This is a genomic window from Sphingomonas hengshuiensis (assembly GCF_000935025.1).
In the GTDB taxonomy this organism is placed as follows: Bacteria; Pseudomonadota; Alphaproteobacteria; order Sphingomonadales; family Sphingomonadaceae; genus Sphingomonas; species Sphingomonas hengshuiensis.
Map to the genome: position 1 here is coordinate 1,594,448 of NZ_CP010836.1, position 115,343 is coordinate 1,709,790.

The 115,343-nt window shown below is 66.9% G+C and carries 96 protein-coding genes and 1 tRNA gene (1 of these 97 cut by a window edge); 67 read left to right on the forward strand and 30 right to left on the reverse strand.

Translation table 11 applies throughout. The annotated features are described in order from the left end of the window. The 3 genes from TS85_RS07065 to TS85_RS07075 form a co-directional block, all read left to right on the forward strand. On the forward strand, positions 1-1,508 hold the 3' portion of the coding sequence (locus tag TS85_RS07065) for a M13 family metallopeptidase (RefSeq protein ID WP_044331302.1). Its footprint begins 565 nt before the window's first position; only the last 1,508 of its 2,073 coding nucleotides appear in the window; its start codon lies off the left edge, out of view; it ends in the stop codon at positions 1,506-1,508. Positions 1,509-1,757: 249 nt separating this feature from the next. Beyond that, entirely contained in the window at positions 1,758-4,148 is a 2,391-nt protein-coding gene (locus TS85_RS07070) for a response regulator (protein WP_044331303.1), read from the forward strand. Between the two features lie 37 nt (positions 4,149-4,185). Further along, the gene (locus TS85_RS07075) at positions 4,186-4,542 is read left to right on the forward strand and encodes a response regulator (protein ID WP_044331305.1); all 357 of its coding nucleotides are present in this window, start codon (positions 4,186-4,188) and stop codon (positions 4,540-4,542) included. A 365-nt stretch (positions 4,543-4,907) separates the two neighbouring features. Here TS85_RS07075 and TS85_RS07080 read toward each other — a convergent pair whose 3' ends face one another. Then, positions 4,908-5,624: an MOSC domain-containing protein gene (locus TS85_RS07080; protein ID WP_044331307.1), complete on the reverse strand. Its 717-nt coding sequence runs from the start codon at positions 5,622-5,624 to the stop codon at positions 4,908-4,910. Between the two features lie 160 nt (positions 5,625-5,784). Here TS85_RS07080 and recA point away from each other — a divergent pair, with 160 nt between their 5' ends. Together recA and TS85_RS07090 are read left to right on the forward strand one after the other, a co-directional pair. Further along, positions 5,785-6,858 carry a recombinase RecA gene (gene recA / locus TS85_RS07085; RefSeq protein WP_044331308.1) on the forward strand — a complete coding sequence of 358 codons (1,074 nt, stop codon included), beginning with the start codon at positions 5,785-5,787 and terminating at the stop codon, positions 6,856-6,858. Between the two features lie 203 nt (positions 6,859-7,061). After that, positions 7,062-7,688, forward strand: coding sequence for a glutathione S-transferase family protein (locus TS85_RS07090; protein ID WP_044331309.1), 627 nt, complete (start codon positions 7,062-7,064; stop codon positions 7,686-7,688). Positions 7,689-7,733: 45 nt separating this feature from the next. Here TS85_RS07090 and TS85_RS07095 read toward each other — a convergent pair whose 3' ends face one another. After that, positions 7,734-9,059 (reverse strand): dicarboxylate/amino acid:cation symporter, encoded by a 1,326-nt coding sequence (locus TS85_RS07095; protein WP_044336014.1) that lies wholly within the window; start codon positions 9,057-9,059, stop codon positions 7,734-7,736. A 177-nt stretch (positions 9,060-9,236) separates the two neighbouring features. Between TS85_RS07095 and TS85_RS07100 the strand changes: the two genes are divergently transcribed. The 3 genes from TS85_RS07100 (at position 9,237) to TS85_RS07110 (ending at position 14,011) form a co-directional block, all read left to right on the forward strand. Further along, entirely contained in the window at positions 9,237-10,493 is a 1,257-nt protein-coding gene (locus TS85_RS07100) for a M24 family metallopeptidase (RefSeq protein WP_044331310.1), read from the forward strand. A 318-nt stretch (positions 10,494-10,811) separates the two neighbouring features. Next, a complete protein-coding gene (alaS, locus tag TS85_RS07105; protein WP_044331311.1) occupies positions 10,812-13,475 on the forward strand; it encodes an alanine--tRNA ligase in 2,664 nt (887 codons plus the stop codon). 89 nt (positions 13,476-13,564) lie between these two features. Beyond that, positions 13,565-14,011, forward strand: coding sequence for a c-type cytochrome (locus tag TS85_RS07110; protein WP_077228506.1), 447 nt, complete (start codon positions 13,565-13,567; stop codon positions 14,009-14,011). A gap of 5 nt (positions 14,012-14,016) precedes the next feature. Here TS85_RS07110 and TS85_RS07115 read toward each other — a convergent pair whose 3' ends face one another. Continuing rightward, the gene (locus tag TS85_RS07115; RefSeq protein ID WP_044331312.1) at positions 14,017-15,792 is read right to left on the reverse strand and encodes a cation:proton antiporter domain-containing protein; all 1,776 of its coding nucleotides are present in this window, start codon (positions 15,790-15,792) and stop codon (positions 14,017-14,019) included. A gap of 42 nt (positions 15,793-15,834) precedes the next feature. Continuing rightward, on the reverse strand, positions 15,835-17,055 hold the full coding sequence (locus TS85_RS07120) for an NADP-dependent isocitrate dehydrogenase (protein ID WP_044331314.1): 1,221 nt from the start codon (positions 17,053-17,055) through the stop codon (positions 15,835-15,837). A gap of 129 nt (positions 17,056-17,184) precedes the next feature. Here TS85_RS07120 and TS85_RS07125 point away from each other — a divergent pair, with 129 nt between their 5' ends. Next, positions 17,185-18,474, forward strand: a complete 1,290-nt coding sequence (locus TS85_RS07125) for a glycosyltransferase (RefSeq protein ID WP_044331317.1) — start codon at positions 17,185-17,187, stop codon at positions 18,472-18,474. A gap of 4 nt (positions 18,475-18,478) precedes the next feature. Here TS85_RS07125 and TS85_RS07130 read toward each other — a convergent pair whose 3' ends face one another. After that, on the reverse strand, positions 18,479-19,096 hold the full coding sequence (locus TS85_RS07130) for a class I SAM-dependent methyltransferase (protein WP_044331319.1): 618 nt from the start codon (positions 19,094-19,096) through the stop codon (positions 18,479-18,481). 175 nt (positions 19,097-19,271) lie between these two features. On the opposite strand from TS85_RS07130, the gene TS85_RS07135 reads away from it, so the two are divergent. From TS85_RS07135 to TS85_RS07260, 26 genes are all read left to right on the forward strand, one after another. After that, positions 19,272-20,000 carry a phosphatidylserine decarboxylase gene (locus TS85_RS07135; RefSeq protein ID WP_044331321.1) on the forward strand — a complete coding sequence of 243 codons (729 nt, stop codon included), beginning with the start codon at positions 19,272-19,274 and terminating at the stop codon, positions 19,998-20,000. A gap of 57 nt (positions 20,001-20,057) precedes the next feature. Further along, complete coding sequence (gene pssA / locus TS85_RS07140) at positions 20,058-20,885, forward strand: CDP-diacylglycerol--serine O-phosphatidyltransferase (protein WP_044336018.1); 828 nt, start codon at positions 20,058-20,060, stop codon at positions 20,883-20,885. A gap of 424 nt (positions 20,886-21,309) precedes the next feature. Next, on the forward strand, positions 21,310-22,131 hold the full coding sequence (gene rpsB / locus TS85_RS07145; RefSeq protein ID WP_044331323.1) for a 30S ribosomal protein S2: 822 nt from the start codon (positions 21,310-21,312) through the stop codon (positions 22,129-22,131). Between the two features lie 78 nt (positions 22,132-22,209). Further along, a complete protein-coding gene (gene tsf, locus TS85_RS07150) occupies positions 22,210-23,139 on the forward strand; it encodes a translation elongation factor Ts (RefSeq protein WP_044331325.1) in 930 nt (309 codons plus the stop codon). A 116-nt stretch (positions 23,140-23,255) separates the two neighbouring features. Next, positions 23,256-23,987 (forward strand): UMP kinase, encoded by a 732-nt coding sequence (pyrH, locus tag TS85_RS07155; protein ID WP_044331327.1) that lies wholly within the window; start codon positions 23,256-23,258, stop codon positions 23,985-23,987. Between the two features lie 12 nt (positions 23,988-23,999). Continuing rightward, positions 24,000-24,557 carry a ribosome recycling factor gene (frr, locus tag TS85_RS07160; RefSeq protein WP_044331329.1) on the forward strand — a complete coding sequence of 186 codons (558 nt, stop codon included), beginning with the start codon at positions 24,000-24,002 and terminating at the stop codon, positions 24,555-24,557. Positions 24,558-24,653: 96 nt separating this feature from the next. Continuing rightward, positions 24,654-25,385: an isoprenyl transferase gene (locus TS85_RS07165; RefSeq protein WP_044331331.1), complete on the forward strand. Its 732-nt coding sequence runs from the start codon at positions 24,654-24,656 to the stop codon at positions 25,383-25,385. A gap of 8 nt (positions 25,386-25,393) precedes the next feature. After that, positions 25,394-26,155 (forward strand): phosphatidate cytidylyltransferase, encoded by a 762-nt coding sequence (locus TS85_RS07170; RefSeq protein ID WP_044336019.1) that lies wholly within the window; start codon positions 25,394-25,396, stop codon positions 26,153-26,155. Further along, complete coding sequence (locus TS85_RS07175; RefSeq protein ID WP_044331333.1) at positions 26,152-27,309, forward strand: 1-deoxy-D-xylulose-5-phosphate reductoisomerase; 1,158 nt, start codon at positions 26,152-26,154, stop codon at positions 27,307-27,309. Before TS85_RS07170 ends, TS85_RS07175 begins: the two co-directional genes overlap by 4 nt. Further along, positions 27,306-28,439 (forward strand): M50 family metallopeptidase, encoded by a 1,134-nt coding sequence (locus TS85_RS07180; protein ID WP_044331336.1) that lies wholly within the window; start codon positions 27,306-27,308, stop codon positions 28,437-28,439. Before TS85_RS07175 ends, TS85_RS07180 begins: the two co-directional genes overlap by 4 nt. 130 nt (positions 28,440-28,569) lie before the next feature. Further along, on the forward strand, positions 28,570-31,251 hold the full coding sequence (gene bamA, locus TS85_RS07185; protein ID WP_155006570.1) for an outer membrane protein assembly factor BamA: 2,682 nt from the start codon (positions 28,570-28,572) through the stop codon (positions 31,249-31,251). Beyond that, on the forward strand, positions 31,251-32,015 hold the full coding sequence (locus tag TS85_RS07190) for an OmpH family outer membrane protein (protein ID WP_044331340.1): 765 nt from the start codon (positions 31,251-31,253) through the stop codon (positions 32,013-32,015). Before bamA ends, TS85_RS07190 begins: the two co-directional genes overlap by 1 nt. Beyond that, positions 32,012-32,491, forward strand: coding sequence for a 3-hydroxyacyl-ACP dehydratase FabZ (gene fabZ / locus TS85_RS07195; RefSeq protein ID WP_044331342.1), 480 nt, complete (start codon positions 32,012-32,014; stop codon positions 32,489-32,491). Before TS85_RS07190 ends, fabZ begins: the two co-directional genes overlap by 4 nt. Positions 32,492-32,498: 7 nt before the next feature. Continuing rightward, positions 32,499-32,714 (forward strand): hypothetical protein, encoded by a 216-nt coding sequence (locus TS85_RS07200; RefSeq protein ID WP_044331343.1) that lies wholly within the window; start codon positions 32,499-32,501, stop codon positions 32,712-32,714. A gap of 82 nt (positions 32,715-32,796) precedes the next feature. Then, the gene (gene rpmE / locus TS85_RS07205) at positions 32,797-33,027 is read left to right on the forward strand and encodes a 50S ribosomal protein L31 (RefSeq protein WP_044331345.1); all 231 of its coding nucleotides are present in this window, start codon (positions 32,797-32,799) and stop codon (positions 33,025-33,027) included. Positions 33,028-33,111: 84 nt separating this feature from the next. Further along, entirely contained in the window at positions 33,112-33,420 is a 309-nt protein-coding gene (locus tag TS85_RS07210) for a PilZ domain-containing protein (RefSeq protein ID WP_044331347.1), read from the forward strand. An 89-nt stretch (positions 33,421-33,509) separates the two neighbouring features. Beyond that, entirely contained in the window at positions 33,510-34,046 is a 537-nt protein-coding gene (locus TS85_RS07215; RefSeq protein ID WP_155006335.1) for a hypothetical protein, read from the forward strand. 62 nt (positions 34,047-34,108) lie between these two features. Beyond that, positions 34,109-34,198 (forward strand) — tRNA-Ser (locus tag TS85_RS07220). A 108-nt stretch (positions 34,199-34,306) separates the two neighbouring features. Next, a complete protein-coding gene (locus TS85_RS07225) occupies positions 34,307-35,353 on the forward strand; it encodes a lytic murein transglycosylase (protein ID WP_044331351.1) in 1,047 nt (348 codons plus the stop codon). Then, positions 35,337-36,437, forward strand: coding sequence for an SPOR domain-containing protein (locus tag TS85_RS07230; RefSeq protein ID WP_077228507.1), 1,101 nt, complete (start codon positions 35,337-35,339; stop codon positions 36,435-36,437). Before TS85_RS07225 ends, TS85_RS07230 begins: the two co-directional genes overlap by 17 nt. A 19-nt stretch (positions 36,438-36,456) precedes the next feature. Beyond that, entirely contained in the window at positions 36,457-37,620 is a 1,164-nt protein-coding gene (locus tag TS85_RS07235; protein WP_044331352.1) for a D-alanyl-D-alanine carboxypeptidase family protein, read from the forward strand. 58 nt (positions 37,621-37,678) lie between these two features. Continuing rightward, a complete protein-coding gene (locus tag TS85_RS07240) occupies positions 37,679-38,653 on the forward strand; it encodes an AAA family ATPase (RefSeq protein WP_044331355.1) in 975 nt (324 codons plus the stop codon). Positions 38,654-38,688: 35 nt separating this feature from the next. Further along, positions 38,689-40,188, forward strand: coding sequence for a methionine--tRNA ligase (gene metG / locus TS85_RS07245; protein ID WP_044331358.1), 1,500 nt, complete (start codon positions 38,689-38,691; stop codon positions 40,186-40,188). Then, positions 40,185-40,964 carry a TatD family hydrolase gene (locus TS85_RS07250; RefSeq protein ID WP_044331359.1) on the forward strand — a complete coding sequence of 260 codons (780 nt, stop codon included), beginning with the start codon at positions 40,185-40,187 and terminating at the stop codon, positions 40,962-40,964. The genes metG and TS85_RS07250 overlap by 4 nt, the downstream gene beginning before the upstream one ends. Before the next feature lie 235 nt (positions 40,965-41,199). Then, positions 41,200-41,967, forward strand: coding sequence for an MBL fold metallo-hydrolase (locus tag TS85_RS07255; RefSeq protein WP_044331361.1), 768 nt, complete (start codon positions 41,200-41,202; stop codon positions 41,965-41,967). Next, a complete protein-coding gene (locus TS85_RS07260) occupies positions 41,964-42,623 on the forward strand; it encodes a retropepsin-like aspartic protease family protein (RefSeq protein ID WP_227698705.1) in 660 nt (219 codons plus the stop codon). The genes TS85_RS07255 and TS85_RS07260 overlap by 4 nt, the downstream gene beginning before the upstream one ends. 7 nt (positions 42,624-42,630) lie before the next feature. Here TS85_RS07260 and TS85_RS07265 read toward each other — a convergent pair whose 3' ends face one another. The 4 genes from TS85_RS07265 to TS85_RS07280 are packed head-to-tail and all read right to left on the reverse strand — an operon-like array spanning position 42,631 to position 45,820. After that, positions 42,631-43,782, reverse strand: coding sequence for an isovaleryl-CoA dehydrogenase (locus tag TS85_RS07265; protein ID WP_044331363.1), 1,152 nt, complete (start codon positions 43,780-43,782; stop codon positions 42,631-42,633). Positions 43,783-43,793: 11 nt separating this feature from the next. Beyond that, a complete protein-coding gene (locus TS85_RS07270; protein ID WP_044331365.1) occupies positions 43,794-44,150 on the reverse strand; it encodes a Rieske (2Fe-2S) protein in 357 nt (118 codons plus the stop codon). A 55-nt stretch (positions 44,151-44,205) separates the two neighbouring features. Continuing rightward, on the reverse strand, positions 44,206-45,552 hold the full coding sequence (locus TS85_RS07275) for an FAD/NAD(P)-binding protein (RefSeq protein ID WP_044331366.1): 1,347 nt from the start codon (positions 45,550-45,552) through the stop codon (positions 44,206-44,208). 1 nt (position 45,553) lies between these two features. Beyond that, positions 45,554-45,820 (reverse strand): DUF6356 family protein, encoded by a 267-nt coding sequence (locus TS85_RS07280; RefSeq protein ID WP_044331367.1) that lies wholly within the window; start codon positions 45,818-45,820, stop codon positions 45,554-45,556. Between the two features lie 97 nt (positions 45,821-45,917). On the opposite strand from TS85_RS07280, the gene TS85_RS07285 reads away from it, so the two are divergent. Next, positions 45,918-47,594: an MFS transporter gene (locus TS85_RS07285; protein WP_044331369.1), complete on the forward strand. Its 1,677-nt coding sequence runs from the start codon at positions 45,918-45,920 to the stop codon at positions 47,592-47,594. 189 nt (positions 47,595-47,783) lie between these two features. On the opposite strand, the gene TS85_RS07290 is transcribed toward TS85_RS07285, so the two are convergent. Both TS85_RS07290 and rnd read right to left on the reverse strand, forming a co-directional pair. Further along, on the reverse strand, positions 47,784-48,080 hold the full coding sequence (locus TS85_RS07290) for an I78 family peptidase inhibitor (RefSeq protein ID WP_044331371.1): 297 nt from the start codon (positions 48,078-48,080) through the stop codon (positions 47,784-47,786). Further along, positions 48,077-49,249 (reverse strand): ribonuclease D, encoded by a 1,173-nt coding sequence (gene rnd, locus TS85_RS07295; RefSeq protein WP_044331372.1) that lies wholly within the window; start codon positions 49,247-49,249, stop codon positions 48,077-48,079. Before rnd ends, TS85_RS07290 begins: the two co-directional genes overlap by 4 nt. Before the next feature lie 176 nt (positions 49,250-49,425). Between rnd and aspS the strand changes: the two genes are divergently transcribed. Beyond that, positions 49,426-51,243, forward strand: coding sequence for an aspartate--tRNA ligase (gene aspS / locus TS85_RS07300; protein ID WP_044331374.1), 1,818 nt, complete (start codon positions 49,426-49,428; stop codon positions 51,241-51,243). Between the two features lie 263 nt (positions 51,244-51,506). After that, positions 51,507-52,292 (forward strand): polyphosphate kinase 2 family protein, encoded by a 786-nt coding sequence (locus TS85_RS07305; RefSeq protein WP_044331378.1) that lies wholly within the window; start codon positions 51,507-51,509, stop codon positions 52,290-52,292. Positions 52,293-52,417: 125 nt separating this feature from the next. Here TS85_RS07305 and TS85_RS07310 read toward each other — a convergent pair whose 3' ends face one another. Further along, positions 52,418-53,047, reverse strand: a complete 630-nt coding sequence (locus TS85_RS07310; RefSeq protein WP_044331381.1) for a carbonic anhydrase — start codon at positions 53,045-53,047, stop codon at positions 52,418-52,420. A 54-nt stretch (positions 53,048-53,101) separates the two neighbouring features. On the opposite strand from TS85_RS07310, the gene lipA reads away from it, so the two are divergent. Together lipA and TS85_RS07320 are read left to right on the forward strand one after the other, a co-directional pair. After that, positions 53,102-54,034: a lipoyl synthase gene (lipA, locus tag TS85_RS07315; protein WP_044331383.1), complete on the forward strand. Its 933-nt coding sequence runs from the start codon at positions 53,102-53,104 to the stop codon at positions 54,032-54,034. Further along, positions 54,035-54,487, forward strand: coding sequence for a type II toxin-antitoxin system RatA family toxin (locus TS85_RS07320; RefSeq protein WP_044331385.1), 453 nt, complete (start codon positions 54,035-54,037; stop codon positions 54,485-54,487). Positions 54,488-54,541: 54 nt separating this feature from the next. On the opposite strand, the gene TS85_RS07325 is transcribed toward TS85_RS07320, so the two are convergent. Both TS85_RS07325 and TS85_RS07330 read right to left on the reverse strand, forming a co-directional pair. Continuing rightward, on the reverse strand, positions 54,542-55,066 hold the full coding sequence (locus TS85_RS07325; RefSeq protein ID WP_044331387.1) for a CinA family protein: 525 nt from the start codon (positions 55,064-55,066) through the stop codon (positions 54,542-54,544). Positions 55,067-55,105: 39 nt separating this feature from the next. Further along, complete coding sequence (locus TS85_RS07330; protein ID WP_044331388.1) at positions 55,106-56,257, reverse strand: bifunctional 2-C-methyl-D-erythritol 4-phosphate cytidylyltransferase/2-C-methyl-D-erythritol 2,4-cyclodiphosphate synthase; 1,152 nt, start codon at positions 56,255-56,257, stop codon at positions 55,106-55,108. 99 nt (positions 56,258-56,356) lie between these two features. Between TS85_RS07330 and dusB the strand changes: the two genes are divergently transcribed. From dusB to hflX, 7 genes are read left to right on the forward strand one after another with little or no spacing between them, the layout of a single operon-like run. After that, positions 56,357-57,355 carry a tRNA dihydrouridine synthase DusB gene (gene dusB, locus TS85_RS07335; RefSeq protein WP_044331390.1) on the forward strand — a complete coding sequence of 333 codons (999 nt, stop codon included), beginning with the start codon at positions 56,357-56,359 and terminating at the stop codon, positions 57,353-57,355. Continuing rightward, complete coding sequence (locus TS85_RS07340; RefSeq protein ID WP_044331391.1) at positions 57,331-58,428, forward strand: two-component system sensor histidine kinase NtrB; 1,098 nt, start codon at positions 57,331-57,333, stop codon at positions 58,426-58,428. The genes dusB and TS85_RS07340 overlap by 25 nt, the downstream gene beginning before the upstream one ends. Continuing rightward, positions 58,425-59,876 carry a nitrogen regulation protein NR(I) gene (ntrC, locus tag TS85_RS07345; RefSeq protein ID WP_044331392.1) on the forward strand — a complete coding sequence of 484 codons (1,452 nt, stop codon included), beginning with the start codon at positions 58,425-58,427 and terminating at the stop codon, positions 59,874-59,876. Before TS85_RS07340 ends, ntrC begins: the two co-directional genes overlap by 4 nt. Positions 59,877-59,935: 59 nt before the next feature. Further along, positions 59,936-62,188: a sensor histidine kinase NtrY-like gene (locus TS85_RS07350; protein ID WP_044331393.1), complete on the forward strand. Its 2,253-nt coding sequence runs from the start codon at positions 59,936-59,938 to the stop codon at positions 62,186-62,188. Next, positions 62,185-63,564: a nitrogen assimilation response regulator NtrX gene (ntrX, locus tag TS85_RS07355; RefSeq protein WP_044331395.1), complete on the forward strand. Its 1,380-nt coding sequence runs from the start codon at positions 62,185-62,187 to the stop codon at positions 63,562-63,564. The genes TS85_RS07350 and ntrX overlap by 4 nt, the downstream gene beginning before the upstream one ends. Positions 63,565-63,589: 25 nt before the next feature. Next, positions 63,590-64,177, forward strand: a complete 588-nt coding sequence (gene hfq, locus TS85_RS07360) for an RNA chaperone Hfq (protein WP_407082120.1) — start codon at positions 63,590-63,592, stop codon at positions 64,175-64,177. An 11-nt stretch (positions 64,178-64,188) separates the two neighbouring features. Further along, positions 64,189-65,481 carry a GTPase HflX gene (gene hflX, locus TS85_RS07365; protein ID WP_044331399.1) on the forward strand — a complete coding sequence of 431 codons (1,293 nt, stop codon included), beginning with the start codon at positions 64,189-64,191 and terminating at the stop codon, positions 65,479-65,481. Here hflX and mazG read toward each other — a convergent pair. Then, complete coding sequence (mazG, locus tag TS85_RS07370; RefSeq protein ID WP_044331400.1) at positions 65,478-66,248, reverse strand: nucleoside triphosphate pyrophosphohydrolase; 771 nt, start codon at positions 66,246-66,248, stop codon at positions 65,478-65,480. The two genes, hflX and mazG, sit on opposite strands and share 4 nt — an antisense overlap. 105 nt (positions 66,249-66,353) lie before the next feature. Between mazG and TS85_RS07375 the strand changes: the two genes are divergently transcribed. Continuing rightward, positions 66,354-67,712, forward strand: a complete 1,359-nt coding sequence (locus tag TS85_RS07375) for an MFS transporter (protein WP_044331401.1) — start codon at positions 66,354-66,356, stop codon at positions 67,710-67,712. Here the strand turns inward: TS85_RS07375 and TS85_RS07380 are convergent. Beyond that, positions 67,709-69,994 carry a glycoside hydrolase family 3 N-terminal domain-containing protein gene (locus TS85_RS07380; protein WP_044331402.1) on the reverse strand — a complete coding sequence of 762 codons (2,286 nt, stop codon included), beginning with the start codon at positions 69,992-69,994 and terminating at the stop codon, positions 67,709-67,711. The two genes, TS85_RS07375 and TS85_RS07380, sit on opposite strands and share 4 nt — an antisense overlap. Before the next feature lie 217 nt (positions 69,995-70,211). Here TS85_RS07380 and TS85_RS07385 point away from each other — a divergent pair, with 217 nt between their 5' ends. The 3 genes from TS85_RS07385 (at position 70,212) to TS85_RS07395 (ending at position 75,686) form a co-directional block, all read left to right on the forward strand. Beyond that, a complete protein-coding gene (locus TS85_RS07385; protein ID WP_044331403.1) occupies positions 70,212-71,204 on the forward strand; it encodes a LacI family DNA-binding transcriptional regulator in 993 nt (330 codons plus the stop codon). Between the two features lie 30 nt (positions 71,205-71,234). Further along, positions 71,235-74,180, forward strand: a complete 2,946-nt coding sequence (locus TS85_RS07390; protein WP_227698706.1) for a TonB-dependent receptor — start codon at positions 71,235-71,237, stop codon at positions 74,178-74,180. 75 nt (positions 74,181-74,255) lie between these two features. After that, a complete protein-coding gene (locus TS85_RS07395; protein WP_044331404.1) occupies positions 74,256-75,686 on the forward strand; it encodes a glucoamylase family protein in 1,431 nt (476 codons plus the stop codon). 135 nt (positions 75,687-75,821) lie between these two features. Here the strand turns inward: TS85_RS07395 and TS85_RS07400 are convergent, their stop codons facing one another. The 6 genes from TS85_RS07400 to TS85_RS07425 form a co-directional block, all read right to left on the reverse strand. Beyond that, positions 75,822-77,657, reverse strand: a complete 1,836-nt coding sequence (locus tag TS85_RS07400) for a DUF885 domain-containing protein (RefSeq protein ID WP_044331405.1) — start codon at positions 77,655-77,657, stop codon at positions 75,822-75,824. Positions 77,658-77,717: 60 nt separating this feature from the next. After that, positions 77,718-79,994: a TonB-dependent receptor gene (locus tag TS85_RS07405; RefSeq protein WP_052507794.1), complete on the reverse strand. Its 2,277-nt coding sequence runs from the start codon at positions 79,992-79,994 to the stop codon at positions 77,718-77,720. An 85-nt stretch (positions 79,995-80,079) separates the two neighbouring features. After that, a complete protein-coding gene (locus tag TS85_RS07410) occupies positions 80,080-80,592 on the reverse strand; it encodes a hypothetical protein (RefSeq protein ID WP_044331406.1) in 513 nt (170 codons plus the stop codon). Positions 80,593-80,759: 167 nt separating this feature from the next. Beyond that, positions 80,760-82,088: a M24 family metallopeptidase gene (locus TS85_RS07415; protein ID WP_044331407.1), complete on the reverse strand. Its 1,329-nt coding sequence runs from the start codon at positions 82,086-82,088 to the stop codon at positions 80,760-80,762. A gap of 93 nt (positions 82,089-82,181) precedes the next feature. Continuing rightward, a complete protein-coding gene (locus TS85_RS07420) occupies positions 82,182-83,456 on the reverse strand; it encodes an amidohydrolase family protein (RefSeq protein ID WP_052508106.1) in 1,275 nt (424 codons plus the stop codon). Positions 83,457-83,479: 23 nt separating this feature from the next. Next, positions 83,480-84,778: an amidohydrolase family protein gene (locus TS85_RS07425; protein ID WP_052507796.1), complete on the reverse strand. Its 1,299-nt coding sequence runs from the start codon at positions 84,776-84,778 to the stop codon at positions 83,480-83,482. Positions 84,779-85,034: 256 nt separating this feature from the next. Between TS85_RS07425 and TS85_RS07430 the strand changes: the two genes are divergently transcribed. From TS85_RS07430 to TS85_RS07440, 3 genes are read left to right on the forward strand one after another with little or no spacing between them, the layout of a single operon-like run. Then, positions 85,035-86,843: a DUF885 domain-containing protein gene (locus TS85_RS07430; protein ID WP_227698707.1), complete on the forward strand. Its 1,809-nt coding sequence runs from the start codon at positions 85,035-85,037 to the stop codon at positions 86,841-86,843. 33 nt (positions 86,844-86,876) lie between these two features. Continuing rightward, positions 86,877-87,140, forward strand: coding sequence for a DUF3311 domain-containing protein (locus TS85_RS07435; protein ID WP_044336029.1), 264 nt, complete (start codon positions 86,877-86,879; stop codon positions 87,138-87,140). After that, positions 87,137-88,591 carry a sodium:solute symporter family protein gene (locus tag TS85_RS07440; RefSeq protein ID WP_044331409.1) on the forward strand — a complete coding sequence of 485 codons (1,455 nt, stop codon included), beginning with the start codon at positions 87,137-87,139 and terminating at the stop codon, positions 88,589-88,591. The genes TS85_RS07435 and TS85_RS07440 overlap by 4 nt, the downstream gene beginning before the upstream one ends. Here TS85_RS07440 and TS85_RS07445 read toward each other — a convergent pair. After that, a complete protein-coding gene (locus tag TS85_RS07445) occupies positions 88,588-89,484 on the reverse strand; it encodes a LysR family transcriptional regulator (RefSeq protein WP_044331410.1) in 897 nt (298 codons plus the stop codon). The two genes, TS85_RS07440 and TS85_RS07445, sit on opposite strands and share 4 nt — an antisense overlap. Before the next feature lie 148 nt (positions 89,485-89,632). Here TS85_RS07445 and TS85_RS07450 point away from each other — a divergent pair, with 148 nt between their 5' ends. The 7 genes from TS85_RS07450 to TS85_RS07480 all read left to right on the forward strand — a co-directional run bounded on the left by TS85_RS07450 (position 89,633) and on the right by TS85_RS07480 (position 95,084). Next, a complete protein-coding gene (locus TS85_RS07450; RefSeq protein ID WP_044331411.1) occupies positions 89,633-90,556 on the forward strand; it encodes a dihydrodipicolinate synthase family protein in 924 nt (307 codons plus the stop codon). A gap of 6 nt (positions 90,557-90,562) precedes the next feature. Continuing rightward, entirely contained in the window at positions 90,563-91,738 is a 1,176-nt protein-coding gene (locus TS85_RS07455; RefSeq protein ID WP_044331412.1) for an NAD(P)/FAD-dependent oxidoreductase, read from the forward strand. After that, a complete protein-coding gene (locus tag TS85_RS07460; protein ID WP_044331413.1) occupies positions 91,735-92,019 on the forward strand; it encodes a (2Fe-2S)-binding protein in 285 nt (94 codons plus the stop codon). The genes TS85_RS07455 and TS85_RS07460 overlap by 4 nt, the downstream gene beginning before the upstream one ends. After that, positions 92,012-93,355 carry an FAD/NAD(P)-dependent oxidoreductase gene (locus TS85_RS07465; RefSeq protein ID WP_052507797.1) on the forward strand — a complete coding sequence of 448 codons (1,344 nt, stop codon included), beginning with the start codon at positions 92,012-92,014 and terminating at the stop codon, positions 93,353-93,355. The genes TS85_RS07460 and TS85_RS07465 overlap by 8 nt, the downstream gene beginning before the upstream one ends. 93 nt (positions 93,356-93,448) lie before the next feature. Further along, on the forward strand, positions 93,449-93,937 hold the full coding sequence (locus TS85_RS07470; RefSeq protein ID WP_044331414.1) for a VOC family protein: 489 nt from the start codon (positions 93,449-93,451) through the stop codon (positions 93,935-93,937). 23 nt (positions 93,938-93,960) lie between these two features. Next, positions 93,961-94,365, forward strand: coding sequence for a RidA family protein (locus tag TS85_RS07475; RefSeq protein ID WP_044331415.1), 405 nt, complete (start codon positions 93,961-93,963; stop codon positions 94,363-94,365). Positions 94,366-94,595: 230 nt separating this feature from the next. Next, positions 94,596-95,084: a MarR family winged helix-turn-helix transcriptional regulator gene (locus TS85_RS07480; protein WP_044331416.1), complete on the forward strand. Its 489-nt coding sequence runs from the start codon at positions 94,596-94,598 to the stop codon at positions 95,082-95,084. An 11-nt stretch (positions 95,085-95,095) separates the two neighbouring features. Here the strand turns inward: TS85_RS07480 and TS85_RS07485 are convergent, their stop codons facing one another. Beyond that, complete coding sequence (locus tag TS85_RS07485) at positions 95,096-96,496, reverse strand: amidohydrolase family protein (RefSeq protein ID WP_162184704.1); 1,401 nt, start codon at positions 96,494-96,496, stop codon at positions 95,096-95,098. A gap of 105 nt (positions 96,497-96,601) precedes the next feature. Here TS85_RS07485 and TS85_RS25305 point away from each other — a divergent pair, with 105 nt between their 5' ends. From TS85_RS25305 to TS85_RS07510, 5 genes are all read left to right on the forward strand, one after another. Continuing rightward, positions 96,602-98,416, forward strand: a complete 1,815-nt coding sequence (locus tag TS85_RS25305) for a tetratricopeptide repeat protein (protein WP_052507799.1) — start codon at positions 96,602-96,604, stop codon at positions 98,414-98,416. 106 nt (positions 98,417-98,522) lie between these two features. Next, positions 98,523-99,302, forward strand: coding sequence for a cyclase family protein (locus tag TS85_RS07495; protein WP_044331418.1), 780 nt, complete (start codon positions 98,523-98,525; stop codon positions 99,300-99,302). Positions 99,303-99,306: 4 nt separating this feature from the next. Beyond that, positions 99,307-101,433 carry an indolepyruvate ferredoxin oxidoreductase subunit alpha gene (locus tag TS85_RS07500; protein WP_044331420.1) on the forward strand — a complete coding sequence of 709 codons (2,127 nt, stop codon included), beginning with the start codon at positions 99,307-99,309 and terminating at the stop codon, positions 101,431-101,433. Then, a complete protein-coding gene (locus tag TS85_RS07505) occupies positions 101,433-102,869 on the forward strand; it encodes an indolepyruvate oxidoreductase subunit beta family protein (RefSeq protein WP_044336034.1) in 1,437 nt (478 codons plus the stop codon). The genes TS85_RS07500 and TS85_RS07505 overlap by 1 nt, the downstream gene beginning before the upstream one ends. 132 nt (positions 102,870-103,001) lie before the next feature. After that, positions 103,002-103,472, forward strand: a complete 471-nt coding sequence (locus TS85_RS07510; protein WP_044331421.1) for a MarR family winged helix-turn-helix transcriptional regulator — start codon at positions 103,002-103,004, stop codon at positions 103,470-103,472. 12 nt (positions 103,473-103,484) lie between these two features. Here the strand turns inward: TS85_RS07510 and TS85_RS07515 are convergent, their stop codons facing one another. From TS85_RS07515 to TS85_RS07540, 6 genes are all read right to left on the reverse strand, one after another. Further along, on the reverse strand, positions 103,485-104,789 hold the full coding sequence (locus TS85_RS07515) for an NAD(P)/FAD-dependent oxidoreductase (RefSeq protein WP_052507800.1): 1,305 nt from the start codon (positions 104,787-104,789) through the stop codon (positions 103,485-103,487). Between the two features lie 133 nt (positions 104,790-104,922). Continuing rightward, positions 104,923-105,822: a bile acid:sodium symporter family protein gene (locus TS85_RS07520; protein WP_044331422.1), complete on the reverse strand. Its 900-nt coding sequence runs from the start codon at positions 105,820-105,822 to the stop codon at positions 104,923-104,925. A 13-nt stretch (positions 105,823-105,835) separates the two neighbouring features. Then, on the reverse strand, positions 105,836-106,315 hold the full coding sequence (locus TS85_RS07525) for a DUF3830 family protein (protein ID WP_044331423.1): 480 nt from the start codon (positions 106,313-106,315) through the stop codon (positions 105,836-105,838). A 13-nt stretch (positions 106,316-106,328) separates the two neighbouring features. Next, a complete protein-coding gene (locus TS85_RS07530; RefSeq protein WP_044336037.1) occupies positions 106,329-107,978 on the reverse strand; it encodes a DUF885 family protein in 1,650 nt (549 codons plus the stop codon). A 22-nt stretch (positions 107,979-108,000) separates the two neighbouring features. Beyond that, positions 108,001-110,235 carry a prolyl oligopeptidase family serine peptidase gene (locus TS85_RS07535; protein ID WP_044331424.1) on the reverse strand — a complete coding sequence of 745 codons (2,235 nt, stop codon included), beginning with the start codon at positions 110,233-110,235 and terminating at the stop codon, positions 108,001-108,003. A 92-nt stretch (positions 110,236-110,327) separates the two neighbouring features. After that, positions 110,328-113,180, reverse strand: a complete 2,853-nt coding sequence (locus TS85_RS07540; protein WP_162184705.1) for a TonB-dependent receptor plug domain-containing protein — start codon at positions 113,178-113,180, stop codon at positions 110,328-110,330. 458 nt (positions 113,181-113,638) lie between these two features. Between TS85_RS07540 and TS85_RS07545 the strand changes: the two genes are divergently transcribed. After that, positions 113,639-115,333, forward strand: a complete 1,695-nt coding sequence (locus TS85_RS07545; protein WP_044331426.1) for a DUF885 family protein — start codon at positions 113,639-113,641, stop codon at positions 115,331-115,333. Positions 115,334-115,343: the final 10 nt, after the last annotated feature.

Below are 115,343 nucleotides of genomic sequence, written 5' to 3' on the forward strand. Positions count from 1 at the left end.
TCGCCAGCCAGGGCGGGCTCGGCATGCCCGACCGCGATTATTATTTGTCGAAGGACCCCAAGCTCGCCGAGGCCAAGGCGGCCTATCTCACCCATTTGACCAACGTGCTGACGCTCGCGGGCGAGCCCGATGCCGCGCGCCGTGCGGCGGCGATCCTCGCGCTGGAGACGAAAATCGCCGCGGTCCACTGGACCAACGTCCAGAACCGCGATTCGAACAAGACCTATAACAAGATGACCGTCGCGCAGCTGGCCAAGCAGGCGCCCGGCTTCGACTTCGCCGCCTATTTCGCCGGCATCGGCGCGCCCGTCGATACCGTGATCATCGGCCAGCCCAGCGCGATCACCGGCATCGCCCGCATCGTCGCCGCAGCCCCGGTGGGCGTGCTCACCGACCAGCTCCTCGTCCGCAGCCTCGACACCTTCTCCGACGTGCTCCCCGCTGCGTTCGACAAGGAGAATTTCGCCTTCTTCGGCACCGTCCTGTCGGGCACCCCCGAGCAGGAGGCGCGGTGGAAGCGCGCGGTCGACTTCACCACCGGCGTGCTGGCCGACGATGTCAGCCAGATCTACGTCGCCAAATATTTCCCGCCCGAGACCAAGGCGGCGGCGGACAAGCTGGTCAAGAACGTCATCGCCGCGATGGACGTCCGCATCGACCAGCTCGACTGGATGACGCCCGAGACCAAGGTGAAGGCGCACGCCAAGCTCGCCGCCTTCACACCAAAGATCGGCTATCCCGATCGCTGGAAGGATTATTCGGCGCTGCGTATCGTCGCGGGCGACGCCTTCGGCAATAATCTGCGCGCGAACAACTGGGCGCATGAGGAGAATATCGGCCATCTCGGCAAGCCGCTCCAGCGCTGGGAATGGGGGATGACCCCGATGACGGTCAACGCCTATGCCAATTTCGGCATGGTCGAGATCGTGTTCCCCGCCGCGATCCTCCAGCCGCCCTTCTTCGATCCGCATGCCGACGATGCCGTGAACTATGGCGGGATCGGCGCCGTCATCGGCCACGAGCTGAGCCATCATTTCGACGATCAGGGCGCCAAATATAATGGCGAGGGCCGGCTGACCGAATGGTGGTCTCCCGCCGACACCGCAGCGTTCAAGGCGCGTACCGACGCGCTGGTCGCCCAATATGACCAATATGCGCCGCTGCCGGGGATGCATGTGAAGGGCGAACTGACGCTCGGCGAGAATGTCGCCGACCTTGCCGGGCTCACCCTGGCCTATGACGCGTATAAAAAGGCGCTCGACGGCAAGCCCGCGCCGGAGATCGACGGCACCACCGGCGATCAGCGCTTCTATCTCGGCTGGGCGCAGGTGTGGCGCCGCAATTATCGCGAGGCGAATTTGCGCCAGCGGCTGCTCACCGACCCGCATTCGCCGTCACAGCAGCGCGCCTGGGTCGTGCGCAACCTCGATCCCTGGTACGGCGCCTTCGCCCCCCAGCCGGGCGCGAAGCTGTTCCTGACGCCCGAGCAGCGCGTGCGCATCTGGTAAGTGGGTTTGGCCCCCTCCACGCCCGGCGGCGGGGAAGGGGCCGTCGTCACCCTCACCCTTCCGCGCCTTCGGCGCTCCCTCCCTCTCCCAACGGGAGATGGACTTCTCCCTCTCCCGTTGGGAGAGGGAGGGAGGCGCGCAGCGCCTGAAGGGTGAGGGCGACGCGAATTCAAACGCGATCACCCCGCGCCGCCCCGCAGGCGCCAGAGACCGCTTGACCCGGCGGGAGCGACCGAACATCGGTACGCGATGGCGAGCTTGCCCTCTTCCCCTGCGCAGCCCCCGCATGCGCTGCTCCCGTTGCTCGCTGCCGTGCTCGCCGGGTTCGCGGCGGCGGCGGTGGTGCTGCTGACGCTGGGGGATCGCGCGGTCGCGATCGGCTTTGCCGGCGCGGGGCTGATCGCGGCGGGCGGGCTGTTCGGCGCGCGGCGGCTGTTCCGCTCCGATACCGGCGCCGAGCCGCGCACCGACTGGTCGGTCGCGCACGCGCTTGCCGCGGCGTCCGACGATGCGCTCGCGGTCACCGACCGCGCCGGGCGGCTGGTCTGCGCCAATGCCCGCTACGAAGCCTTGTTCTCGGGCTGGCCGACCCCGCCGACGCTTCCCGTCGGCGATGCCGCGGTCGCGGCACTCGGCGCCGCCGCGCGCGCGGCGTGGCGCGATGGGGCGGGGGCGTGCGACGCGCTCCAGGTATTCGGCGTGCTCGTCCGCGCGCAGGTCACGCGGATCGGCGAGGAATCGCTCGTGTGGCGCTTCGTCGGCGCACAGCCGCTCGATCTCGCCGCGCGCGTCCAGTCGCTGATCTTCGGCCCCACCGGCGATCGGCTCGGCGCCGCCGGGATCATGGCGGTGCTGCTCGGCCCCGATGGCCGCGTCCGCGCGGCGAACCGCGTCTTCTGCCTGCGCGCGATGGGCAATGGCGATTCGCCTGCCGAGGGCCGCGATTTCGCGCGCTTCCTGATCACCGACACGCGCGGCTTCGTCCGGTTCGAGCGCGAAGGGTTGGGCGGCACCCCGCTGCGCGTCCTCCAGATTCCGTTCCTGGAGGGCGAGGAGGCGCCGTTGCTCGTCGCGCTGCTCGACGAGGAGCAGCCGAGCACCGTCACCCCCGCGGTCGGCGCCAGTGCCGCGGCGCATCTCCGCTCGCTGATCGCGCTGCTGCCCTCGGGGCTCGCGCTGGTCGATCGCGACGGGCGGTTCGTCAGCATGAACGACGCCTTCACCCGCGCCGCGCGCGTCAATGCCGCCGCGCCGCCGCTCTATCCGGGCGATCTGGTGGTGCGCGAGGACAAGGCGGCGGTGGCCGATGCGATCCGGCGCTTTGCTGGCGGCGCGGCGCAATCGGCGGAGATGACGGTGCGGTTCACCGACGCCCCCGACGATCCCGTCGCGATCACGATCGCCGGCGCGCGCGGGCTGGGCGATGCCGCGGTGCTGATCAGCCTCAAGGATTCGGGCGAGGAGGGCAAGCTCAAGCGCCAGGTCGCACAGGCGACCAAGATGCAGGCGGTGGGCCAGCTCGCGGGCGGCGTCGCGCATGATTTCAACAACATCCTGACCGCGATCATCGGGCATTGCGACCTGATGCTGATGCGCCATTCGCCCGGCGACAGCGATTATGACGACATCCAGCAGATCCGCGCCAATTCGAACCGCGCCGCCTCGCTGACGCGCCAGCTCCTCGCCTTTTCGCGGCAACAGACGCTGCGCCCGCAGGTCCTCCAGCTCCCCGACGTCATTTCCGAAGTGTCGAACCTGCTCAAGCGGCTGCTGGGCGAGACCGTCCGGCTTGAGATCAAGCATGGCCGCAATCTCGGTCCGGTCCGCGCCGATCCGGGCCAGCTCGAACAGGTCGTGGTCAATCTCGCGGTCAACGCCCGCGACGCGATGCTCGCCGCCAATCCCAATGGCGGCGGCACGCTGACGATCGAGACGATGGCGGTGTCGGGTTCCGAAATCCGGCGGATGGACGAGGAGGTGCTGCCCCATGGCGACTATACCGCGCTGCGCATCGCCGATACCGGCGCGGGCATCCCCGCCGACATCCTGCCCAAGATTTTCGAGCCCTTCTTCACCACCAAGGAAGTCGGCAAGGGCACCGGGCTGGGGCTCTCGACGGTCTATGGCATCGTCAAGCAATCGGGCGGGTTCATCTTCGCGGGCAATGGCGCGGGCGGCGGCGCCGAGTTCATCATCTATCTGCCGGTCCACGCCGCCGCCGAGGCGCAGGTCGCCAAGGTGCCGGTCGTCAAGGAAAAGCCCGCCGACCTGTGGGGCAGCGGCACGATCCTGATCGTCGAGGACGAGGACATGGTCCGCGCGATCGCCGAGCGCGCGCTGACGCGCCAGGGCTATACCGTCCTCACGGCGGAGAATGGCGAGGCGGCGCTCGAGCTGCTCGACCGGATCGAGCGCCCCGACCTGCTGATTTCCGACGTGGTGATGCCGCTGCTGGACGGCCCCAGCATGGCGCGGCAGGTGCGCAAGCGCTATCCCGACCTGCCGATCCTGTTCATGTCGGGCTATGCCGAGGAGCAATTGCGCCGCTCGATCGCGCTCGACAATGTCGGCTTCCTGCCCAAACCCTTTTCGGTTCAACAGCTTGCCGAAGCAGCGCGCGACGTTCTCGCTCCGAAATAACTTGGCGCGGGGGCGATTTCCTGCAACAGCACCGCGCATGCCTGCACCGTCGAAAATACTGATCGTCGAAGACGAGCCCCTCATCGCGATGATGCTCGAGGATTTCCTCGACGCGCTCGACCGCGAACAGGCCGGCAGCGCCGATACCGTCGCGGGCGCGCTGGAGCGGATCGCGGAGGGCGGGATCGACGCCGCGATCCTCGACGTCAATCTGCGCGGCGGCGAGCAAAGCTGGCCGATCGCGGCGCGGCTCGCCGAACTGGGCATCCCCTTCGTCCTTGCGACGGGCGGGGCAGGCGACATGATCGCCCCCGAATATCGCGACCGCCCGATATTGTCGAAGCCCTTCACGATGAACGGCGTGGAAAAGGCGCTCGACGGCCTGGCGGGCTGAGTCGGGGGCTCTCTGGCAGGAAGAAGGTAGAGGTTCGCGCAGAGGCGCAGAGAAGGTTTTTTGCACGCGAAGGCGCGAAGCCGCGAAGCGCTATAAGGGCGGCTTAGAGCATGATGGCGATACATAAACCCGTTCGTGCTGAGCTTGTCGAAGCACAGTGAGTCTCACTGCCCTTCGACAAGCTCAGGGCGAACGGTCAGGGATGGATCAAGCTGATGCCATCCAACGCTAGCTGCCAAACGAAAGCGAAGCCAAAAGCGTCTAAAATCTTAGCGCCTTCGCGCCTTCGCGTGGAAACCCCTTCTTCTCTGCGCCTCCGCGCCTCTGCGCGAACCACACTCTTCTGTTTCGCTACCGCACCCCCCTCAATCCACCACCCGCACCACATCCCCCAGCCGGATCAGCCCCGGCCGCGCCGGCGTCGCGTACAGCCCATAAGCGTTCCCAAAACCCTGCGCGATCGTGCGCAGCACGCGCGGGTCCTTGGCGCCCGTATCGGGGCAAATCGTCGTCAGCACGCAGCGCGCGATCGGGTCGGCGCATTGCACCAGCGCGCCGTCCTCGGGCGGACCGAACGCCAGCCGCAGCCCCTGCCACTCGCCCGGCGACAAATCGCTTTCGATCAACACGTTGGTCCGAAACCGCCGCGGATCGAGCGCCTCGCCATGCGCCGCCTCGACGCGGGCATGGCCCGCGGTCGTCTGGATCGACACCGGCATCGCATCATACACCCCGCGCGCGACCTGGATCAGCGCCACCGGCTCGCCCGCCGCGGTTTCCAGATGCGCGCGCAGCAGCGGGTCGTGGAGCGGCAGCACCGCGCCGTCCGGCGTCTCGACGAGCACCGTCGCGCGCTTCGGCAGCGCGGGGTCGCTGAATCGCGCGGCGTGGAGCACCATCGCGGGCACTTCGCGCGCGGTCAGCCAGGGGAAGCGCGTCCCGTTGGCGGCGCGGACGAACGCATATTGGCGGTCGCCCTCGATCCCCTGCCAGTCGAGTTCGGCGACCGCCAGCGGCTCGCCGGCCATCGACTTGACGGGGAAGCGGTGGAGCGCTGCGACATGGCCGACGATACGGGTCATGCCGCGTCGCTACACGTCCTGCCGGGGCCTGCAAGTCGCGCCGCCGGGAACATTTCGTGAAAATATTTGCGTTCCACTCTTGTTCCACGAGAACAAACGCGATACGAAGCCGTCTTAGATTGAACGCGCACTGCAAAGCTTCTAGCGACGGGGACTATAAATGGCCGCTTCCCTCAAGGTGATCGACAACAAAATGGCTCCTCCCAGCACCGACAAGCAAAAGGCGCTCGACGCCGCGCTCGCCCAGATCGACCGCGCCTTTGGCAAGGGCAGCGCGATGAAGCTCGGGTCGAAGCCGGCGATGCAGGTCGAATCGATCTCGACGGGCTCGCTCGGGCTCGACATCGCGCTCGGCGTCGGCGGGCTGCCGCGCGGGCGCGTGATCGAAGTCTATGGCCCCGAAAGCTCGGGCAAGACCACGCTGGCGCTGCACGTGATCGCCGAGGCACAGCGCGGCGGCGGCACCGCGGCGTTCGTCGATGCCGAACATGCGCTCGACCCGGTCTATGCCAAGAAGCTGGGCGTCAACATCGACGAACTGATCGTGTCGCAGCCCGATACCGGTGAGCAGGCGCTCGAGATCGTCGATACGCTGGTCCGCTCGAACGCGATCGACGTGCTCGTGATCGATTCGGTCGCGGCTTTGGTGCCGCGTGCGGAGATCGAGGGCGAGATGGGCGACACCCATGTCGGCCTCCAGGCGCGGCTGATGTCGCAATCCTTGCGCAAGCTCACCGGCTCGATCAGCCGCTCGCGCTGCATGGTGATCTTCATCAACCAGCTGCGCATGAAGATCGGCGTGATGTACGGCAATCCGGAGACGACGCCCGGCGGCAACGCGCTCAAATTCTACGCCTCGGTCCGCCTCGACATCCGCCGCACGGGCCAGATCAAGGACCGCGAGGACATTGTCGGCAACAGCACGCGGGTAAAGGTCGTCAAGAACAAGGTCGCGCCGCCGTTCAAGCAAGTCGATTTTGACATCATGTATGGCGAGGGCATCTCCAAGATCGGCGAGATCCTCGACATCGGCGTCAAGGCCGGGCTGGTCGAGAAATCGGGCGCGTGGTTCAGCTATGACAGCGTCCGCATCGGCCAGGGCCGCGAGAACGCCAAGACCTTCCTGCGCGAGAATCCGGAGCTGTGCAGCCGGCTCGAAGCCGCGATCCGCAGCCGCACCGATCAGGTTGCCGAGGGGCTGATGGCGGGGCCGGACCCCGAGGACGATCTATAAGAAACTATCGGCCGCTCCGATGGGCATGCGCGCATCGGCAGTGGTCACGGGCACGACCCACGGGAAATCCCGGCGCATTGCCCTGCGCCGGGATTTTCGCTTTTGTCGCGCCCGGGCCAGGGGCATAGAGCGCGCAGAGGGCCGCTATGGGCAAGGTTCGAGAAGTTCCGAACCGTCGCTCTCCCGGCAAGTCAGGAGCCGTCATGACGCTGATCGTCCACCATCTCGAAAATTCCCGCTCGCAACGCATCCTGTGGCTGCTCGAGGAACTGGGGCTGGCCTATTCGGTCAAGCGCTACGAACGCGACAAGAAGACGATGCTCGCCCCGCCCGAGCTGAAACGCGTCCACCCGCTCGGCAAGTCGCCGGTGATCGAGGACGATGGCCAGGTCGTCGCGGAGACGGCGGCGATCGTGGAATATCTGGTCGAGCGCGCCGACGGCCGGCTCGGCGCCCCCGCGCATCGCGACGATGCGCTGCGCTATCGCTTCTTCCTCCATTATGCCGAGGGCTCGCTGATGCCGCCGCTGCTCGTCAAGCTGGTGCTGATGCGCGTGCCGCTGTTCGGCAAGGTGGCGCAGAAGAAGTTCCAGCCGATGATCGACGTCCATCTCGACTATATCGAGGCCGAGCTGGCGCAGCGCCCCTGGTTCGCGGGCGCCGACTTCACCGCCGCCGACGTGATGATGAGCTTCCCGCTCGAAGCCGCCGTGTCGCGCGCGGGCGCGACGCAGGGCCGCCCGCACATCGCGGCATGGCTCGAGAAAATCCACGCGCGCCCGGCCTATCAGGCCGCGCTCGCCGCGGGCGGTCCCTATGCCTATGCCTGACCCGCACGCCGGGGCCGCGCCACGCGACCCCGGCGCCGCACCCGCTCAGGTCTTCGGCTGGGCATAGTCCTGGAAGCTGTCGGCGTCGGTGGTCGGGCCGTGCGGCAGCACCACCGTCTCCTCGGGCGCCTCGGGCGTGTCGAGCTGCCCCTCCCAGCGCGCGACCACGGTCGCCGCGACGGCATTGCCGATCACATTGGTCGCGGTCCGCCCCATGTCGAGGAAATGGTCGACCGACAGGATCAGCAGGATCCCCGCCTCGGGAATGTTGAAATGCGCCAGCGTCCCGGTGATCACCACCAGGCTGGCGCGCGGCACCCCGGCAATCCCCTTGCTGGTGATCATCAGCATCAGCAGCATCGTGATCATCGTCCCCCAGTCGAGCACGATGCCGTACGCCTGCGCGATGAAGATCGACGCGAAGGTCATGTACATCATCGACCCGTCGAGGTTGAACGAATAGCCCAGCGGCAGCACGAAGCTCGCGATTCGCGGCGGCACCCCGAACTTGTCGAGCGCCTCGAGCGTGCGCGGATAGGCGGCTTCGGACGACGCGGTCGAGAAGCCGAGCAGGATCGGATCGCGCAGATAGCGGATCAGCTGCCCCGTCCGCGGCCCCACCACGAGGAAGCACGCCCCCAGCAGCACCGCCCACAGCACGAACAGCCCGAGATAGAAGCTGCCCATGAAGAACAGCAGGTCGCCGACCACGCCCACGCCCTTGGTCGCCAGCGTCCGCGCGACCGCGCAGAACACCGCGACCGGCGCAAACAGCATGACATAGCCGGTCACCGTCAGCATCACGCTGACCAGGGCTTCCAGTCCCTGCAACAGCGGCTTGGCCTTTTCGCCGACCGCCGCCATCCCCACGCCGAAGAACAGCGAGAAGATCACGAGCTGGAGGATGTCGTTGGTCGCCATCGCGTCGATCGCGCTGGTCGGGATCAGGTGGACGAAGAATTTCGCCGCGTCGAACCCCGATCGGTCGACGCCGCTCGACGCCGCGACATCGGGCAACGGCAGGCCCAGCCCGACGCCCGGCTGCAGCAGATTGACGAGGATCAGCCCCAGCGTCAGCGAGATCAGGCTGGCGCACACGAACCAGAAGAACGCCTTCAGCCCCACGCGCCCGATCGCCCCGGTGCCGCCCATATGCGCGATCCCGACGACCAGCGTCGACACCACCAGCGGCGCGATGATCATCTTGATCAGGTGGAGGAACATCTGCGTCGGAATGTCGAGATAGCGCGCAATCTCGGCCAACCGCGCCGTCCCCGCGCCGCCATCGTCATAGGCGTGGTTGAGCCCCCAGCCGATGAACCCGCCGAGCAGCAGCCCCGCCAGAATGAACCACGTCAAACGCTTTCCCACGAACTTCCCCTGACTCGCACGCCATGTCTTCGGCGCGGGCAACGAAGGGGATTGTCGCGGCGCGGTCAAGCCTTGCGTGGGATTGGCGCGCGCTCGGCGGTGCGCGATGGGGGATTGCGGCGCGGCCGAAAGCCGCCCTATCGCGGGGGATACAGGACACGCGCGGGAGATTTTGTGATGCTGAAACTCGATCGTCGGCATCTGCTCGCCGGGGCTGCCGCATTCCCCTTGCTCGGCGTTTCCTCGCTGCTCCGCGCCGCCGAACCCGACCTCGCCGATCTTCAGGACCTGACCACCGACGCGCAGCCGATCGGCGCCGACGAACGCCGTACCCGCATCGCTCGCGCGCAGGCGCTGATGCGCGCGCACGGGATCGGCGCGGTGCTGATCGAGCCGGGGTCGTCGCTGGTCTATTTCACCGGAGTCCGCTGGGGCCGCAGCGAGCGGCTGACCGCCGTGATCCTGCCGGTCGAGGGCGAACCGTGCATCGTCACGCCGTTCTTCGAGGAGCCTTCGGTCCGCGAAAGCCTCGGCATCCCCGCCGAGGTCCGCGTGTGGCAGGAGGATCAGGACCCGCTTGCGGTCGTTGCGGGCTTCCTGCGCGATCGCAAGCTCGCCGCGCGCCCGATCGGCATCGAGGAAACCGTCCGCCATTTCGCCGTCGACGGCCTCGCCCGCGCGCTGCCCCGCGCCCGAATCGTCTCGGCCAATCCCGTCGTGCGCGGCTGCCGGATGATCAAGACCGCGCCCGAAATCGCGCTGATGCAACGCGCCACCGACGTCACGATCGCCGCCTATCGCTGGACCTATCCCCGCGTCGAAGCGGGCATGACCCCGGCGCAGATCGCCGCGCTGATGTCCGCCGCCACCCGCAAGCTGGGCGGCACCAACGACTGGAACCTGATCCTGCTCGGCGAAGCCGCCGCCTATCCGCACGGATCGGGCAAGCCGCAAAAGGTCGTGCCCGGCGAAGTCGTGCTGATGGATTGCGGGTGCAGCGTCCAGGGCTATCAATCCGACGTCTCGCGCAGCTTCGTGTTCGGCACGCCCCGCGCGGAGCAGCGCAAGGTCTGGGACCAGGTCGCGCGCGGCCAGCAGATCGCGCTCGCGGCGGCGCGACTCGGCACGCCAGCGGGGGCGGTCGATGACGCGGTGCGCGGCTATTACACGTCGCTGGGCTATGGCCCCGACTATCGGCTCCCCGGCCTGTCGCACCGCACCGGCCATGGCATCGGCATGGACGGGCACGAGCCGGTCAATCTGGTGCGCGGCGAGAAAACGCCGCTCGCGCCGGGCATGTGCTTCTCCAACGAACCCGGCCTCTATCTGCCCGGCAGCTTCGGCATCCGGCTGGAGGATTGTTTCCACATGACCGAAGCGGGGCCGAAATGGTTCAGCACGCCCCCGCGCTCGATCGACGCGCCGATGGGGTAGGGGGGCGCTGTCGGAGAAATCGCTTCAAATGTAGGATTTCGCCTGCTTCACTCGCGCCATGGCTGCCGACACCCCGCCCGAATCGCCTGCCCCCGCCGCGCGCGCGTCGCGTCGGTGTCGCACAGGTGTCGCGTCACCGGCGCGTCGGCGGCGCCCGTATGGCGCGCAACTGTCGCCTTCCGGTCGCTTCCCCGGCGCCAATCCGCCGCGTCGCGGGCGCGTCGGGCGGGGGACCCCCGTTTCGCCTAAACTTCATCAATTAAGCGGGGTGCAACCGTTTCGCTTGAGTGACACGCCCGCCGCGCTTAAGTCGCTCCCATGACGTCCACCAACGATATTCGCCGCTCGTTCCTCGACTATTTCGAGGGCCAGGGTCATGCCCGCGTCCCGTCCGCACCGCTCGTGCCGCACAATGATCCGACGCTCATGTTCGTCAATGCGGGCATGGTCCCGTTCAAGAACGTGTTCACCGGCCTCGAATCGCGCCCCTATTCGACCGCGACGAGCTCGCAGAAATGCGTCCGCGCAGGCGGCAAGCATAACGACCTCGACAATGTCGGCTATACCGCGCGGCACCACACCTTCTTTGAAATGCTGGGCAATTTCTCGTTCGGCGATTATTTCAAGGAACAGGCGATCCATCATGCCTGGACGCTGCTGACGCGCGAATGGGGGCTGTCGCCCGATCGGCTGACGATCACCGTCTATCACACCGACGACCAGGCATTCGATCTGTGGAAGAAGATCGCGGGCGTGCCCGAAAGCCGGATCATCCGCATCCCGACCAAGGATAATTTCTGGGCGATGGGCGCCGATGGCCCGTGCGGCCCGTGCTCGGAAATCTTCTACGATCATGGCGACCATATCTGGGGCGGCCCGCCGGGATCGCCCGAGGAGGATGGCGACCGCTTCGTCGAGATCTGGAACCTCGTCTTCATGCAGTTCGTCCAGGCGGCGGACCAGATCGTCGGCGACCTGCCGCGCCCCAGCATCGACACCGGCATGGGGCTGGAGCGGATCGCGGCGGTGATGCAGGGCGTCACCGACAATTACGATACCGACACGTTCAAGGCGCTGATCGAGCAATCGGGCGCGCTGTCGGGCTCCTCGACCACCGGCGATAATCAGGCGAGCCACCGCGTGATCGCCGATCACCTCCGCGCTTCGGGCTTCCTCGTCGCCGACGGGGTGCTACCCGCCAATGAAGGCCGCGGCTATGTGCTGCGCCGGATCATGCGCCGCGCGATGCGCCACGCGCATCTGCTCGGCGCGAAGGACCCGCTGATGCACCGGCTGGTGCCGTCGCTGGTCGCCGAAATGGGCGCCGCCTTCCCGGAACTGCTCCGCGCCCAGCCGCTGATCGAGGCGACGTTGCTCCAGGAGGAGACCCGCTTCCGCCAGACGCTCGCCAACGGCCTGCGCCTGCTCGACGAGGCGACGCAGGGGCTGGCGGCGGGCGATACGCTGCCCGGTGCGACCGCGTTCAAGCTCTATGACACGTTCGGTTTCCCTTATGATCTGACCGAGGACGCACTGCGCGCCCAGTCGATCGCGGTCGACCGCGCCGGCTTCGACACTGCGATGGCCGAGCAGAAGCGCGCCGCCCGCGCTGCGTGGAAGGGGTCGGGCGAAAAGGCGTCGGACGAATTGTGGTTCGATATCGCCGACGCGCTCGGCAGCACCGAATTCACCGGCTATTCGGGCACCGAGGGCGAGGGCCAGGTCGTCGCCATAGTCAAGGACGGTGCCCGCGTCGATCGCGCCGGGCCGGGCGAGAGCGTCGTGGTGCTGACCAACCAGACGCCATTCTATGGCGAGAGCGGTGGCCAGATGGGCGATGCGGGCACGATCACCAACGAAAAGGGGCTGATCGCGCAGGTCGACGACACGTCGAAGCCGCTGGGCCGCCTCCACGCGCACCAGACCCGGATCGAGGGTGGCGAACTCGCGGTCGGCGACACCGTCAAGCTGAGCGTCGATGTCGAGCGCCGCGACCAGATCCGCGCCAATCACAGCGCGACGCACCTCCTCCACGCCGCGCTGCGCCACCGGCTCGGCGGGCATGTCTCGCAAAAGGGCAGCCTGGTCGCCGCCGACCGGCTGCGCTTCGATTTCTCGCACCCCTCGGCGCTGAGCCCCGCGGACATCGCGGTGATCGAGGCCGATGTGAACGCGCAGATTCGCCATAACGAAAGCGTCGGCACGCGGCTGATGACCCCCGACGACGCGATCGCGGCGGGTGCGATGGCGCTGTTCGGCGAGAAATATGGCGACGAGGTCCGCGTGCTCTCGATGGGGCGCGGAACCGACGTCTCCTATTCGGTCGAGCTGTGCGGCGGCACCCATGTCAATGCGACGGGAGACATCGCGCTGTTCAAGATTGTCTCCGAAAGCGCGGTATCGAGCGGGGTCCGCCGGATCGAGGCGCTGACCGGCGAGGCGGCGCGGCAATGGCTGGTCGCCCGCGACGAGCGGCTGCGCGAGGCGGCATCGGTGCTGCGCAGCGCCCCCGACGAAGTGCCGGCGCGCGTCGCGGCACTGGTCGAGGATCGCCGCAGGCTCGAGCGCGAGCTTGCCGATGCCAAGAAGGCGCTCGCAATGGGCGGCGGCGGTGGCGCTGCGGCGCCGGCGGGGCCGGAACTGGTCGGCGGGGTGAACTTCGTCGGTCAGGTGATCGACGGTCTCGATCCCAAGGCGCTGCGCGGCGCCGTGGACGAGGCCAAGGCGCGGATTGGTTCGGGCGTGGTCGCGTTGGTCGCGGTCAATGAAGGCCGCGCCTCGGTCGCGGTCGGTGTCACCGCCGACCTGATCCCGGCCCAGAGCGCCGTCGAGCTGGTCAAGCGCGCGGTTGCGGCGCTGGGCGGGCAGGGCGGCGGCGGTCGTCCCGACATGGCGCAGGGCGGCGGGCCCGAAGGCGACAAGGGCGCCGAGGCGCTGGCTGCGGTACGCGGGGCGCTCGCCGCGGAGACCGAAGCGGCCTGACCGGCGTTGATCCTGCGCAAGGGGCGGCGCGCGTACGGAGGCTATCGGCGTGTCGTGCCCCGCAGGTGGGGCGGTTTGGGGTATTCGCCATGAAGCCGGTTCTGCTCGTCCTCGTCTCTGCTGCGGCCGTCTCGCTCTCCGCCTGCGGGTCACAACCGGCGGCGGAGCAGCCCTCGGCCACCGCCTCGCCGGTGGCGGCAGCGACCCCGGTCGCGCCTCCTCCAGCGGCGAAGACCGCGTCCGCCGCGCCCGCGCTCTTCGCCCAATGCGCGGTCTGCCACACCGCGACCAAGGACGGGAAAGCCGGAATCGGCCCGAATCTCTGGGGCACCGCGGGCCATCCGGCGGCGCAGAAACCCGGCTTCGCCTATTCGCCCGCGCTCAAGGCGGCGGGGCTGGTCTGGGACGATGCGACGCTCGACAAATGGCTGCAAAAGCCACAGGCGTTCGTCCCCGGCACCAAAATGGTCTTCGCAGGCGTACCCGACGCGGCAAAGCGCGCTGAGCTGATCGCCTATCTCAAGACGCTGGGGTAGCCGTGTCAGGCCGGCACGTCGCCACTGCGCAGCCGCCGGATGCGCGGCTCGCGGTCCAGCCCGCCGGCTTCCTTGATCGATTTGCGCATCTCGTCGCGCATGCCGTGGATCGATGCGATCACCGGGCCGACGGCGATTCCCATGTCGACCAGCACCGCCTCGGAAAGCTGGAGCGAGCTTTCGAGCGTCTCGGGAACGGCATCGCTCACCCCGGCACGGTACAGTTCGGCGGCATGGTTGGCGTCGCGGGCCCGGGCGATGATCGGCAGGTCGGGCACCCAGCCGCGCACCCGCTTCGCCAGCCGCACCGTCAGCACCGGATCGTCCATCGTCAGCACCAGCGCCTTGGCATGGCCCAGCTTGAGCTGGTCGACCAGCTCGGTGCGCGTCACGTCGCCGAACAGCACCTTGTAGCCCTCGCGCCGGGCGGCGTTCACATTGTCGATATCGGCATCGACGCCCAGATAGGGCAGGCCGTGGCGGCGCAGCATGTCGGCGACGGTGCGCCCGACGCGGCCAAAGCCGATCACCACGGCACCCGGCCCGGCTTCGTCGATCGCGACGCTATGGTCCTCGTGCTTCGCCTGCCGATCGATCGCGCCGGAGATGACCTGCCCCGCCTTGGCGAGCAGCGGCGTCGCGGTCAGCCCGATCGCGGTCACCGTCGTCCAGAAGGCGGCGGTCGCCGGCAGGATCAGCCCCGCCGCACCCGCCACGCCCAGCACGATCAGCGTCGTCTCGGACGGGCTCGCCATCAGCACCCCGGTTTCCGCCGCCACCCCGGTCCGCGCACCCGACAGCTTGAGCAGCCCGGTGGTGACCGCGGACTTGACCACCATCACCAGCATCGTCGCGCCCAGCAGCGCCGCCCAGTTGCTCGCGACGAAGCCCAGGTCGAGCCGCATCCCGACGGTGATCAGGAACACGCCCAGCGCCAGCCCCTTGAACGGCGCCGTGATCGCTTCGACCTCACCGTGATATTCGGTCTCCGCGATCAGCAGCCCGGCGATCAGCGCGCCGACGATCGGCGACAGTCCCGCTGCGCTCGTCGCCAGGCTGGCCGCGATCACGACGAGCAGGCTGGCCGCCAGGAACAATTCGGGGCTCTTGGTCCGCGCCGCCTGCCCGAACATTCGGGGCAGCAGGAAGCGCCCGCCGATGAACAGGATCGCGACTGTGACCGCGCCATAGCCCAGCGTCCGCCCCAGCGAGATCCAGCCATCGGCGCTGGCATTGGGCGCCAGCGCACCGAGGGTGAAGATGATCGGGACCAGCGCCAGATCCTCGAACAACAGCATCGCAAACGCCGCGCGCCCCACCGCGCTCGTCGTCCCGGCGATCGGGAGCACCAGCGCAGTGGAGGAGAGCGAAAGCGCCAGGCCGAGCCCGATCGCGCCGCCGGTGCTCAGCCCGGTGGCGTACAGCACGGCCGCCAGCACCAGCCCCGCCCCGACAAGCTCGGCGGCGCCCACGCCGAACACCGCGGTGCGCATCGACCATAATCGCTTGAACGACAGCTCCAGCCCGATCGAGAACAGCAGCAGGATGATGCCGAACTCGGCGAACGGCTCGATCGAATGCGCGTCGGAAATCGTGATATAGTAGAGCCAGGGCTGCTGCCCGACGAGCGTGCCCAGGCCGAACGGGCCGACCAGCACACCGACCAGGATGAACCCGATGATCGGGCTGATCCGAAACCGTGCGAACGCGGGAATGACAAGGCCCGCCGCGCCGAGAATGACCAGCGCGTCGCTGAAGCCGCTATTGGATAAGGTAAGCATCGGGCGACAGCTTAGCCGCCGCCCGACGCCTTTGTCAGGTCTTTACTGCCAATTCGCCATTTCGGCTTCGAGATTGGCGCGGATCGCTTCGAAGAACTGCTCGGTGGTCATCCACGCCTGGTCCGGACCGATGAGCAGCGCCAGATCCTTGGTCATCTGGCCCTTCTCGACGGTCTCGATGCAGACGCGCTCGAGCGTCTCGGCAAAGCGGGTGACGTCGGGCGTGTTGTCGAACTTGCCGCGGAACGACAGGCCCTGGGTCCAGGCGAAGATCGACGCGATCGGATTGGTCGAGGTAGCCTTGCCCTGCTGGTGCATCCGATAGTGGCGCGTCACGGTGCCGTGCGCCGCTTCCGCTTCCACCGTCTTGCCGTCGGGCGAGAGCAGCACCGAAGTCATCAGGCCCAGCGAGCCAAAGCCCTGCGCAACGGTGTCCGACTGGACGTCGCCGTCATAATTCTTGCAGGCCCAGACGAACTTGCCGCTCCACTTCAGCGCCGACGCGACCATGTCGTCGATCAGGCGATGTTCGTAGACGATGCCCGCTTCCTTGAACCGGTCGGCGAACTCCTCGTCAAATACCTGCTGGAACAGATCCTTGAAGCGACCGTCATAGGCCTTGAGGATGGTGTTCTTGGTCGACAGATAGAGCGGCCATTTGCGATCGAGCGCATAGTTCATGCTCGCCTTGGCGAAGTCGATGATCGACTGGTCGAGATTGTACATGCCCATCGCGACACCGGCGGCCGGGAAGTCGAACACTTCGCGATCGATCTTCTCGCCATTCTCGCCTTCCCATACCAGGCGCAGCTTGCCGGGGCCGGGGACGAGGAAATCGGTCGCCTTATACTGGTCGCCAAAGGCGTGACGGCCAACGACGATGGGATCGGTCCAGCCGGGGACGAGGCGGGGGACGTTCTTGATCACGATCGGCTCGCGGAAGACGACGCCGCCCAGGATGTTGCGGATCGTGCCGTTGGGCGACTTCCACATCTGCTTGAGGCCGAATTCCTCGACCCGCGCCTCGTCCGGGGTGATCGTCGCGCACTTCACGCCGACGCCGTACTGCTGGATCGCCTTGGCCGAATCGATCGTGATCTGGTCGTTGGTCTCGTCGCGCTTCTCGACCGAAAGATCGTAATATTTGAGGTCGATATCGAGATAGGGGAGAATCAGGCGCTCGCGGATCCACTGCCAGATGATCCGCGTCATTTCGTCGCCGTCGATTTCGACGACGGGCGTTGCAACCTTGATCTTCGCCATATGCTCGCTTTCCTGAAGGGGGAGATTTTCCCGAGCGTCTAGGAGAGTGGGGCAAGGGGATCAAGCCGCGCTGGCCATTATCCGCCGGGACGCCTAGGTCCGCGGCGGGCATGGTGTGGGGGGAAGCGCGTGGCCGGACAGCGGATCGTGATCGCCACCTACGGCTCCTACGGCGACCTCCACCCCTTTATCGCGCTGGCGCAGGCGCTGCGGGAGGCCGGGTTCGCGCCGGTGCTCGCCACCGTTGCCGAGTATCGCGAGCGAGTGGAGGCGGCATGGGTCGCGTTTCACCCGGTGCGGCCGTCGATGGCGGACCTCACCGGCGGCTCTGCGGAGGCCGAGACGCGGTTGGCAGAAGGGTTCGCCGCGGGCGGGGCGCGCTTCCTGGTCGACACGATGATCTCGCCTTGGCTAGCGGAAACCCTCGCCGATCTCGATACGGTGATCGAAGGAGCGTCGCTGGTTGTCGCGAGCAGCTTTGGCGTCGCAGCTCGGATCGCGGCGGAACGGCGCGGCATCCCTGTGGTCACCATATTGCTGTCCCCGATGCTCCATTTTTCGGCGCACGAGCCGATCCATGCGCAGGAGGCGCCATGGTTGCCGCGCTTCCGGGCGCTGTTCGGGGTGCGCGCGACGCGGGCGGTGCTCGATCTGGGCAAGGCGCGACTGCGGCGCCAGCATCGCGCGATCAGCCGATTCCGCGTCGGGATCGGCCTGCCGCCGCTGAACGCGGATGCGATCATCGACGGGCCGTTGCGCGCCGATCTGGTCGCGTGCCTCTATTCGCCGCTGCTCGGGGCGTTGCCGGTCGACGCGGTGCCGGATGCGTTCATCGCCGGATACACCTTCTACGACGGTGCGGAGCCGATGCCGGCGGACCTCGAGGCGTTCCTCGACCATGGGCCGCCGCCGATCGTCTTCTCGCTCGGGAGTTTCGCGGCGCATATGGGCACGCGTTTCTACCCGGCGAGCGCGCAGGCCGCACGTGCGCTCGGGCAGCGTGCAGTGCTTCTGGTCGCGCCCGACGATGTGGCGCGCGTGGCGGAGGCGGTCGGGGCCGACGCGGCGGTCCATGTCGCGGGCTATGTGCCGCATTCGCGCATCTTCCCGCGCGCGTCGGCAATCGTCCACCATGGCGGTGTCGGAACGGTGGGGCAGGCGCTGCGCGGCGGCGCCCCCCAACTCGTCGTGCCGTTTTGGGGCGACCAGTTCGACAATGCCGAACGGCTCGTCCGGCTCGGCGTCGCGCGGCGGCTGGACCACCGGCGCTATAGCGCGGCGCGACCGGAACAGGCGCTGGGGGCGTTGCTCGCTCCGGGTGCCGATTATCGGGCCAGGGCTGCCGCCGCCGGCGCCGAAGTCCGTGCGGAGGACGGCGCCGCGGCTACCGCCCGCCGGATCGCGGCGCTGCTCGGCTAGCCGCTCAGTCCTTCCACGCCCACCAAAGCTGTGCGGGGGGCACGTTGCGCCACTCCATCGCATGATCGATGTTGCTGAAATGCGGGGTGAGGAAGTTCTTCACCGAAGGGTTGTACTGATAGACCAGGAACGCGCCGCCCTCGCGCAGGATCGCGCGGGTTTCGGAGGCGATCTTGTCGCCCACGCCCGGCGGAAGCGTGGAGAAGGGGAGGCCCGATGCGATAAAGTCGGCATGCTCGAAGCCATGATCGTTGACGATCTGCTTCACGTCCGCCGCCGACCCCAGCACCGCCGAAAAGCGCGGGTCCTCGATCGTCTGCTTCAGATAGCGGATGAAATCGGGGTTTGTGTCGATCACCACCAGCTTGCCGTCGGGCGCGAGGCGATCGAGAATCGGCTTGGAAAAGGTCCCGACTCCCGGGCCATACTCGACGAACAGCTTGCAATTGTCCCAATCGACTCGGTCGAGCACCTTCCGCACGGTATATTGCGACGACGACACGATCGCCCCGACCATCACCGGATTCTTGACGAACCCCTTAAGGAACAGGCCGAAAGGCGACGGCGCGCGTTCGGCGCGATCACGGGCGCGGCGTTTGGAAGCTGCGGTCGATGCGGACATGGGTTTCCCTGGAAATATGACGTTTCTGACAACGGCCTGCGCAAATTTGAACGAACAATCAAGCGCAACGGTTGCACGCCTGCGGTAAAGCGTAGGGCATTCGCTTGCACGCAAGGCGCTATTTTGCATGCTGGCGCTCTAGGAAAGCGCGTCGCGTGCGGCTACACCGGGCGACATGGCATCGATCGACAAGCCTCCGCTCGGCACCTCGACGGTGAAATGGCGCTTCCCCGAGATTCATCCCGAAGGGCGCAAATATGCGCTGATTGCCGGCGCGATTGCGCTGGCGAGCCTGTTTATCTGGGACTTCATCACCTGGCCCCTGGTGTTCCTCACCGTGGGAGTCGCGGCGTTTTTCCGCGATCCTGTGCGCGTCACGCCGCAGGAGGAGGGACTGATCGTCTCGCCCGCCGACGGGCTGGTGACGATGATCGAGCGCGTTCCTGTTCCGCCCGAACTCGCCGGCCCGCAAGCGTTGGGCAACGCGCCGCTGCTGCGCGTGTCGGTGTTCATGAGCGTGTTCGACGTCCACATTAATCGCACCCCGATCACGGGGACCGTCCGCCACGTCATCTACATTTCCGGCAAGTTCATGAACGCCGACTTCGACAAGGCGAGCGAAGAGAATGAGCGCCAGCATGTCCTGGTCGAGGATCGCCACGGGCTTCGCGTCGGCTTCACCCAGATTGCGGGGCTGGTCGCGCGGCGTATCGTCAGCTTCGTCAAGGCCGGCGACATGGTCGTGGCCGGACAGCGCATCGGGCTGATCCGTTTCGGCAGCCGCGTCGATGTCTTTCTGCCCGAAGGCTATGGCTGCACCGTCGCGCTGGGGCAGCGCGCGATTGCCGGCGAAACCATCCTCGCGAAAAAGGGCGCACCGGCCGCAACCGGGATCAGCCAGTGATCGCGATTGCTGGCCTGCGCGCCGGGCCCCGCCACGTTCGCGCGCTGGTGGTCCTCGATGCTTGAACCTCGATTCCGCCGCCTGCGGCGCAAGGCGGACCGCCCGGCGCGCCCCGATCGCGGGATACCGTTGCGCGCGGTCATTCCCAACACCGTTACTGCGCTCGCACTCTGTTCCGGGCTGACGGCGATTCGCTTCGCCATCCTCGGCAATTGGGAAGCTGCGGTTCTGATGGTGCTTGCCGCGGCGGTCCTCGACGGGATTGACGGCCATATCGCCCGCCTCGTGCGCGCCGAGAGTCGGTTCGGCGCCGAACTCGACAGCCTTTCGGACGCGATTTCGTTCGGAGTCGCGCCCGCGCTCATCCTCTATCTATGGTCGCTTCAGTCGCTGGGGCGGTTCGGGTGGCTCGTCGCGCTGATCCACGCGCTGTTCTGCGCGCTTCGCCTCGCGCGCTTCAACGCCAATATCGATCGCGAGCAGCAGCCGCATAAATCCGCTGGGTTCCTCACCGGGGTTCCGGCGCCTGCCGGCGCAGGGCTCGCGCTAGCACCGCTCTATTTATGGGTGTGGATAGAGGAGCCTGTGCTGCGGTCGCCGCCGTTGGTCGCATGCTGGAGCGTGCTGGTGGCCGTGCTGATGGTGTCGAGCATCGCCACCTTCGCACCGAAGGTCCGCCTGCGCCGGAACATCCGGTTCGAAGCGGTTGCGGTCCTTGTCGTGCTGGTCGCCGCGCTCGTTTCGGCGCCATGGCCGACGCTCGCGGTGCTCGCAATCCTCTACGTCGGATCGATCCCGTTCAGCGTCCGCAGCTATCGCCGCGTCACGCAGCAGCGCGCAGCGACGGCGCTGGCGGCGTCCGCGCCGGAACCGCCCGCACCGTAACCCGGGTCAGCCGGGGCGGGACCGCGGGGACGTGCAAAGGGCGCAGGAGCGCCGCGAAGCGTGGCAATTGGGGGCGGATGCTCTCCACGAGCGTCCAGACGGCGGCAACGAACGCAGTACCGAACAGCAGCACGACAGCAAATCCAGTCATAACCCGGCTCCCCAAAACGCGCCAACAGGCAGGAATCCAAGCGATTCCAACGTGTTGCATTCAGCAGGCGTTCCTTGTCCGCCTTCTGGGCCGCTTATGTTCCGCTAACGTTCCCCTGTCAAGCGATGTTCTTGGCTTGTTCCGGGGTTGCAATCTCCGTCGTGCCGGGCTAAGCGCGCCGCCTCAAACCCCGCATGGGAAGCATCATAACCCGGTGCCGGAACTCGTTTCCGGTGTCCGCTTCCCAGAGGCTCAACCGGAAGGAATCATCCTATGGCGGCACCTGTCGTCACCATGCAGCATCTGCTCGAATCGGGCGCGCACTTCGGCCACCAGACCCACCGCTGGAACCCGAAGATGAAGCCTTACCTCTTCGGCGATCGCAATGGCGTTCACATCATCGACCTCTCGCAGACCGTGCCGCTGTTCGCGCGTGCGCTCGAATTCGTCAGCTCGACCGTCGCTTCGGGCGGCAAGGTCCTGTTCGTCGGCACCAAGCGCCAGGCGCAGGAGCCGATCGCAGAGGCAGCGCGTCGCGCGGGCCAGCATTTCGTCAACCATCGCTGGCTGGGCGGCATGCTCACCAACTGGACGACGATCAGCAAGTCGATCAAGCGCCTCAAGACGCTCGAAGAGCAGCTGTCGGGCGACACGCACGGCCTGACCAAGAAGGAAGTGCTCCAGCTCACCCGCGAGAAGGACAAGCTCGAGCTTTCGCTCGGCGGCATTCGCGACATGGGCGGCGTTCCCGACATCATGTTCGTGATCGACGCGAACAAGGAAGAGCTGGCGATCAAGGAAGCCAACACGCTGGGCATCCCCGTCGTCGCGATCCTCGATTCGAACGTCTCGCCTGACGGCATCGCATTCCCGGTTCCGGCGAATGACGACGCCAGCCGCGCGATCCGCCTGTACTGCGAAGCCATCGCCATTGCGGCGACTCGGGGCGGTCAGGAGCGTCAGGCGAATTTCGGTCATGACATCGGCGCGCTGGAAGAGGCTCCGATCGAGCCCGTCCTGAGCGAGCCGGAGGCGCCCGCGGCGTCGACCGAGCCGGAGACTGCCGTGGAGGGTGAGCGTCAGATCGACGCCTGATCCCGTCACGAACACGTAATCGGGGCGGGGCAGGGCACACGCACTGCTCCGCCCGACTTTTAAGCTGAGGAATTGGAAATGGCCGAGATCACTGCAGCAGCCGTGAAGGAACTCCGCGAGAAGAGCGGCGCCGGCATGATGGATTGCAAGAAGGCGCTGAACGAGACCGCCGGAGACATGGATGCCGCCGTCGACTGGCTGCGCACCAAGGGCCTCGCCGCCGCCGCCAAGAAGTCGAGCCGCACCGCGGCCGAGGGTCTGGTCGGGCTGGCCGTTGCCGGCACCAAGGGCGTTGCGATCGAAGTCAATTCGCAGACCGATTTCGTCGCGAAGAACGATATTTTCCAGAGCTTCGTCCGCGACGTGACGGCGATCGCGCTCGAAAAGGGCGACGATATCGATGCGATCAAGGCCGCGCCGATGGCGTCGGGCGGTTCGGTCGAGGACGTGCTGACCGCGAACATCGCGACGATCGGCGAGAACCAGGTGCTGCGTCGCGCGAAGAAGGTCGAAGTCGGCCAGGGCGCGATCATCCCCTATGTCCACAATGCGGCGGCCCCCGGGCTTGGCAAGATCGGCGTGCTCGTCGCGCTCGAGAGCGATGCCGGCGTCGACGTGCTCGAACCGCTGGGCAAGCAGATCGCGATGCATATCGCGGCGGCGTTCCCGCTGGCGCTCGACGAGAGCGGCCTCGACCAGGACGTGATCGAGCGCGAGCGCGCGATCGCCGCCGAAAAGGCGTCGGAGAGCGGCAAGCCCGCCGACATCGTCGCCAAGATGGTCGAAGGCGCCGTCAAGAAGTTCGCCAAGGAGAATGCGCTGCTCAGCCAGCTCTTCGTGATGGACGGCAAGACCCCGGTCGCCGACGTCGTCGCCAAGGCGGCGAAGGACGCGGGCGCGTCGATCGTGCTGAAGGACTATGTCCGCTTCCAGCTCGGCGAGGGCATCGAGAAGGAAGAGAGCGATTTCGCCGCCGAGGTCGCCGCGACCGCCGGCCTGACCAAGTAAGCGAGGCGCCGGGGCGTGGCCCCCGCGGGACGGCCCCGGCATCTCCGCTTGTTACCGCGGCGCGGCACCTCTAAGGTCCGCGCCGCTTCTCTGTACGCCTCGTATGATCGGCCATCATGACTGCTCCCCGCTTCCATCGTATCCTTCTCAAGCTGTCGGGCGAGGTCCTGATGGGCCAGGGCCAGTTCGGGATCGACCCCGCGACCTGTGATCGCGTCGCGGGCGAAGTGAAGGCGGCCAAGCTCGCCGGACATGAAATCTGCATGGTCGTCGGCGGCGGCAATATCTTTCGCGGGCTGGCGGGTGCGGCGCAGGGCTTCGACCGGGCGAGCGCCGATTATATGGGCATGCTCGCCACGGTGATGAACGCGCTGGCGATGCAGAACGCGCTCGAAAAGGCCGGAGTCGACACCCGCGTCCAGTCGGCGATCCCGATGGCGTCGGTGTGCGAACCCTATATCCGCCGCCGCGCCGAACGGCATATGGAGAAGGGGCGCGTCGTGATCTTCGCCGCGGGCACCGGGCTGCCCTTCTTCACCACCGATACCACCGCCGCGCTGCGCGCCGCCGAGATGCAGTGCGATGCGTTGTTCAAGGGCACATCGGTCGACGGCGTCTATGATGCCGACCCGAAACAGGTGCCCACCGCCAAGCGTTACGACACGCTGGGCTATAACCGCGTCCTTGCCGACAATCTCAAGGTGATGGATGCGTCGGCAGTCGCGCTGTGCCGCGACAACGACATTCCGATCGTGGTGTTCAACATCCGCGACGAAGGCAATCTTACCGCGGTGCTGGGCGGCCACGGCACGTCCACGATCGTCCAGAACGAACCCGTTTCCGCATAAAGGAGAGCCTGAATGGCCGCTTATAACAAGGCAGACCTCGAGCGCCGCATGGCCGGCGCGGTCGAGGCGCTCAAGCACGATCTGCAGGGCCTGCGCACCGGCCGGGCCTCGATCAATCTGCTCGATCCCGTCACCGTCGAAGTGTACGGCTCCAGCATGCCGATCACCCAGGTCGCGACCGTGTCGGCGCCCGAGCCGCGGATGCTGTCTGTCCAGGTTTGGGACAAGACCAATGTCGGCCCGGTCGACAAGGCGATCCGTTCGGCGGGCCTGGGGCTCAACCCCATCGTCGACGGCCAGACTCTGCGCCTGCCGATCCCCGACCTGACCGAGGAACGCCGCAAGGAACTCGCCAAGCTGGCCGGCAAATATGCCGAGGCGGCGCGCATTGCCGCGCGCAACGTGCGGCGCGACGGCAATGACAGCCTCAAGACCGACGAGAAGAAGGGCGTCTTCTCCGAGGACGAGCGCAAGCGCCATGAGACCGAGGTCCAGAAGCTGACCGACGCGACGATTGTCGAGATCGATGCCGCTGCCGCCGCCAAGGAAAAGGAAATCCTGGGCAAGTGACCTGCTGCGGCGCCCCCCGTCGAGCGCCCGCAGCGCGTGGTGACTGCGGGCAGAGGCGCCCGCGGTCGCCTTTGCGCGTGCCGTTGGCCGGCCGGCATGGCGGCTAAACCTGCCCCCGAACTGCCTGCGTCGTCGGGCCCTCGCCACGTTGCCATCATCATGGATGGCAATGGGCGCTGGGCAAAGGCGCGCTTCCTGCCGCGCATCGCCGGGCATCGCCAGGGCGTCGAGGCGGTCCGCCGCGTCAGCCGCGCCGCGCGGACGCTCGGGATCGAGGTCCTGACGCTCTACGCCTTCTCGTCGGAGAATTGGCGCCGCCCGCAAGCCGAGGTCAGCGACCTCATGGGGCTGCTCCGCCATTTCCTCGCCAGCGAACTGGACGAACTGGTGCGCGAAGGCGTGCGGCTGCGCGTCATCGGGGCATGGCGGCATTTGTCGCCCGATCTCGTCGCGATGATCGACGCGGCGATCGCGCGTACCGCCGCCAATCCCGGCCCGACTTTGGTGATCGCGCTCAACTATGGCGCGCAGGCGGAGATATTGACCGCGGCCCGGCGGCTTGCCGAACAGGCGCGCGACGGGCTGCTGGACCCTGCGGACATCGACGAAACCCGTTTCGAATCCGCGCTCGAGACCGCCGACCTGCCGCCGCTCGACCTGCTCATCCGCACCTCGGGCGAGCAAAGGCTGTCGAACTTCCTGCTGTGGCAGGCCGCCTATGCCGAGTTGCTCTTCGTCGACACGCTCTGGCCCGATTTCGACGAAAAGACCCTGGCCGCGGCGCTCGCGCAGTTCGCCCAGCGCCAGCGCCGGTTCGGGGGCCTGTGAGCGCGCGCATGTCCGACCTGGCGCCGCGGCTCGGCGTCGCGCTGGCGTTGATCGGGCTTGCGGTTGCGGCCTTGTGGTTCGGCGGGGTCGTGTTCTGGCTGGTGCTGGTCGTGGCCGGGCTGCTGATGTTGTCCGAATGGGCCGAGCTGAACGGCGCGGGCGAGCGCGAGAAGCGGCTCGCGCAATATGCGCTGTCGGTGCCGCTGGCGATCCTCGCGCCGATCGCGGCGGGGCCGGGGTTCTTCGCGCTCGGGCTGCTGGTCGGCGCGTTCTTCTTCATCGCCGCGGCGACGCGCAGCCCGCGACTGGCTGCCGGCGCTTTCTATGTCGGGCTGCCGGTGACGGCGCTGGTGCTGCTGCGCGCGCAGGAACAGGGGCTGTTGCTGACGTTATGGGCGATGGCGCTGGTCTGGGCGTGCGACACGGGTGCCTATTTCGCCGGACGGGCGATCGGCGGGCCCAAGCTGGCGCCCGCGATCAGCCCCAACAAGACCTGGGCGGGGTTCCTGGGCGGAGTCGCTGCGGCGACCGCCTTCGCCTTCGTGCTGGTCGCGGTGTTTGCATTGCCCATCGGGCTCGCGCTCGCGACTCCTTTGCTCGCCGCGCTCTCGCAGGGCGGCGACCTGTTTGAGAGCAACCTCAAGCGGCGCGCGGGGGTCAAGGATTCGGGAACGCTGCTGCCCGGCCATGGCGGGTTGATGGACCGGCTCGACGGGCTGGTCGTGGTCGCGCCGGTTGCGGCGCTTCTGGTATTGGCGCTCGGGCGGTGAAGCGCGTCACGATCCTCGGCGCCACCGGCTCGGTCGGCAGTTCGACGCTCGACTTGATCGAGCGCGCGCCCGATGCATTCGAAGTGCTGGCGCTGACCGCCAATTCGGATGCGGCCAAGCTTGCCGCCGCCGCGATCCGCACCCGTGCCAAGACCGCCGTCGTCGCCGACGAAGCGAGCCTGCCGGCGCTGCGCGACGCGCTGGCGGGGACGGGGATCGAGGCGCGGGGCGGGGCCGAGGCGGTGTGCGACGCCGCGCGGATGGGCGCCGACTGGACGATGGCGGCGATCGTCGGCACCGCGGGGCTCAAGCCGGTGATGGCCGCGCTCGAATCGGGCGGGACGGTGGCGCTGGCGAACAAGGAATCGCTGGTGTCCGCCGGCGACGTGATGATGGCGGCGGCGCGGCGCAGCGGCACCACGCTGCTGCCGGTCGATTCCGAGCACAACGCGGTGTTCCAGTGCCTCGACCGGACGGCCCCGCGCGGTGTCCGCCGCATCATCCTCACCGCCAGCGGCGGGCCCTTCCGCCGGAAGTCGCTCGACGAGATGCGCGGCATCACCCCGGCCCAGGCGGTCGCCCATCCCAATTGGTCGATGGGCGCCAAGATTTCGGTCGATTCGGCGACGATGATGAACAAGGGCCTCGAACTGATCGAGGCGTTCCACCTGTTCCCGGTAAGCGCCGGCCAGCTCGACGTGATCGTCCATGCCCAATCCGTGGTGCATTCGATGGTCGAATATGTCGACGGATCGGTGCTCGCCCAGCTCGGGACGCCCGATATGCGCACCCCGATCGCCTTTGCGCTGGCCTGGCCCGAGCGGATGGAAACGCCGTGCGAGGCGCTCGATCTGGCCAAGGTCGCGCGGCTCGACTTCGAGGCGCCCGATCCGGTGCGCTTCCCGGCGCTCGCGCTCGCGCGGCAGGCGCTGGAGGCGGGCGGGGCGCGTCCCGCGATTCTCAATGCCGCCAATGAAGTAGCGGTCGCGGCATTCCTTTCTAAACGCGCGGGCTTTCTTGAAATTGCCGCAATCGTTGCCGATACGCTGGCGGGCTATGACCCGGCTGCCCCGGACTCGCTCGACGCCGTACTGGCAATCGATGCAGAAGCGCGGGTTCGCGCGGTTGAGCGTGTGAAGGACTGCGTCGCTTGATCGAAAACCCCGGCATCCTGCTCACCGTCCTGGCATTCGTGCTGGTGATCGGGCCGCTCGTTTTCCTCCATGAACTCGGCCATTATCTTGCCGGGCGCTGGTTCGGGGTGAAGGCCGAGGAATTTTCGATCGGGTTCGGTCGCGAGGTCGCGGGCTTCACCGATCGCCGCGGTACGCGCTGGAAATTCGGTTGGCTCCCGCTGGGGGGCTATGTCCGCTTCGCCGGCGACATGAACCCGGCGAGCCAGCCTTCGCCCGAATGGCTGGCGCTGCCGGCGCGGGAGCGGGCGCAGACCTTTCAGGCAAAGCCGCTGTGGCAGCGCGCGATCATCGTCGCGGCGGGGCCGGTCACCAATTTCGTCGTCGCGATCCTGATCCTCGCGGGCTTCGCGCTGGCCTATGGCGCGCCGAGCACCCCGCCGATACTCGACGGCGTCGTCGCGGGCAGCCCGGCGTCGGCGGCAGGGCTCCAGCCCGGCGACCGCATCGTTGCGATCGGCGGCCGCACGGTTTCCACCTTCAGCGACATTGCGGAGTATGCGCTGCTCCGCCCGAAAGAGGCGGTCCAGATCGATTTCGATCGCGCCGGCGAACGCCTTCAGGTGGATGCGGTGATCGGCGAGCGCGTCGAGAAGGATCGGTTCGGCAACATCTTCCGGATCGGGATGCTCGGCGTCCGTTCGGGAACCCCGGTGTTCGAGCCCGTCGGCGTCTTCCGCGCGCCGCTTCTGGGCGCGCAGCAGGCGGCGGGGATCGTCCGGACGACGATCGACGGGCTTGGCCAGATCATCACGGGCCGCCGCTCGGTTTCCGAACTGGGCGGGCCGCTTCGGATCGCACAGGTCTCGGGCGAGCGGCTGGCGATGGGGCCGACCCAGTTTGTATTCCTGATCGCACTGATTTCCATTAATCTCGGATTCATCAACCTGTTGCCAGTCCCGGTGTTGGATGGCGGGCATCTGATGTTCTATGCAGTCGAGGCAATTCGCCGTCGTCCCGTTGAACCGCAGGTCATGGAATGGGCGTTTCGTGGCGGATTCATCGCAATATTGGCGTTGATGCTGTTCGTTACGCTCAACGATCTCGGTGCCTTTGGCCTCTGGAGAAATCTGGCCGGCTTGATCGGTTGACGGGGTTAAGGCAGGGCAGTTCGCGTCGCTTGGGCAGCGACTTTCTCGAAATCCTGGTTTGGGGTGGGATGTGAAGATCAAGGTTACGAATTTGGGCGCACGCGCCACGGCGACTCTTCTCGCGGGCACGATGCTCTCGGGGATGGCGCACGCGCAGACCGCTCCCCAGACGCCCCCCGCGGCAACGCCGCCGGCTTCTGCTACCCCGACGGCAACGTTGCTCCCGGTCCAGCAGGTGCGCACCGTGCGCTCGCTGCGGGTCGAGGGATCGCAGCGCATCGAGCCGGAGACCGTGCTTTCCTACACGCGTCTGCGCACCGGTGAGCCCTATACCAACGAGACCGTGGACCAGGCGATCAAGGACCTGCTGGCATCCGACCTCCTCGCCGATGTCGCGATCGAAGGCGTCGAGACCGGCGACCTGGTGATCCGCATCCGCGAGAATCCGGTGATCAACCGCGTCGTGTTCGAGGGCAATAAGCGCCTGAAGAACGACAAGATTCTCAAGGAAGTGAAGCTGGCTCCGCGTCAGATCTTCACCCGCACCGCGGTACGCGCCGATGTCGCGCGCATCGTCGAACTGTACCGCCGCCAGGGTCGCTTCGCCGCGACCGTCGCGCCGAAGATGGTCAGCCTCGACCAGAACCGCGTCGACGTGATCTTCGAGATCCAGGAAGGGTCGAAGTCCAAGGTTCGCCAGATCAACATCATCGGGAACGAGGTGTTCCCGGACGGCAAGCTGCGTGGCGAGATGGCGACCAAGGTTTCGAGCCTGAAGACGCTGCTCAGCTCGAACACGTCGTACGACCAGGACCGGCTGGCCTATGACCAGCAGAAGCTGCGCCAATTCTACCTGACCGAAGGCTATGCCGATTTCCGCGTGATCTCGGCAGTCGCCGAGCTGACGCCGGACAAGCGCGACTTCATCATCACCTATGTCGTCGAGGAAGGCCCGCGCTACAAATTCGGCCCGGTGACGGTCGACAGCGCGATCCGCGATTTCGACGACAAGCGGCTCGCCGCCGCGCTCCAGATCAAGGAGGGCGAATGGTATAATGCGAAAGCGGTCGAGGACACCGTCGAGCAGCTGAGCGAAACCGCCGGCGCGTTCGGCTATGCGTTCGCCGACGTCCGCCCCGAATTCCAGCGCGACAAGGACGCGCTGACGATGACGATGAACTTCCACATCGGCGAGGCGAACCGCACCTATATCGAGCGGATCGAAATCACGGGCAACCGCCAGACGCAGGACAAGGTCATCCGCCGCGAAATGCGCGTGGCCGAAGGCGATGCGTTCAACACCTTCCTGGTGAAGCGCTCGCAGGACCGCATCAATTCGCTCGGCTATTTCCAGGACAAGTTCGAAATCGAGCGCAAGGAAGGGTCGACTCCCGACCGCATCGTCCTCGCCGCGAATGTCGAGGAACGCGCCAACGGCGAATTGACGCTGTCGGCGGGCTTCTCCAGCCTCGAACGCTTCATCCTCCAGGCGTCGATCCGCCAGCGCAACTTCCGCGGCATGGGGCAGACGGTGTCGGCCTCGGTCGATTATTCGAGCTACAACAAGTCGGTCGAGCTGGGCTTCACCGAGCCCTATCTGTTCGACACCAACGTCGCGCTGGGCGGCACGATCTTCCGCCAGGACTATAACGCGTTCAACTATATCGGCAGCGACCGCAGCACGACCTACAGCCAGGTATCGACCGGGTTCCAGCTCGTCGCGGGCGTGCCGCTGACCGAATATTGGACGCTGTCGGCGCGCTATCAGCTCAAGCAGGACGATGTTACGCTCGACAAGTCGAGCTTCTACACCGACGGCGTCTGCGATCCGCTCAAGGCCGGGCGCTATTATTGCGAGGCGGTGGGCAATCGCATCACTTCGCTGCTCGGCTTCTCGCTGATCTATGACAGCCTCAACAGCCGCCTCCGCCCGACGCGCGGCCAGCGCTTTTCGGTCAGCACCGATTTCGCCGGGCTCGGCGGCGATGTCCGCTATGCCCGTGCCAAGCTCGACGGCAGCAAATATTGGAGCGTCGGCGGCGGCTTCATCTTCTCGCTCGCGGGCGAGGGCGGCTATATCAAGAGCCTCGAGGGGTCGGGCGCCGCGGGCGTCGACCCCATCCGGATCACCGACCGCTTCTACCTGGGCGAGCCGCAGTTCCGCGGTTTCGACATCCGCGGCGTCGGTCCGCGCGTGCAGCGTATCTATTACACCGGCGACGCTGCGTCGGGCACGCAGCTGCTGAACACCGACAGAGACCAGATCATCGACGATGCGCTGGGCGGCACGGCCTATTATCTGACCAAGGCCGAGCTTGAGATTCCGCTCGGTGCCGGTGCTGCCGAACTCGGGCTGCGGCCATCGGTGTTCGTCCAGCTGGGCGGCCTGTTCGGGATCAAGGACCCGGGCAAGACGATTGCGTTCGATCAGGCGCGCAATGCGGACGGATCGCTCGCGTACAACAAGGACGGCTCGCCGACGCTGTTGCCGGCGCAGCAATATACCAGCGTGAACGGCGTGCAGACGCCGCTCTATACGACGTCGGGCAGTCTCGCGACGACCTGCGCCGTGGGCTATGCCACCACCTATGGCGGCGCCTGCACGGGAACGAACATCAACACGCCCTATACGACCGCTGCTTTCTACGAGCGTTTCGTGGGCGATACGGCACGCCCGCGGCTCTCGGTCGGCTTTGGCGTGAACTGGAATTCGCCCTTCGGGCCGCTCCGCATCGACATTGCCAAAGCGCTGCTGAGCGCCGAGGGCGACGATACCAAGCTCATCACCTTCAACGTAGGGACTCAGTTCTGATGATCACCAACAAGCTCATGCTTGGCATGCTCGCGGCCTCGGTCGCGGTCGTCGCCGTTCCCGCCAGCGCCCAGGTTGCCGGCATCGCCTCTGCCAGCCCGACCACGGTCGTCGCCACGTCGAAGGCGTTCGGCGCCGCGCGCCAGCAGATCTCCACCACCTACAAGGCGTCGTTCGACCAGATCTCGGCCCGCCGCACCGCGTTGGACACCGAAGCCAAGCCGCTCATCGCGCAGCTCATGGCCCAGTTCGACACCAACAAGGACGGCCAGTTGAGCCAGCAGGAGCAGGCCGCGGCGCAGAACGCCAAGAGCCCGATCCTCGAGAAGCTGAAGACGATCCAGACCACTGCGGACAGCGATATCGCCAAGCTGACCAACCCGGCGGCGCGCGCCGAGCTGTTCGCGATCGAATCGATCCTGCGCCAGTATGAGGCGGCCCAGCTCCGCGTCGTCAACGCCAAGAAGATCAGCGTCGTCCTGACTCCGGAAGCGTTCATGTATGCGCCGGACTCGGTGGACATCAGCGAAGCCATTGCTGCCGAAATCGACAAGGTCTCGCCGACCGTCGGCATCCAGGCGCCCGAGGGCTGGCAGCCCGCGCGCGAGACGATGGAGATCCAGCAGCGGCTGGTCCAGATGGCGCAGATGGCCGCCTATCAGCGCCAGGCGCAGCAGCAGCAGCAGGCCGGTGCGGCCCCCGCCGCCGGTGCGACTCCGGCCCCCGCCGGCGCCAAGCCCGCAAAGCCCGCCGAACCGCGGTGAGCGAGGATGTGACGGCGGGCACCGACATCGGCCCGCTCGATATCGGGCGGGTGATGGCGGCGCTGCCGCATCGCTATCCGATGCTGCTGGTCGATCGCGTCGAGGAACTGATCCTCGACCGGTCGATCGTGGCGATCAAGGCGGTGACGATCAACGAGGGCTTTTTCCAGGGGCATTTCCCCGGTCGCCCGATCATGCCCGGCGTGTTGATCGTCGAGGCGCTGGCCCAGGCGGCGGGCGTGCTCGCGGTCGAGAGCCTGGGCCTCGCGGGATCGGGCAAGCTCGTCTATTTCATGTCGATCGACGGCGTGAAGTTCCGCAAGCCGGTCGAACCCGGCGTGCTGCTCCGGCTGGAGGTCGAGTTCGTGCAGAAGCGTTCGCGCGTCTGCAAATTCGCGGGCAAGGCCAGGATCGACGGCGAGATCGCCGCCGAATGCGAATTCACCGCGATGATCGCCGATCCGCCCAAGGCGTGATCGGCGCATGGACGCACTGACCGCGTTCGGATTGTTCGCGGTCAGCGCGATGCTGGTGACCTATGCGCTGGAAAGCCGGTCGGACGGGTGGATTCTCGCCTTTGCGGGTGCGTGCCTGCTGGGCTCGGCCTATGGCTTCCTCCAGGGAGCATGGCCGTTCGGCGTGGTCGAGGGCATCTGGTCGGTCGTCGCGGCGCGGCGCTGGTGGCTTCGCCGCCGCTGAGGTTGCGCCGCCGCACCTGCTCTGCTAGGCGCGCCCGTCCGCTGCTGGTCGGTAACCAGCGGCTTCTTCGAAGGAATTGCTCGTGAAGACCAATACCCATCCCGATTATCACATGATCAAGATCCAGATGACCGACGGCACCGTGTTCGAGACGCGCTCGACCTGGGGCAAGGAAGGCGATCTGATGCAGCTTGAAATCGATCCGCTCGCGCACCCCGCATGGATCGGCGGCCGCGGCCAGATGCTCGACCAGGGCGGCCAGGTTGCGCGCTTCAACAAGCGTTTCGGCGGTCTCTCGCTCGGCAAGAAGTGAGGGTGGGCGGCGCGTTGCTCCGTTAACGCGCCGTTAGCCACGCGGCGATACGCTTCCCTGATGGCAAGTCAGGGAAGCTCCACTATGTTTGCGGCCGAGTTCGAGCCCGCGGAAACGCTGGGCCGGCGCCGCTCGATGCGCGCGCCGGTGTCGCTCGATGCGCGGATCGGGCGCGGCGGGCTCGACCGCGCCTTGTGCAAGGTCACCGATCTGTCGGCGCACGGCGCCCGGATCCAGACCTTTTCGGAACTCAGGGCCGGTTCGATGATCTGGCTCGCGCTCCCCAAGGTGGGCCATGTCGGTGCCCGAGTCGTATGGGCCGACGATTTCGAGGCCGGGCTCGAGTTTTCGACGGCGCTTTCCGTCGAAGCCTTTGAATCGCTTACGGCATGATGCCCCATCGGCGCGGCAGCCGGGAAACTACAACATTGCGCTAGCCCCGTAGGTAGGTCATGCTCCGCTCTTCACTGAGGGGACCGGTGATGAACAGGGGCTTGCTCGTTGGCGCGCTTGCGTGCGCCGTATCTTCGCCTGCGGTTGCGGGTGACAAGGTCGTGCCGGGGCTGCTGCCCGATGCCAGGGCGGTGCTGATGGCCGATGTCCGGCTCAGCTATGGGCTGCCGACGCGATTGCCGGCGGCGGTGCCTGAGGTGCGAGAGCGGCCCGCGGCGTTGCCGCGCATGGCGATCTACACGCTCGATGCGCGCGCCGCGCCGTTGCCACTCGTCACTCTCCCTGCGCGCCCGGCGACTGGACCGGGCTCAAACCTGCAGAGTGTCGAGAACGAGGCACCGGCCAATTGGCGCGTCCCGATCGAAGCGGAGGATGTCACCTCGATCCACGGCGGCACCTATGCGGTCGGGGACACGCTCGCCTCGTTCCGCCTCCGTCGCGGCCCGCGCTCGCCGCTCAAGACGATGTTCGTCCTGCGCATCGACGGCAAGGACGAAAGCCCGGCGTTCAGCATCGGCGGCGGCGGCGTCGCGGCGGCGCTATGGCGCGCGGGACAGGCGAACTGAGGGGCAGCCCTCGCTGCACCGCTTGCGAATCTCTCCCGACGCGGGCAAGCGCTCCGCAGCGCGGAGAGATGGCCGAGTGGTTTAAGGCAGCGGTCTTGAAAACCGCCGTGGGTGCAAGCTCACCGTGGGTTCGAATCCCACTCTCTCCGCCACGAATCCCGCCCCCGCAATCGCCCTCGCGCGGCGAAGCGTCCGGAAAACCGGGCCTAATTTCCGGTTTTGGGGTTTAGCGCGCCGCTCGGCTGTGGCACAAAACCCGCATGTGGGGATGGCGTATCGCAATCAGCAGGCTTTCGGCATCGGCCGTCGCCTTGGCCTTGGCTTCGACCGTAGCGGCCCCGGCGGTGGCGCAGGACGATGCCGGGTTCCGGGCTTATCTCGACACGCTTGGCCAGCAGGCGCTGGCGCAGGGGGTCAGCCGCCGGACGGTCGATGCGGTGCTGCCCACGCTGACGCTCAACCAGCGCGTGATCGATCTCGATCGCCAGCAGCCCGAAACCCGCCCCAATGCTCCGATCCCGGCGTTCGAGCCCTATCGCCGCCAGCATGTCGATGCCTCCCGGATCGAGCGCGGGCGCGCCGCCTATCAGCGCCAGCGGCCGCGGCTCGAGCGGATCGAGCGGGAGACCGGGGTGCCCGAATCGATCATGGTCGCAATCTGGGGGCACGAAACCAATTATGGCCGCGTGATGGGCGGGTTCGACCTGCCGCGCGCGCTGGCCAGCCTCGCGTACGAAGGGCGCCGCCGCGACCTGTTCTCGACCGAGTTCATCGCGACGCTCAAGATGATCGACCGCGGCGTGCCGCGCGAAAAGCTGGTCGGCAGCTGGGCAGGGGCGTTTGGCGGGCCGCAATTCCTGCCGTCGGTCTATCTGCGGCTGGCCCGCGACGGCGATGGCGACGGCATGGCGGACATCTGGACCAGCGAGCCCGATACGCTGGCGTCGATCGCCAATTATTTCGTCAATGCCGGCTGGCGTCCGGGCCAGCCCTGGGGCTTCGCGGTCAGCGTGCCCGCCGGACTGAATCGCGGCGCATTGGTCACCCGCATGTCCTCGCCGCGCTGCCCGCGCGTGCAGGAACGCCACAGCCAGTGGCGGACGATGGCGGAGTGGCGCGCGCTCGGCATCGTCCCGACGACGCGCGCCTGGCCCGCCGATTCGGTCCAGGCGACGCTGCTCGAGCCCGATGGCGTGGGGAAGGGCGGTTATCTGCTCACCGGCAATTATCGCGTGATCCTCGATTATAATTGCTCGAATTTTTACGCTTTGTCGGTAGGCCTGCTCGCCGATGAAGTGGAACACTAGCCTAGCAGCTGCTCTCAGCCTGTCGCTCGCCGCCTGTGGCGGGGGCGCGGGATATGCCGATTATGCGCCCGAGGGTGCCCCGCCGCCGGGATCGGTGGCGGCACAGGGCTGGGCCGCGCCGGAGCCGCTCGCTGCCGAGACCTGGCGCGCGGCGGACGGAACGATCCGCACCCGCCCGGTGCCTGCGCCGCCCGAGGTGCCGATCGAGCAATCGGAGCCCGCGCCGCTGGCCGATGATCGCCCCGGTGCCGCCTATGCCGCGCCGCCGCCCGTTTCGCCGACGAGCCCGTCGCCCGCCTATCGCGATGCGGCCCAGCTTGCCTACACCCCGCCACAGGACGGCTATGCCGATCCGACCGCAGGCGCCACCGGCCCGCGCGGATCATCCCAGCCTGGCCCGGGCGAGGCGCGCTATGACGCGATCGGCTATGCCGGCATTCGCCCGGTCGCCGGGGGTGCCGCCTCCGATAGCGCAATCGTCGCCGTCCACCCCAGTCTGCCCGCAAACACCGTCGTCGAAGTCACGTCGCTCGACACCGGTCGGACGATCCTCGTCCTCGTCACCGGCGCGATGGCGCCCGATGCCGACCGCGCGATCGATTTGTCCGCCGCCGCCGCGCGCCAGTTGGGCGCCGAGGGCACGGGCCGCCTCGCGGTGCGCGTGCGCAAGGTCGCGGCGACGCCGCAGGATATGCTGGCGCTGCGATCGGGCCGTCCCGCCGCCGAGCGCCCCGATACGCCGCCGGTGCTGCTGACGGCGCTGCGCAAGCGGCTGCCCGGCATCGCCGCCGCGCGCCCGAGCTATGCCGCGTCCCGGCCCGACCTGCGCCCCGCCGCGCCTGCCCCCACGCCGCGCCGCCCGGCCCCGACCGCCGGCGGAACGGGCTATTATGTTCAGGTCGCCGCACTTTCTAACGCGCGCAATGCGCAAGCGCTTGCCCAAAGCATGGGCGGGTTCGTAAAGCAGGGGGGAGGGCTCTATCGGGTCCAGCTCGGCCCCTTCGCTTCGACGCGAGAGGCCGAGTCGGCACGGATAGGGGCCGCACGCGCGGGTTATGGAGATGCGCGCGTCCTTGCCAAGTAACACCGGGGACCCGGAACGTATGAAGAAGCTGCTCGCCGCCTCGATCCTGGCGCTCGCCACCGCCTATCCCACGACCGCCGCGAATCCGCCCTTCGATACGCCCGCGCCGATCGCCTATCTGGAGGACCTGTCCTCCGGCGCGGTGCTCTATGCCAAGGATGCCGATCGCCGCATCCCGCCGGCATCGATGGCCAAGATGATGACGGTCTATGTCGCGTTCGACCTGATCAAGAAGGGCGAGCTGAAGCTCGACCAGACGATCGAGGTCCGGCCGGAGACGTGGAAGAAATGGCATTCGCAGGGGTCGACGATGTTCCTCGCGGTGGGCGAGAAGCCCAAGGTCGAGGATCTGCTCAACGGCATCGTCACGCTGTCGGGCAACGACGCGTGCGTCGTGCTGGCGGAGGGGATTGCGGGCACCGAGGAAGCCTTTACCAACCTGATGAACATCCAGGCGAAGAAGCTGGGCCTCGCCAACAGCCAGTTCGGCACCTCGAACGGCTGGCCCGACGAGGGCCGCACCTTCGTCACCGCGCGCGACCTGGCCCACCTCGCCAAGGCGACGATCCAGGATCACCCCCAGCTCTACAAGCAATTCTACAGCCGCACCTCCTATACCTGGGGCAAGACGCTGGGCGCCGGTGCCGACATCACCCAGGGCAATCGCGACCCGCTGCTGGGCCGCGTCGCCGGGGCCGACGGGCTCAAGACCGGGCACACCGAAGAGGCCGGCTATGGCTTCACCGGCTCCGCCGAGCAGAATGGCCGCCGCCTCGTGATGGTCGTCGCCGGGCTCGACAGCTATGGCGGCCGCGCCGAGGAATCGGTGCGCTTCATGGAATGGGGCTTCCGCGCATGGAAATCGCGCCCGATCGTCAAGAAGGGCCGCAAGGTCGGCGACGTCGCGGTCCAGGGCGGCGGATCGAGCGAAGTCGGCGTTGTCGCGCCGCGCGATCTCGCCGCGACGATCCCGGCGGGCACCTCGCCCGAAATGCAGGGCAAGATCGTCTATCAGGGGCCGGTCAAGGCGCCGATCAAGGCCGGCGATCATGTCGCGGACCTCGTGATCGATTCGGCGGGCATGCCGCAACAGGTGCTGCCGCTGGTCGCGGAGAGCGATGTCGGCGAGGCGGGGTTCTTCCGCCGCATCTGGCTGGGCCTGACCGGGCTGTTCGGCGCGTGATTGGTGCCGCCGCATGCCGCACCGGGGCGGCTGCGGCGGACGCTAAGCCGCCAGCATCATGGAACTGACCGGCAACGAGTCCGCGCGCGACGCGCTCGCCTCCGCCATGGCGAGCGGGGCGCTCCACCACGCCTGGCTGATCGCCGGGCCGGAGGGGGTGGGCAAGGCGCGCTTCGCCCGCGCGGCGGCGCTGCGGATGCTCGCCGAGGCTGCCGAGCCGCACAAGCTCTCCCCCGGCTGGGACGTGCCCGAGACGACACAGGCCGCGCATCTGATCGCGGCGGGCGCGCACCCCGATTATCGCGAGCTGGTCCGCCTGCCCAAGGACGCCGACAAGCCCGGCGAGGCGCTGGCCCGCTCGATCACGATCGCGCAGGTCCGCAGCCTCCAGACGCTGTTCGCGACCAAGCCCTCGCTGTCGTCGCGGCGCGTCATCGTGATCGATTCGATCGACGATCTCGAGCGCGGCGGCGCCAACGCGCTGCTCAAGAATCTCGAAGAGCCGCCCGCCGGCACGATCTTCCTCCTCGTCAGCCATGCGCCGGGGCGGCTGCTCCCCACGATCCGCTCGCGCTGCCGGTTGCTGCGGTTCGAGGCGCTGACCGATGCGCAGGTCGCGGGCATCCTGCGCGCCGAACTACCCGACGCGACGCCCGCCGAAGTCGAAGCGCTGGTCCGCGCGGGCGAGGGTTCGCCGGGGCGGGCGATCGGCTTTGCGGGGCTCGATCTCGCCGCGCTGGAGGGCGACATGGCGTCGCTGGCGCAGACCGGCGATCCGGGCAATGCGCTGCGCGGCCGGCTGGCCAAGCAACTCGGGCTCAAGGCCGCACAGCCCCGCTATGAGGCGTTCCTCGAGCGCGCACCAAGCTTCATCGCCGCGCGCGCCAAGGTGCTCCAGGGCGAGCCCCTGCGCACGGCGCTCGACGCCTATGATGCCGCGCGCGAGCTGGCCGGCGCGGCGACGGGGCTTTCGCTCGATGCCGGGGCGACGGTCTATGAAATGAGCGGGCTGATCGCGCGGCTGGCGCGGTAGTTGCCCCGGCGGGCGCGGCCCCCTAAAGCCGCGCCATGGCCGAACCCTATTATCTCACCACCGCGATCCACTATCCCAATGGCCGACCGCATATCGGCCATGCCTATGAGATGATCGCCGCCGACGCGATCGCGCGCTTCCAGCGCCAGCAGGGCCGCGACGTCTTCTTCCAGACGGGTACCGACGAGCATGGCCTCAAAATGGTCAAGACCGCGCGCGACCGCGGCGTCGAAGTGCGCGCGCTCGCAGACGAAATGTCCGGATATTTCCGTGAGATGGCGGAGCTTCTCGATATTTCGTGCGATCGTTTCATCCGCACCTCGGAGCCCGAGCATTATGCCGCCAGCCAGGCGATCTGGCAGGCGATGGCCGATGCCGGCGACTTGTATCTGGATCGCTATGAGGGCTGGTATTCGGTCCGCGACGAGGCGTTCTACGAGGAAAAGGAACTGACCGAGGGCGAGGGCGGGGCGAAGCTGTCGCCGCAGGGCACGCCCGTCGAATGGACCGCCGAGGAAACCTGGTTCTTCAAGCTCTCGAAATACCAGCAGCCTTTGCTCGATTTCTACGCCGCCAACCCCGATTTCATCCGCCCCGAATCGCGCCGCAACGAAGTGCTGCGCTTCGTCGAGGGCGGGCTGGTCGATCTCTCGGTCAGCCGGACCAGCTTCGACTGGGGCGTGCCGGTGCCGGGATCGCCAGGGCATGTCATGTATGTGTGGGTCGACGCGCTGACCAATTACCTCACCGGCGCGGGCTATCCGCACGACCCGGAGCGGGTGGCGAAATACTGGCCTGCCGATCTGCACCTGATCGGCAAGGATATCGTGCGCTTCCACGCGGTCTATTGGCCCGCCTTCCTGATGTCGGCGAAGATCGCGCTGCCGCGCCAGGTGTTCGGCCACGGCTTCCTGCTCAACCGCGGCGAGAAGATGTCGAAGTCGGTCGGCAACGTCGTCGATCCGATGGCGCTGGCCAGGCTCTATGGCGTCGACGCGCTACGCTATTTCCTGCTCCGCGACGTCAGCTTCGGCAATGACGGGACGTTCAGCGACGAGGCGATCGTGACGCGCGCCAATGCCGATCTGTCGAACAGCTTCGGCAATCTGGCGCAGCGCGTGCTGGCGTTCATTGCCAAGAATCTCGACGGTCTGGTAGAGGCGGGAACCCCCGATCCGGCGGACACCGCGCTGCTCCGCGAAGTTGAGACTGCGTGTGAAGGTTTCACCCGAAGCTTCTCTGATCTATCGCTTAGTCAGGGGCTGGAGGCATGGATGGCCGGCGTCTTCGCCTGCAACCAGTATATCGACGTGCAGGCGCCCTGGGCGTTGCGCAAGACCGATCCGGCGCGGATGCACGCGGTGCTCGGCACCCTGCTGAAGGCGATCCGCCGTCTGGCCGTCACGATCCAGCCGGTCGTTCCGGGTTCGGCGGCGAAATTGCTCGACCAGCTTGGGCCGGAGGGCGATGCGGGGTTTCGGATCGCGCCGCCAACCCCCATCTTCCCGCGTCTGGAGTTGAAGGAAGACGTGTGAGACTGGCCGACAGCCACTGCCATCTGATCTACAAGGGGCTGGGCGAACAACAGCCCGAGGTCCTGGCCCGCGCGCGCGGCGCCGGGGTGGTCGCGATGCTCAACATCTCGACGCGCGAGAGCGAATGGGATGCAGTGGTCGGCGTTGCCGAGCGCGAGGCCGATGTCTGGGCCAGCGTCGGCATCCACCCGCATGAGGCCGACACCCATGCGCATGTCGACACCGCCAAGCTGGTCGAGCGCGCCGCGCACCCTCGCGTCGTCGGCATCGGCGAAAGCGGGCTCGATTATTATTACGACCATAGCGACCGCGACCGCCAGCGCGCCAGCTTCCGCGCGCACCTCGCCGCGAGCCGCGAGACCGGGTTGCCGATCATCGTCCACACCCGCGATGCCGAGGCGGACACCGCCGAGATCCTGCGCGACGAGATGGGGAAAGGCGCCTTTCCGGGGGTGATCCATTGCTTCACCGCGAGCGACGGCTTTGCCGACATCGCGCTGGAACTGGGCTTCTACATCTCGATCTCGGGCATCGTGACGTTCAAGAACGCACTCGCGCTGCAGGAAACCGCCGCGCGGCTGCCGCTCGACCGCCTGCTGATCGAGACCGACGCGCCGTTCCTCGCCCCGGTGCCCCATCGCGGCAAAACCGGCGAACCCGCGTTCGTCGCCGACACCTGCCGCTTCCTCGCGAAGCTGCGGGGGCAGGAGCCCGAGGAACTGGCCGAGGCGACCCGGCGCAATTTCCACACGCTCTTCGCCAAGACGCTGGCGTGAGCAGAAGGGTGTTTCGCGCAAAGACGCAAAGGCGCAAAGACGCTGGGATGAGTGGCGGGCGCAGCCCTTCTAACACGTCCCTTCTTTGCGCCTTAGCGTCTTTGCGCGATAAAACTCTCTTCTTTCTGCCTAGTCCCAACGATCCAGATCGTCCTCACACAAAGCCACAAAGCCACAAAGCTTCTCTTGGTGCCTTCGTGGCTTCGTGTGAGAAACCCTTCTCAGCCGCAGCCCAATGAAAATCCGCATCCTAGGCTCCGGCACCTCCTCCGGCGTCCCGCGCATCGGCGGCGACTGGGGCGCCTGCGACCCCACCGAGCCCCGCAACCGCCGCACCCGCGCCTCGGTGTTCGTCTCGACCGAAACCACCCGCATCCTGATCGACACCAGCCCCGACATGCGCGAGCAACTCCTCGCCGCGCAGGTCGGCGATATCGATGCGGTGATCTGGACCCACGATCATGCCGATCACTGCCACGGGCTCGACGATCTGCGCCAGATCATGCACCTGCGCGACGGCGTGCCCGTGCGCGGGCTAGCGCGGCCCTTCGCGTCCGAGCAGCTTCAGGCGAAGTTCGGCTATGCCTTCAACGGGCGCCGGGGCTATCGCCCGACCGTCGCAATCGAGCCGTTGCCCGACGCGATCACCATCGGCGATATCACGGTCCGCGTGACCGACCAGCCGCATGGCGGGATCACTTCGGCGGGGCTGCGCTTCGAAAGCGGTGGCAAGAGCATCGGCTATGCCACCGATTTTCATGAGATGACCGACGGAATGCGCGTGCTCTATAGCGGCCTCGACCTGTGGGTCGTCGACGCCCTGCGCCGCGCGCCGCACCCCACGCATCCGCATCTCGCATCGGTGCTCGGCTGGATCGACGAACTTGCCCCGGCGCATTCGGTGCTGGTTCATATGGACCAGTCGATGGACTATGTTCAGCTTTCGGCCGAGCTGCCGCCGGGTATCGTACCCGGCCATGACGGCCTGGAGATCGTGGTTTGACTGCCTGGGATGGAATGGACGCGATCTGGCTGCTCGGCGTGCTCGTGCTCGCGATCATGGCGCTGTCGGTGCGCCGCATGTCGTTCGGCTTCCTCCTGCGCTCGCTGCTCACCTGGGCGGCGATCGTGCTGGGCACCGTCGTCGCCGTCGCGCATCGCCACGAAATCGGCGCGCTCTTCGCCAGCGCCTCGGCAAAGCTCGGGCTCGACGATCAGCAGGTCGATGGCGAGACCGTGCGTATCCGGATGAGCCCCGACGGCCATTTCTGGGCGCGCGTCACGCTGAACGGCGTCGAGCGCCGGATGCTGATCGATAGCGGCGCGACGATCACGGCGATTTCGGATCGCACCGCGGCGGCGGCCAATGTCGAACCGGGCACCGGGCTGCCGGTGGTGATCGAGACGGCAAACGGCACCGTCGCGGCAAAGCGCGGCCGCGTCGACGAACTCGCGATCGGGCCGCTCAAAACCAGCGACCTCGGCGTCGTCGTCTCGCCCAGCTTCGGCGAACTCGACGTGCTCGGCATGAACTTCCTGTCGCGGCTGCACAGCTGGCGGGTCGAGAACCGCGTGCTCATCCTCGAACCCAAGGCCGAGGCGTCCGATTCGGGCAGCGACGCCACCACCGCCGCGCCGAAGGGGCGGCGGCGGGACTAGCCCCGGCTCAGCCCGCGCCGACCAGCTCGCGCCCGATCAGCATCCGCCGAATCTCGTTGGTCCCCGCGCCGATATCGAGCAGCTTGGCGTCGCGTGCGAAGCGCTCGACCGGCCAGTCCTTGGTATAGCCCGCGCCGCCCAGCGCCTGGATCGCCTCCATCGACACCTTCACTGCGCTTTCGGACGCCAGCAGGATCGCCCCCGCCGCATCGAACCGCGTCGTCCGCCCGGCGTCGCAATTCTTGGCGACGGTATAGACATAGGCGCGCGCCGAATTGAGCGCGACATACATGTCGGCGACCTTCGCCTGGATCAGCTGGAAGCTCCCGATCGGCTGGCCGAACTGCTTGCGCTCGCGGACATAGGGCAGGACCACGTCGAGGCAGGCCTGCATGATCCCCAGCTGGATGCCCGCCAGCACGGTGCGCTCATAATCCAGCCCCGACATCAACACCCCGACGCCGCCGTTCAGCGGCCCCATGATATTCTCCTCGGGCACGACGCAATCGTTGAACACCAATTCGGCGGTGGGCGATCCGCGCATCCCCATCTTGTCGATCTTCTGCCCGATCGAAAAGCCGGGCATGTCCTTTTCGATCAGGAAGGTGGTGATCCCCCGGCTGCCCTCGCCGGTCTTTGCATAAACGACGAGCGTATCTGCATAGGGCGCGTTGGTGATCCAGAATTTGGTGCCGTTGAGCCGGTACCCGCCCGCGACCTTGTCCGCGCGCAGCTTCATGCCGACCACGTCCGATCCGGCCCCCGCCTCGGACATCGCCAGGCTGCCGACATGCTCGCCGGAGATCAGCTTGGGCAGATATTTCGCCTTTTGCTCAGGCGAGGCCCAGCGGCGGATCTGGTTGACGCACAGGTTCGAATGCGCGCCATAGCTGAGCCCGACCGACGCCGATGCCCGCGCGACTTCCTCCTGCGCCACGACATGCTCGAGATAGCCGAGGCCCAGCCCGCCAAATTCCTCCTCGACGGTGATCCCGTGCAGCCCCAATTCGCCCATTGCCGGCCACAGGTCGCGCGGGAACCAGTCCTCGGCATCGATCCGTGCCGCCAGCGGTGCGATCTGCTCGCTCGCAAAACGCCGCGTGGTATCGCGGATCATCTCGGCGGTGTCGCCCAGGCCGAAATCGAGCGTCGGGTCCATCGGTACTCCTCTCAAGCGGTCACGATCATTCCGTCGCGAACCTGCACAGGCCAGGGGTTTAGCCGCGCGCCGGCGCAAGGGCCACCCACGCACGCGCCATCGTCGATCCGAAACAGCGCGCCATGCCAGCTGCACTGGATCAGCGTACCGTCGCCGGTCAGATACTCGTCGAGAGTCTGGGCCATCGGCACGCCCATATGCGGGCAACGATCGACATATCCCGTGAGCGTGTCACCGCGCCGCACGACGAAGCCGTGAAAACGCCCCGCGCGCATCTCGATCACGAAATTGCGCGCGCTACCGTCCGTCACCAGTTCCAGCGCGCCGAGCGTGATTCCCGGCGGAGTCTCGGTAAGACGAGCGGTCATCGAAGCGCGATAGGTCCGGCACGATTTGGTGTCAAAGGATACCAGTTCGCGCGCGCTACAGCCCTTCGCCGCCCACCCAATGCGCGTTGGACAGCTTTCGCGCGACGTTCCAGGTCTGGGTACGGATGTCGGGCACCGCGACGATTTCCCAGAACGCGCCGCGCGTCATCGGGCCCAGCGCATAGAGATTGGCATTGGGCACTCCGGACGCTGCGATCGTCTGCCCCTGATTGTCGACATCGATCCCCAGCCGCGCGGCGTCGGCACGGATCAGCCCGCGCGCGGCGAGCCGCTGGAGCAGCGGTTCGGTCGTCCGCGTCAGGTCGCCCAGCGGCCCGGTGCAATTGACGATCCGCCGCGCGCGCAGCGTCTCCACGGCGTCCTGCCCGCGGCGGCGAAAGCGCAGGTCAATTCCCGCCAGCCCCTCGACAAAATCGAGCGTACGGCCCGCGATCACCTCCAGCTGCCCGCGCTCGATCAGCGCGGTCAGCCGCGCATGCACCTCGGGCGCCAGCCGGTGCCGATGCACGTCCCACCAGGGGCGCAGATGGCGCAGGAACCGCGCCCGCTGCTCGTCGCTGGCATTGCCCCACATCCCCTGGGTGAAGGGGCGCAGTTCGTCCACGGCATTGCACCATCCTATCGCATCGGCCCGCGCGCGGACACGATGGAGCAAGTGCGAGGCAACGGTATCGGGCCGTTCGTCGATCCGCTGCCACTCCGATCCCGGGCCGTGCGGGCGGGGGAGGAGCCCGCGCCGCGATACTGCGACGATGCGCCCGCGAAACCCGCGCGCGTCGAGCAGCAACGCGACATCGACCATCGTCAGCCCGGTGCCGATCACCACCACCGTATCGCCGTCCGCCAGCCCCTCGGGCACCCCCGGCGCCCACGGATCGCCGCTATAGCGATCGGCGGAGAGCCGCGCGGGGTCGAGCCCCGGCGGATCGTGCGGCGGCAGATTGCCCACCGCCAGCACCGCCGCATCGGCTTCGATCGTCCGGTCGCCCAGCGCGATCCGCACCGTGTCGCCGGGCTCCAGGTCGGTGACTTCGCCGCGCACCAGCGTCAGCCGCCCGTTGGCGTCGCGCAGCGCGGCTTCGAGCAGTTCGCGCAGATATTCGCCGTACGTCACGCGCGGGATGAATGCCGTTGCGGCGCCGGGCACCCCGCGCGCCTCCAGCCAGCGGACGAAATGCGCTGGATCGTCGGGAAACGCGCTCATGTTCGCGGCGCGGACGTTGAGCACATGGCTCGGGTGCGCCGCGCCATAGGCGAGGCCCGTGCCCGCCACCGGCGCCCGCTCGATCAGCGTCGCGCGCGGGCCCTGATGCCGCAGCAGGTTGATCGCCTGCAACGTGCCCGAAAACCCCGCGCCGATGATCGCGACATGCCCGATCATGTCAGATTTCGTATTCGATCTGCCATTCGGGTGCCTGGAACGCCGGACGCTCTGCGGAGAAGGCGGGCTGCCGCGCCTTCATCTGCGCATAGAGCCGCTTGACCGCGTCGCTCGCGGTGCGCGGAAACGCGAAGGGGAGCACGGCATGGACGATGCACGCGGCCCCGCCCAGCATCATCGTGAAGCCGAATCGCGCGGCGGTGGCGGCATGCTCGCGATAGCTTTCGCCGACGCTGCGCGGGTGGGAGAGGAATAGGCGTTCGATCATCCCCTGTGTCTATAGGGATTGCGAGCGGTTGGAAACGGGCTTCCCATGCGCCGCAGCCTGTGGTTGGCTGCGCGAAACGATACCTCATGGAGAGCACATGCCTGAAGACGTCCTGCCGCAGCACCACCGTGCGACGCGAAAAGAGAAGATGGTGATTGCGGCGTCGTCGCTGGGCACGGTGTTCGAATGGTATGATTTCTACCTCTACGGCCTGCTCGCGACGACGATCTCGGCGCAGTTTTTCGCGGGCGTAAACGATACCACAGCGTTCATCTTCGCGCTCGCGGCGTTCGCGGCGGGGTTTGCGGTGCGACCGTTCGGCGCGCTCGTGTTCGGGCGAATCGGCGATCTGGTCGGGCGCAAGAACACCTTCCTCGTGACGATGGGGATCATGGGCGGATCGACCTTCGCAGTCGGCCTGCTCCCCAATTTCGCGACCGCAGGCGTGCTCGCGCCGATCCTGCTGGTGACGCTGCGGGTGCTTCAGGGGCTGGCGCTGGGCGGCCAATATGGCGGCGCCGCGACCTATGTCGCGGAACATGCCCCCGATCATAAGCGCGGCCTCTATACGAGCTGGATCCAGACCACGGCGACGCTGGGCCTGTTCGCCTCGCTGCTGGTGGTGATCGGCACGCGCTCGGCGCTGGGCGAAGCGGCGTTTGCGGCCTGGGGCTGGCGGGTGCCGTTCCTGGCGTCGGTGTTCCTGCTCGGCGTGTCGCTCTGGGTGCGGCTCCAGCTCAACGAGAGCCCGGTCTATGCCAAGATGAAGGCGACCGGCAATGTGTCGAAAGCGCCTCTGACCGAGGCGTTCCTGCGCTGGGGCAACCTCCGCATCGTCTTGATCGCGCTGTTCGGCGCGGTCGTGGGGCAGGCGGTGGTCTGGTATACCGGCCAGTTCTACGCGCTGTTCTTCCTGGAGAAAACGCTCAAGGTCGACGGCATGACCGCCAATGTGCTGATCGCAGTCGCGCTGGCACTCGGCACGCCCTTCTTCGTGTTCTTCGGCTGGCTGAGCGACAAGATCGGGCGCAAGCCGATCATCCTCGCGGGCTGCGCGCTGGCGGCGCTGACCTATTTCCCGCTCTTCCACGCGCTGACCATGGCCGCCAACCCGGCGCTGGCCGAGGCGCAGGCGCGCGCGGCGGTGGTGCTGTCGCCCAACCAGACGGTCTGCTCGGTCCAGTTCGATCCGATCGGCAAGAACAAGTTCGATTCGACTCCGTGCGACGTCGTGAAGGCGTATCTGGCCAAGACGGGCGTCCCCTACAGCATCGACCCGGCAACGATCGGCGATCTCGCGAGCGGCAGCGTCGCGCTGCGGATCGGCAATACGCGCGTGGACCCGCCGGCGACCGCCCTGCTCGCCGCACCCGCGACGCGCGCGGCGACGGTGTCGGGTTATCAGAAGCAGCTCCAGGCCGCGCTCACCGACGCTGGCTATCCCGCCAAGGCCGATCCGGCGCGCGTGGACCATGTCCGCGTCGTCGCGATCCTGTTCGCGCTCGTGCTGCTGGTGACGATGGTTTACGGCCCGATCGCGGCGATGCTGGTCGAGCTGTTCCCCAGCCGCATCCGCTACACCTCGATGTCGCTGCCCTATCATATCGGCAATGGCTGGTTCGGCGGCTTCCTGCCCGCCACCGCCTTCGCGATGGTCGCGGCGACGGGGGATATCTATTACGGCCTCTGGTACCCGGTGATCGCCGCCGCGGCGACGCTGGTGATCGGCCTGCTGCTGCTCCCCGACACGCGCCGCCATTCGATCCACGACTGAGCGGTGAGGGGCGGGCGGTGCGCCGCTCGCCCCTTGCCGTGGCTGGGGATCGACACATGCGCTGGCCGTGCCACTGAAACGCGCTCCCAAAACCCGTTTGCCCTGAGCCTGTCGAAGGGCACGCCGGATGTGCTCCGACAAGCTCAGCACGAACGGAGTTTGGGATTCGCAGAGATCGCGTTACCCGCCCTAGCCGCAGCGCACCGCCACGATCCGACCCTTGTCGTCCAGGTCGACATTCACCCGCTCCGCGCGGAAATCCATCGTTGCCGCAGTCCCCGGCGGCAGCACGCGGATCGCGGTGGCGCCGGTCAGCGCCTGCACTTCGGCCGCCATCGCCGGGGCATAGGTCCTGCCGACCAGCGCCCCCGCCTGCGCCGCATCGCACGTCCCCGGCTGTACGGGCAGCGCGGCGGACGGCGGGTCGCTATAGGCGCACGCGCCCATGCTCAGCGCGGCAAGCGGCAACAGGGCAAGTCGGATCATGAACGCTCCTCGGTCCGGGTCATTTTGAGCTTTCCGCCCTTGACCGTGAACCCAAGCTGACCCTCGACCAGCGCCAGCGCATCCTTGCCGAACTGCTCGAACCGCCAGCCCTGGAGGATCGACAGCCCCTCGCGCTGCCCCGCCGCCAGCGACTCGAGGTCCTCCGACCGCGCCAGCAGCCGCGACGCGACGTTGATCTCCTTAGCGCGGATCTTGAGCAGCAGCTTGAGCAGGTCCGCGACCAGCGCGCCGTCCTTGCCCAGCGCGGGTTTGCGGTCGTCGCGTCCGGGCATTTCGGACACCGGCATCGGCACCGCGGCTTCCAGCGCCGCCATCAGCCGCCCGCCGATATCGTTGTTCGCCCATGCCGCGGAGAGCCCGCGCACGCGCCCCAGATCGGCCTGTTTGCGCGGCGGCGTGCCCGCCAGATCGGCCAGCGTCTCGTCCTTGATGATCCGCCCGCGCGGCAGGTCCTTGCCCTGCGCCTCCAGCTCGCGCCACCGGCCCAGCGCCTTCAGCCGCCCCATCACTTCGGGCTTGCGGCTCGACACGCGCACGCGCTGCCACGCCAGATCGGGGTCGTTGCGATAATGTTCGGGGTCGGCCAGCCGCTCCATCTCCTGGTCCAGCCATGCGCCGCGCCCGGTCTTGCGCAGCTTGTCGAGCATCCTGGGGAAGATTTCGGAGAGATAGGTCACGTCGCAGATCGCATAGTCGATCTGGCGCTTGTCCAGCGGCCGCCGCGCCCAGTCGGTAAAGCGCGCGCCCTTGTCGACCGTGATCCCCAGATAGGTGTCGACCAGGTTCGAATAGCCGATCTGCTCGCCTTGCCCCAATGCCATCGCGGCAACCTGGGTATCGAACAGCGGGTGCGGGGTCTTGCCGGTCAGGTTATAGACGATCTCGATATCCTGCCCGCCGGCGTGGAAGACCTTGAGGACATCCTCATTCTCGGTGAGCAGGTCGAGCAGCGGCTTCATGTCGATTCCGCCCATCGGATCGATCGCCGCCGCCTCTTCGTCGTCGGCGATCTGGATCAGGCAGAGTTCGGGCCAATAGCTGTTTTCGCGCATGAACTCGGTGTCCACGCAGATATAGGGCTTGGTCGCGAAGCGGGAGCAGAGATTGGCGAGGGCGGTAGAGTCCTCGATCAGGCCATGTATGTGCATCGAGGGCCCATAGACCCGTCTTCGGGTTGACAAAAGAGGGTGGGACGGAGATGCGCCCGACCTGTCGATTTTTAGTCGTCATCCCGGCGAAAGCCGGGACCTTGTGCCCCACAGGCTTGGCTTCGTGGCCCGAGGCCCCGGCGTTCGCCGGGGTGACGACCAGTGAGAGAAAAGCAATGCACGCCTATCGCACCCACAATTGCGCTCAGCTCCGCGCCGCCAATGTCGGCGATACCGTCCGCCTGTCCGGCTGGGTGCATCGCAAGCGCGACCATGGCGACCTCGTCTTCATCGACTTGCGCGACCATTATGGCATCACCCAGATCGTCACCGACGTCAGCGGCCCGGCCTTTGCCGCGATCGAGTCGCAGCGCAGCGAATCGGTGGTGACCGTCACCGGCACCGTCGTCGCGCGCGATGCCGCTGTGGTGAACCCGAACCTGCCCACCGGCGAGATCGAAGTCCGCGCGCTCGACGTCACCGTCCAGTCGGCGGCGCAGGAGCTGCCGATGCCGGTGTTCGGCGATTCGGAATATCCTGAGGAAATCCGGCTGCGCTATCGCTACCTCGATCTGCGCCGTGAGAAGATTCATAAGAACATCCTGCTCCGCTCGAACGTCATCGCGTCGCTGCGCCGCCGGATGATCGACCAGGGTTTCACCGAGTTCCAGACCCCGATCCTGACCGCGTCCAGCCCCGAGGGCGCACGCGACTATCTGGTCCCCAGCCGCGTCCATCCCGGCAAATTCTACGCGCTCCCGCAGGCGCCGCAGATGTTCAAGCAGCTGCTGATGGTCGCGGGCTTCGATCGCTATTTCCAGATCGCGCCCTGCTTCCGTGATGAGGACGCCCGCGCCGATCGTAGCCCGGGTGAATTCTACCAGCTCGATTTCGAAATGAGCTTCGTCACGCAGGACGATGTGTTCGCGGCGATCGAGCCCGTGTTGCACGGCGTGTTCGAGGAATTCGCGAACTGGGAGAATAAGGGCCGCACCGTCTCCGCGCTGCCGTTCAAGCGCATCCCGTACCGCGAATCGATGCTCAAATACGGCAACGACAAGCCCGATCTGCGCAACCCGATCCTCATCAGCGACGTGTCGGAGCAGTTCCGCGGCTCGGGGTTCAGCCGGTTCGCGTCGATGGTCGAAAGCGGCGACGTCGTCCGCGCGATCCCCGCGCCGGGCACGCATGAAAAGAGCCGCAAGTTCTTCGACGACATGAACAGCTGGGCGCAGTCCGAAGGCTTTCCCGGCCTCGGCTATGCGACGCAGAAGGACGGCGTCTTCGGCGGCCCGATCGCCAACAACCATGGCCAGGAGGGGATGAAGGCGATCGCCGACGCACTCGGCCTCGGCCCCAATGACGGCATCTTCTTCGCCGCGGGCAAGGAGGCACAGGCCGCCAAGCTCGCCGGCCTCGCGCGCACCCGCGCCGCCGACCAGCTCGGGCTGATCGACGCGAGCCGCTTCGAATTCTGCTGGATCGTCGACTTCCCGATGTTCGAATATGACGAGGACGCCAAGAAGGTCGATTTCAGCCACAACCCCTTCTCGATGCCGCAGGGCGAGATGGAAGCGCTGGAGACCAAGGACCCGCTCGACATCCTGGCGTACCAATATGACATCGTCTGCAACGGCGTCGAGCTGTCCTCGGGCGCGATCCGGAACCATCGCCCGGAGATCATGTATAAGGCGTTCGAGATCGCCGGCTATACCCAGGCCGATGTCGACACCAATTTCGCGGGCATGATCAACGCCTTCAAATTCGGCGCCCCCCCGCATGGCGGCTCGGCCCCCGGCGTCGATCGCATCGTGATGCTGCTCGCCGACGAGCCCAACATCCGCGAAGTCATCACCTTCCCGATGACGCAAAAGGCCGAGGACCTGATGATGCAGGCCCCTAGCTTCGTCAGCGAGAGGCAGTTGAAGGAACTCAACATCCGCCTCGCGCCGCAGGTCGCGGCCGAGCTGAAGGCAAAGGGTATCGACGGCTGAAGTTAACCGTCATCCCGGCGAAAGCCGGGACCTCAGCCGATGGCGCTGCACGCCCGACGCAGGGACAGAGTCGCACGAGATCCCGGCCTTCGCCGGGATGACGGTCGGGGCGGGTGCGCACCCGGGTTGAAGATAGAAACGATGCGACAAACCGGCGAGGATATGCGTTCCAAGTACAAGGAAACCGCCCAGGGGGGCTTGGCCGTCAACGTCGTCGCCTGCTGACGCCGCCGCGCACGCCCCGCGCAGCACGAAGGACGCCCATGACGATCGACCTCTCCGACTATGAAGACGGCGCGGATTTCGACGGCCACTATAAAAAGGCGCTCGCCAAGCTCCAGGAACGCCTCAGCCACATCCACACCGCGCATATCGTCCATCGGCGCCGCGCAGTCGTGGTGTTCGAAGGCTGGGACGCGGCGGGGAAGGGCGGGATCATCAAGCGGCTGACGGGGGAGTGGGACCCACGCTATTTCGAAGTCTGGCCGATCGCGGCACCGACGCCGGAGGAGGCCGCGCACCATTTCCTCTGGCGCTTCTGGCGCCGCTTGCCGCCGGTCCACAATATCTCGGTGTTCGACCGGAGCTGGTACGGTCGCGTGCTGGTCGAGCGCGTCGAGGGCTTCGCGACCGAGACCGACTGGCGGCGCGGCTATGACGAGATCAACGAATTCGAGCGGCAACAGGTCGATACCGGCACGACTTTGGTCAAGATCTTCATCCACGTCACGCAAAAGACCCAGGATAAGCGGCTTCAGGACCGGCTCGACCATCCCTGGAAACGCTGGAAGACCGGGCTCGACGATTACCGTAACCGCGCGAAACGGGCCGAGTATCTGGAGGCGATGGACGAGATGTTCCGCCGCACCGACACCGTGCTCGCGCCGTGGATCGTGATCGACGGCAACGACAAAAAGGCCGCCCGGATCGCCGCGCTGACTGCGATTGCCGACGCGCTGGAGGCACAGGTCCCGATGGACCCGCCGGTGCTCGATCCGAAGGTGGAGAAGGTCGCGCGCAAGGCTTTGGGGCTCAAGTCGGCGGCTTGACTTGTAGGATTTGTTCTGCAAATGTTCTGCGGGACGATGTGCCGACCGCCCGTGTCCCGAGTCGAAACGCCGTTCAGACCCTGAAGGAGCCTAAACTTCGTAAACTTCGCCGCCGTTTCACCGGCTCAGGCCGGTGCGAATGCGCCGTTTTCGTCCATGATGTGGAGCACGCCATCGGCAATCGCGAAATAGGCCCCCTGGAGCCGCAGCGTACCCGCCGCCTCGCGCTGGGTGACGCACGGGAAGCTGCGCAGATTGGCGATCGAGACGCGCACCGTCTCCAGTTCCATGGCGTGGATCGCGGCGTCGCCTTCGCCATATTCGGCGACGATGCGGTCGCGGGCTTCGTCGAGCATGTCGACCCAATGCGCGATGAACCCGCCCGCGCCGGGCGCCTTGCCGGCAAAGCGGCGGGTCAGCGCCGCATGCACGCCGCCGCACGCGCCGTGCCCCATCACGACGATTTCGGGCACCTCGAGCTGGGTGACCGCGAACTCCAGTGCCGCCGAAACGCCGTGTCGGCTGCCGTCCAGCTCGAACGGCGGGACCAGGTTGGCGACGTTGCGCACCACGAAAATCTCGCCGGGCGACGTGTCAAAGATCTGCGCGGGGTCGACGCGGCTGTCGGAACAGGCGATCACCATGACCTTGGGCGACTGGCCCTCGGACAATTCGTCCCAGCGCGCCCGCTGCTGGGCATAGCCCGTCGAGCGGAAGCGGCCATAGCCGGCGAGCAGGGCGGAAAAGTCGGTCATGCCGCTTCTCTAGCGCATGTTGTAACCGCATCAAGCCGTCGCTAGATGCCAGTCATGACCGAGATGGCACCGCTCCCCCGCCCCGAACGCGTCCGCAAGCCCGACTGGATCCGAGTCAAGGCCCCGACGTCGGAGGGCTTCGCCGCCACCCGCGCGCTGATGCGCTCGAAGAGCCTGACGACGGTGTGCGAGGAAGCCGCCTGCCCGAACATCGGCGAATGCTGGTCGAAGAAGCACGCCACGGTGATGATCCTCGGCGACACCTGCACCCGCGCCTGCGCGTTCTGCAACGTCAAGACCGGCATGCCGCGCGCAGTCGATCCGATGGAGCCACAGAATGTCGCCGATGCCGCCGCGCAGATGGGGCTGGCGCATATCGTCATCACCTCGGTCGACCGCGACGATCTGAAGGACGGCGGCGCGAGCCAGTTCGTCAAGGTGATCGAGGCAATCCGCCGCACGAACCCGACCACGACGATCGAAATCCTGACCCCCGATTTCCGCAACAAGCACGAAGCCGCAGTCGAGGCTATCGTCGCCGCGCGGCCCGATGTGTACAACCATAATCTGGAGACGGTGCCCCGCCTCTATCCGACGATCCGCCCCGGCGCGCGCTATTATGCGTCGCTGCGGCTGCTCGAATCGGTCAAGAAGCTCGACCCGTCGATCTTCACCAAATCGGGCATCATGCTCGGGCTGGGCGAGGAGCGGCTGGAGGTGCATCAGGTCATGGACGACATGCGCTCCGCCGACATCGATTTCCTGACGATGGGCCAGTATCTCCAGCCCACGCCGCGCCACGCCAAGGTCCAGGAATTCGTGCCCCCCGCCGGGTTCCAGGCCTATGGCGCGATCGCGCGGGCAAAGGGGTTCGCGCTGGTCGCCTCCAGCCCGCTCACGCGCTCCAGCTACCACGCCGGCGACGACTTCGCGAAGCTGCGCGACGCCCGCGCGGCCAAGCTCGCAAAGCAGACGGCAAGCGCCTGAATGCCCAAGCACAGCGAGACCCGGCACCTTCCCTATACGCCGGAGCAGATGTTCGATCTGGTGGCGGACGTGCCGCGCTATGCCGAGTTCCTGCCCTGGGTCACGGCGATCCGGGTGAAGTCGAACAGCGAGACCCAGATGGTCGCCGATATGATCGTCGGCTTCAAGGGCCTGCGCGAGACCTTCACGTCAAAGGTCGAAAAGCAGCGCCCCGGCCATTTGCGCGTCGACTATCTGGACGGACCGCTCAAGCATCTCAACAACGACTGGATTTTCCGCTCGGATGGCGAGGGCGGGTGCCTGGTCGAGTTCTGCGTGGACTTCGCGTTCAAGAACCGCATGTTTGAAATGCTGGCGGGCCAGGTGTTCGACCGCGCGCTACGCAAGATGATCAATGCGTTTGAAGAGCGGGCGGCGGCGCTGTATGGGGAGGGTGCTCGGGGCGCGGCTTGAGGGGGCGTCATCCCGGCGAAAGCCGGGACCTCAGGCCGCAGGCGTGCCGCTGGCTTACTCCGCTTCCGCCCCGGCCGCATCCGGCATCAACAAGTCCAGCGCACACAGCGCCGCCTGGAGCCGCACCCCCGCACGGCCATTATTCTCGAAAAGCCGCGCATCGGCGACGATGTGCTTGGGATCGGCGCCGCGCACCGCCTGGGCGAACACCACGGTGCCCACCGGCTTTTTGTCGCTCCCGCCATCCGGGCCGGCGACACCGGTGATCGCCACCGCCACATCGGCTCCGCATTTGGTCAGCGCGCCCTGCGCCATGCTCCACGCGACCGCGATCGACACCGCGCCGAACGTCTCGAGCACGTCGGTGCTGACCTTCAGCACTTCGGTCTTGGCTTCGTTCGAATAGGTCACGAACCCCGCCTCGAACACGTCCGAGGACCCCGGTATCTCGGTCAGCGCGGCGCTCACCAGCCCGCCGGTGCAGCTTTCGGCGACGGCGATTCTGCGCCCGGCGGCGCGGTTCGCCTCGATCACCTTGCGGGCGGAATCGACCAGTTCGGCGGGAAGAATCGTGTCCATAGGATCAGCCCTGTGCCACCATGACCGCGACGACGCGAGTCATGCGTTTTGTTCGGGGATACGCACGGTTGCAACGGCTTGCGCCGCCATGCCTTCGCCCCGGCCGGTGAAGCCGAGGCGTTCGGTGGTGGTCGCCTTCACGCTCACCTTGGCGGGGGAAAGTTGCAGGATTGCGGCAATGCTTTCGCGGATCGCGGTGCGATGCGGCCCGATCTTGGGCGCCTCGCAGATGATCGTCACATCGATAAAGTCGATGATCCCGCCCTCGGCGCGCACCAGCCCCGCCGCATGTTCGAGGAAGCGGGCAGAGGCCGCGCCGCGCCATTGCGGGTCGCTGGGGGGGAAATGCATCCCGATGTCGCCCGCGCCGATCGTGCCGAGCACCGCATCGGTGATCGCGTGGAGCGCGACATCGGCATCGCTATGCCCCGACAGCCCCTTGCTGTGCGGCACCCGCACGCCGCCCAGCCACAATTCCTCACCCTCCGCGAAGCGATGGACGTCGTATCCGGTGGCGGTCCGCACGCGCAGGCTGGCGGCATGGCGCGCCTCGGCGGCGGCGAAGTCGGCGGGGTGGGTGATCTTTTCCAGCATTGGGTCTCCGGGGACGATGGTGACGGGGTGGCCGCCCGCGCGCACCATCTGGGCATCGTCGGTCGCCTCGGCACCCTCCGGCCATGCGCGGTGCGCCGCCAGCACGGCGTCGAATGCGAAGGCCTGCGGCGTCTGTACCCGGTACAGCGCCTCGCGGGGCACGATGTCGCCCATCGCGCCGTCGAACCGCACCAGCGTATCGGCGACGGGCAGGGCAGGGAATGCGCCCGCATGGGTATCGAGCGCCGCCAGAAGCGCATCGATCACGGCGGCGGACAGGAACGGGCGCGCCGCATCATGGATCAGCACTCGATCATGCCCCGCCAGCGCCTCCAGCCCGTTGCGCACCGACTCGCGCCGCGTCGCCCCGCCGATCACGAACGGCACCGGTCCCAGCGCGGCGTGCAGCGCGTCGTGCTGCCCCTCGGCGATCACCACCAGCACGGTGTCGATCGCCGGATGGGCGGAGAGCGCGGCATGGCTGTGCGCGAGCATCGGCTTGCCTGCGAGCATCGCATATTGCTTGGGCACCGCGCCGCCTGCACGGGTGCCGGTTCCGGCGGCAACGATCAGCGCGGCGGTTTTCGGCTGGGTCATGCTGCGCGCCTAGCCGTGCCGTTGCGCTCGGGCAAGCGGCCCGCCTTGCCATTGCCCGCTTGTACCGCTAGGCGCTGGTGCCTATTTTTCAGGCAGACCATGAGCGAACTCGCCCCCATCCAGGTCGGTCCGGTGCGGATCGATGCCCCCGTGCTGCTGGCGCCGATGACCGGTGTCACCGACCTGCCGTTCCGTCGCGTCGTGCGCCGTTTCGGCTCGGGCCTCAACGTCACCGAGATGATCGCCAGCCAGGCCGCGATCCGCGAGACACGCCAGTCGCTCCAGAAATGGGCATGGGACCCGATCGAGGAGCCCGTGTCGATGCAGCTGGTCGGCTGCACCCCCTATGAGATGGGCGAGGCGGCGAAGCTGAGCGCGGATCGCGGTGCCGCGATCATCGACATCAACATGGGCTGCCCGGTGCGCAAGGTCACGAACGGCGATGCGGGTTCGGCGCTGATGCGCGATTTGCCAAACGCCGGCGCGCTGGTCGCGGCGGTGGTCAAGGCCGTCGACGTGCCCGTCACGCTCAAGATGCGGATGGGCTGGGACCATGACAGCCTGAACGCCCCCGAACTGGCGCGGATTGCACAGGATCTGGGGGTGCAGATGGTGACCGTCCATGGCCGCACCCGCAACCAGATGTACAAGGGCTCGGCCGACTGGGGCTTTATCCGGCGGGTGAAGGATGCAGTGACGATCCCCGTGATCGCCAATGGCGACATCTGCACGGTCGAGGATGCGCGCGAGGCGCTCCGCCAGTCTGGCGCCGACGGCATCATGATCGGGCGCGGCGCCTATGGCCGGCCCTGGGTGCTGCGCCGGGTGATGGACGCGCTGACCGGCAAGGGCGAGCGCGAAGAGCCTTCGCTCGAAGAACAATATGACGTGATCACCGCGCACTACATCGACACGCTCAGCCATTACGGCAACGAGGTCGGCGTCAACATGATGCGCAAGCATATCGGCTGGTACACCAAGGGCATCCATGGTTCCGCCGAGTTCCGCAACAAGGTGAACCAGCAGGCGGACCCGCGCGTGGTGCTCGACATGCTCTCCGAATTTTACGGTCCATGGCTTTCCCGCGCGGCGGCCTGAGGCGCGCCAAGCCGGAGCCGGTCAACGGGCCGGGCTTTGCCGAGCTGTTCGCGGCGCTGCCGGTGGCGGTGCTGGCGATCGACCCCGACGGGCGCATCGCCCATGCCAATGCCGCGTGCGAGCTGCTGCTCAACCATAGCGAGACGAGCATGGTGGGGCAGCCCTATGACGCAGTGCTGTCGCCGCCGCAGGACTATGCCGATCGTCGCGACGGCCATGGCTTCGCGGCGTTCGATACCGAGATCGAGGCGGTGCGCGGCGCGCGTATCCGCGTCGATTTCGTCGAGACTTTGGTCGCCGACCATCCCGGCTGGCGGATCGTGACGCTCCACCACGCCCCGCAATCGCGCCGCGTCGCGCAGGGTGCGGACCGCACCGCGGGCGCGCGTGCCGCCGTGGGTGCCGCTGCGATGCTCGCGCATGAGATCAAGAACCCGCTATCGGGCATCCGCGGCGCCGCCCAGCTGCTCCAGAGCAGCGGCGAGGATGACGAGCTGACCGAGCTGATCACCACCGAAGTCGATCGCATCGCCGCGCTGATCGACCGGATGCAGGATTTCACCGACACCCGCCCGCTCAAGCTGGCGCCGACAAACGTCTACCCGCTGCTCGGCCATGCCCGGCGCGTCGCGCTCGCGGGGTTCGCGCGCGACATCGCGATCGACGAGCGGTTCGATCCCTCGCTGCCCCAGGTGCTGATCGATCCCGACGCCTTCCTCCAGGTGCTGCTCAACCTGCTCAAGAACGCCGCCGAGGCGCTGGCCGGTCAGGCGGACCCGCGGATCACGCTGACCACTGCCTATCGCCACGGCATGTCGGTCAGCACCGGGGCGGGCCGCCCGCGCCAGCCGCTGCCGATCGAGATTACAGTGATCGACAACGGACCCGGCGCCCCCGCCGACATTGCCGAGCATCTGTTCGAGCCCTTCGTCTCGGGCAAGCCCGAGGGCAAGGGGCTGGGCCTCCCGCTGGTCGAGAAGCTGGTCCGCGACATGGGAGGGATCATCCAATATGCCCGCGAGCGCGAGCCCGAAGTGACGGTATTCCGCATCCTGTTGCCGAGGGCGCTGTGAGCGCGGCGCCGGGCACCGTGCTGGTCGTCGACGACGACAGCGCGATCCGCACCGTCGTCGCCGCCGCGCTGAAGCGCGAGGGGCATCGGGTGACGACTGCCGCGTCGATCGCCGAGATGCGGCGGGCGATGGCGATTGCGGTGCCCGATGTGCTGGTAACCGACGTGGTGCTGCCCGATGGCAATGGGCTCGACCTGATGCCCGCGCTGCTCGTCGACTATCCCGATCTGCCGGTGATCGTGTTCTCGGCGCAGAATACGCTGGCCACTGCGGTACGCGCGACCGAAGTGGGCGCGTTCGATTATCTGCCCAAGCCGTTCGACCTCGACGTGCTCGGCGCCGCGGTGCGCGGGGCGATGGCGCGGCGGACGCGGCGTCCGGCGGAGCTTCCCGATGCCGAGGTCGGTGGCGGCCCGTCGCTGATCGGTCGCTCGCCGGCGATGCAGGAAGTGTATCGCGTCATCGCACGCGTCGTCGCCAACGACCTGACCGTGCTGATCTCGGGCGAATCGGGCACCGGCAAGGAACTGGTCGCCAAGGCGATCCACGACCTGGGGCCACGCCGCCGCGCGCCGTTCGTGGCGCTCAACATGGCCGCGATCCCGCGCGAGCTGATCGAGGCCGAGCTGTTCGGGCATGAGCGCGGCGCGTTCACCGGCGCCGCCGCGCGCGTCGCGGGCAAGTTCGAACAGGCGGCGGGCGGCACGCTGTTTCTCGACGAGATCGGCGACATGCCGATGGACGCCCAGACGCGCCTCCTGCGCGTGCTGCAATCGGGTGAGTTCACCACCGTCGGGGGTGCCCGCACGATCCGCGCCGACGTCCGGATCGTCGCCGCGACCAACAAGGATCTGTCCCAGCTCGTCCAGGCCGGGCAGTTTCGCGAGGACCTGTTCTACCGGCTCAACGTCGTCCCGGTCACTTTGCCGTCGCTGCGCGAGCGGCGGCAGGACGTGGCACTGCTCGCGCGCCATTTCCTCGATCGCGCGGCGGAGGACGGGCTGCCGCGCAAGCAGCTCGATCGCGATGCCGTGGCGGTGATGGAGGGCTATGACTGGCCCGGCAACGTCCGCGAGCTTGAGAACCTCATGCGCCGGATCGCCGCGCTCAGCCGCGACGAGTGGATCGACGCGCATACGATCCGTCGCGCGCTGGGCGAGGCGAGTGCCGCGCAGCCTGCGCCCGGTGACGCCGCGATCGAAGCGGCGGTGCGCGCGCGGCTGGAGCGAATCGCGATCGAGGAGCCGCACGCGCTCGACGATGGCAGCCTGTACGACCGGATCATCGGCGAAGTCGAACGCCCGCTGATCGAGGCGATGCTCGCGCGCAACGGCGGAAACCAGCTCCGCGCCGCCCGCGCGCTCGGCATAAATCGCAATACCTTGCGCAAGCGGATCGACACTTTGGGGATCGATATGGCCGGAAATCGTCCGGATGGTGCCGAGTAGCGACAGGCGACGCATAATATGTGTTTTCTGGGCAACGGTTGCGTTGTAATCCAGCAACGATGTCCGCCGATCTGAGTCCGGCCCCCGCGAAAACTGCCAAGCCCCAGCGGCTCGCGCCCATGCGCCTGCTGGAGGTCACCGTCGGCGCCCTCGCGCTCGCCACCCCCGTCGCGACCTATTTGTTCATCGAGCGCGGCGCGAACAAGGAGCTGTTCAGCCCCGGCGTTGCCGCGATGCTGCTGCTCGCGAACCTGCTGCCCTATGTCGTGCTGATCGTGCTCGCGGGGCGGCGGATCGCGATCCATCGCGCAGCAAAGTCGCCGCTGGAGGGCGGGGGGCAACTCCATGTCCGGCTGGTCGCGGTGTTCACGCTGATGGCCAGCGTGCCGATCGTCCTCACGGTGATTGCGGCCTCGGTGATGTTCCAGTCGGGGGTCCAACTCTGGGGTTCGGAGCGGGCGCGCGGCGCGCTCGATTCGACGATGGCGCTGGCCAAGGAGGGGCAGGAACTTGTCGTCCAGCGCTGGACCGGCGAAGCGCGGCAGATGGCACGCGATATTGCGGGTCGATTCCCGGTCATCCCGGCGCGCTCGGAGACTTTCGAGCAGCAGTTCCTCACCCAGACCTACCTGCGCAATCTCTTCCAGTCGGTGCTGTTCCGCGTCGTCGACGGCAAGAATGTCGAGGCGCTCTACGCCTATGAGGCGCCCGATGCGCAGGTGTTCACGACGCGCGTGTCGGGCCGGGTGCTCAACCTGCTGCGCGACGAGGACAGCTTCACCAATTACGATGCCGATACTTTGTGGGTCGTCACCCCGGTCGATCGCGCGCGGAGCATTTTCCTCTACGTCGCCACCCCCAACGATGTCGGCTTCCTCAACCGCCAGAATGTCGCGGCGGACAAGATCGTCACCGACTATGAATCGCTGCGCAAACGCTCGCGTTCGCTCCAGCTTCAGTTCAACGCGGTGCTGTTCGGCGTCGCGCTGCTGATCGTCGGGCTGGCGACGTGGATCGCATTTGCAGTCGCGGATCGCCTCGTGCGTCCGGTGGAGCAACTGGTTACCGCCGCGCGGCGCGTCGCCGACGGCGACCTCACCGCGCGCGTACCGACGCCGCAGTCGCACGACGAGATCGGCACGCTGGGAAATGCGTTCAACAGCATGACCGGGCGGCTACAGGGCCAGACCAACGCCCTCGTCGCCGCCAATGCCCAGCTTGAGGCGCGCCGCGCGCTGATCGAAGCCGTGATGTCGGGCGTCACCGCCGGCGTGATTTCGGTCGATGCCGGGCGGCGAGTGCGGCTGATCAACGAATCGGCGATCGCACTGCTGCGGCAGGGTGGGGCAAGTCCGGTGGGCAAGCCGCTGGCCGACATGGCGCCGGAGCTCGACAAGCTGCTCGACGGCGTCGAGCGCGAGGCCGTGGTGCAGGTGACGCCCGCCACCGAACCGCGCACGCTGGCGGTGAAGATCACGAGCGACGAACAGGGCCAGGTCCTGACCTTCGACGATATCACCCAGCAATTGCTCGACCAGCGCCGCGCCGCCTGGTCCGACGTCGCGCGCCGCATCGCGCACGAGATCAAGAACCCGCTCACGCCGATCCAGCTCGCCGCCGAGCGGCTCCAGCGCCGCTATGGCAGGCAGATCGAGGGCGGGGAGGGGGTGTTCGCCCAGCTTACCGGCACGATCGTCCGCCAGGTCGGCGACCTGCGCCGGATGGTCGATGAATTCTCGTCCTTCGCGCGGATGCCCAAGCCGATGTTCCGGCGGGAGTCGCTGCTCGATATCGGTCGGCAGTCGATGTTCCTCCACGAAGTCGCGCACCCCGCGATCCGTTTCGAAGTCCAGGCGCCCGATAACGCCCCGGCTATCGTGTGCGATCGCCGCCAGATCGGGCAGGCGCTGACCAACGTGGTCAAGAACGCCGTCGAGGCGATCGAGGCGCGTGGCGAGGGCGAGGCGCTGCCGCAGGGGGAGATCGTGATGAGGCTCTCGACCGAGATCGCGCATCGCATCACGCTGACCGTGGCGGACAATGGCGTCGGGCTCCCGGTGGAGCGCGACCGCATCGTCGAGCCCTATATGACGACGCGCAGCCGCGGCACCGGGCTGGGCCTGGCGATCGTGAAAAAGATCGTCGAGGAGCATTTCGGCACGATCGCCTTCACCGATCGCCCCGGCGGTGGGACGATCGTGACGCTCTGCTTCGACACCGAAGCCCTCGCGCGCACCGCCACTGAAACCGACGAAGACAAAGCCGAACCGCGGCCCGCGGTCCTTACCCGTACTGGAAGCATGAAGTCATGAGTCTCGATATTCTGGTCGTCGACGACGAGCGCGACATCCGCGAACTGGTGGCAGGCGTTCTCGAGGATGAGGGCTATGAAACCCGCGGCGCCGCCGATAGCGACGCGGCGCTGGAGGCGATTGCCGAACGCCGCCCGACGCTCGTGCTGCTCGACGTATGGTTACACGGGTCGCGGCTCGACGGGCTGGAACTGCTCGACGAGATCAAGCGGCGCGATCCGACGCTGCCGGTGCTGGTGATCTCGGGCCATGGCAATCTGGATACGGCGGTTGCCGCGATCCGGCGCGGCGCGGCGGACTTCATCGAAAAACCGTTCGAGGCCGAGCGGCTGCTGCTCCTCGTCGAACGCGCGACCGAGACCGAGCGGCTGAAGAAGGAAGTCGCCTCGCTGCGCGCCTCGATCGGCCGCGAGGACGACCTGACCGGCGCATCCACCGCGATCAACGCCGTGCGCGCCACGCTGAAGCGCGTTGCCTCCACGGGCAGCCGCGTGCTGATCCATGGTGGCGCGGGCGTGGGCAAGGAAGTCGCGGCACGATTGCTCCACGGCTGGAGCCAGCGCACCTCGGCACCGTTCGTCATCGTCAGCGCCGCCCGCATGACGCCCGAGCGCGTCGAGGAGGAGTTGTTCGGCGTCGAGGAAGCGGGCGACCTCGTGCGCCCCGGGCTGCTCGAACAGGCGCATGGCGGCACTTTGTTCATCGACGAGGTCGCCGACATGCCGGTCGCGACTCAGGCGCGCATCCTGCGCGTGCTGACCGACCAGAGCTTCAACCGCGTCGGCGGCACCCGGATGGTCAAGGTCGACGTCCGCGTCGTCTCCGCCACCGCGCGCGACCTGATGGCCGAAATCGCGGCAGGGCGTTTCCGCGAGGATCTCTATTACCGGCTGAACGTCGTCCCCGTGACCATCCCCCCGCTGACCGACCGGCGCGAGGATATTCCGGTGCTGGTCGAGCATTTCGTCGCGCACTACGCCAGTGAAAGGCGTGTGCCCACGCCCGAGGTCGCACCGGATGCGATGGTCGCGCTGCAAAGCTATGAATGGCCGGGCAATGTTCGCCAGCTTCGCAACGTCGTCGAGCGGACGGTGATCCTCGCGCCGGGCGACCGGATCGGGCGGATCGATCTCGACCTGTTGCCGACCGAAGTCTTGGGCAACCAGGGCGAGCGCGGCGGCGGCAGCGGCGCGAGCGCGATCATGGGCGCGCCGCTGAAGGAAGCGCGCGAGACGTTCGAGCGCGAATATCTCCGCGTCCAGATCCGCCGCTTTTCGGGCAATATCTCGCGCACCGCGAGCTTCATCGGGATGGAGCGCTCGGCGCTGCACCGCAAGCTGAAGCTGCTGGGGATCACCGAGACCCGCGACGAATAGCGGCGGTGGACGCGGGCGCGGATCGATCCTACATAGGGCCGATCCGCGCCAGGGTGGCACGGTACTCCGACGCCGGGAAACGGCGCGATGCGGGACAGATCCCGCCAAAAATACAAGGATCCCAGCCATGGCAGAGAAGCAAACCTCGCTGCAGGACCTGTTCCTCAATTCGCTGCGCCGGTCGAAAGCACCGGTTACGATGTTCCTCGTAAAGGGCGTCAAGCTCCAGGGGATCGTGACCTGGTTCGACAATTTCTCGGTGCTGCTGCGCCGCGACGGCCAGTCACAGCTGATCTACAAGCACGCAATCTCGACGATCATGCCCTCGGGCCCGCTCGATCTGACCGCGCTGCTCGACGCTGCCGGCGAGTATCAGCACAAGAACCCCGTGCTCCAGGAAATCTTCCTGAACGCGGTGCGTCGCCAGCAGGAGAATGTCACGATGTTCCTGGTGAACGGCGTGATGCTCCAGGGCCAGATCGCGGCATTCGACCTGTTCTGCATGCTGCTCCAGCGCGAAGGCATGGCACAGCTCGTCTACAAACATGCGGTCTCGACGATCCAGCCTGCGCATCCGCTGAACCTCGCCGAGGAACAGAATGGTGAGGACTGAGTAGAGACGGCATGAGTACTGGTTTCGATCGCGACCCCGATGAATTTTCGCGCGGAGCAAAGGCGGCTGTCGTCTATCCCGACATGGGCGGCAGCTCGCGTGACGCCGATGCGCGTCTCGAGGAGACCGCCGGTCTCGCCGCAGCGATCGGAATCCACGTGCGCGAAAAGGTTGCGCTCCGCATCCGCAGCCCCAAGCCGGGGACGCTGATCGGATCGGGGCAGGTCGAGGCGCTGGCCGAGACCGTGCGCGACCAGGAACTCCAGCTTGCGGTGTTCGACGCCAGCCTGACGCCGGTGCAGCAGCGCAATCTGGAGACTGCGCTCGGCTGCAAGGTCATCGACCGTACCGGGCTCATCCTCGAAATCTTCGGCGAGCGCGCGCGCACTGCCGAGGGGCGGCTCCAGGTCGAGCTGGCGCATCTCGATTATCAGGCGGGGCGGCTGGTGCGCAGCTGGACCCATCTCGAACGGCAGCGGGGTGGATTCGGCTTTCTCGGCGGTCCGGGCGAAACCCAGATCGAGGCCGATCGCCGGCTGATCCGCGATCGCATGGCGCGGCTTCGGCGCGAACTCGATCAGGTCAGCCGCACGCGCTCGCTCCATCGTGACCGCCGCCAGCGTGCGCCGTGGCCGGTGATCGCGCTGGTCGGCTATACCAATGCCGGCAAGTCGACGCTGTTCAACCGACTGACCGGCGCCGACGTGATGGCGGAGAATTTGCTGTTCGCGACGCTCGACCCCACGCTGCGCCAGATTGCGCTGCCGGGGATCGACAAGGCGATTCTGTCCGACACCGTGGGCTTCGTCTCCGAACTGCCGACCCAGCTCGTGGCGGCGTTCAAGGCGACGCTCGAGGAGGTGGTCTCGGCCGACCTCCTGATCCACGTCCGCGACGTCGCGCATCCCGACAGCGAAGCGCAGAAGGACGATGTCGAGCAGGTGCTGTCCGACATCGGCGTCGCGGAGGAGACTCCGCGGTTCGAAGCGTGGAACAAGCTCGACCTGCTGGATGCCGACTCCCGAGCGTATCTGACCGCGGAGGCGGCGAAGCGCGACGACGTCATGCCGATTTCCGCGATCACCGGCGAAGGCGTCGATGCGCTGGTCGAAGCCGTCGCCGCGCGGCTGACCCAGGGGCACCGCCGCTACCATATCGAACTCGACCCCGCCGATGGGGCAGGGGCGGCGTGGCTGCATCAGCATGGCGAGGTGCTCGAACAATCGATCGCCGACGACCGCGCGCTGTACGAAGTCCGCATGGCGCCACGCGACTATGATCGGTTCTGGCTGAGGGCGGGCTAAGCCGCCGCGTCGGCCTTGACCTGCTGCCACAGCGCTTCCTGCGCATCGAGATCGAGCCCGGCGATGCTCCCGCCTGCGCGCGCCTCCATCGCCTTGAAACGGCCTTCGAACTTCGCGTTGGCCGCGCGGAGCGCAGCCTCGGGCTCGATGCCGAGCTTGCGCGCCCAATTGACCACCGCGAACAACAGGTCACCAATCTCTTCCTCGCGGTGCGCTTGCGACAGGGCCGCCTCCACCTCGGCGATTTCCTCGTCGACCTTGGCGCGCGCGCCGCTCGGGTCGGGCCAGTCGAACCCGGTGCGCGCGGCGCGCTTCTGGAGCTTTTCCGCGCGGAGCAGCGCGGGCATGCCCAGCGCGACTCCGTCCAGCGCGCTTTCCGCGCCCTTGCGCCCGCGCTCCTCGGCCTTGATCTGCTCCCACAGATAATGCCCCCCCTCGGTCGCGTCGCCAAAGATATGCGGGTGGCGGCGCTCCATCTTTTCGCTGATCGCCGCCACGACGTCGGCCAGCGCGAAATGCCCCGCTTCCTCGGCGATGCGGCTGTGGAACACGACCTGGAGGAGAAGGTCGCCCAGTTCGTCCTTGAGTTCGGAAATGTCGCCGCGCGCAATGGCGTCGGCGACTTCATAGGCTTCCTCGATCGTGTAGGGCGCGATCGTGTCGAACGTCTGGACGCTATCCCATTCGCACCCCCGCTCGGGATCGCGCAGCCGCGCCATGATCGCGACCAGGCGTTCGATATCGGGACCGGGGGTAGTGCTGGGCATGTATGCGCTTTCTAAAGGGCGGGGCGCAGCCATAGCAGCACGCCGTAACCCGTTGAAGCCTCGCGCCGCTTGTCTTCGCGGTCGCGCGATGACATTCGGGCCCGCGTGAAGGACCGCCCGACAATACGCATCGCGCGCCCGCGGCTGTTGCTGTTCGCGTTCGGCGACTTCGCGTTCAACCTCTACTGGCAGAGCATCATGCTCTTCCTGCTGTTCTACTATACCGAGGTGCTGCGCCTGCCGGTCGGGCTGGCGGCGGCGACCTATCTGGTGGCGCTGTTCTGGGACGGGGTGGTGAGCCTTGCCGTCGGCGTGCTGGCGGATCGACTGCGCGAGACGATCGGCTATCGACGGCTTTTGCTGTTCGGGCCCGTCCCGCTGGGGGTGAGTTTCGTCCTCGCCTATCTGCCCCCGTCGACGCACGGAAGCTGGGCCGCCGCCGCGGTGCTGGGTACGCACCTGCTGTTCCGCACCGGCTATGCGCTGGTCAACATCCCCTATCTGGCGATGACTGCGCGCGTGACGGCGGACAGCGGCGACCGCGCGCTGCTCGCGGGGGCGCGGATGCTGTTCGGGGCTGCAGCGCTGCTGGCGGTGACGCTGGGGACAGTGCCGCTGGGCGGCTGGATCAGCGGCAGCGGTAATCCCGCGACGATCTACCTTGCCGCGGCGGGGCTGTTCGCCGCAGTCGGTACCGCGATCCTGATGGCGGTCGCGCTGTTCGTGCCCGAAGTCGTCGCCGATCCCATAGTTCGGCAGCGCCCCTCGCTGCGCGCAGCCAGCGCCAGCCTGGCGCGCAACCGCGCGTTCGTGACACTCAATCTCGCCATGGCGTGCATCGTGATCGCCTCGACGATCCTCACCAAATCGGTGCTCTATTTCTACAAATACGGGTTCGGCGACGAGGCTGCGGGACATTTCGCGCTCGCGTCGATGGGGACGGTCGGTCTCGTCGCCGTGCCGATCTGGACTTTGGTGTGCCGCGGGCTCGGGGGGCGTGCGACATGGTTGCTGTGCAGCGGGCTCGCCGTCGCGCTCCTCGCCGGTTTCGCGGCGTTCCGGATCGGGGACCCGCGCGCGATGCAAGGGTTCCTCACGGCGATGCAGGCTGCGCTGATCGGGCTCCACATCGTGTTCTGGGCGATGCTGCCCAACACCGTCGAATATGGCGAGCGATCGAGCGGGCTGCGGCTCGAAGGCGCAGTATTCGGCGTTGCCACTCTGCTGCAGCGCGTGGCGATGGGCGCCGCCACGGGGGTGTTCGGGATTGCCCTGGCCGCTACCGGCTACCGTGCGGACAGCGCGCCGACGCCCGCGACGATCGAAGGCCTGCGCCTGATCGTCGCGGTGCCGCCGCTCCTGTTCGTCGCGCTCGCGGCGGGGCTGATGGTGCTCAACCCGCTCACCCGCCGCGCGCACGCCGCGATCGTCGACGAACTGTCCCGCACGCGCCGCGAGCGCTAGCCGGCCGCCAGCTCGAAGCGCCCGTGCAGACCCTCGGCTTCGGCGGAGGGCGCGATCCACAGATCGAACGCGCCGGGTTCCGCAATCGGGCGATTGTCCCGACCGATGAACATCAGGTCGCGGCGGGACAGCGTGAACAGCACCTCGCGCGCCTCGCCCGGTGCCAGCGCGATCTTGCGGAAGCCCTTGAGCTGGCGCACCGGGCGCGTGATGCCCGCGGTGCGGTCGCGGATGTAGAGCTGCGCGACTTCCTCGATCGCCCGGCTGCCGGAATTGCGCAGCGTCGCCCGCACCGACAGCGTGCCGTCCCACGCCAGCTGCGGAGCATGCGCCAGCCCCGAATAGTCGACGCGGCCATAGCTCAGCCCATGGCCGAACGGATACAGCGCCGAGTTCGGCACGCCCCGATAATGCGCCTTATATTCGGTCAGCGGACCGTCCGGATTGGGGCGCCCCGTCGGCTTGTGATCGTAGTGATAGGGGGCCTGCCCGCTCGCCCGCGGGAAGCTGACCGGCAGCCGGCCCGAGGGGCTGTAGGCGCCGTACAGCACATCGGCGATCGCCGGTCCGGTCTCGGTCCCGAGGAACCAGCTCACCAGGATCGCGGGCGCAGCGGCCACGGCGCCGTCGAGCGCGAGCGCGCGCCCGTTCTTTAGCAGCACCACGACCGGCTTGCCGGTCGCCGCCACCGCTTCGGCCAGCGCGCGTTGCGGGGCAGGGACGACGGTCTCGGTCACCGACTGCGCCTCGCCCGACATCCGGGTGCCCTCGCCGATCGCGAGGATCACGACATCGGCTGCACGCGCCGCGGCGACCGCCGCTTCGATGCCGCCCGCAATCGGCTCCTCGATACCCGAACCTTCAGTCACGCTGATCAGGTCTGGCCGCGCCGCAGCGGCGCGCATTCCGGTCGCCAGGTCGATCGCCTGCCTATCGTCGCCATAGACGCACCACGGCCCGACCAGATCATGCTGCCCGGACGCGAACGGACCGATCAGCGCGACGCGGCGGTCCTTGGCGAGCGGCAACAGGTCGCCGTCATTCTTGAGCAGCACCATCGAACGCCGCGCAACTTCGCGCGCCAGCGTGCGATGCGGCTTCGACAGGACCACCGCCTTTTCGCGGCGCGGGTCGGCGCGGCGGAACGGGTCGTCGAACAGCCCCAGCCTGGCCTTCACCGCCAGCACGCGGCGCACCGCCTGATCCAGCCGCGCCATCGGCACGTCGCCCGACGCGACCAGCTCGGGCAGGTGCTGCAGGTAGAATCCGCTCTGCATGCTCATGTCGACCCCGGCCAGGAACGCGAGGCGAGTCGCGTCGCGCGCATCGGCGGCAAAGCCATGGGCGATCATCTCCTCGTCGCCGGTATAATCCGACACGACCAGCCCATCGAATTTCCATTCGCCGCGCAGCACGTCGTCGAGCAGCCAGGCATTGCCGGTGGCAGGAATGCCCGAAAGCTCGTTGAACGCCGCCATCACCGACAGCGCGCCCGCGTCGAGTGCGGCTTCGAACGGCGGGAAATAGACGTCGCGCAGCGTGCGTTCGGAGACATCGACGGTGTTATAGTCGAGCCCGCCTTCCGCCGCGCCATAGGCGGCGAAATGCTTGGCGCATGCCAGCACCGAATCGCGGGCGGTCAGCGTCTTGCCCTGGAACCCGCGGACACGCGCAGTGGCGAACAGGTTGCCGAGGTGCACGTCCTCGCCCGCCCCCTCGACACCGCGACCCCAGCGCGCGTCGCGGGCGATGTCGACCATCGGCGCGAAGGTCCAGTCGATCCCCGCCGCTGCGGCTTCGACGGCCGCCACGCGCGCGCTGCGTTCGGCGAGGTCGGGTTCCCAGCTCGCGGCTTCGCCCAGCGGAACGGGGAATATCGTGCGATGGCCATGGATCACGTCGGCGGCGAAGATCAGCGGGATTTTGAGCCGCGACTCGCGCATCGCGACGGTCTGCATCTGGCGCGTCATCTCAGCGCCATTGCCGTTGAACACCCCGGTCAGCTGGCCGCGGCGGACCTGGTCGAGTTGCTGCGCGAAACTGGCGCCCGCAGAGGGCGGGTTGAGCGCGGTTGCGGCAGAGCCCGCCCATGCCGCGGCCATCAATGTCAGCTGGCCGGCCTTTTCCTCCACTGTCATCTTCGCAATCAGCGATTCGATGAATGCCGGGGCGGGGGCGTCCTGCGCCGCCTGGATCAGCGCGCGCGCCGGGCTGGACGCCCATGCGGCGATCGCGCCGGCACCCATCAACGCGGCGCGGCGAGATACCAGTGACTTCAACATCTTAAATCCTTCTCCTACGGACTAGCCTGAGGAATTTCAGTCGGTGATGGCGGCGCCCTAAACGGGGCTAAGTCATTTTTTGCTTGGGCTGCAACCTGTAACCGGTTACATAGCACGCAGCCCGGGCGACAGTGCAACCGCTTTCACATCCGTCGAGACCCAGGCAGGGACAAAGCCTCAGCGCGGAAGACATGCGCGGGCGGGAGAGTGGCGACCAATGGCACAGGTTACGATTCGCGATGTGGCGCGGGTGGCGGATGTTTCCGTCGCCTCGGTGTCGCGCGCGATGAACGGGCTGGACAATGTCCACCCCGATACCCGCGCCCGCGTCCTCGCCGCCGCCGCGCAGCTCGGCTATGTCCCTCACGCTGGCGCCCGCAACCTCAGCATGGCGCGGGCGCATGCGATCGGCGTGGTGCTTCCCGATCTGCACGGCGAGTTCTTCTCCGAAATCGTGCGCGGCATGGACAAGGAAGCGAGCAGCCGTGGCTTCCAGCTTCTGCTGTCGAACATGCATCAGGACCCGGCCCAGGCGGGGCAGGCGCTGCGGGCGATGCGCGGGCGCGTCGACGGGCTGCTTATCATGGCGCCGCATCTCGACGCGTTCGACTTGCTGCGCGGGATGCCGGGCAACCTGCCGTCGGTCCTCGTGAACTGCCGGGCCGGGAGCGAGGTCGCGACGATCCTGGTCGACAATGTCGGCGGGTCGGACACGATGGTCCGCCATCTGCTCGCCAATGGCCACCGGGCGATCGCGCATATCGCGGGCCCGCAGGGAAATCTTGATGCCGAGGAACGGCTGGCCGGGTTCCGCCTGTCGATGCGGCGCCATGCCGGAGTCGAGAACCCGTTGGTGCTTCCGGGCGACTTTCGCGAGGAGGCCGGGGCGGCTGCGGCGCGCGCGCTGATCGCGGGCGGGCAGCGCGTCGATGCGGTGTTCGCCGCGAACGACATGATGGCGATCGGCTGCCTGCTGGCGCTGCGCGAGGCTGGGGTCGACGTACCGGGCCGGATCGCGGTCGCCGGCTTCGACGATATTCCGGTGGCCCGGTATCTGGGCCTTACCACGATGCGGGTCCGCATCGCCGAGATCGGCGCCCGCGCCGTGTCGCGGCTCTGCGAGCGACTCGCGGGCGGGGGGATCCCCGCCACCACCGAACTTCATGCGCCCGACATTGTCGCGCGAACAACGACGACCATGCGTGCCTGAAGCGTACCGCTAGGGAAGAAGGACAACAGAGTGACAAACAACAGGGCGAGGGCGCTGCGCGCCTGGTTCGGCGCTGCGACGATTCTTGCCGGCGGCGCCGTGGTGCTGCCGACGATGGCCGTCGCGCAGGTGACAACGGGGCAGTTGCGCGGGCAGGTGATCGGCGCCGATGGCGCGCCCGCTGCGGGCACGGTCGTGACGGCGCGCAATACCGGCACCAACCAGACGCTGCGCACGACGACCGACGCCAATGGCGCCTATACGCTGACCGGGCTCCGTCCCGGCCCGTATGAAATCGTCGCGACCGCGGCGGAGCAGACCGTGCGCGAACTGATCCAGATCCAGATCGGCCAGGCCGCCAGCCTCGACCTGACGATCGCGGGCGACACCGGTACGGCGGTGGCCGACACCGACGAGATCGTCGTGACCGGTTCGCGCGTCAGCGAAACGCGGACCAGCGAAGTCGCCACGAACGTCAGCCAGGAACAGATCCGCAAGCTGCCGCAGACCGATCGCAACTTCCTGTCCTTCGCGGCGCTCGCCCCGGGCGTGCGTTACAATGACAGCGAGACCAGCAAGGGCATCCAGTCGGGCGCCTCGACTGCCAGCCAGGTCAATGTGTTCATCGACGGCGTCAGCCTGAAGAATAAGCTGCGCGAGGGCGGCATCGCCGGCCAGCAGAACAGCCGCGGCAACCCCTTCGGCCAGCTCGCGGTGCAGGAATTCCGCGTCCTGACGCAGAACTACAAGGCCGAATATGAGCAGGCCGGATCGGCAATCATCACCGCGATCACCAAGTCGGGGACCAACGAGTTCCACGGCGAGGCGTTCGGCCAGTATACCGACAAGGGGCTCACGCAGAAGTCGTATTTCGACAAGCGCGACAACCGGCCCGAGCCCGAGTTCGAGCGCAAGCAATATGGCGTATCGCTGGGCGGCCCGATCATCCGGGACAAGCTGTTCTTCTTTGCCGCCTATGAAGGCAACGACCAGAACCGCGCCTTCAACGTCGACAGCACGGGTTCGGCGGAGGCCGTCGCCGAGTTCGAGAACGTGTCCGGGCGCCGGCTGTCGGAATTCGAAGGCGCGTTCGTCAGCCCGTTCCGCAGCGACTTCTACTTCGGCAAGCTGACGCTGACGCCGAGCACCGCCGATACGTTCGACCTGTCGTTCAGCCGTCGCCAGGAAACCGACATCCAGGGCTTTGGTGGCAACACCTCGTATGAATATGCCGAGAACAAGATCAACAAGGTCGATACCTACTTGTTCAAGTGGACGCATGTCGGCGAGAATTTCACCAACGAATTCAGCGCTAACTATCTGGATTACATCTTCAATCCGGTGTCGCTGAATCCGAATTCGGTCACCTACGACTATGCTTCGGTGATCCTGTTCGGCGGCCGCGAGTCAACGCGGCGTGAGGTCCAGAAGGGCCATACGCTGCGCAACGACTTCACCTACACCGGGTTCGACAATCACGCGATCAAGGTCGGTGCGCGGGTCGAAGTGACCGACATCGAATTTGCGAACAACGCGCTGCTCCAGCCGCGCTATACGTTCCGCCGCGAGCCGAACAACAATCTCAGCTTCGCTTTCCCCGCCGAGGCGCGGCTGGGGCTGGGCAGCGGGTTGGTCCAGGGGTCGAACACCCAGATCGGGCTGTACGCACAGGACGATTGGGATCTCACCAGTCGGCTCCAGCTCAATGTCGGCGTACGCTGGGATTACGAGACCAACGGCAACAACAACGACTATCGCACCCCGGCATCCGCCGCTGCGGCGCTGCGTTCGTTGCCGGCCACATCCTATTTCAATCCCGAAAACTACATTAATGACGGCTCGAACCGCAAACCGTTCGCGGGTGCAATCGCGCCGCGCTTCGGCTTCTCCTGGGATATCACCGGCGATCGCTCGACGGTGTTTTTCGGCGGCTTCGGGCGCTATTATGATCGCAACAACTTCAACAACACGATCGACGAACTGTCGCGCACGATCAATCCGGTCGGCGTGTTCCGCTTCTCGACCGATGGGCAGCCCCGCGGCGGACTCCCGACGATCCAGTGGAACCCATCCTATCTGACGCGCGATGGGCTTCTGGCTCTGCGCGCGAGCGCGGCCAGCGCCGGGCTGCCCGAACTGTTCGCGGTCAAGAACGACACCAAGCCGCCGGTGAACGACCAGATCAGCCTGGGCGTGCGGCAGCGGGTGGGCATCTTCCAGGCGTCGCTGACCGGCTCGTACCAGCGCGGGCGCAACGGCTACACCAATTTGCGCGCGACCCGGCTGAACAACGGGCTGGGCGGGTGCTGCGACACCTCGACGGTGGTTCCGCTGGGATACTCGAACGTGCTGATCGGCTATGACGGGCTCGATACGCGGTACAAGGCGATCTTCTTCACGCTCGACAAGACCTATACGGAGGCTTCGGGCTGGGGGTTCAACCTTGCCTATACGCTGTCCAAGGGCGAGCAGAATGGCGGCGATCTGTTCAGCCTGGATGCGGTGACGCCCGACGATTATGGCTGGCGTCCGCGCAACGGCGACGAGCGGCACCGGCTGGTCATTTCGGGGCTGGTCGACCTGCCGCTCGGCTTCCAGCTATCGACGCTGACGACGCTGGGCAGTGGCCAGGCGTTCCGGGTGACCGATGGCACGAACGGCGCCGAATCTGGCTTTAATGCCTTCACCGCGGGCTATCCCGAGAAGAACTGCATCAACGGCGTGTTCGCATATTGCGAAGTCAATGTCAGCCTCGCGAAGACGCTTCGGCTGTTCGGCAACCACGAGGTCGAGGCGGCAGTCGACGTATTGAACGCCTTCAACAACAAGAATTTCGAAGGTTTCGACGACTTCTTCAACAACACGATCAACCCCGCCACCGGCCAGGTAACCGACACGCTCGACCCTGCGCGGATCGGTCGCAATACGATCACGCTGCCGCGCCGTATCCAGTTCCGGCTGAACTACCGCTTTTAACTCGACCCTCCTCTGGCGGGGCCGCCGCTTCCCCCCTTTGTCGGCCCCGCCTCCTTTTTCAGGAGTCTCCGTACCGTGATTACCCGCCGCACGCTCGTCTCCCGGGCTTCGATGCTTCTGGCGGGGGCGGCGGCTACCGGCTGCTCGCGCCTGCCCGATGTTGCAGCAAGCCCTGCCACGCCTGCGCTGATGGACGATCTCGCCGAGCGCACCTTCCGCTTTTTTTGGGAAACGACCAATCCCCGCAACGGGCTCGCGCCCGATCGCTGGCCGACCAAGGGCTTCTCCAGCATCGCCGCCACCGGCTTTGCGCTGACCGCCTACCCGATCGGGGTCGAGCGCGGCTGGATCGCCCGCGATGCCGCGCTGGAGCGTACGCTGGCGACTTTGCGCTTCTTCTGGAACGCGCCGCAGGGGGATGCCGCCAGCGGCGTCACCGGCCACAAAGGCTTTTTCTACCATTTCCTCGACATGGAGACCGGGCATCGGTTCGGTCGCACCGAATTGTCGTCGGTCGACACTGCCTTGCTTCTCGGCGGCATCCTGTTCGCCGGCCAATATTTCGATCGCGCCACCGCCGAAGAGGCCGAGGTCCGCGACCTGGCGGACAAGATCTGCGCCCGCGTCGACTGGCGCTGGATGCAAAAGCCGTCGCGGGTGCTTTGCATGGGCTGGCATCCGGAGCGTGGATTCATCCCGTCCGACTGGCATGGCTATAACGAGGGCATGCTCGTCTATCTTCTGGCGCTTGGTGCGCCGGACCCGGATCGCCGCGTGGAGCCCGACGCATGGGCCGCCTGGGCATCGACCTATCCCCGGAGCTGGCGCGGGGAGGGGGCTACACGGCACCTCGCCTTCGCACCCCATTTCGGCCACCAATATAGCCATGTCTGGGTCGATTTCCGCGGCATTCGCGACGCGACGATGCGCGAGGCTGGGTTCGATTATTTCGAGAATAGCCGTCGCGCGACCTATGCGCAGCGCGCCTATGCGACGGCCAACCCGATGGGGTGGACCGGATATTCGGCGGACGTGTGGGGCCTGACCGCGTGCGACGGGCCCGCCGGCGTGAAGCGCGTCGTCAACGGCACCGAACGGACCTTCCGTACTTACTCGGCGCGCGGCCCGCTTGGGCTTCCCGACGAGTTTGACGACGGCACGATCGCGCCGACGGCAGCGCTGGGGTCGATCGCGTTCGCGCCGGAAATCGTCGAGCCCTGCGCCGCCGCGCTTCATGCGCGCTATGGCCGCAAACTCTATGGGCGCTACGGCTTCCTCGACAGCTTCAACCCGAGCTTCCGGTTTACCGATGCGAAGCTGTCAAAGGGCAGTGTCGATCCCGAGCTTGGCTGGTTCGACGACGATTATCTGGGGATCGACCAGGGGCCGATCCTGACGATGATGGCCAATCACCGCGACGACTTCGTCTGGAGCCGGATGCGACGGGCGCCCGCGATCCGGACCGGGCTGGCGCGTGCCGGCTTCATCGGCGGCTGGCTGGGATGACTCCGCTCGCGGCGCTGGCGCCGCGGTCGGTGCAGGGGGCGTATCGGCGGGGACTCCGGTACAAAAGTAAGAACGATAATATACATTATGTAAGTTAAAGACGGATATGACTCCCCGGGGCATCCCTGATACCGGTCACCCCTTCTTGGCCGCCCAAGCGTCAATCGCCGCGTCGAGCACCGCCATCGGCATCGGCCCTGCGGTCAGCACCAGATCGTGGAAGCCCCGTATGTCGAACCCTCCGCCCATCGCGCCGCGTGCCCGCTCGCGCGCGGCTACGATCGCGTTGGCGCCGACCTTGAAGCTGCACGCCTGGCCGGGATAAACGGCATAGCGCGTGACTTCGCGGTCGGTCGCCTCCTGCTGCTCGCCGGCATTTTCGACCATCCACGCCACCGCCTGCGCCTTGGTCCAGCGATGATGGTGCAGTCCGGTGTCCACGACGATCCGCGCGGCGCGAAACAGTTCGGACTGGAGATAGCCGATCCGCCCGAACGGATCGTCGGCATAGACCCCAAGCTCGTCGGCGACCTGTTGCGCGTACAGCGCCCAGCCTTCGGTATAGGCCGAGAACCGGACCATGCGCCGGAACAACGGCAACGCAGGCGCGTGGCCGAGGACGCTATACTGAAAATGATGTCCTGGAACCCCCTCGTGATGCGTGAGCGTCGGGAGGCGCCACGTGACATGCTCGCCGGGAGTCTTGAGGTTGAGCGAATAGATGCCCGGCTGCCCCGGCGCGCCCTCCGAGTAGAACGCGCCTGGCGCGCCCGCCTCGATCGCTGGCGGGATGCGGCGCACGACGATCGGATCGACGGTCGCGATGCCGAATGCGTCCGGCAACAGCGCGGTTACCGTCTTCAGATGGGTCTCGGCCAGCGCGAGCAGCGTTGCGCGACCGGCGTCGTCGGGCGACACGCGGAACCGCGGGTCCTGGTTGAGCGCCGCGACGCGGGCAATCACGCCCCCGCGAGTCAGCCCCTGCGCGCGGAGCAAGCGGTCGATCTGGTCGGTGAGCGCGCGGCATTGTTCGAGGCCGATCCGGTGCAACTCGCCCGGCGTGGTTTCGGCCGTTGTGTTCGATCGCACCGCCGCGGCATAATAGGCGTCGCCGTCGGGCAGCTTCCACACCCCGGCGCGGCTGTCGGCTCGGGGCGCCAGCGCCTCGAGCGCAGCGATCTGGCGGCTGAGTGCGGGCTGGATCCGGGTACGAAACGTCGCGAGGGCGCGCCCTGCGACGTCCCCCACCCCCTTTTCCCCCAGCCCCTTCTCGGCGATGCGCTTCAGCGCCGGCGCGATCAACGCGGACTGGAGCGGATCGCCATCGCGCAGCCCCTTGATCTGGGTAATGGTGCGGACGAGCACGAAATCCGGCGGGACCACGCCCAGCGCGGCGTCGTGCGCGATGCGATCGGTTTCCTGGTCGAGAGCGGTTGCGAGCGCCGCAAGGCGCGCGAGCCATGCCTCGACGTCTGCGGCATCCTCAATCGGGTGCCGGCTGCCGATAAAGTCCGGGAGCCAGTAATAGGCGCCGTTCATCTGGCTCACGACATAGGGGCTCGGACGCAGATTGCCGTCGACATAGCCATAGCGGCCCAGCAGATCGTCGAGCGTGCGATAGACATAGCCAGCGACGGCATGGTCGAGCCGCGCCCGCGGGGACAGCGCGCCCACGGGAATTGCGTCGAGTTCGGTCAGCGCCGCGCGAATTGCCGCGCGGTCCCCCGCGCGCGCACCCAGCGAGCGGTCGTCGAGCCGCCCGCGCAGCGCCGCATTTGCGCCGACGTCGTAATTGTTCGCGGTCGCCTCTTCGGGCGAGCGGTGGAGATAGGCATCGCTGTGCCGCTGCAACAGCGCCTGAAGCGCCGCGTCGGCACCTCCCGCTGCCTGCCCGTGCGCCGGCAACGCGCCGGTTCCCCACCCCATCAGGACTCCGGCTGCGGACGCTTCCAGAAAACGGCGTCGATCCATCGCGGCGGTACTCCTGGTACATGAAATCGGGGCGGCGGTTTCCCGCCGCCCCAAGGGTTTTCAGAACTTGATGCCGAAGCTAGCGCCGACGACGCGGTACGACGGCTCGACCTGCACGCCCGAATAGAACGCCTTCTCATACGCATTGGCGAAGTATTTGGCGTCGAAAAGATTCTCGACATACACCGTCGCACGAATGGTCTCGGTCTCCAGGCCCATGCGCAGGTTCACATTGTGATAGCTGGGCGAAATGAACGGATAGACATTGTAGCGGTACGCGTAAGGATTGGAGATCATCTTGTCGCGGAAGTTCCACTCCGCCCGCACAAAGCCTTTCAGGTCTCCGGCAATCGTCCGCTTATACTGGGCCTGCGCGCCCAGCGTCCATTCGGGCGCATTGACGAGTTGCTTGCCGGTAACATTGATGACCGCGCCGTCGATCAGGGCGTTCGGATAGTCCTTGAACTTGGTCTTGTTCCAGCCGACCTGCCCGCTCAGCGTGAATTCGGGCGTGATCCGGGCGTCGAAGCTGGCTTCGGCGCCATAGCTCTCGGCCGCCGCGGCGTTCGCGATACCGCTGACGCTGCGCAGCAACCCGGTCACGGTGTCGATATATTGGAAGCGGATCGTCTGCTGGACGTTCTTCCAGTCCATATAGAAGCTCGTGACGTCGACGCGGAGCTTGCCGTCGAACAGGTCGAACTTGGTGCCCAGTTCGTAATCCCACAGCGTTTCGGGCTTGAAGTCGTTGGTAAGGTTGACGTTGTTGCTGGTCTGGGTGCCGCCGGACTTGAACCCGCGCGACGCGTTGGCGAAGATCAGCCAGTCCGGGCTGACCTTGTAGCTGAGCGTGAACTTCGGCGAAAAATCGTCGAACTTCGACACACGGTCATTAACGCCGGTCTGCACCAGGTTCGATCGCGTGATCGAATAGTTCATCACCGTTTCGCGCGAATAGCGGACGCCCACCGTGGCCGCGAGCTTGCTCGTTACGTTGAGCGTGCCCTGCCCGAACATTGCCCAATAATCGGTGGAGCTGTTGCTATCGAGTCCGGTGACTTCAAGTCCGCTACACTTGCCGGCATAGCTGGCGGGGCACAACGGGCTGTCGGCGCCGTGATAGGTCGACTGGTCCATCACGCCGGTGTCGCGACCGACCGAGGTGCCGACGCTCCAGTCGAACAGGTTGTCGTTACCGGTCGACTGGACTCGCAACTCTCCGCTGGTCGACTTGCGGACGAGGAACAGGTCTTCGTAGAAATAGTCGCGGCTGCCGCCGTCGACATCGCCATAGTTGAACACCTCGGAACGAAGCGTGCCGACCACGCCGGTGATCGCCACGGTGCCGATTTCCCATACTGCGCGGCCGCTGAGATATTCGAAGTCGCCGCCGACTTCCTGGGGCCGGTTGAAGTTCACCCGCGTCGAATTGTCGGGGAAGAACCCCACCCCGTCCGCCGCGCCGATATTGCCGGCGGTCTTGCCGTAATAGACCGATGCCCAGGTCGCAGTGACGAAGCCCGTGGGCACGCCGTTGCGCATCCCGACGGTTTCGTTCGACTTGTTATAGGTCAGGTCGAGCGTGAAATTGTCGGTCGGCGTCAGCCGGGCCTGCGCGCGATAGGTGTAATATTCGCTGTCATTACCGCCACCGATGGGATTGATATTCTTGATAAATCCGTCGGAATGCTCGTACTTGCCCGAGGCGCGTACCGCGAGCAGCCCATCGATCACGGGCACGTTCACCGCACCCTCGGCCCGATAGGTGTTGTAGCTGCTATAGCCCGCGTCGATGAAGCCCTCGAATTCGTTCACGGGTTTCTTGGTGATGACGTTGATCGCGCCGCCCACGGCGTTGCGACCGAAATAGGTCCCCTGCGGCCCGCGCAGCACTTCGATCCGCTCGAGGTCGACGATCTGCGGGTTGCTGGTGCCCGCCGCGACGTTGAACTCGTCGATGTAGAACGCATAGGTCGACTGACGGACATCGGCATAGGGGTTCAGCTGGTTCGAAATGCCGCGGATCGCGAGGTCCTTGCGATCGCGCGACCCGTTCGACTGAAAGCTGACATTCGGTGTCAGCGCGAAATAATCCTCGACGCTCTGGACATTCTGGTCCTGCAGCGTCTGCGCGGTCACTGCGGTGATCGCGATCGGCACGTCCTGCAGGCTCTGTTCGCGGCGCTGCGCAGTCACGACGATCTCGTCCGGAGACGTGGTCGTCGCGGTGTCCTGCGCCCATGCCGGCGTGGCAGCGACGCCGCCCATCAACGCGGCGGCGGCGACCCCCGCCGCAAGCCGGGCGGTAGCGCGCATCCCAATCAACGTATAGCTCATGTCAAATCCCCCTCACCTGCCGGAGGGCGCTTGCCCTCCGGACTCTGAAACCCCGGTCCTCTCCGAAAATGCCGCCTTCAGGCGGTCACGCAGTCCAGCATTGCGGGTCCAGCGGCCCCTTGCTCGCGTCCAGATCGCTGCGCACCAGCACGATCGACGCGATCTTGCCGTCCTTGACGACGGCGTGCCCTGCCGCCAGCGAGCACGCGACCTTGCCGCTGCGGCGCGAGCGGATGACGTGATAGGTGTAGATCAGCCCGTCCTTCTCGAAGACTTCCTTGAACGGCACGACGATCTCGACGTCACCGCCACCGGCCTGGATCTTCTGGAAATGCGTGGCCCATTCGCCGACGCCGCGGATCGCAGTGCGGCCCTCGAGGATCAGCGTCGCGTCGGGCGTGAAGAACTTCGAGAAATTCTCCTCGGTGTACGCGCCCGGCGTCTTGAACGCGGTGTTCCACCACACGAACATGCGCGACAGAATATCGGTCGCGGGCTTCTCGACGGGCGCGGTGACGGGCTGGTCCGGACGGGCTGTGGCGGGCGCCGACAGCGCCAGCCCTGCGAGCATGATTGCGGATGCGACCTTTTTCTGCACGATATGCTCCCTGTAGCAATGTTGCGGTTTGACTGGCTTGGACGCCATGTTCGTGCAGCAAGTGTCCGTCAGTTGCATTGTTGTGGCAACGGCATTGCAAATTCGTGATCGTTGCGTTCAGTGCAAATTAGCGGCCCGACCAGGCCCTGTCGCGCCGAGCGATAGCGCTATTTCACCAACAGGATCCGGCTGTTGGGCGGGTACACCCATTCCAGGCCCCGTGCGGTCACGACGCCATTGTCCTCGAGCGGTATCTTGATTTTGCGCGGCCCCCATTCGGGGACGACCGTGTAGAGGAACAGCTCGATCGAGAGCAGATTGCCTGCACGCAGCGTATAGGTGGCCCGAAGCGGGTTGAAATCGGCCATCGACGGCCCCGAGCCATGGCCGAAATCTCCCACCGAATGGCTGCCGATCACCACGTCGGACACCCCCAGGTCGCGGCTGGGGTCGTCATAGCGGCCCAGGACATAGCCCTTGGTCTCCGCCACGCGCCGATTGACCGTCGCCAGCGCTTCGCCCGCGGGGACGCCGGGGCGGATCGTATCCAGGATCATCCGCCGGATGCCCAGCGCCCTGTCGAATGCGCGCTGTACGCCGGGCGGCGGCGCATTCTCGCCGGGCTTCAGCACATAGGCCATGCGCTTCATATCGGTATAGGCGAGCAGGTAATGGACTCCCCAGTCGACCGTGATCAGGTCCCCGGGCTGGATCACATGATCCCCCGACACCGGCCCGCGCTCGCCGGGGCCCAGGATGTAGATGCTGGGCAGGCCGAAGCTGTTTCCCAGCCCTTCCTTGTGAAGTTGCTCCATCATCCACCAGGCGACGTCGCCGGTGGTGGTGTGGCCGGGTCGGATCACCTCGTTCGACAGCGCGCGCTCGACGATGGTACGCGAATATTCGCCCGCTCGGGCAAAGGCGGCGATGCTGGTCGCGGTGTTGCGCGAGCGGAAGTCCGATACGAGCTTTTCGGCGGACACCAGCCGCCCCGACAGATCGGGGCCGAGCGTCTCGCGGACCTTCTCGTGGAGCGCGTGGCTGAGGCCGTCTGCGGTGCCGATCTCGGTCGCGACATTGATACCGATCCGCTTTGGGTTGCGCGCCTCGACGAACGCACGGAGTTGCGCGGGCGAAACCTTGACGTCGTAGAGCGGGCATTGGTCGAATCCCGCCCCGCCGATCCCCATCACCGCACGCTCGATGCGCCCTCCCCCTTTGTCGGTGAAGACGAAATAGCCGATATCCGAGGTATAGCCGCCGCCCAGCATCGCCGCGTTCGGATCGTCATGGCCTTCGCGCATCGCGACCAGCCACATGTCGATGCCGTTCTCGCGCATCGCCTCGGGCAGGATGGTGTCGAGCTTGTCCTTGCGGATCTGGCAGAGCTCATCCCAACGGCGCTTGGCTTCCTGCGCATTTGCGGGCTGCGCCCCCGCCGCCAGCGCAATGGCAAGCGCCAGGGGAGCAAAAAGGCGATGGCGCTTGGCGGGCATAGAGGATTCTCCAGGATGGTCAGCGACGCATTTTGTCGCCCGAACCACCCCGGAATTCAATCATAATATAACAGCAATCACACGATTACCGTCTTAATTTGCGGTCGGCACTGCCGCCGCGTCGTTGCGAACGATCTTGCCGCCTTTCATCACGAAGCCGATCGTCCGCAGCGCGCCGATCGCCCGGGTCGGGTCGGAATCGACTGCTACGATATCGGCATAATAGCCGGGCTTGAGCAGGCCGACCTCGCTGTCGACCCCCAGCATGCGCGCGGGCTCGATCGTCGCGGCGCGCAACGCTTGTGCAGGCGTCATCCCGGCGTCGACATAGATTTCGGCCTCGCGGACCGTGGCTGTCGTGCCTTCGTTGGGCTCCCACGGATATTGATCGGTCCCGAGAGCGATGTTCACGCCCGTGGTGATCGCGGTGCGCAATACGCCGATATGCGCCTTGCCGACCGAGTCGACGCGCGCGAGATACCAGTCGGGCGACCCGATTTTCTTGTAGAAGGCACGCGCCCCGCTCTGGCTGACGACGATCGTCGGGACGTACCAGACGCCCTTGGCCTTCATCTTCCGGAGCACGTCGGGCGTCAGGAAATAGCCATGTTCGATGCAGTCGATGCCCGCATCGATCGCGACGTCGGTCGCGATCGGCGATCCGCTATGCCCGGTGACCTTGACGCCGTTGCGATGCGCGACTTCGATCGCGGTCTTTAGTTCGTCATCGGTGAAGGGCGACGCGCCGATATCGCCATGCGTGTCGGAGATGCCGCCGGAGATGCCGAGCTTGATCCAAGTGGCGCCCGCCTTGATCTGCTCGCGCACCGCCTTGGCGAATTCGGCTGCGCCGTTGACCTCGGTCTTGCCGTGCCCGCCGGTCGCGACGATCGACGACCCTGCGGTATGGATGCGGGGCCCCGCGAACATCCCCGAATCGATCGCGCGCTTGACCGTGAAGTCGACCCCCGCGTCTGACCCGGTCAGCCGGATCGTGGTGACCCCCGAAAGCAGCGATTTCTGCGCGTTGTCGAGCGTGCGGAGCGCCATCGAATCCGCAGTCTCGCCATAGATCCGCGCGGCCCCCGGGAGGTTCAGCGCGAGATGGACGTGCATGTTCATCAGCCCGGGAATCAGCCATTTGCCCTGCATCGGCACGACCGTCGCGTCGGTGGGCACCGGGGTAGTCGCGCGTGGCCCGATCGCCTTGATCCGCTCCCCCTCCACCAGCACTACCGCATCAAGCAATGGCGCCTTGCCGGCAAGATCGGCGACATTGCCGCCGACCAGCGCCACGACCTGTGCGCACGCCGGGACAGAGCCCAGCACCGCGACGCTCGCTGCAACGGCGACCAGGAGTTTCCGCATCGTCTTGTTCCTTTCGGCCCGCATCAGCGCGCGACCGGTTCAGGATGCGCGTCGTCGCGATAAATCGCCCCGCCCTTCATCACGAAGTCGAGCGTGCGCAGCGCGGCAATATCGCGGGTCGGATCGGCCGAAACGGCAACGATATCGGCATATTGGCCGGGAACGATCCGCCCGACCTCCTTGTCGAGTCCCAGCATCCGCGCGGGCTGGATCGTCGCGGCCTGAAGCGCCTGGAGCGGCGTCATCCCGGCCTTCACGTACAGTTCGGCCTCGGCGACGGTCGCGGTGGTGCCGCCATTGGGTTCGAACGGGAACTGGTCGGTGCCGAGCGCGACGTTGATCCCCATGCGGATCGCCTTTTGTAGCATCGCCCAATGGTCCTTGCCGGTCGAGGCGACGCGCTCCAGATACCAGTCGGGCGAGCCGATCTTGCGATAGAATTCATATGCGCCGGGCTGGCTGACGACGATCGTCGGGACGAGCCACACGCCCTGCGCCTTCATCTTGGACAGCACCTCGTCATTGAGGTGATAGCCATGTTCGAAACAGTCGATCCCGAATTTCAGCGCCTGGAGCGCCGCTTCGGACGAGCCGTTATGCGCGGTGACCTTCACGCCGTTGCGGTGCGCGACTTCGATGATGGTCGACAACTCGGCATCAGTCATCGGGGCGGCGGAGATGCTGCCATGCGAATCCGAGATGCCGCCGGATATCGCGATCTTGATCCAGGTCGCGCCGCGCTTGATCTGTTCGCGCGCCACCTTGCTGAACTCGGCGGGGCCATCGGCCTCCAGCGAGCCGTGCCCGCCGGTCGGCACGATCAGCTCGCCGGCGGATTCGATCCGCGGCCCGATCGCCTGCCCGCGCGCGATTGCACGCTTGAGCATGAAGTCGATGCCGTGATCCTCGGCGGTGAGGCGCACCGTTGTTACCCCGGCGAGCAGGCTGCGGCGCGCATTGTCGGCCATGCGCAGCGCTTCCTCGCCATCGGTTTCGTTGACGAGTTCCGCACCCGCGGCGCCCGGCAGCTTGAGTCCGAAATGGACGTGCATGTTCATCAGCCCGGGGAGCAGCCATTTGCCCTGCATCGGCACGACTCGTGCGCCCGCGGGCACCGCGACCGAGGCCGACGGGCCGACCTGGAGGATTCGCTCGCCCTGCACCAGCACGACGGCATCGCGAATCGGTGCGCCGCCGTCGATCGCCACCACCGTCGCGCCGACCAACGCCGTTACCGGCGGCACCGCCTGCGCCAGCGCCGCAGGTGTCGCGACCATCGCCGCAACTGCCGATAGCGCGGCGCGCCAGCCCGAAACTCTCATAATTGCCTCCCGGAAAACCGTAGCTGGAGACTGCGGCATGCAGCGCGGAAAACAATGTGCAAAGTGCCGCAACTTCATTGCGCAAAATGCAACGCAAACCACAAAAGCTTTCACTCCGAGCAAACAAGACGCCCGGAAAATGGCGGTTTACCGTGGTTCTACCCCCTGAACGGGCATTTTGACGGCGCGTGCGCGGGTGGTTGCATTCTTGCCGCATCGCGACACGATTGCGCCTCGCCGATCTGGGGAGCGATTAGTGCCACACGACATTCTATCGGGGTTCACCCGCCGCCGGACGCTGGGGATGCTGGCAGCCACGGCGCTGACTCCGCTGGCGGCGACGGCGCGCGGCATCGATCCGGGGCAGGCGCTGCGCGCGCTGCTCGATCGGAGCGAGGCCGCGGACGCCGCGCTCGACCCGCTGCGCGCGGCGCGCATCGGCACCGGGCCGGGCGGTCCGCTGTTCGTCGATCCGCTCGGCGACGACTATGCCCGCAGCTTGCACGCCAACAAGCGGAGCGATCTCGACGCGCTCGCCGCGATCGATCGCGGCGCGCTCGGCGCTGTCGACCGGATCGCCTATGACGTTTTCGACTATCGCACCCGCCAAACCCTGGCGCTGTTCGATAGCGGGCTGTTCGAAGTGCAATTGCGTGCGCCGCTCAATCCCTCGTTCGGGTTGCATGTCGAATTTCCCGATTTCCTGTCGGGCGGGAGCAGCCGATATGCCAGCGCATCCGATTACGCCGATGCGCTGACGCGGATCGAAGGGTTTGTCGGCTATCTGGACAGCGTCGTGGCGCGGCTGAAACAGGGGCTGGCCGAGGGCTATGTCCAGCCTTGGGTCCTGGTCACCAACGTGTTGGCCCAGCTTGACGCGATGCTCGCCCTGCCGATCGAGGACAGCCCGTTCTGGTCGGGGATCAAGCGGATGCCCGCGGCGATCCCGCCCGCCGAGCAGGCGCGGATCACCGCGGCGTTCCGCGCTGCGATCACGGGCAAGGTCATGCCGGCCTATCGCGCATGGGCAGTCTATCTCCGCGAAACCTATCTGCCGCGTGCTACCGAGGCGCCCGGGCTATGGGCGATGAAGGACGGGGCGGCGCTCTACGCCTGGGACTTGGCCCGGCATACCACCACCCAACGCTCCGCCGACGACATCCACGCGCTAGGCCTTGCCGAAGTCGCCCGCATACGCGGCGAGATGGAGGGGGTGCGCGCCAAGGTCGGATTTCAGGGCGATCTCAAGGCGTTCTTCGAACATATTCGGACGGACCCGCAATATTATTGCAAGACCCCGGCCGAACTGCTCGCGCGGTTCAAGGCGATCGAGGCGAAGATCTGGCCTGGCATTCCCCGCCTGTTCCACGATCGCCCCAAGGCGCCGTTCGAAGTCCGCCCCCTGCCCGCGCTCGGCGACCAGCGCGGCACCGGCTATTACCGCCCCGGTCCGCCCGACGGAGTGTCGCCGGGCATCCTCTATTTCAACATGTCGATGCTCGGCACGCGTCCGATCCCGACGCTGGAGACGCTGACGCTGCACGAGGGGATTCCCGGGCATCATTTCCAGCTCACGCTGGCGATCGAAAACGCCGATCTGCCGCCGTTGCTGCGCCACGGCCAGGCCACTGCCTATACCGAAGGCTGGGGCCTGTACGCCGAGTCGCTCGGCCCGGAGCTGGGGATGTTCGGCGATCCGATGCAGTGGTTCGGGCATCTCGACATGGAGATGCTGCGCGCGGTGCGTCTCGTCGTCGATACCGGGCTCCACGCCCTGCGCTGGAGCCGGCAGGCGGCGATCGACTATATGCTCGCCAACACGTCGATGGCGCCGCGCGACGTCGCGGTCGAGATCGATCGCTATATTGCCTATCCGGGCCAGGCCTGTGCGTACAAGATCGGCGAGCGCATGTTCCGCCAGCTTCGCGAAGACGCCGCCAAGGCGCTGGGCTCCGGCTTCGACGTTCGCGACTATCATCACCAGGTGCTCGCCACCGGGGCATTGCCGATGGACGTGCTGGAGGCGAAGATCCGCGCCTGGATCGCATCCGGCGGCGGTCGATAATGAATTTAATTTCAGTACTTCAAGGATTTGCTTGTGATATCCGATATCGAGCCTGAACCTCGGCGCCGCCCGCATCGCTGGCTGCTTCTCATCCCGTTCCTGTGGCAGGTCGCGATGATCCCGGTGGTCAACGACGTTGCGTGGCGGCCATTGTCGCTGCCCTTTCCCATGGCGTGGCAGATGGTGGGGATCGTCGTGGCCTCGATCGTCATCGCGATCGTCTATGCGATCGACCGCCGCCATCCCGAGTTCGCCGCCGATGCGGACACGCTCCCCGGATCGGGAGCCGGGCATTGATCCTCGCGCTTACGCTCGCGGTCGTGTTCGCCACCATGGCGGGCGCGATCCTCTCCGCCCGGCGCCAGGCCAAGGCGCGCACGCTCACCGAATGGGCCGTTGGCGGCCGCAAGTTCGGGGTGCTGATCTTCTGGTTCCTCAACGCGGGTGAGATCTACACTACCTTCGCGGTGCTGGGCATTTCGGGCTTTGCCTGGGCGCATGGCGCGCCCGCCTATCTGGCGCTCACCTCGGTCTCGCTGTCGGCGGCGCTCGGTTATTGGCTGATGCCGCTGATCTGGAATGCGGGGCGCCGCTACGGACTCGTGACGCAGGCGGACTTTTTCGCGGCGCATTACCAGGCGACCTGGCTCGGCGTCGTCGTCGGGCTGGCGGGGATCGCCGCGCTCATCGTCTATGTGCAAATCCAGATCGTGGCGCTCAGCCTGATCGTGCGGATGACGCTCGGCACCGACGTCTCGATCACCATGGCCGCGATCATCGCGGCGGTGGTGATGCTGAGCTTCGTCTATTTCGCCGGGCTGCGCTCCGCCGCCTTCGCCGCGGGCGTGAAAGACGTGCTGATGGTGGTGATCGTCATCACGCTCTGCGCCACCGTCGCATCGAAGGTCGGCGCGACGTCGATGCTCGACGTCTATGCGCTCGCCCAGGACAGTTTCCCCGGCATCGGACGGCTCCCCGGGCTCCAGCCCGAGGCCGGGCTCAGCACCGTCTGGCTGATGACGTCGGCGCTCAACGTCGCGCTGGGCAACTGGATACTGCCGCATCTGTTCCAGCTCTGCTTCTCGGCGGGGAGCGAGGCCACGATCCGGCGCAACGCGATCTGGCAGCCGCTTTACTCGCTTTCCTATTTCTTCATCCTGCTGCTCGGCTTCGCCGCGCTGCTCGCAGGGACCCAGCCGGCGGGAGGCGACACCAACGCGGTGCTGCTCCAGTTCGTCGCGGATCGCTATCCGGCCTGGGCGGTCGGCATCTTCGCGGGAACGGCGTGCCTGCTCGCGCTCGTGCCCGGATCGGTGCTGCTGCTCACCGCAGGATCGATCTTCAGCCGGAACGTGCTGTTGCCGCTGCGCCCCGGCCTGTCGGATCGCGCGACGCTGCTCGCCTCGCGGCTTTCGATGATCGCGTTCGCGACGGTTGCCGTCTGGCTCACCTTGGGCGGGTCGAAGTCGCTCGTCGAGATCGGGCTGTCGGCCTATGCCGCGATCGGGATGCTGGCGCCGGGGGTGTATTTCGCCTTCATCTGGAAACGCGCGCACGCGATCGGCGTCTTCGCCGGGCTGGTCGCGGGCTATCTGGCGCTGCTGCTGCCCGCCGCGCAGGCCCTGTGGGGGGCGCTGCTTCCCGGATGGGAGCCGGGGCTGATCGCGATGGCGATCAACGCCGCCGTCGCCGCCGCCGTCTCGATCGCCTGGCCCCGTCCGGCGGCGCGCGCGGTGGCGCCGGCCTAGCTCCAGCTCTTCAGCTTGGCCTCCAGCACGGCAAGCAGCCGTGCCGGTGCGCCCTCCAGCTGGCGGCCCAGCCGGTGGATCAGGCTGACGGTGCTATGTTCGATGGCCTCGTCGCGCAGCGGGCGCGCGACGAGGCTGCCTTCCTCCAGCTCGGCGAGCGCCGAGATCCGCGGAAGCACCGTAACCGCCCGCCCCGCCTTGGCAATCTCGCGCATCATCTGGAGCGAGTTGGTCACCAGCCGCGGCTCCAGCCACACCTGGCTGCGTTTCTGGGCGTCGTTGAGCGCGGTGCGGATGCGGAAGCCCTGCGGCGGCATGCACAGCTCGTGCGGCTTGAGATCGGCGATGGTCAGAGTTTCCATCGCAGCCGCCGGATGATCGGGCGCACACAACACCATCAGCGGCTGCGCAACGGCGCAGCGCGTGCGGATCTTGGGTTCGCTGGTGGTGTGCAGGATCATGCCGATATGGGCTTCGTCCTCCAGCACCATGCGGATACCCTCCGAGCTCGAACAACTCGTCACGGTGATTGCGATTCCCGGATTGCGCGCCTGGAACTGGACGATCAGCTCGGTAAAGGGCGGGCCGAAGAACCCTTCCCCGATCGCCAGATCGATCCGCCCGGTCTTGACCTCGCGCAGTTCCTGGATCTGGTTGAGCAGCGCCTCGCGGTCCGCGAGCTGGTTGCGATGATATTCGAAGGCGAGCTGCCCCGCCTCGGTCAGCCGGATCGAACGCCTGCCGCGCTCGATCAGTGCGATCCCCAATTCAGCCTCCAACTGGGCGATCTGGCGGCTGATCGATGATACCGCTACCCCGATCTTGTCGCTCGCCAGCCGCATCGATCCCAGACTGGCCGCTTCGTAAAAATAATAGAGCGCGCTGTCCCACATATCCCGGGTTCCTCATAAACTATGCTGATCATGCAGAGCCTTGCGTGGGACGCAACGATATTCGTGTTTCGTTGCCCTTGCCGCGACGTCCCTTTGGCGTAATTCCGATTGGCGGGTCCGGATCAACCGGACCGAGGGGGACAATGCATTGACGACCAAGCGATCGCGGACGGACTGGCAAGGCTATATCCCCGCCATCACCACTCCTTTCGACGCGGAAGGCGCGCTCGATTTCGCGGCGCTGGGCAGTTTGCTCGAATGGCTGCACGGCGAAGGCATGCACGGGTTGCTGCTCGCCGGGACGACCGGCGAATGGCCGAGCATGTCCAATGCCGAGCGCTGCGCGCTGTTCAGCGCCGCGGGCGCCCAGCTTCGCGGCAAGCTGCCGCTGCTCGCGGGCTGCACCGCCTTCACCGCGCGCGAGGTGATCGCGCTCGCCGATCATGCCGCGGACAGCGGATTTGACGGGATCGTCGTCACCCCCCCGCCCTATTACCGGCCGTCCGCGGACGAGATTTGCGGCTTCTACGCCGACATATCCGCGGAGAGCCGCCTGCCGATCTGCGTGTACAACTGGCCGCCCGGCACCGGGATCGACATGCCGCTCGCCCTGCTGGAGCGAATCGCCGATCTCGACAATGTCGTCGCGATCAAACAGTCGACCAGCGACCTGCGCCGTTTCGTCGCAACCTTCTTTGCGCTGAACGACAAGGTCCGCATCTTCGGCCATTCGATGGACGAACATGGCCTGGCGCTGCTTCAGGCGCGCGGCGGCGACGGGACGGTGGGCGCGGGCGCGGTGCTCGGGCGCACGCATCCGGATTTCTACAACAAACTTTGGGCCGGCGACATCGACGGCGCGCGCGAATGCGGGCGGCTGGATCGCGCGATCCTCGACGATTGGTACACGCCGGAACTGGTGGGTCGTTTCGGATCGGGACCGGCGGTGCTGAAGGCCGCGCTGAACGCGCAGGGGCTGCCCGGCGGCTTTGTCCGCAGGCCATTGCGCGACGTAGCGCCCGAGGATGCGGAGCGAATCCGGGAGACTTTGGTAAAGCTCGGGCGCATCTAGGGCGCCATGGAACGCGCGGACGTGGCGATCATCGGCGGTGGGCTGATCGGGTGCGCCACGGCGTGGCGCCTCGCGCAGGCGGGTGCGTCGGTGGCGCTGTTCGAGGCGGGCGAACTCAATGCCGGCGCGTCGGGGCAGAATGCCGGATCGCTCCATTTCCAGATCGAGCGTCGCTTTCTCGAAGGCAGCGAGTCGCTCACCGGCGAGGCGGCGTGCATCGTCGCGCTAAGCCGGCTCGCAGTCGAGGACTGGCGCGGGATCGAGGATGCGCTGGGCGTCGACCTCCATGTGTCGATGCGCGGCGGGCTGATGGTCGCCGAGACGGCGGGCGAAGTCGCGCTTCTGGAGCGCAAGGCGGCGGTCGAGGCGCAGCAGGGGCTGTCGGTCGAGACGCTGGACGGTGACGCCGCCCGGAGCATCGCGCCCTATCTCTCCCCCGCGATCCTCGCCGCCAATTTTTCGCGCGACGAGGGGCATTCCGATCCGCGCATCCTGACCCCTGCGCTCGCCGCCGCGGCGCAGGCCGCGGGCGCGACGGTGCGCAGCCGGACGCGGGTGGAGCGGATTACGCGCGAACAGGGCCGCTTCACGCTCCAGGGCGAAGGCTGGACGCTTGCCGCGGACCGCACGCTGGTCGCGGCGGGGGCGTGGAGCGCCGGGGTGTCGGCGCTCGCCAATTTGCACATGCCGCTCTATCCCGTCCCGCTGATGATGAACGCCACTGCGCGCACGGCGCCGATCGTCCCGCATCTGATCCAGCATGTCGGGCGACGGCTGTCGCTCAAGCAGACGCATTCGGGCAATCTGCTGATCGGCGGAGGCTGGCCGTCGCGACTGGCCCAGGCGCCGGGGGGTGGGTTCGATCTGTCGCGACCAGCCGAGCTGCTCCCCGCCTCGCTTGCGGGCAATCTGCGCGCCGCCGTCGATGTCGTGCCGCGCGTCGCCCGGCTCGACCTGATCCGCAGCTGGACCGGGGTGACTGCGGTGTCGGCGGACCAGTTGCCGATCGTCGGCGAAGTGCCGCGCATGCCGGGCATGTGGGTCGCCGCCGGGGGATCGGCCTTCACGCTCGGGCTCACCTTTGCGCGGCTGCTCGCGGAGTCGATGGCGGGCAAGGTCGCGCCGGAGCTGGCCGTGGTTTCGCCCGCGCGGTTCGAACATCTGAACGGGTTCATGGGATGAGCGCGATCCGCATCGACGACGACGTCCAGCGCGGCACGCCGATCCGCATCCTGGTGGATGGTGCGCCCATTGCGTGCTTCGAGGGCGAGACGATCGCGACGGCGATGCTGGCGGCAGACCGGCTCGCCTTCCGCCAGGACACGCGCGGCGCCGGTCGGGGCATGTTCTGCAACATGGGAAGCTGTTGCGAGTGCATGGTGACGCTGGTCGGCAGCGGTCGACGGGTGCGTGCCTGCCTCGCCGATGCGCGCGACGGGATGGAGGTGTCGACTCGTGGCTGAGGCGCTTTCCTTTGACGTCGCGATCGTCGGTGGTGGCCCCGCCGGTCAGGCGGCGGCGATCCAGTTGGCTGGGCATGGCCTGTCGATCGCCGTGGTCGACGAGCAAGCGCGCCCGGGCGGCCAGATCCTGCGCCAGCCCCCGCGCGCGTTCCGCGTCGCACATTGGCTGGCGGGACGCAGCTATCGCGCGCTGCACGCACAGTTTGCCGCTTTCGAGGCGTTGCCCGTGACCTGGCTGGGCGGGCATTCGGTCCTCGACGCGGCGCCGGGCCGGCTGTTGCTCCACGGACCCGACGGCGCCGTTTCCGTGACTGCGCGTCGCATCCTGATCGCAGCGGGGTGCCAGGATCTGGCGGTTCCCATCCCCGGATGGACGCTGCCGGGAGTCTATTCGGCGGGCGGCGTCCAGGCGATGGTCAAGAGCCAGCAGATCGTGCCGGGCGCGCGGGTGCTGCTCGCGGGAACGCACCCGCTGCAACTCGTGATCGCGGAACAGATCGTGCGCGGTGGCGGCACCGTTGCCGGCGTATTGTTCGCCCAGAGCCGCGCGGCGATGCTCGCCCCGATGCTGCGCGACCCGGCGGCGGCGTTTCGCCGCGCGACTGACCTCCTCGCGGGTCAGGCAGCGCTGGCGACGCTGCGGCGGGCGGGTGTGCCGGTGCGCTACGGCGTCGGGCTCACCGCGTTGCGGGGCAGCGATTGGGTGTCCGAAGCGATCACCACTGACGGCACTATCGCGTGTGACGCAGTCGGGCTCTGCTACGGCTTCGTGCCGCAATCGGGACTGCCGCGCATGCTGGGGGCCGAGGTCGTGCAGGCGGGGCCTGCCGGTGGCTGGCGCTGCGTCCATGACGAGTGGATGCGGACCAGCGTTGCCGGCGTTTTCGCCGCCGGGGAGACGACCGGAGTCGCGGGCGCGGCTGCGGCTGCTGCGGGGGGCGCGCTCGCCGGGATCGGGATCGCCCGCGACCTGGGCAGCCTCGCGCCCGACGCTGCCGAACGCGCTGCCGCCGCGCCACGCCGCGTGCTGGCACGCCACCGGCGGTTCGCCGCGCTGCTCGACGCGATCGCCGACCCGCGCGGGCATTTCCCTGCGCTCGAACCGGAAACTTTGGTCTGCCGCTGCGAGGACGTGCCGCACGCAGCGCTATGCGCCGAAGTCGCCACCGGCGCCTCCGCCAACGCCATCAAGCGCGCGACGCGCTGCGGCATGGGGCTGTGCCAGGGGCGCAATTGCGAGCCCAGCCTGTTGCGAATGATCGCGGCGCCCGATCCGGGCTTCACTGCGCGGTTCCCGGCGCGCCCGGTGACGATCGGCGACCTCGCCGGCGATTGATGTTTGCGCAAAAGGCAACGATCTTTGCGGGTTCGTTGCGTTGCAGGCGAGGGAACCGCACCGCACACTGCGTGCGCACCACAGGAGTTCCGAATGACCGCCGTGCCCGAAAAGCCCAAATTCCTCTCGGTCGACCATATCTCGTGGACGGTTCCCGACCTGGAAGCCGCGCTTGCCTTCTACCGCGACGTGATCGGCGCGGAGGAGCTGTTCCGGATGGGGCCGATCGACGCCGCCGATATCCCTGTCGACGAACAGGGCCGCGACTGGATGGAGACGCATGTCGGGGTGCCCGACGCACGGCTGACGCTGGTGATGCTCAAGCTCACCGACAATATGAACTTCCAGCTCGTCCAATATGACAAGCCCGCCGACCGCCGCCAGGAACTGCCGCGCAACTGCGATCGCGGCGGGCACCATCTCGGGCTCAAGGTCGACGATGTCGACAAGGCACTGGCCTATCTGACCGCGCATGGCTGCACGCCGCTGGAGATCATCCATATCGATGCGGGGCCGCTGGCGGGGAAGAAGAACGTCTATGTGCTCGACCCGTTCGGCCACCAGCTAGAGATTGTCGACTGATCCTGCGAACCGGAGACTGCCCGATGCCCAATGTGAAGATCAATCCTGCGAGCCTGTACGACGCCGTCGGCTATGGCTTTTCGCACGCCACTCTCCAGGACGGCGGCAAGACGCTGCACCTGGCGGGCCAGGTCGCGTGGGACAAGGACTGCAACGTCGTCGGTGGTGACGATCTGGCGGCGCAGACGCGGCAGGCGCTCGCCAATCTGAAGGCAGTGCTGGCGGAGGTCGGCGCGACCCCTGCGGACATTCTGCGCCTGCGAACCTATGTCGTGAACCACAGCCCCGACAAGCTCGGCACCGTGCTGGGCGAGATCGGCGCGTTCTACGAAGGTGCGACCCCTGCGCCGAACACCTTTCTGGGCGTGCCGACCCTGGCGCTTCCCGACTTCCTGGTGGAGATCGAAGCCGTCGCCGCGATCGGCTGATCGAAGGGAATTGCTGCCTTTCCGACGCCCGCATCGCCCGCCGATGCGGGCGCTCGCGCGTCCGGGCCGGTCACGCTTCGCTTTGTCGCGATGCCCGCGATAATTAGGTGCAAAAGCACATGCTTTCGGCTAATTGCCCCCTCCCCGCGCGCAACCTTGCGCAGCGGGCTTGATCCGCGCGACCAAAGACGGCCAAAGTGGCAGCGCGGTCAGGAAGGACGTCGACGGGAATGGCAGAGGATCCGATGGAAAAACGCAACAACTACGACCCCAGCGATCCCGCCTTCCGCCTGGAAAACTCGCCCTTTTACCTGATGGCGCATGCGGACTTCAAATATCACGAGGATATGGACAAGGTGCTGCACAAGCACGACGTGTCCAAACCCATTTATCGCGTGATGACGGTATTGCGCGAACGCCAGCCTGCAAGCATTGGCGCGATTGCCGAAGCCGCGCTGACCAAGCGATCGACTGTCAGCCGCATCATCGACCGGATGATCGAACAGGGGCTGGTCACGACCGAGCCCAATCCCGAGGACAACCGCGTCACCGAAGTCACGCTGACGCCCGCCGGCCAGCAGAAGCTGCGCAAGCTGACGCCGATCGTCGGACGCCAGTTCGTCCGCGCGATGGAGGGGGTGAGCGATCGCGACATCGCGCACCTGCTCCGCACGCTGCAAAAGATCAGCGCGAACCTCAGCAAGCTGCCGATCGAATAGTGGAGGCCCCGTCAGGGGCGCTCCACCACGACCTTCCCGTCGGCGACGACATAGCGCACCGCACGCAGCGCCGTCAGCGTCTCCAGCGGGTTGCCGCCGACGATCAGCAGATCGGCGATCTTGCCCGGCTCGATCGTGCCGAGCTTGTCACCCATCCGCAGGATCTGCGCCCCGACTCGCGTCGCCGATGCCAGCACCTCGGCATTGCTCAGCCCCGCCTGGTGGAGATAGTCGAGCTCGCGGAAATAGGCGTCGGGGTAGCGCACGTCGTTCTCGAACGGGATGTCGGTGCCCACGCCGATCGGCACCCCGGCACGATGCGCCTCGGTCACACGCTTCAGATGGTCCTGCTGGTCGATCACGAAGCGGCGCGAATGCGTGTAATAGAAGCCGCCGCTGGGAATGCCCGCGGTCGGGTAGCCGCCGGTCAGCAGATTGTCGAACGCACCGATCGTCGGCACGAATGCCGTCCCGTGCTTCTTCATCAGCGGGACGGCATTGTCGCTCATCAATAGCGGATGCTCGAGGGTATCGACCCCCGCCTCGATCGCCATGTCGGTATAGACGCCATAGCTGTCGATCGCGACCGGCACGCCGAGCGAATGCGCCTCGTCGATCGCGGCGGCGAGTTCCTCGCGGTCGGCGGGCGCACCCAGCTTGATCCAGTCGGTGAGGCTGCGCACCTGTTCGCGCACGGCCACGCGCCATTCCCACGGCCCGTCGACTCCGTGCGGCGCGCCGCCCAGCGCGGGCTTTTGCCGGCCCGTCGCCGTCGATGTGACTTCGTCGCCATGCCCGCCGGTGCTCGATATGATCCGCCCGCTCCACATCACGCGCGGCCCGCGGATGATGCCGCGATCGACGGCCTCCTTTATGCGCAGCGCCACGTCGTCGGTCGTGCCGACGTCGCGCACCGCAGTGATGCCGGCGGTGACGAGTTGATCCGCGAGCGCAGTGCCGCGGATCGCGGCGGCGGCGGGGCTGTCCGAATAGCGGCCCATGTCGGCGCCGCGCTGTTGGGTGAAATGGACATGGAGGTCGATCAGCCCAGGCAGGATGTACAGCCCGGTCGCGTCGATTCGCCTGGCGACATTGGCCGGAACCGGCGTCGTCGCGGCGGGACCGGCGGCGACGATCCGGTCGCCCTGGGTGACGATCACGGCATTGGCGATCGGCGCCCCGCCCTTGCCGTCCAGCAGCGTGCCTCCGGTCAGAACGAGGATCGGCTCGTGGCTGCGGTCGACCGGCGGGATCGGCACGCGGCGGACATCGTCGGTGGTCTCGGGGATCGCGCGCTGTGCCTGCGCGGCGACTGGCAGCCCTGCCGCAGCCGAGAACAGGACCGCGCCCAACGCCCCGATCGCTGGGACTGCGCGTGTCCGCTTCGTGCGCCGATCGCGAACTGCCCGCATGCCAACCTCCGTTATATTCATATACACATGATTTAGAGCGTGATTCGCTTGACGAGACAAGGGGCTTTTGCTTCGTTGCTGCAACGGCAGCGGGGGAGCGCGACGATGGAACCGGCCGGCCCAGACGCCCTGCTCGCAGATGCGTTGCGCGCGGCGATGGCGCATGCCCGGGCGGGCCGGGCGGAGGTGGCCGAGGCGATCCTGGCCGACATCCTCGTCTCGGCCCCCGATCAGCATGACGCACTCCAATTGCGCGGGATGATCGCCCGGCGGCGCAAGGACCACGAAGCCGCTATCGTCTGGTTCCGCCGGTCGCTACGCGCCAATCCGCTGCAACCGCATGTCCTCAACAATCTGGGCAACAGCCTGCTCGATCTGGCCCGCCCCGGCGAAGCGATCGCGGCCTATCGTCAGGCGCTAGCGCTCCAGCCCGGCCATCCTGATGCGGGCGTCAACCTGGGGCTAGCCCTCCTCGCCGAGGGCCAAACCGGGGCGGCGCGGCACGCGCTCGAGGACGTCATCCGACGCGCGCCGGACGATGCCCGGGGATGGGCAGGACTGGGGCAATGCCTAAGCGCGGCGGGCGGCTATGCGGCGGCGATCGATGCGTTTCACACGGCGTTGGCACGGCGTCCCGGCCATGTGCCGACGCTCCACAATCTCGCCGTCGCGTTGCGGCTTTCGGGAAATGCGGAGAGCGCGCTGCCGATCCTGCGCGATTGCGTCGCGGCGAATCCCGCGGCGCCCGAAATCCGGTATAATCTCGGCCATTGCTATCAGGATCTGGGCCGCATCGACGAGGCCGCGACGGCCTATCGCGCCGCGATCGCGTTGCGGCCTGCCGACCGTGCGGTCCATGATTCGCTCAACCGCATGCTGTGGCAGCACGGACGAACCGACGATTGGCTCGCAAGCTATGCCGAGGCGTTGCGGGCCTGCCCCGACGATCCCGGACTGCTCGCCGATCTGGCGCAGCGGCTGGTTCAGGCGAGCCGCGCGCAGGAGGCGCTGGCGCTGCTCGGTCCGGTGGTGGCACGCGGCAGTGGCGGCGCGGAACTGCGCCACCGGCTGGCACAGGCCTATTGGTCGGGCGGGCGCGCGCAGGAGGCGTTGGCGCAATGGGCCGCGGCACTGATGCTCGATCCGAGCTATGCACCCGCCGCGCGGGAGGCGGCGCGGGCGTGGATCATCGCCGGTCGACCCGCCGACGCGCTGAACCTCCTTCAACCCCTGCTCGCCGCCGATCCCGCCGACCAGCAGGCGCTGGCGCTTCAGGCGCTGGGCTGGCGCTTTACGCAGGATGCGCGCGCAGAGGCGCTGGACGACCCGCGCTTTGTCTCGGTTGCCATGCTGACACCGCCCACCGGGGAGGTGGCCGCCTTCAACGCCAGGCTCGACGCGGTGCTGACTCCGCTCCACACGGCCCGACAGCATCCGCTGGAACAGACGCTGCGCGGCGGCACGCAGACCAGCGACGACCTGTTCGCGCGCGACCTTCCAGAGATCGCAGGCGTCCGGTCGATGATCGCCGACGGGGTACAGCGCTATATCGACGCGCTTCCCGACGATCCCGACCACCCGTTCCTGCGGCGCAAGGCGGGGGGCTTCGCCTTTTCGGGGTCCTGGTCGGTGCGGCTGCGGCGATCGGGATTTCATGAGAACCATATCCATCCCGAGGGGTGGATCAGTGCCTGCTATTATGTCGCGCTGCCCGATGCCGTAAACAGCGGCGAACAGGGCTGGCTGACGCTGGGCGAGACCGGATTGCGGCTGGGCATGCGCGAGCGCGTCCTGCGCCGCGTGCGACCCGAGGTCGGCATGCTCGTCCTCTTCCCCTCTTATTTCTATCACGGAACGCTGCCGTTTGAAGACGCGGGCCACCGCACCACGATCGCCTTCGACGTGGTTCCAGGGCTGTGAGCGGCGGGCTGCGGGCATGCAAAATCGCGTTCGAAAAATCACCGATCGAGAAACTTGCATATGCACGTTTTGCGAGTCATAGTTTGCGCATCAGGGAGGAACATCGATGACCAGCCAGACGCTTGAGTTGTTCGCCGCGGGGATTGCATCCGGCACGATCAGAACCATCGACCTTACCCAGACGCTGTCGCCCGACACCCCGACATTGGTGCTCCCCCCCGAATTCGGCCAGTGCGCCGCGTTCAGCCAGGAAGAGATTTCGCGCTACGACGATCGCGGCGTCGCCTGGTATTGGAACAACTTCACGGTCAGCGAGCATACCGGCACGCATTTCGATGCGCCGGTACATTGGATCACCGGCAGAGACCTGCCCAACAACGCCGTCGACACCGTCCCCCCCGCCGATTTCATCGCCGCCGCGGTCGTGATCGACATCTCGGCCAAGGCGGCCGCCGATCCCGATTATTTGCTGACCGTCGCCGATATCGAGGCGTGGGAGGCCGAGCATGGCCGCATTCCCCCGCGCAACTGGATATTGCTCCGCACCGATTGGTCGAAACGCTCGGTCGACGACTATACCAATCGTCGCGACGACGGCGCCCACACCCCGGGACCTTCGGCGGAGGCAGTGCGCTTTCTGGTCGACGATCGCGAGGCGCATGGGCTGGGCGTCGAGACGATCGGCACCGATGCGGGGCAGGCGCATCTGCTGGACCCAGCCTATCCGGCGCACACGCTGTTCCACGCCGCGGGCCGCTATGGGCTCCAGTGTCTGGAAAATCTGGACCTGCTGCCCCCCACCGGTAGCCTGGTCGTCGCAACGCCGCTGAAGATCAAGGGCGGATCGGGCAGCCCGCTGCGCGTGCTCGCGCTGGTCGCGGACTGATCGCATGGCGGAACGGTCGTTCAAGGCGGAAGTCGAACAGCTCAAGCTCGGCGAGGGCGAGGTCTTCCACGGTGAAGGCATATTGGCAGTCACCAAGGCGCTGTTGCAGGCCGGGGTCGCCTATGTCGGCGGCTATCAGGGATCGCCGATCAGCCATCTGATGGACGTGTTCGCCGACGCGAACGACCTGATGCGCGACCTGGGCGTGCATTTCGAATCCTCGGCGAGCGAGGCGACGGCGGCGGCGATGCTGGCGGCGTCGGTCAATTATCCGCTGCGTGGGGCGGTCGCGTGGAAATCGGTGGTCGGCACCAACGTCGCCTCCGACGCGCTGTCGAACATCGCTTCGGGCGGTGTCACCGGCGGCGCGCTGATCATCCTGGGCGAGGATTACGGCGAAGGTTCCTCGATCATGCAGGAGCGCACCCACGCCTTTGCGATGAAGTCGCAGATGTGGCTGCTCGATCCGCGGCCCAGCCTGCCGGTGATCGTCGACATGGTCGAAAAGGGCTTCGCGCTGTCCGAGGCTTCGAACACCCCGGTAATGCTCGAGTTGCGCGTCCGCGCCTGTCACGTCACAGGAAGCTTCGTCGCGCGCGACAACCAGCGCCCGCCGCTCACCGTCGCCGAAGCCGCCGAAAGCCCGGTGCGCGACGTCGACCGTATCGTGCTGCCCCCCGCCAATTTCCTCCACGAAGTCGAGAAGATCGAGAAGCGCTGGCCCGCCGGGCTCGCCTATGTGCGCGACCACAAGCTCAACGAGCATTTCGGCACCGCGCAGGACGAGATCGGCATCATCGTCCAGGGTGGGCTGTTCAACTCGCTCAACCGCGCGCTCGAACTGCTCGGGCTGTCCGACGCCTATGGCAATGCGGCGCTGCCCATCTATGTCCTCAACGTCACCTATCCGCTGCTGCCCGACGAGGTGCAGGCATTCTGCGCGGGCAAGCGCGCGGTGCTGGTGGTCGAGGAAGGCCAGCCCGAGTTCATCGAGCATGAACTCAACACGCTGGTCCGCCGCGCCGACCTCAACACCCGGATCGTCGGCAAGGACGTTTTGCCGCGCGCGGGCGAATATAGCGGCGCGGTGATCCGCGATGGCGTGGCGAAGTTCCTGCGCGCGCATGCCCCGGAACGCGCGCCGGCGGAGGAAGCCGCACCCGCCCTCCCCGCGCTTCCCCCCAGCGCAGTGCCGCAGCGCCCCGCGGGTTTCTGCACCGGCTGTCCCGAGCGCCCGATCTTCTCGGCGATGAAGCTCGTGCAGAAGGAGCTGGGCGCGTTCCACGTCTCCGCCGATATCGGCTGCCATTTGTTTTCGATCCTGCCGCCCTTCCATATCGGCAACACCACGATGGGCTATGGCCTCGGCACCGCCGGCGCCTCCGCGTTCAAGCCGCGCGACAAGCGCGCGATCGCGATCATGGGAGACGGCGGTTTCTGGCATAACGGGCTAACCTCGGGGATTGGCAACGCGGTCTTCAACCAGGACGACAATCTGACGATCATCGTCGACAACGGCTATTCGGCAGCAACGGGCGGCCAGGACGTCCTGTCCTCCAAGGCGCACAACGCCAATCGCCGCACCAACAACCCGATCGAGCGCGCCGTGCGCGGCGTCGGCATCGGCTGGGCGCGGACGCTCACCCACACCTATGACGTCGCCGGGATGCGCGATGCGATCCGCGAGGCACTGACCGCGCCTGAAAAGGGGCCGAAGGTGATCGTCGCCCAGTCCGAATGCCAGCTCAACCGCCAGCGCCGCGTCAAGCCGCTGATGGCGAAGGCGCTCAAATCGGGCAAGCGCGTGGTGCGCGAGCGTTTCGGTGTCGATCCGGACACCTGCACCGGCGATCATAGCTGCATCCGGCTGTCGGGCTGCCCGTCGCTGACGATCAAGCCCAATCCCGATCCGCTGCGCGAAGACCCGATCGCGCATGTCGAGAATAGCTGTGTCGGATGCGGCGTGTGCGGCGAAGTCAGCCATGCGGCGGTGCTCTGCCCGTCCTTTTACAAGGCGACGATCATCGCCAATCCCGATCGCGGCGATCGGCTGAAGCAGCGCATTCGTGGCTGGGCGATCGGCGCGTGGCAGAAGCGCGCCGCCCGATCCATCGCAGCGAGGGCATTTTGATGACGCGCGACCGTATCACCATTGCAGTGCTCGGGCTGGGCGGACAGGGCGGCGGGGTGCTGGCCGACTGGATCGTGCAGCTCGGGGCGGCGAACGGCTTCGTCACCCAGGGCACTTCGGTTCCGGGCGTGGCGCAGCGGACGGGCGCCACGATCTATTATGTCGAGATGATCCCCGATCGCGGCGCGGCGACGCCGGTGCTGGCGCTGACCCCGGTTCCGGGCGACGTCGACGTGGTCGTCGCGTCCGAACTGATGGAGGCCGGGCGCGCGATCCTGCGCGGCTTCGTCACGCGCGACCGCACCGTTCTGATCGGCTCGACTCACCGCGTCTTCGCGATTTCCGAGAAGTCGGCGATGGGCGATGGCCGCGCGAGCGGCGAGCGGATCGTGACTGCGGCGAACGAGCGGTCGCGCCGCTTCATCGGGTTCGACATGGAGGCCGCATCCGAACGTGCGGGCAGCGTCATCAGCTCGGTGATGTTCGGCGCGCTTGCCGGGGCAGGCGCCCTGCCCTTTGCGCGCGAGATGTTCGAGCAGGCGATCCGGGCCGGGGGCAAGGCCGTCGAGGCGAATCTGCGCGGCTTCGCGACGGGTTTCGATGCGGCGCGCGACGGGCTGATCGATGCTGCGCCGGTCGCCCCCCCACTCCCCGAACCCAGCACGGACACGGGACGCGCCTTCCTCGCGCGCATTCGCGCCAGTCTGCCGGCCGAAGCGCACGCATTCGCGATCGAGGGCGTCCGGCGGCTGATGGACTATCAGGACGCCCGCTATGCCGCATTGTACCTCGACCGGCTCGAACGTCTGGGCGAGGACGGTCCGCTGCTCCGCGAGGCGGCGCGGCACCTGGCGCTATGGATGTCGTATGAAGACACGATCCGAGTCGCCGACCTCAAGGTCCGCGACAGCCGCTTCGCCCGCGTCCGCGGCGAAGTGAAGGCGAAGGACGACCAGATCGTCCAGCTCACCGAATATATGCACCCCCGCCTGGAGGAAGTGTGCGAGACGCTTCCCGCCGGGCTGGGTCGCTACATCCTGGGCAATGCCGGGCTGTCGCGCAGGCTGGAGCCGTTGTTTCGCAAGGGCCGCCATGTCGAGACGACGCGGCTGCGCTGGTTTCTGTTGCTGTCGGTGCTTGCCGGAATGCGGCGCTGGCGGCGCGGGACGCTGCGCTATGTGCAGGAACAGGCGCGGATCGAGGATTGGCTGGCGCTGGTCCACGCCGCCGAACCCGACACTGCAATCGAGCTGGTCCGGTGCCAGCGGCTGATCAAGGGCTATGGCGACACCTTCGCCCGCGGCCTCGCCAACTATAACCGGATCATCGAACGATATCGCGCGGATGGCCTCCCACCCTCCGCCATCCGCGCGATACGCGAAGCGGCACTGGCCGACGAACAGGGCGACGCGCTAGAGACTGCGCTCGCGGGCTGACGGCGGGACGGGCTATTTGCGCACGGCGATCCAGGCGTTGACCGTCGCATGCCCGATCCATTGCAACCCCCGCCCAACCGCGCCACAAGCCCGGGCACAAGGTTCGTCGATGTAAGAGTGGAAGGTTTGGGGATGGATGCGTTTCGATCGGGCAATCCCGGAACGCGTGACTTCCGAGTTGAACGCTATCCCTTCTACCTGCTCAATCGCCTGGTCAGCCGGTATAACAGCGTCATCGACGGCCAATTGCGCGCGATCGGGCTGGATATCCCCTATTGGCGCGTGCTGATGATCCTGGGCGAGCGCTCGCCGCGCGGCACGCGTGAAATTGCCGAGGCTGCGGTGATCAACCTGTCGACGATGACGCGGATCATCCAGCGCATGGCCGCCGCCGAACTCGTATCCGCCACGTCCAGCGCGGAGGACGCGCGCGTCACGTTGGTCACGTTGACCGCCGCCGGCAAGGCCAAGCTGCGCCAGGCGCGCAAGGTGGCGGCGCCGGTGTACGAGCATCTGATCGAGGGGCTGGAGCCCGATGACTTCGAGCGGTTGATCGCGCTGCTCAACCGGCTGCACGACAATCTGGAGCCGCTGGCACCATAGGCGCCAGCGGAATCAGTGCGACAGATAGGCCATCGACATCAGCAGCTTGGGCAGCATCGCCGCCGCCGCGTGCATCCGGATCGGCGACGGCGTGCGCGGCGTGATCGACAGCGCGTCACGCCGCCCGGTGGCGAGCATCGCCGCGACTTCGATCCCGATCGCAGTGTTGGTAGAGAGCCCCCGCCCGTTGCACGCCTGGATCGCCAGCGCGCCCTCGGGCAACTCATATAGTTCGGGCAGCAGCGTGGGGTTCACCCAGGCGACTCCCTCCCAGATATGGTCGATCTGCGGATCGGCCATTCCCGCGAAATGCTGGCGAAGGCGGCGCCGTGCCTCGCGCAGATGCCCCTTGGGCCCGCGGACGAGGAACGACAGCGGATAGCCCGAGATCAGCCGCCCCGCCCCGTCATAGCGCGCGGTGAAGAGATACGGCACCTTGTCGGTGAACGCCCCGCCGTCGGGAAGGATGTGCGCGCGCGCTTCGGCAGCTAGCGGCGCAGTGCTGAACTGGACGACGTGGAGCGGCAGCGCGGTAGCGCGCAGCGCCGGGTGCAGCGCGGCGTTGCCGCCATTGGCCGCAAGCACCAGTCGGCGGGCGGAGACGGCGCCGCCGGCGGTGCGCGCGACCCATCGCTGGCCCTCGCGATCGAGCGAAAGGACGGGGCTGTCGGTAAAGATTCGCGCGCCCTGCCCCGCCGCCGCGCGGGCGAGACCGCGCGCATAGGCGAGCGGATTGATGCTGCCGCCCTGGGCAAAGCGCAGCGCGCCGCAATAGCGCTCGACGCCGAACGCGCGCCGGGCCTGCGCCGCCTCGACGAACTCGACCGGATAGCCGCGCGAATGCCATTGCATCGCATAGCGGCGCTGGTTGGTCGCCAATGCTTCGGTATGCGCGGGGGTGTAGAACCCGTCCTGCCGCGCGTCGCACGCGATCGCGTGGCGCGCGATCAGGTCGAACACCGTCGCTGCGGACGTGCCGATCATCCGGGTCAGCCGCTCGGCGGCCTGGCGGCCCAGTACCGGCCCGATCGTCTCGGGCGTGTGGCGGATATAATCGGGGGCGATCAGCCCGCCGCTCCAGCCGGTGGCCGCGGCGCCGGGCTGTTGCGCCTCGAGCACGACCGCATCGATTCCGGCCTCGGCCAGATGGAGCGCAGTGCTCAGCCCGGCGACGCCGCCGCCGATCACCAGTACGTCGGTCTCGATCTCGGCGGACAGCGCAGGAAGATGCGGTCCCGCCGGCGCGGTCGCGAGCCACAGGGTCGAGGTCGAGGGAGCCTCGCCGCGGGGCCGCGCAATAGGTTGATGCTGCATCATCCGTTTGCCGCGCGGCGGTGGCAAGGGATCGACGCGCGGCGCGCTGGCGCCTTCGCGACGTCCGCAACTCGGGGCACTGTCATACTCAGAACTTTCCACTTCGCCCGCTGCGGGGCGGCTTTTCGTAATCGGGCTAAGCAGTTGCCGGCGCCGGACGCGCGGCCAACTCGCTCCGCCGCGCGGCGGCGACGAACAGCAGCACGACGCACAACGCCACGGGCGTGTTCATGATCATCGGCAGCGACATCTCGTTATTGTGGACGATGGTCACTGCGATGAAGATCGCCGTGCCCTCCTGCCGCATCAGATGCTCGATCCCGATCGCGACATTCTCGCGCCGCGAGAACCCGGCGAAGCGCACGATCGTCATCACCACGCCGACCATCACGACGTTCAGCGTCACGGTGATCCAGAACAGCGCCCCCAGATTCTGGCGCAGCACCGGCACCTGGTCGAACAGGATGAAGCCGAACGACGTGAACAGCACGATCGTCGCGCCGTTCTTGAGGTAGCGCTTGAACCAGATCGCGAAGTCGGGGCGCAGCGCGCGGATGATGAACCCGGTCGCGGCGGGGAGCACCGTGATCGAGAAGATATTCCAGAAAAACGATGCCAGCGGCACGTCGACGTCCGCGCGCAGCCCCATGAAATGGAGCAGCGCGAAATGGGCGTAAAAGGGCACGACGAAGATGTAGAGCATGCTGAGCAGCAGCGTCATCGACATCGACAGCGCCAGATCGCCCTTCGCCATGTCGGTGAAGAGGTTGGACAACATCCCACCCGGCGTCGTCGCCAGCAGCACGAAGCCGACCGCCAGCGCAGGCGTCGGCGCGACGGTCAGCGCCAGCGTCAGCCCGATCAGCGGCGGCACGATCAGCATCGAGCACACGCCGAAGATCAACGCCCGCTTGTTGCGGAAAACCTGGCGGAAATCGTCGGCGGTCAGCGATAGCCCCATTGAGGCCATCACTGCGATCAGCGATCCCGGCAACAGCCAGTTTCCCATCAACGCCATCAGCTCGGCATAACCCATCGCGGCAAGCTCCTCAGGCGGTTTCGAGGGAAAGGGTACAGGCGCCGCTGCGGCGGATGCTGCGGCAATCGGCCTGGGCCTTGGCCAGATCCTCGGGCAGGATGCGGGCACAGACATTCGCCTGGATCCAGCCGAACGGCATCAGCAGCCGACCGCCGGAGCCGTAGAAAATGCCGATGTCATAGAACGCGCCGGGCGGCAGCCCCTTGGTGCTGCCCGCGCCGAGATAGGCGAGCACGATGTCCCCCGCATCGGGATAGGACGTCGCATTCTCGAACGGAATTGCGGGCGCGGCCATGCCCGTGGGCAGCGTGCTGGCGGGCATCGGCACCGAAATCTCCGGCCCGGTCCAGATCGCGTGCATCGCCTCGAACCCCGCGCCTCGCGAGGCCAGGTCCCACAGGAACGCGCAGCTTTCGGGCGCGGCCTCGTCCAGAAGCTGGCAGCGCGCGGAAAGTCCCGACCGGGGCTCGACAAATCGAATGATACGCATGTGGTGCTTCCCGCTACTTTCCGTCGACCATCGAAAGATATTCCTGCTTCTGCAGCGCGATCGGGACGTTGCCGTTCAGCCAGAGATAATCGTGGAATCGGCGGAGATCGAAATCCTTGCCTTCGCGAACCCGCGCCTCGGCGAGGAACTCCAGCGTCTGGACCTTGCCGATCTGGTAGCTGATCGCCTGCCCCGGCGCCGCCGCGAAGAAGGTCGCTTCCTCCTCGGCGGTGGCGCGGTCCATCGGTACCATCGCTTCCAGATAGTCGGCGGCCTGCGCGATCGTGAACTCACCCAGCGCCAGCCGTACATCGACTTCGACGCGCAGCGCACGCAGCCGCCCGAAATTATAGAGCATCTCGCGCGTCTTCGGCGCATCCGCCCACAGCCCGGACTGGAGCATCATCTCCTCGGCGTAGAAGCCGGTGCCTTCGTTTGCGCCGCTGTCATAGTAATGGCGGCGCAGCTTGTCGGGGTTCGCCCAGCTCAGGCTGAGTTGGAAGAAATGCCCCGGCACGCCCTCATGGACGATGATCGGGCGCGGATCGCGCGTGATCGACAAGTTGAAATAGCCGAGCTTCGGCGACGGGTCGGGCAGATAGACCGTCGCATTCTGGCCGAGCCGGGCTTCGCTGGTGAGGTCGAAGGTGCGCCCGAGCCAGCCGATCGGCGCCAGATAGGCGGGGAATGGGCGCGCATTGTAATGCCCCACCCAATCCGGAACCGTCAGCAGGCGCTGATCCGTCAGATAGTGGCGGACCTTGCGCTCCTCTGCGTCCAACCGCGAGACCACCGCGCCGACCGATGCACCGATCGGCAATTCGGGCAGCGCCCGGTTGCGATTGCGCTCCAGCTCCTCGAACAGCACCGCCCGCGACCATTCCGCGCGACCCAGGACCGTCAGTTGCTCGGGCGAATAGGGATAGAGCGCGACCTGATCGAGGAAGTAGCGATAGCTGTCGCGCCCCACTGCGGTCGCTTCGGGAAGCCCCTTGCGGCGTGCGGTCAGGAAGCGCGCGTAGCCGTCGAACGCAGTGATCGCCTGCGCGACTGCCGCCTGCATGCGGCGCTGCTGGCGGGCGTCGACAAAGGGGGCGAGCCCCGCCGCCATCCCGCGCAGGCTGGCGGGGACATCGGCGACCTGGTGCAGCGCCACGTCGACGAACGGGCCGCGCATGTCGGTGAGGTTGGCCTGCCCCGCCGCCAGCGTCGCGGGGACGCGTTCGAGCAGCCGCAGGACCGCGTCGATCCGCGCGCGCTCGACCGGCGGCGGCGGCAGCAGCAGTTCGAAGATCGGGTTGAGCGCCTGCGCGACGTAGAAATGGGGCTGGCGCTTCCACGCGGCGACATGGTCGAGCTCCCAGCGCACGCGCGAAAGCGCCGATCCGACCAACCGGTAATCGACCGTTTCGGGCACCGTGCGCGGCGCGTCGGCCAGAGCCTTCCACCGCTGCTCGAACGCCGCCAGCTTCGCCTTTTGCGCCTGCACCGCGATGGGGGACCAGTCGGGCACCCACGCGGCTGGCCGGGCGATGCGCGGAATGTCGTCGCTGGTCGCCGGCTGGGTGCTTGCGCGCCATGCCCAGAAGTCGGCGCCGAGCGCCTGCACCGCGGGCTGCGCACGCACCGGCGCCGCGCCGAGCACCGCCGCGCAGGCCAGCATCAGGGACAGAGCGCGCCGCATCCTATTTCTTGTTCTTGACGGTGCGGTCGAAGAAATCGGCCATTTTCTTGAATGCGAACCGAGTCTGGTCCAGCCCCTCGGTATCCCAGCCATGGTTCGCGCCGGGAAGCGTCACGAGTTCGAACATCTGTTCGCGGGCGATCATCTTTTCGGTGAGCGCGACGGTGTCCGAATAGAGCACCACGGGGTCGCGGGTGCCGTGGATGATCATCAGCGGGTCCTTGATCCCCTGCGCCTGGTACAGCGCCGACTGGGCTTCGTAGCGGGCGGGCATGTCCTTGCCGGTGGGTGGCCCCATGATCCATTGCTGCGCGGGATAAGCATGCCAGACATTGGTTGCCGGCGCCCCCGCGATGCCGGCGGCATAGACGCCCGGCTTCTTCGACAGCGACATGATCGTCATCAGCCCGCCATAGCTCGACCCCCAGATCCCGACGCGCTTCGGATCAACATAGCCCTTGTCGACCAGATAGCGGACGCCGCTCTCCAGGTCGTTGATGTCGGTCTCGCCATAGCTGTTATACTGGGTCTGGTTATGGTCGCGGCCCTGCCCCCAGGAACCGCGGACGTTGACGTTCAGGACGATATAGCCCTGCGCGACGAAATATTGGTCGATGCCCCAGGTCGGATGCGCGCGGCGCCCGCCCCATTGGTTCTGCACTGCGTCCGAATAGACCGACCCGACGATCAGCGGATAGCGCTTCGTGGAATCGTAATTGGCCGGCAAGCTCAGCCGCCCGACAAGCGGGAGGCCGTCGACATGGCTCGGAAACTCGACATAGCCGATATTCGCCCAGATCTGGGCGTAGAATTCGGGCTGCGGGGATTTGGTGACCTGCGTCGCACTGCCCGGCTTGGCGAGGTCGAGCAGATAGAGTTCGCCGGGCGTCGTATCGTTGGTGTAGAAATTGGCGGCATGCCGGAAATCGGGCGCATAGACCGGCTCGTTGGTGCCCGCCGCGGCGGTGCTCACGCGCTCGATCCGCCCGCCGGCCACCGGCACCCGATAGAGCTGGCGATCCGACAGATAGGACTGGTTCGACACGAAATAGAGCTGATTGTGCGCGGCATCGACTTCGAAGCTGGCAATCTCCCACTTGCCGCTCGTGATCTGGCGCGGCTTCGCCTTTGCGCTGGGCTGGTGATAGAGGTGCAGCCACCCGTCGCGATCGGTCAGGAGGATCAGGCCGTTGTCGCCGGGGGCCCAGGCGACCTTCCAGTCGGGGCGCAGATGCTTGGGCTCGCGCAGCGTGTAGAAGGTCTCCCGCGCCGCGGACGCCACGTCATAGACATAGACCGTGTGCGCCTTCGCCTCCATGTCGGAGCCGCTGATGAACAGCCGCTTGCCGTCGCGCGACAGGCCATAGTCCCACACGGGGTCCTTCGCCTCGGGTCGCTCGTAGAAGCGCGTGGTGCCCGATGCGAGGTCGACGATTCCGATCCGCGTCTTGGTCGTCTCATCGCCGGGAAAGGCGCGGATCACGCGGTTGTTCTGGAGTTCGCCCTTGGCGTAATAATAGATGTCGCGCTCGGGCATCAGCCGGTCGTCGGCCTGTTCGAACGCGATCGCGCGTGAATCGTCGGACCAATGGAAGCTGTCGACATAGACTTTGGGGTCGTCGTCGCCCGCCACGCGCCGCGCGACATTGCCCGCCGTCGCGGCGGTGTCGCGCACCCACAGCAGCCCGCCCGGCGCCACGCGATTGCGCGGATCGGCGGGGGTGCCCGAGACAAACGCCAGCTGCCGTCCGTCGGGCGAGACTGCGAGCTTGCGGATGCCCTGCTTGTCGGTTTCCACCTTGGTCACGGTGCCGTTGGCGCTGCGGATATGGAGCTGGCCGCCCAGCGTGAAGGCGACGCGGCCGCGATCGAGGAACACCGCCTGGCCGATGCCGCGCTGCTCGGGCTTGGCATCGCGCCCGAGCATCGTCAGCCGGGTCTTCTTTCCGGTCTTGACCGAATAGGACCAGATATCGCGAAAGCCATAGCCCTCGTCGTTCCACAGGAACAGCAATGTGGCGCCATCCGCGGACCAGCTATAGCCCTCTGGCGTGGTGCCGATCAGGCTCTTGGCCCGATACAACTCGTCGATCGAGAGCGTCGTACCGGGCACCTTCGCGGTCCCCTGCGCCGGGGCGTGCGACTGTGTCTGGGCGGCGGCGATATTCACCGGCCCCGCTGTTGCGAGCATCAGCGCAACGACGAGCGCGCGACCGGAAACACTATAGCTGATCATGGCACCACCACTCAAAAACGAAACGCGTCAGGACCCAAGTTCGGGGTCCGGCAGCAACGGCACGCGGCCGCCGCTGCCGGCATCCTGCCCCCTTAGAACTTCTTGCGGAAGCCGATCGTGAAGCGACGACCGATCGCGTCATAGGTATCCCGCTCGTACAGCTGGAACGGAGGGTTGTGGTCGCCGAGATTGTCGACATTGCCATAGAGGGTGAAGCTGGAATCCATGTCGTAGGACATGCTCAGATCGAAATAGCTGATCTGGCCCGTCTCCGTCACCGCAAGCAGCGGCATCGCAGCCTTCGACGCCTTGGCCGCGGCGATACGCCCGTCCTTCACCGAGTCGAGGAAGCGGTGGCGGACCGAGACCTGGAACGCATCGTTCACGTCCCAGCTGAGCCGCTGGGTAAAGCGCCAGATCGGGTTGGCGTTGCCGCAGCTGCCGCCGCCGATATAGCCCGCGCAATCGATCGCCGCGACGATCGGGCTGCTCTGGACCACGCTCTTGATCAGGTAGCTGCCCGCCAGATAATAGCTCAGGCGACCCAGCGACCCGATATCGGTGCGGTAATCGAGCCGGAAATCGACCCCCGACGTCTCCATCGACGCGATGTTGGCGTTGAGCAGCGCGACGTCATAGAGCTGGCCGTCGGGCGTACGCTTGTTGAGCGGCTGGCAGAAGATGTTGCTCATCGACAAATTGGCGCGGCAGGCGGTGATGACCGACTGCAACCCGCCGCCGAACGCCGCGATCGCGCCGTCGATCTTGATGTTGTAATAGTCGACGGTCATCTGGAGGTTCGGCACGAAGGACGGGCGGAGCACCGCACCCACCGACCAGGTGTCCGACGTCTCTTCCTGAAGGTTCGGGTTGCCGCCGGTCAGCGCGCGGATCTGGACATTCTCCTGCTGGAACACGTCGATCACGCTCGCGGGCACGCCCAGCGAGTTGATGCAGAAGGTCCGCTCCGCCGCCGTGCGGCTGGGCCCGGCGTTGCAGAAATCGGTCGCCTGCGGTGCGGTGTTGGTGGTGCCCGAGTACAGCTCGATCACGTTCGGCGCGCGCACCGCCCGCTGGTAGAGGCCGCGGAACTTGAGGCCCGATACCGGCGAATATTCGCCGCCGGCCTTCCATGAGGTCACGCCGCCCGCAGTCGAGTAGTCCGAATACCGGATGCCGCCTTCGAACGCGAGCAGGTTGACGAACGGCAAGTCGGCCAGGATCGGCACGACGAGCTCGCCATAGACTTCCTTGACGTCGAAGCTGCCGCCGGTCGCCTGGATACCCGCCGAGCGCGAGAGCGCCTTGCCCTGGATATAGAGCTGATCCGGCGTGAAGGTGGAGCTTTCCTTGCGATATTCGGCACCGACCGAGATGCCGACATTACCGGCCGGCAGGCTGAACAACGTGCCCGTGACGCTCGCGCCCGCCTGCTTCTGGTGGAGGCGCGTGATGTTGGTCAGGTTGGTATAGATATAGTCGATCATCGGCTTGGTCATCGAATTCAGCCCGAACGGGTTGATCGTGACGCAGCGGGGATCGGTGGTCGCGCAATCATAGGGATTGCTGGGGTTGGTGAGGAAGCTGTTCGCGAAATTGTCGATCAGCACGCCACCGCCCTGGACCTCGGTGATCGAGACATCGCCCTGGTTGTAAAAGACTTCCCAGTTCAGCCGGTCGGTCAGCGCGCCCTTGAAACCCGCGACGAAGCGCGAGAATTCGCGCGTCTGGTCGTCGGTGCGCGAACCGAAGTCGAGCAGGCGGCGGTTGATGTTCAGCGTGACCAGATTGTCGCCGTCGCTGTCGAGGTTGGTGCTCAGGAAACTCCGCAGCGACGGTGCGAGATAGGGGTTACGCAGATCGAGCTGGAATCCCGGGATGAAGCCCGAGCTGCTCATCGGCACCGCGCCCAGCGTCGAGTTGATCTCGTTGCGGACATAGGCGCCTTCCCAGAAGGCGGTGATGCCTTCGGCGACGTCGTAATGGCCGATGATCGATCCCTGCCAGCGCTTCATCGGCATCTGGAGGTTGGTATAGGGGCGGTCGTTGAAGCCGTCCGCCGTCGTATAGGCGCGCCATCCCTCGGGCGCGAAGAAGATGCCGGCGGTGCCGATCGTGTTGCCGAACTGGTCCTTCTTGCCGACCAGCGCGGGCGTGAAGATCGTGCCCTGCGGCGTGACGCCGTTACCACCGGGGACGAGCACGCCCACGCCGTTCTGCACCGCGTCGACCAGATACAGGCTGGCATGGTCGCGGGCGGCGCCCTTGATCATCGAGCGGTCGTAATAGCTGCCGGTGAAGACCATGTTGCCGCGGCCATCGGCGAAATTGCCGCCGACGGTGAATTCGAGATTGTAGCGGCGACCGTCGCCCCGGTCGGTGATGCCATATTGGGCGCCGAGTTCGAGCCCCGAGAAATCGGTCTTGGTGACGAAGTTGACGACACCGGCCATCGCGTCCGAGCCATAGACGGCGGAGGCGCCGCCGGTGACGACTTCAACGCGCTCGATCAGCGAGGGCGGGATCATGTTAAGATCGACGACGCCGTCCTGGCTCGATCCGACGATGCGGCGACCGTTCTGCAGGACCAGCGTACGCGCGGCGCCCAGATTGCGCAGGTTGACCGTCGCCGAGCCATTGCCCGCGTTCGACTGCGCGCCCGCTCCGGCCACGGCCTGGGGCAGCGCATTAAGCAGCTGCTCGGTCTCGAGTGCGGCGGTCTGGCGGATTTCCTCGCTGCCGATCACGTTGACCGGGCTGTTCGAATCGACGTCGGGGCGCGGGATGCGCGACCCGGTGACGGTGATCGATTCATTTTCCTCGGGGCTCGCAGAAGCGCTGTCCGTCGTCTGCGCCAGCGCGCTTCCCATCGCCAATGCTGCCGCCAGCAGTGCCGAGCTACCCCTTAGTGCGATTTGCGTCGCCGAAATCCGATTAGTCCGCATTTTCATATCTCCCCGAATGATATCCCCGCCCTGCGAGCCTGTTCCCGGCCGCTGCCTCTCCGGGCGCCGCCTTATCTCGTGAACAAGTGCGTGATTTTGAGCATATTAGTCGTGGTCGGTCAATCGCGGCGTGCAAAATTTCTGCAACATTGCGCATTCTCGCGACATTCGCGGGCGTTGGATGGAGCGACTCGGCCAGGATGCGGCGGCTTGAACTATAATTGCGTGGATGCCGCCTTGGATATTCCACTTTGATTCGAGCGGAGAGGGAAGGCTGCATGAGTCTGCCACGCGCCGGATCGCTGGCTGCCGACGTTTTCAGCGCAGGCGATCCTGATGCGCGCCTGTGCGCACGGCTCTTGACGGATCACGAAACTCCCTACATCGTATCCATATTCACGCGTTAATGGACGCGTGTGCCGTTGCCGCTGTGGCGTGGCTTCACGAAAGGACGATCGATGGCGAAGGGCACTCGCGTTGCGCTGGCATCCCTGTTGCTGGGGTGTACCGCCCTTTCGGCGTGGATCGCACCGGCGGCAAGCGCGCAGGTCGCGGCGCAGCCTGCGGGTCCGCCCAACGGCACCGGCAGTTATGACGGGCTCGTCGCGCTGTTCGCCGAGTTCAATGGCTGGAAGGACCCCAAGCCCGTCGACGGCGTCGTCGATTACAGCCCGGCCACGGTCGAGAAGCGTCGCGCCGAACTGCGCGCGCTCCAGGCCCGCCTCCCCGACTTTGCGGTCGCGAAATGGGATCGGCACCAGCAGGCCAATTATCTCGCGGTGCGCGCGCAGCTCGACCAGCAGGATTTCATCCTCAACGTCACCAAGCCCTGGGCGCGCGACCCCGGCATGTATGTCGACGAGCTCCAACGCCTCGCCTATGCCGAGCTGCCGCTCAAGCCGGACGCCCTCCCCGCCTATCGCGCGCGGCTCCGGTCGATCCCCGCCTATCTGGCACAGGCGCGCATCAATCTGGACGCCGTCGCCTCCGACTATGCCGACCTCGCGCTGCACAGCCTGTCGCATGGCGACGGCGTGGGGCATGGCATGCCCTATCGCGCAGTCGAGCCCGAGGGGCTGATCGGGTGGTTCGCAGACCTGCACGCGCGCGCCGCGAAGCAGCAGCCGGCGCTGGTCCCCGACATCGCCGCTGCCGAAAAGGCGATCGCCGGCTTTCGCGACTGGCTGACTGCCAATCGCCCGAAGATGACGGCGCGGGCGGGGGTCGGCAAGCCGGCCTATGACTGGTTCCTGACCAATGTCCGGCTGATGCCCTATACTTCCGACCAGGTCGTCGACCTCGCGCAGCGCGAGCTCGAGCGGCACTGGGCGAACTACACCACCGAGCGCCACCGCAACCGCAAGCTGCCCGAGCTTCAGCTTCCCAAATCCGCCGCGGAATATGAGGCGCAGCTTGCGGGCACCGATGCCAAGATCCGCAAATGGCTGGTGGACGAGGAGATCATCACGGTCCCCGACTATATCCCCAAAACCTATCAGGAGCTCGGCTATAACGCGCCGTGGATCGTCCGCCCGACGGGGCCGATGTTCTGGGAACAGGTCCAGTTTCGCGACGTCTCGCCCGATCACCTCCACGCCACCTTCCCCGGCCATCGCTTCGACGGGATGACCGCGAAGCACGTCACCGATCCGATCCGCCGCGCGATCAGCGACAGCGGCCGCACCGAGGGCTGGGGCTTTTACCTGGAGGAGACCGCGCTCCAGCTCGGGCTGTTCGACGATCGCCCGCGGACGCGCGAGCTGATCTACATCTTCGGCCTGTTCCGCGCCGCGCGCACGATGGGCGACGTCAGGATGCAGCGCAACGAGATGACCGTCGCCGAGACGATGACGTTCTGGAAGCGATGGACGCCCTATCTCGACGACAATGTCGCGCGCTCCGATGCCGGCATCTATATCCGGCGCCCGCCGGGCTATGGCATGACCTACACCATCGGAATGATGCAGCTCCAGAAGCTGATGGTCGACCGCAAGCGCCAGTTGGGCGATGCGTTCCGGATCCGGGACTATCACGATTATCTGATGACCACCGGGCGCCTGCCGGTGTCGCTGCTGCGCTACGATCTCACCGGATTTGACGATGAGGTCCAGCGCTTCTGGGCGCATACGCCGCTGTCCGAACTCAAGCGATAACCCCTGGGTC

What these genes read in the sequence shown, in the direction of transcription:
- TS85_RS07170 (WP_044336019.1), top strand. Translation starts at nt 25,394, where the DNA reads ATGTCCGACCTGGCGCCGCGGCTCGGCGTCGCGCTGGCGTTGATCGGG.
- rpsB (WP_044331323.1), top strand. Translation starts at nt 21,310, where the DNA reads ATGGCGGCACCTGTCGTCACCATGCAGCATCTGCTCGAATCGGGCGCG.
- frr (WP_044331329.1), top strand. Translation starts at nt 24,000, where the DNA reads ATGGCCGCTTATAACAAGGCAGACCTCGAGCGCCGCATGGCCGGCGCG.
- pyrH (WP_044331327.1), top strand. Translation starts at nt 23,256, where the DNA reads ATGACTGCTCCCCGCTTCCATCGTATCCTTCTCAAGCTGTCGGGCGAG.
- TS85_RS07240 (WP_044331355.1), top strand. Translation starts at nt 37,679, where the DNA reads ATGGAACTGACCGGCAACGAGTCCGCGCGCGACGCGCTCGCCTCCGCC.
- TS85_RS07530 (WP_044336037.1), bottom strand. Translation starts at nt 107,978, where the DNA reads ATGCTGGCCTGCGCGGCGGTGCTCGGCGCGGCGCCGGTGCGTGCGCAG.
- TS85_RS07190 (WP_044331340.1), top strand. Translation starts at nt 31,251, where the DNA reads ATGATCACCAACAAGCTCATGCTTGGCATGCTCGCGGCCTCGGTCGCG.
- TS85_RS07525 (WP_044331423.1), bottom strand. Translation starts at nt 106,315, where the DNA reads ATGCGTATCATTCGATTTGTCGAGCCCCGGTCGGGACTTTCCGCGCGC.
- rnd (WP_044331372.1), bottom strand. Translation starts at nt 49,249, where the DNA reads ATGCACATACATGGCCTGATCGAGGACTCTACCGCCCTCGCCAATCTC.
- pssA (WP_044336018.1), top strand. Translation starts at nt 20,058, where the DNA reads ATGCTTGAACCTCGATTCCGCCGCCTGCGGCGCAAGGCGGACCGCCCG.
- TS85_RS25305 (WP_052507799.1), top strand. Translation starts at nt 96,602, where the DNA reads ATGGAACCGGCCGGCCCAGACGCCCTGCTCGCAGATGCGTTGCGCGCG.
- TS85_RS07405 (WP_052507794.1), bottom strand. Translation starts at nt 79,994, where the DNA reads ATGAGCTATACGTTGATTGGGATGCGCGCTACCGCCCGGCTTGCGGCG.
- bamA (WP_155006570.1), top strand. Translation starts at nt 28,570, where the DNA reads ATGCTCTCGGGGATGGCGCACGCGCAGACCGCTCCCCAGACGCCCCCC.
- TS85_RS07110 (WP_077228506.1), top strand. Translation starts at nt 13,565, where the DNA reads ATGAAGCCGGTTCTGCTCGTCCTCGTCTCTGCTGCGGCCGTCTCGCTC.
- TS85_RS07425 (WP_052507796.1), bottom strand. Translation starts at nt 84,778, where the DNA reads ATGAGAGTTTCGGGCTGGCGCGCCGCGCTATCGGCAGTTGCGGCGATG.
- TS85_RS07535 (WP_044331424.1), bottom strand. Translation starts at nt 110,235, where the DNA reads ATGATCAGCTATAGTGTTTCCGGTCGCGCGCTCGTCGTTGCGCTGATG.
- TS85_RS07350 (WP_044331393.1), top strand. Translation starts at nt 59,936, where the DNA reads ATGTCCGCCGATCTGAGTCCGGCCCCCGCGAAAACTGCCAAGCCCCAG.
- TS85_RS07545 (WP_044331426.1), top strand. Translation starts at nt 113,639, where the DNA reads ATGGCGAAGGGCACTCGCGTTGCGCTGGCATCCCTGTTGCTGGGGTGT.
- TS85_RS07075 (WP_044331305.1), top strand. Translation starts at nt 4,186, where the DNA reads ATGCCTGCACCGTCGAAAATACTGATCGTCGAAGACGAGCCCCTCATC.
- TS85_RS07500 (WP_044331420.1), top strand. Translation starts at nt 99,307, where the DNA reads ATGGCGGAACGGTCGTTCAAGGCGGAAGTCGAACAGCTCAAGCTCGGC.
- TS85_RS07070 (WP_044331303.1), top strand. Translation starts at nt 1,758, where the DNA reads ATGGCGAGCTTGCCCTCTTCCCCTGCGCAGCCCCCGCATGCGCTGCTC.
- TS85_RS07380 (WP_044331402.1), bottom strand. Translation starts at nt 69,994, where the DNA reads ATGTTGAAGTCACTGGTATCTCGCCGCGCCGCGTTGATGGGTGCCGGC.
- TS85_RS07540 (WP_162184705.1), bottom strand. Translation starts at nt 113,180, where the DNA reads ATGCGGACTAATCGGATTTCGGCGACGCAAATCGCACTAAGGGGTAGC.
- TS85_RS07290 (WP_044331371.1), bottom strand. Translation starts at nt 48,080, where the DNA reads ATGATCCGACTTGCCCTGTTGCCGCTTGCCGCGCTGAGCATGGGCGCG.
- TS85_RS07415 (WP_044331407.1), bottom strand. Translation starts at nt 82,088, where the DNA reads ATGCCCGCCAAGCGCCATCGCCTTTTTGCTCCCCTGGCGCTTGCCATT.
- TS85_RS07385 (WP_044331403.1), top strand. Translation starts at nt 70,212, where the DNA reads ATGGCACAGGTTACGATTCGCGATGTGGCGCGGGTGGCGGATGTTTCC.
- TS85_RS07265 (WP_044331363.1), bottom strand. Translation starts at nt 43,782, where the DNA reads ATGGACCCGACGCTCGATTTCGGCCTGGGCGACACCGCCGAGATGATC.
- TS85_RS07235 (WP_044331352.1), top strand. Translation starts at nt 36,457, where the DNA reads ATGAAGAAGCTGCTCGCCGCCTCGATCCTGGCGCTCGCCACCGCCTAT.
- TS85_RS07100 (WP_044331310.1), top strand. Translation starts at nt 9,237, where the DNA reads ATGCTGAAACTCGATCGTCGGCATCTGCTCGCCGGGGCTGCCGCATTC.
- TS85_RS07475 (WP_044331415.1), top strand. Translation starts at nt 93,961, where the DNA reads ATGCCCAATGTGAAGATCAATCCTGCGAGCCTGTACGACGCCGTCGGC.
- TS85_RS07520 (WP_044331422.1), bottom strand. Translation starts at nt 105,822, where the DNA reads ATGGGTTATGCCGAGCTGATGGCGTTGATGGGAAACTGGCTGTTGCCG.
- TS85_RS07270 (WP_044331365.1), bottom strand. Translation starts at nt 44,150, where the DNA reads ATGACCGCTCGTCTTACCGAGACTCCGCCGGGAATCACGCTCGGCGCG.
- TS85_RS07325 (WP_044331387.1), bottom strand. Translation starts at nt 55,066, where the DNA reads ATGGACACGATTCTTCCCGCCGAACTGGTCGATTCCGCCCGCAAGGTG.
- hflX (WP_044331399.1), top strand. Translation starts at nt 64,189, where the DNA reads ATGAGTACTGGTTTCGATCGCGACCCCGATGAATTTTCGCGCGGAGCA.
- TS85_RS07215 (WP_155006335.1), top strand. Translation starts at nt 33,510, where the DNA reads ATGAACAGGGGCTTGCTCGTTGGCGCGCTTGCGTGCGCCGTATCTTCG.
- TS85_RS07120 (WP_044331314.1), bottom strand. Translation starts at nt 17,055, where the DNA reads ATGGCGAAGATCAAGGTTGCAACGCCCGTCGTCGAAATCGACGGCGAC.
- ntrX (WP_044331395.1), top strand. Translation starts at nt 62,185, where the DNA reads ATGAGTCTCGATATTCTGGTCGTCGACGACGAGCGCGACATCCGCGAA.
- TS85_RS07470 (WP_044331414.1), top strand. Translation starts at nt 93,449, where the DNA reads ATGACCGCCGTGCCCGAAAAGCCCAAATTCCTCTCGGTCGACCATATC.
- tsf (WP_044331325.1), top strand. Translation starts at nt 22,210, where the DNA reads ATGGCCGAGATCACTGCAGCAGCCGTGAAGGAACTCCGCGAGAAGAGC.
- TS85_RS07495 (WP_044331418.1), top strand. Translation starts at nt 98,523, where the DNA reads ATGACCAGCCAGACGCTTGAGTTGTTCGCCGCGGGGATTGCATCCGGC.
- TS85_RS07310 (WP_044331381.1), bottom strand. Translation starts at nt 53,047, where the DNA reads ATGACCGACTTTTCCGCCCTGCTCGCCGGCTATGGCCGCTTCCGCTCG.
- TS85_RS07130 (WP_044331319.1), bottom strand. Translation starts at nt 19,096, where the DNA reads ATGTCCGCATCGACCGCAGCTTCCAAACGCCGCGCCCGTGATCGCGCC.
- metG (WP_044331358.1), top strand. Translation starts at nt 38,689, where the DNA reads ATGGCCGAACCCTATTATCTCACCACCGCGATCCACTATCCCAATGGC.
- TS85_RS07305 (WP_044331378.1), top strand. Translation starts at nt 51,507, where the DNA reads ATGACGATCGACCTCTCCGACTATGAAGACGGCGCGGATTTCGACGGC.
- TS85_RS07135 (WP_044331321.1), top strand. Translation starts at nt 19,272, where the DNA reads ATGGCATCGATCGACAAGCCTCCGCTCGGCACCTCGACGGTGAAATGG.
- TS85_RS07225 (WP_044331351.1), top strand. Translation starts at nt 34,307, where the DNA reads ATGTGGGGATGGCGTATCGCAATCAGCAGGCTTTCGGCATCGGCCGTC.
- TS85_RS07255 (WP_044331361.1), top strand. Translation starts at nt 41,200, where the DNA reads ATGAAAATCCGCATCCTAGGCTCCGGCACCTCCTCCGGCGTCCCGCGC.
- TS85_RS07515 (WP_052507800.1), bottom strand. Translation starts at nt 104,789, where the DNA reads ATGATGCAGCATCAACCTATTGCGCGGCCCCGCGGCGAGGCTCCCTCG.
- TS85_RS07505 (WP_044336034.1), top strand. Translation starts at nt 101,433, where the DNA reads ATGACGCGCGACCGTATCACCATTGCAGTGCTCGGGCTGGGCGGACAG.
- TS85_RS07285 (WP_044331369.1), top strand. Translation starts at nt 45,918, where the DNA reads ATGCCTGAAGACGTCCTGCCGCAGCACCACCGTGCGACGCGAAAAGAG.
- TS85_RS07445 (WP_044331410.1), bottom strand. Translation starts at nt 89,484, where the DNA reads ATGTGGGACAGCGCGCTCTATTATTTTTACGAAGCGGCCAGTCTGGGA.
- lipA (WP_044331383.1), top strand. Translation starts at nt 53,102, where the DNA reads ATGACCGAGATGGCACCGCTCCCCCGCCCCGAACGCGTCCGCAAGCCC.
- TS85_RS07090 (WP_044331309.1), top strand. Translation starts at nt 7,062, where the DNA reads ATGACGCTGATCGTCCACCATCTCGAAAATTCCCGCTCGCAACGCATC.
- TS85_RS07400 (WP_044331405.1), bottom strand. Translation starts at nt 77,657, where the DNA reads ATGGATCGACGCCGTTTTCTGGAAGCGTCCGCAGCCGGAGTCCTGATG.
- TS85_RS07280 (WP_044331367.1), bottom strand. Translation starts at nt 45,820, where the DNA reads ATGATCGAACGCCTATTCCTCTCCCACCCGCGCAGCGTCGGCGAAAGC.
- dusB (WP_044331390.1), top strand. Translation starts at nt 56,357, where the DNA reads ATGAGCGAACTCGCCCCCATCCAGGTCGGTCCGGTGCGGATCGATGCC.
- TS85_RS07485 (WP_162184704.1), bottom strand. Translation starts at nt 96,496, where the DNA reads ATGCGGGCAGTTCGCGATCGGCGCACGAAGCGGACACGCGCAGTCCCA.
- TS85_RS07480 (WP_044331416.1), top strand. Translation starts at nt 94,596, where the DNA reads ATGGCAGAGGATCCGATGGAAAAACGCAACAACTACGACCCCAGCGAT.
- TS85_RS07210 (WP_044331347.1), top strand. Translation starts at nt 33,112, where the DNA reads ATGTTTGCGGCCGAGTTCGAGCCCGCGGAAACGCTGGGCCGGCGCCGC.
- TS85_RS07420 (WP_052508106.1), bottom strand. Translation starts at nt 83,456, where the DNA reads ATGCGGAAACTCCTGGTCGCCGTTGCAGCGAGCGTCGCGGTGCTGGGC.
- TS85_RS07460 (WP_044331413.1), top strand. Translation starts at nt 91,735, where the DNA reads ATGAGCGCGATCCGCATCGACGACGACGTCCAGCGCGGCACGCCGATC.
- TS85_RS07230 (WP_077228507.1), top strand. Translation starts at nt 35,337, where the DNA reads ATGAAGTGGAACACTAGCCTAGCAGCTGCTCTCAGCCTGTCGCTCGCC.
- TS85_RS07115 (WP_044331312.1), bottom strand. Translation starts at nt 15,792, where the DNA reads ATGCTTACCTTATCCAATAGCGGCTTCAGCGACGCGCTGGTCATTCTC.
- TS85_RS07200 (WP_044331343.1), top strand. Translation starts at nt 32,499, where the DNA reads ATGGACGCACTGACCGCGTTCGGATTGTTCGCGGTCAGCGCGATGCTG.
- mazG (WP_044331400.1), bottom strand. Translation starts at nt 66,248, where the DNA reads ATGCCCAGCACTACCCCCGGTCCCGATATCGAACGCCTGGTCGCGATC.
- TS85_RS07330 (WP_044331388.1), bottom strand. Translation starts at nt 56,257, where the DNA reads ATGACCCAGCCGAAAACCGCCGCGCTGATCGTTGCCGCCGGAACCGGC.
- TS85_RS07165 (WP_044331331.1), top strand. Translation starts at nt 24,654, where the DNA reads ATGGCGGCTAAACCTGCCCCCGAACTGCCTGCGTCGTCGGGCCCTCGC.
- TS85_RS07080 (WP_044331307.1), bottom strand. Translation starts at nt 5,624, where the DNA reads ATGACCCGTATCGTCGGCCATGTCGCAGCGCTCCACCGCTTCCCCGTC.
- TS85_RS07510 (WP_044331421.1), top strand. Translation starts at nt 103,002, where the DNA reads ATGGATGCGTTTCGATCGGGCAATCCCGGAACGCGTGACTTCCGAGTT.
- TS85_RS07320 (WP_044331385.1), top strand. Translation starts at nt 54,035, where the DNA reads ATGCCCAAGCACAGCGAGACCCGGCACCTTCCCTATACGCCGGAGCAG.
- TS85_RS07275 (WP_044331366.1), bottom strand. Translation starts at nt 45,552, where the DNA reads ATGATCGGGCATGTCGCGATCATCGGCGCGGGGTTTTCGGGCACGTTG.
- aspS (WP_044331374.1), top strand. Translation starts at nt 49,426, where the DNA reads ATGCACGCCTATCGCACCCACAATTGCGCTCAGCTCCGCGCCGCCAAT.
- alaS (WP_044331311.1), top strand. Translation starts at nt 10,812, where the DNA reads ATGACGTCCACCAACGATATTCGCCGCTCGTTCCTCGACTATTTCGAG.
- TS85_RS07455 (WP_044331412.1), top strand. Translation starts at nt 90,563, where the DNA reads ATGGAACGCGCGGACGTGGCGATCATCGGCGGTGGGCTGATCGGGTGC.
- recA (WP_044331308.1), top strand. Translation starts at nt 5,785, where the DNA reads ATGGCCGCTTCCCTCAAGGTGATCGACAACAAAATGGCTCCTCCCAGC.
- TS85_RS07340 (WP_044331391.1), top strand. Translation starts at nt 57,331, where the DNA reads ATGGCTTTCCCGCGCGGCGGCCTGAGGCGCGCCAAGCCGGAGCCGGTC.